The sequence below is a fragment of the Ligilactobacillus agilis genome, from assembly GCF_025311475.1.
In the GTDB taxonomy this organism is placed as follows: Bacteria; Bacillota; Bacilli; order Lactobacillales; family Lactobacillaceae; genus Ligilactobacillus; species Ligilactobacillus agilis.
On record NZ_CP104397.1, the window covers coordinates 1,271,154 to 1,386,496 of the forward strand.

Here is a 115,343-nt window from a genome sequence, read left to right on the forward strand (position 1 = left end):
CTTTTTTAAATTTTTCAGTATCAGCTAGTTCATACCTCATCTTAATAGTAACAACCGTTTGCTTATTATTACTGTTCGTTTCATTAATGTCACCAACAACTAAAATTTTTTCTAAATTAGAAATTATATCTTCATTTTCGTCTACACCAATTTCTAAGATAAATTCTAAGTATGGATATTTCTCTACGTTATCTGTATTACTTTCATTTTGGGACTTAAAAACATTGTCATCATACCAACGTTTTAAGTACTTTAAATTAAAATCATTATAACTAAAGATGTTTCTACTACCACTTTTACACTTTTGAATAGTTGCTAATAAATTAATAATGGTACTCTTTCCAGAATTATTTCCCCCAATTATTAGCGTGGAACTCTTAGAAATATACTCCGCAACTTCCTTAGAATTATCAGTATTATCCGAATTCCAACTATCGTGTGCAAATTCTATCTTCTCTTTTTTTTCAAATTTTCTATAATGTTCTAACTGAATGCTTTTTAAAAACATACGTCACCATCTCCATTTATATAAATATGACTCTACATATAACTAATCGGCTATTTATATATTAAAATAAAGACGGATATAAATACTTATTTAAGTGCAATGGACCATGCTTCCACTTATATCTGCAACTTGAAAGAAAAGAACCTAAAAAGTTACTTTTTTCTTAATATAATCAGGATATCACTATACTAGATTAATTTTTTCACTCATTTTGAAAATGAAAAATGATAGTTTGTTGTAGATTACTGTTAAATTTCTCAACAAGTTGTTTTATTAGGATTGTCGCTTCACTTTCTGTAAGCTGATTTAGCAGTTTTCTTACCAAGCTAACAGATTATAAGTCATCATCACAATAACTAAATAACCACAAAAACTATCATAATTTTAAACTTTAGTCTATATTAAAAAGTAAATGTGTAGAAACTTGTACTTATCATAGTCGTAAACGCGAGCTAGTAACACACTTTTTTGAATAAGAACGGGCCAAAATGGCAGACAAACTTTTGCCAATTAATGCAACTGTTATTCAAAAAATTCTACCTGGCGAATGATTTTTTCTTTACCCATTTGCTTGAGAAATATTACTCGTTATTTTCTTGAGAATAATTTATACTGAACATAGTGTACAGACTCCTTTATTTCTGCACTTAAATTATAATGCGAGTATCCTTGTATTTTTCTAGTTTTAGTAAAAAAGCACAAGTTTCAGTTACTATACTAAAATATAAATTTTCAAATGATTAAATGATATACTATAGTATATTGAATACGATGAATTAGCTTATGGATAAACAACTAATTATATATTCATGAATTAAATCAGTATAATCATATCTAATGGTGATAGTAAACAATTATTAGCAGTAACTATCCTATTCAATGCAATGAACTATGCACTCAAAAGTATGGTATAGTTATTGAAAGAATAGATAATTATGCTAAGAATTAGTAGACATTTTTAATTATAATTGGAAGGAAGATTGCTATGTTAGCACAACGCACAACGCACAACGCACAACGCACAACGCACAACGCACAACGCACAACGCACAACGCACAACGCACAACGCACAACGCACAACGCACAACGCACAACGCACAACGCACGTTGATTATGTAAATAGCCAACGCTTATTTGTCAAGGTTTTTTTGCATAGTTCACCATCTTTTTTAGATAGTGGACTATTTTTTGTGTCAACACGAAAGGTGGTGGCATAAATGGATATTTATACCGATTATGAAGTTTCAGAAACAAATACTGAAAATCTTTTTAGAGAGTTTTATGGTCCTACAACTTTCATAGAAAAATCTGCCATCCCCGATAAGTATAAATTCAAATCTAAAAAAGGTACACAAAACAAAGGCTATCCTGACTTTTTTTGGGACAGTCCTGATTTTTCTATTATCGTCGAAGCTAAAGCATTAAAACACTCTCTCGCAGAAAAACAAGTAAAATCATATATGTTAAATAATTCTATTAACAAAAACATAATAGGAATTGCAATATCAGGACAAGAATTAAGTCAAGTAAAATTAACATATTTTTATACTACTCCAGACAAAAAAGAAATACAAAAGTTTCACGTAACAGATAAATTTGTTTCAATAGAAAATCTAAAAAAAATACTAAATAAGCATCTACAAGGAGAAAATATTTCAGATGATAAATTATTAAAAATTTTAAAAAATATAAACGAACACTTTAATCAGAGTAATGTTAAAGACACCCAAAGGAGCTTACTTTTTTCAGGTATGTTAATAGCATTAACTAATGCTAATTTTCGTTCAATTTATAAGTCCATTGATAAGCCTAGTGAAGAGGAGATTGCAAAAACAGAGCAAGCAATTCCAGAATCAATATGTATGAGTGAAGCTCTTTTAAATGCAATCAACATCCAATTAAAGAATAGAGTTAATAATTTATCAAAAAAATACAGTTGGATAGACCAATTTTCTTTTATTAGAAACGTTGAATTTAATTTGGATGAATACAAGAATCTTTTAGATGATATATACAAAAATATTTACCTTCCATTCCAAAATGAAGAAAAGCAAGATCTTTTAGGAAGAGCATACAAAGTATTTCTGTCTAGATCAGGAAAAATTGAAAATAAAAATATAATTTTGACGCCCGACCACATCAAAAGTTTAATGGTAAAATTGGCTAGATTAACTTTGGATGACGTGGTTTTAGATACTTGTACTGGAACTGGTGGTTTCCTCATGGAAGCCATGGAAAAACTAAATAATTTAGCGAAAGATGATGAACTTAAATTAGAAGAAATTAGAAACCATAGATTAATTGGCTTTGAAATCGACCCAACTCTCTTTGCATTATCATGTTCAAATATGTTTTTACACGGTGATGGGCGCTCTAATGTATTATATCGCGATAGTCTTTTAGAAAAAAATACTAAACAAAAATTTGTTAATCAAAAAGATGAAGTTTTATATAAATATATTAAGAAACAAAAACCAACAAAATGTATAATTAATCCGCCTTATGAAAATAATAATTCTATTAAATTTGCTCAACAGGCCATAGATTACTTAGAAACCAATGGAAAATTGATTATTATTATGCCTAGTCCAACTTTAACTAAAAATCAAGAAACTGGCTTAACAGAAAAATTATTAAAAAATGCGCGATTGGATTATGTTATTAAAATGCCACTTCAGCTCTTCTCTGAACAAGGTAGGACTGTTAATACATCTATTTTTGGATTTACAAAAACACCTCACGAGGAAGATGATGAAGTATTATTTTATAATCTCAAGGAAGATGGATTAGTATCAATACAGCACAAGGGTCGCATTGACAAGTATAATAAATGGAATGATTATGAAAATAATGTTCTTTCGGCAATAAAAAACTCTAAAGAAATACAAGGTGTAAGCAAGAAAAAGTTAATCTTTAAGAATGGAAAATTAAATTGTGCCGGCTTTGATAAAAGTGAGAATGGACACAACATGTTAAAGATTAAAGAACTCTTCAACCTAACTAAAGGAACTCTTGCTTCTAGTAAAGCTAATCCAGACGGAAAGTACAATTTTATAACAGCCGCAAGTGAATGGAAAAAAAGTGATTATTATGATCAAAAGGGTCCAGCACTGGTTTATGCTACTAGTGCAAGTGGTTCGTTAGGAAAGAGTCAATATGTAGATGGAAAATTTGTAGCAAGTAATTTATGTTACGTAATGAAGCCTAACGAAGATTATAAAATTAATTTGAAATTCTACAATTGGTATTTTTCTGCAATAAGAGAGCAAATTGTTTCTGATTTAGCTGATGGGACTTCGAAACTGACTATCTCTGAAAAATCATTAAGTGAATATTATATAGAATACTTTGATATTGAAGTTCAGAATAATTTTGTAAATGAATATGTTTCAAAATATGATAAATTAAAAAATGACTTGTTAGAAGCAGAAGAAGCTGTGTCTTCTAAAATTAATGAAATGATATAAAAAATACCTAAAACTGAAAAAATTCGAATTTTATACTTGTACTATAGTAATGATATGTTGTAAGCACACTCCATAATGAGATGTATGTAAATACTCCTCTAAGATCCTCCTAGAGGCTGGGGAAAAACTAACGATTTCTAGCTTCAAAATAATCCGACTCCAAATTTTGAGATTATCCAAAATTTGGAGTCGGATTTTTCTAATTGTTAAGACCTAATTTGATCACCATTTTGCCCAATTTTTCTAAACTCATGGTTATTAAGAGTAAACCAATATCATTTTCGACGGACTTTTATCCTCTAAGATGCATTCGGCGCACACCAAAATCCCTCTTCATGTGATCGAAAACAGGTTCTACGTCGTACTTACGTCGCCGGTAGATTGCCTGTCATTCTTCAACAGAAAGCTTTTATCTTTTCCTTTAAACTAGCATGATATTTTCGGACAGACTTCTTCCAAGTAAAAGAGTATTTATTGGCATCATCTTCAATTTTAGTTTCGTCAATAAAGACCGCATCATCGTTTATTAATTTGTGATCCTTTAGCGCAAGTGAAAAATAATAAAAGCTTTCTTAATCAAATTGCTTGCATGTTGACTTTTACGGAAGTTATTAATGGTATGGTAGCTATATTTATGATCTTGAGCTAACCAACGCATAGGTAAATTTTCTTCCAGCATTGTTTCAATCTTGCGACCAGAGTAAGTTTGGCGAGCATAAGCAAATAACAAGATTTTAAGCATGATTGCCGGATGAGACGCGGGCCAACCAGTTGTCGCAGTATTTTCTTCTAATAATTCTTCTTGAGGAATAGAATCTACAAAGATATTAATTAAACGAGTAATATGATTTTGAGGGACTGTAAAGTCATAATTTAGTATAAATTATGTTTGACCTATGTTATAATTTTGATACATGGAAATCACCTTTTATGTGTTTTAGTGGTTTATTACATCATATCAGGAATGATTTCCTGTGTACATAAAAAGCCTGTGATTGAATTTTTTGGATTCAATCACAGGCTTTTCTTTTGAGGCTGGAGTTTTTTCCCAGCCTCCACTAGAACTCAATTATTCTTAAAAGGTTTAGGTTTAAGATAATTGACTAAGTTTATATATTCCATTTTCTGATTCATAGAAAATTTATTAAAATCTATTTTAAGAATTCTAGGTAGTAAATCGATACAAAAAACATGAATACTATTTATTCGCTGTTTAAGAATATTTTGATTAAATTTGATATCTGTTTTAATAATTTCCTCTAAGTAAATAGCAGTACTTGAATGTTTATTTTTAAAATGTACTATATCTGATTCAGTTTTGAAAATATTATTAATTTGATTTAGGTATTCTTTGTCACGGTTTGCAAGTTCTTTATATCTAATAGACTTTTGTATACCATTTTCCCATAAAAAACGATAATGTATTTTTAATAAATTTTTTTGAGAGATATCTTTTTCGCAAAATTCAGAATAGACTAAATCTAATAATTTTTCAGATAATTGTCGTATACATATAGAGACAAAAAGATCATTATTAGTAGGAATAGCCAATAATAAATCTAAGAGAATTGTTAGTATCATTTTACTAATTTGTTCTAAATGTTTATTATCTGAAACATCATAGTCTGTATATATTTCAAACAAATTAATTAACTGAAATAAGTGTAGCAAAAATATTCTATTATCCTTATCATTAAGAAAAGAATTAGAATCAGAGTAAGGATAATATTTTTTACAAAACAATCTATATTCATTAATTTCATCTATATAATTCATTGATATCTACCAAATATTTTAAGTAATTCATCAACTGAATTTTTATGGCTTTTTTTCTTTTTTTCAGTTGTTGGTGCTTTTTTAGAAACATTGTTGTATTTGAAATCTACTAATTCTTGAGCGGCTGATATTAAAATATCAATTGACTTATCTTCTGACTTTTGAATGATTCTAATAAATCGAGCAATAATTAATGATCGGCTTTTGTATACATAGTCACCAAATTCTAATGGTTTTCTTTGTTTTGAAAATTCAGGTTGAGATTGTAATTTATTAAAAATAGGTACAAGAAAATTTTTAATATCTACATTAAATTTAAATAACTCTTTAGATAATAAAATAGTTGTATACAAAGCATATAGTAATGAAATAGATTCATTTTTTGAATTTTTCAATGATAATTTCTTTAATATTTTTTTTAGTATTTCAATATCATTCATTTTTCTCATCCTCCATGTGTTGTATGCGGCTCAACAACTCATTAGTAAGATCATTTAAATTAGGTTTGGATATTTTTTCAGCTCGACCATCAGTAATGAAGTATGCCATATTGTTTTGTAAACTAGAATTATATAAAAAACGATTTTTAAATACCTCGATATTATTATCCTTTAAAACACTACTAGATGCAATATCTTCAATTAAATTTTCTATACCTTTCCTATCATTTTCTTTAACCCCTGATAAAATAATTCCCAAATTACGAAGAGATCTGTCTCTAAAATATACCTCATTTTCATTCTTTATTTGCTTAATAACTTCTTCTAGCATGTTAACTCCTAATATTGAATAAGCTTCAGGTCGTACAGGAATTATATAGTAATCGCTAGGCTTTAATGCTGAAATTGTGTATGAAGAGTATGTAGGTGGACAGTCAATTAAAATATAGTCAAATTTATTTTTTAAGTTATTCTTATATATAAAATTATAAAGTCCATTTTCTAATTGGCCACCATTTAAATTTCTATTAGTAAAGTCCAAACCGAATTCACCAGGTATTATGCTTAGGTTAGTATTAGGAATATCAACTATAGCTTTAGTATAATCAGATGTTGGATTTTGATTAGAAATATTGCCATTTAAAATATTTTGTATAGAAGCTTTTGTAACTTTAATATTTCTATAACTATCAATTTCTTCAGATTTTTCCATTGAATGGGCAATACTCTCACTAGGAGCAAAACCAAATTTACGAAAAATAGATTGTGTTAAATTAATTTGAGGATCTACATCAACTAATAAAACTTTCAAATTTTTTACAGTAGCAAGATGATAGCCTATTTCTTTAGTGAGTGTTGTTTTACCCACGCCACCTTTCATGTTAATAAAACTAATAACTTTTCCTTCATCAGACATTATAATCATCTCCAAAAATATTTTATTTTAATATCAAATTAAATATGAATTTTTCTAAAATTGTACTAGAAAATATATTAATTATTATTTAAATTTATCTTTTTTATTAATTTCGCCTACTGCAACTCCAAAACATAAAATTATGTAAAAAGTGAAAGTAACGTCTCATAAAAAGGACCTCCTTAAAATATCTTTAAGATTAGCTTTTAGCGACTTCAAATCATTGGTCAAACATTAACCAGTATAATATCTTTTATAGCCTCATCTAAATATTTTGGAATACAATAGAAATTTATGAAGCTGTAGCCATTAACATCTTCCTTTTCAGTTTCCTTACAATAAAAAGGCGTTAGAAGCTTAACTACCGTTAAATTAGCTTGGTATTCAATGCCAGATTTATTTTTAAAAGACGTGTCGTAGAAACATACATCAGTTTCATCATCACGTAAAATATACGCTATTTCATGAGCTAATTGGAATGTGCATTCAAACTTATTATGCTAGTTAGGATTCATAATGATACACCCATTTTCGAAAGAAGCAGAGTTTGGAGTATATTGGAGATAAATTTTCTAAACAAACTACTCTAATATTCTCTTTATTGCAGATATTATATAAGTAATCTTTAATATTGCTTTATCATAAAACCTCCTCTATTTAATATCCTATTTTCTCTCATAATACGACGTATAAGTTCCAAATCTTCTTTTGGAATACGTCTACCTTCGTATGTAAAAATAACGTCATCATCATCAATGTCAACTGTTTTAGTATCATCCCTTTTATCAGGGCGTCCGAGTAAGTAGTCGATGGTTACATTGAAGTAGTTTGCAATTCTATTCATCACTTTTAAACTAGGTTTACGTTTGCCAGTTTCATACATTCCTAATGTGCTTGTTGCAATATCTAAAACTTTAGCTAGTTGAAATTGAGACATACTAGCTTGTTTACGTAATTCTGAAATTCTATATCCAATATTATTATCCATTGTAACAAGTCCTTTCTTTCGAGTTTTACTATATATGATAATTATATCACTGATAGTGAAAAATAAATCACCAAAGTATTCTATACATGTAAGTTTGATTAGTAAGCACTCCATAACAGGACGTCACCGACAAAAAAAGACCGGAAAATCACAAGCAATATGTGAATTTAAGCTCTATACTTTTTAGAGAACAGATTTTACGTTTTTTCCTGAGTGTTACAAATCGTCTATGTATATTCACTAAGTAGCTACCCTAGGTTAATTATGGATATCCTTCGTTACTGTAGAAATTAATAACCATCACAAATAATAGAGTCAATCAAGTTAAAAATATTTTCTTGTGGACTTCTTAATTAAAGATCAAAGAATTCTAAATCTGAAAATATTTGTTCAATCGATTGATTTTCTGTCCAAAGCTTAGTCAGTATAATATCATCACTATTCGGTCTGCTAATCTCTTCTTTCTCTACTTTTACAAATACTGGAACTTGCATTGCATTTCCGGTAACAATAGCTTCTCCTTGACCAAGACTTGGTATTATTTGATAAGAATTTCTATCAAGTGTTGGCATCGTATTTTCTAACATTTTCAAATCTTTCTCATTCACAAGACGGTGAATAAGATAATTATGCAATTGCGACATAATAGTCGGTGAAATATCGGCTGGGCGTTGGCTTGATAAGGTTAAGTAGAAACCAAATTTACGTCCTTCCTTAATAATTTCTTCAAATACTGATAAGCGGTAATCTTGCCAATCATCACCATTATTGCGGTATTCAGCATTCAAGATATTGTGCGCTTCGTCTATAATTAGATGCTTAGTTTGATTTACATCATTTCCTACGACAGCAAATTTTTGTTCATCATAAATCATTTTAGAAAGAAGCATTGGCATTAATCTGGTGATTTCTTGATTGGCATACACCAATGAAATAACATTCATAGGCTTAAAGCAATCATTCAAATCGTTTTTTATTTCTACAACCTTTTCTAAACTTTCAAAAGCTGACTTAATACGATGAAATAGCGGATTAATGTATTCGATTTTGGTTGACTGCCACGTTGAAACATAAACCCTTTGAAACTCTAAGAAATACGATAGTTTACTAATTGGGGAAGCATTTTTGTAGCAGTTGCTTAGTGTACTTCTTAATTCAGCTAAGTGTAATAACCTCTCACCATCATTGGTAATTTGACCATCTTTAAGAATCATAGTTTCTCCGTCAGGAGCTTTAATTTCTAAATTACCATACTTATTCTTAACAAAATTTTCTTTCAAACTTTTTAGTATCTCATCTCCAATTCCAACAACCTTAGCTGCTTTAATCCAATTCTCCAGTGCATCCCCACTAACACTCTTTAAGCCCTTTATGATGGATTTTAGTAACCCTAACTCCATCTCGGCAAACTTCTCTTCTTTATCAATAATTTTTTCCTTATTAAAAATATTCAAAGCGTTACGCAAGAAAGGCACCTGGGTTGCAGGTCTAGCATCAAATAAGATTGCTAAAATATCCGGATCAAATAAATAGGATTTTTTGATAGGCATTTTTTGTCCTGCTTCAGCTGAACGAGTATTAATTTCAAAAATTCGTTTGTCACTTTCGCCAAGCTCAAAAGTGTTAGCTCCTGTATATTCTCCATTAAAATCAATCACAAAGAACTGAGACCGATTCAAAACCGCACTTCTATATTGACTTCTAAACAATTCCAAATATACCTTGTGCAACGTGTTCGATTTCCCGCTACCAGTGTTACCAAAAATGCCAATATGTGATGCAAAGAATTTGTTGATAGGAATATTTATCGGCTGCCTCTCAAGAAGTGATTTACCAATATAGATCGAGTCTTCTCCCGGTTCTAATCCGAAAATTAAATCCAGTTCTTCTTTAGTAGTCAATGTAACCTCATTACCTACCATCGGCACATATTGACTCGTAACCTGAAATTTGTTTCCTTCGATAACACCTTTAGTTTTAAGGCTAATTACGCGATTTATCGAATCCTTGTGAAAACGATTATCAAACTCTACACTACGTACTGTATTTTGTTGATCAATTACTTTTTCACTTGAAACTGTAGCAATTATTTTCACATCATTTTGGTTAATTGTTAAAAAGGCGCCAATCTTTGGCCCATTCAAGACATCCCCATACCAAAGTAGTTGAGAGTCATTTGACATGGAATACATCCCCACTGTTGAGACACTACCATCAACCCCAACAATTACGCCTAACTTCTTACTTGGACTTATCATCTTTTAAATCCCCCTCAGAAGCTCCATTAATTATATTGGTTAAATTTGCTAATTCAAAGCTCAACCATTTATTTTCCTTACCATTTGTGTTAAATGTCAGATAAGAGTCGGCGAAATCGTTTGGTGTATATATTCTCAAATTTTTAGGAACTCTATTAATATCAAACCCCAAATTAGAAAGATACTTTTTTCTATCCTTGTCTGAATATCCAAATACAATAACCAATAGTTCCGGATTTTTCAAAGCACGCTTCACCATTTTACCAATATGCTTGTCTTGGAAAGAAAAACCAATAGTAACTAACACCGACTGTGGTTTATCAAGTTCAAGTTGAAAAACTCGAAGCATCTCATAATAATGATTATCAAGATACGTGTCTTTTTCCTCGCCCCCAGTTGGCCTTACTATCTTAGGACGTTCTGCAACCTTATTTTCAATAATGATAGCACCATCCTTCTCGGTCCAATTCATAGACCCATGCGGTTTTATTAATGAGATTGACGGAATTTCACTAATATAATTGTCATTCAACCCTTTATATGAAACTACTCGGTTATAATTAGAGCTCTCAAGTATACGCTTAAAATAGCCATTCGCCCCATCATTAAAGACAAACCGATTAGTACCAATCAACTTATCGACGGCTTTTTCAATATACAGATCATAATTGGTGGTAAACAAATTTACCGACTTCGGAGTCTGCCTTGAATTGGATAAATTGATAACATCAATTACTGATTTTAAAAATCGAACATAATCATTAAGATTTTCTTGAATATCTCTCTCACATGAAAATTCATACTCATCGGATAAAATTTTTTCGCTAACAGCTTTAACTTTGGCCTCTAATTGGTCATTATCTTCAAAATCACTCATTAACCCAATCGATTTAGCTGAAGCCCCTGAACCAATTAAAAAGTTTAGCTGCTTCGTTATCATAAGCTTTCTGAGTTCTTTAACTAATAATTCATCATCTATATCTTCTTTTGGCACATCAGTCATCTTCTTTCACAAGTTTTACCATTACATTTAGACTTAATATCTAGAAATAGCTTCAAATTGTCTTTTATCATTACAGTACCAGTCTATACATCATATATATCGGCTATTCCCATAATCTTTTAATCCCCTTTGCGTAAATCAGTATTAACGCCACACTATAACGAAATTTCTACTTTATCATTTTTTCTCAGTAACCCATTTGACTAATTTACGTACTTGAAGTAAACCTACATTATATACCAAAATATAATTTGCCAATTCAGACAAAGTAATTGGTTTACCTATATTTGTAACGTTAAGGGATACCACTTCCCCCTTCTTGTTTTCCCCCAGTCTCTTAGCGATTCTATATTCTCTCTGATACTGATACACTTGAGATTTCAAGAAATACGGAGATATTCCTACTAGTTCCCAGTACTCCTTAACATCGGTAGTATCATAATACCTTACTGAACCACATTCTACTTCAATGTCTTCTAACCGACTCATAAGTTTGTTTTTATCGAATAATATAATTCTACATTTATTCCCTGTAAATTCTTCTTTTCCCCTGAGGAGTCTAGCTATATCATCAATCACAGCTTGACGTAATTTAAAAAACGTTCGCCCATCTTGTTGGCCACACTCTTCAAAATCATCTGAGCTCAACCCAATGAAACTACATACTCCCGTATTATTATCCTCCTTCATTCTTATTTCCTGTGTCATCTTACCCTTCGGTGATTTCATCATCGGTATCGATAACTCCATATGTGGTTCCTTGATTTCAAGCCGAATATTACCAACATTAATTTCGTTCTTTAACTTACCCTCATTCGCATCTCCTATGATTTTGTCACCTTGTTGATTTTCTGCGCTTTTATATAAATCTAACGAACCAAAAAATATATTACCTGAAAGCGTACTCTGCAAATACTTTTCTTCCACTACTTTAAGTAAAATTGGTAACTCTTTAGATTTATCCATTAACTGTTCCTCCTTGTAAAATCAAAACATCCACAACACAATAACTAGTAATAATCTACTAAAAATACAAACTAACACATACGTTTTCTCCGATAATCCACTTTTATTATCACTTTATACAGCGCTTACTCCTCTTAAAATGGACAGCCACATCTTTAAATTTCTCGTACTTCAAAATATCACCTTCAATAAATATTACTAACTTTTACAGCTTCCTCCTATTCATTGCTCAATCGGCCACCACCAACATAACATTACTCTATCTAAAATTCAACAGTTTTATAAAAAAATGATATACTACCTTTAAAATAACATTTGCAATACGCATGTCATTTTAACATACATATAACTTTAATAAATATAAAAGCAGAAGTAACCACTTGATAGAGAGACATAATCAACAAAAAAAGATCGTAAATTCACAATCAAAATGTGAATTACGATCTTTAGTCTACTTAAAAAAATCAACTACTTGCCAGTGCTTACTCTAAATTCCAAATCCACTCCAACTTTTTAGCTTCTAGTGATGAATCACCTCCAAAGTCAGTAACACTATCACCAATAGCCATTAAAATCTAAGAACCATCCCTAACGTGTTTACATTCCTCTTAAGTTAAATAGAATCACTGTCCTCCCAAAACCTTGCAACATTAACTAGGTTTCGCACACATTCTGTCAATCACCCAACTTCACTTTCAATCATATATTACTTGTTCCCTAAATTCTTTCAAGTCCCTTAATTTCAACCTTTTTATTATCTGTTGATACTAATGCTACTTTTACCCTACCTTCGGTTGACAAATATGAGTACTTATTAATCGTTATTTAAATATTTCTTAGCATCTTTAAAGAAGCTAACCACTACCAATAGTACTATAATACTGATTGGAAAAGCGAAAATAATCGCCACCGATTGCAAACTATAGATTGATTGTTTCATAAAAATTAATGCTAAAGGTAAAATAATAAATGTGATTGCCCAAAATGCCCTTATTCTTTTATCCGGCAATTGTCCTTCACTAAGTTCTTTATACGAATAAAAAGATACTACCATGGTTATTGATTCAAAAACAGTAGCATACATTCCCATCATAGTTAGAATTAGCAATATTAAAACAATATTATGAACCGGTAAAGTATTGAGAACTTTAATAGCAATCTCAATGTAAGAATTTCCTTTACTTATAAGTTGTTCAACCGCTAATCCATCTAATAAGTATTTTCCTAAACCATAATTACTCAAAACAATAAAGGCTAGCGCTGTTCCCGATAGTCCCCAAGAATATGCACCTAAAATCATATTCTTAATGGTTCTACCTTTACTGATAGTCGCTATAAAAAATGGAGTTGCTGTACACCAGACTAACCAATATGCCCAATAATAAATGGTCCAGTTCTCAACAAAATGACTAGTTTTCAAAGAGTCTGTCCACATTGCCATCCCAATAAAATTTTGGATTAGGTTTCCAATTGCTTCTATTCCATTATTTAAAATAAATAGTTCCTTGCCACCACATAAAAAGACAAACCCTAATAATAATAAAAATAAAACCACACAATATGAAGCCAACCTTGAAATAGCATCCATCCCTAGCAACACATTTACAGTATAAATTGTAGCAATTATCAAAAGAATAATTACTGCTAAAAAAGAACTGTCATGAAATCTAAATACCTTACTTAATGCGGCTGAAAGAAGTGGCATTGATACTGAAAAGGTGGTTGCAGTACCCGCAATAAGTGCAAAAATTGCAATTAAATTAATTATCTTACCCAATACACCGTCAACTTGGTCACCGAACAAAGGTCTAACTGCTTCAGAAAATTTTTGCTTATCTTTCTTACGCACATGAATCATAAAAGCAAATGCAACTGCTAGAATAATGTAGAAACTCCATGCAATTGGACCCCAATGAAATAGTGAATACGTTAAAGTCCATAATCCAACTCCACCAACTTTTTCCTGGATAAACTGCTCCCTAGCATACATTGTCCATTCCGTTAAAGCATAAAAAATAATATCTGCTGACATTGTTGATGTAAAGATCATCATTCCCCATTTTACATTACCGTAAATAGGTGCTTGCTTATTTCCTAAAACTATGTGGCCGTACTTTGAAAAGGCAACGACTAAAGTTGTTGTAAACATGCTGATTCCAAGCAAAATATAAAACCATCCAAACTTGTTGCCTAACTCACTACGAATTACATGTAAAACTTGTGTTGATTTTTGAGGATAAAGTAAAAATACTATTACAAGCAGTGCAATACTAATAAGCGGCAAAAGCGTTTGTAGCCAATCTATCTGCTTAACTAATTTATTTTTCATCCCCAATTACCTCTTGGTAGCTTGAATCAATTTGAACAAGCTCGGTTAGACTATCCACTTCTTCGATATCAGTTGCTGATATTTTATACCCTTTTAATTTATACTTTTCAAAGTAGTAAAACATTGGAATATCATCCCAATATACATCCCTTGTATTTTTTTTATCAAATTCATTTTGAATCTGCTTTTTTAAGCTTATAGCATCGTCTTTTGTCCACCGTGAAATTGAATACAATCTCCAACCATCTTTGCCACCATTACGATTGCAAGATGTAATTACATCATGACTATCAAGTTGAAGTACCCATTCATCAGTTTCTTCATTAACCTTAGAACAACTATACCCTGAGTAATCAAATTCCGCTTTCAAAATTTGACTATTTTTAATGATTTGATCTCCATCTAAAATTATCGTAGCATCATCTAAAACATTACTTGCTACATATAGTGAAGAAATATTATTAGCTGTATCGTAGTATGGATTAGTAATTAATTTTAGTTGCGAGTACTTTTCTTCTAAGTATTTAAATTGTTCTTCTAAGTACCCCACAACTACATAAATTTCAGTTATTCCATTTTCATGTAGTCCTTCAATAACTGTTTCAATCATTCTCTTGCCATTAACTTTAATTAAAGGTTTGGGAGTTTTAAACGTCAGAGGTTGCATTCTACTTCCAAAACCAGCTGCCATTATAATTGCCTTTTTTACTTTATTCATTTTCTTTACCTTCCAATATTTCATAAACTAGCTTACTGTATTCTTTTGCATAACGATATTGCTTCAATGAATACTCACCAAAATCCACACCTAAAGAGTTCTTGTATTCACACCAATTACTCCACAATAAGCCACAAATTGCCATATATGCGTAAATTTTGGTACGTATCTCAAAATCACACTGGTTTTGATAATAGATATCAATTAAATTATCTGTTTGCTTACGATTATACATCGCATAAATTGCAAACATCGCAATATCAACATCTGGATCTTGCATAGCAGCGTATTCCCAATCAATCAGCATAACATTACCAACTTTATCTATCAAAAAGTTATCAGGATTGGCATCAATGTGACATAAAATATAATCCTTAGTAAGTGTGTCAATGTAGTCTTTTAATCCTAACACTCTTTCTTTCACAAAATCATAGTCACGGTAATTCGAATTCGCGCCCCGCAATTTTTCATAAAATTCTATTTGCTTATACAGATTAAATTCAAAATCTGCTTTTAATTTCAGGCTGTGGAATTTACGCAATGTCTCCATACACTTTTCTAAGTCACTATTATCATCGATATTACAGTTACGCGCACCAGCAACAAATTCTGTTAACTTATAACCATTATCTGGATTAATATATAAGACATTCTCTGTAATCTTTTCTTTACCTAACAACTCATAAATTTTTGCTTCCTTTTGACGGTCAATTAATTCATTAGAACCCTCACCAGGAATTCGCATAATATACTTTTTACCTTCACAACTAAACAAGAACGACCTGTTGGTCATCCCCTTTTTTAAAACTGTGATGTCCTTAATACCATTGTTATCCACATTCAAAATCTCACTAAGTAACGAAATCGTGTCATTGTTTAGTTGATTTGAATTGCTATCTAGATTACGCAATTCTTCATATGTATTAATTTCATATACTTTATCTGCTGACATAATATTTGCTAACACTTGATAAGTACCATTGTGATTAAGAATAGTTTCCCAATACTCTTTATCATGTTCACTAGATTCTACAAAGCCCTGTAATTTATTGGTGTAATACTTACCATCTGTTTTTGACACGTAAGCAATCCCTATCATCTTATTGCCAATTTCTGCCGTTCTAATTGTCTTTAAGTCGAAATTTCGACTTACCTTAACGTCGCTATTCTTAGTAAGTTGATTGGTTACCATATACCATGAAGATACTTCTTCTTTCTTAAATGGATTTTCTTTAGCGTAAATATCGCAAGGAACAATATATGTTTTTTCTAGTGATTGTTGCTGACAAGCTAAGTTTAAGGAATACAAATTTTTTCTATCTGAGTAGTGCCGATTAACAATCAATTCAACATCAAAATCATCAATCAAATATTCATATTGCTCCTTCATAAATCCGACCACTACTTTGATATCATGTACCCCAACCATATGTAACTGTTTAATTAGACGTTCAATTAACGGTTGCCCTTTCACCTCTAATAACCCCTTTGGATATTCGGTGTTAATGGGCACCATTCTCATGCCATATCCAGCTGCTAAAATAATTGCACGTTTAGGCTTCTCAAACATACTATCTTCTATAATATTTAGTTCCTCATCCAGTATTTTACTAGCAACTAACTTCTTTACAGTATTATTTACACTTCCTAAAGATAAACCTACATCCTCAGCAATTTTTCTCTGAGTAACTTTACTATCATTATTTTTTAGGTATCTAAGAATCGCCGTTTCTTTCCTGTTCATTTTCGATCACCTTCTTTGTTTATGAACAAAAATATAGCATGAATATATCTACTTGTCAAATGCGCAGATATATTCATGCCATTATTTATAAATTTTATTTCTCTCCAATTTCTGCCATAAATTCATGTAAGGCATCTTGCCACATTGGAAATTCAAAGCCGGTTTCCTTAGCTAAGTGCATTACTGAATAGTGTGGTCTGAATGCCGCTGTGGGATACTCATCAGATGAAACTGGTAAAACTTCCACGTCTTTATCCTTAAGAATTTCCTTTGCAAATTCATACCAAGAACAAGTACCATCATTTGAACAGTGGTAAGTCCCATAGGCAATCTTATTATCAACTAGGTAAGTGATAAATTCTGCTAAGGTCTTAGTCCAAGTTGGGCGTCCTACTTGGTCTGAAACCACAGTCAACTTGTCATGAGTCTTAGCTAAGTTAAGCATAGTGTAGACAAAATTGTGCCCATACTTACCGTATACCCAAGCGGTCCGCACAATGTAGTACTTTTGGCAGTACTTCTTCACCGCTTGTTCACCTAAGAGCTTAGTCCGCCCGTATTCGTTACGTGGCCCTGTTGGATCATCTGGCATGTATTCACCTTCTGTCCGACTACCGTCAAAGACATAATCAGTGCTGATGTACACTAGGAGTGCATCATATTTAGCACAAGCCTTGGCAACAATTTCCGTTCCCGTAGCGTTAACAGCTTCGTTAACAGCCTTGCCTTCGCCTTCAGCTTTATCCACGGCAGTATAAGCTGCACAGTGGTAAACCACTTCCGGCTTGTTTTCTGCAAAATAAGCTTCCACACTAGCTTCGTCAGTAATATCTAACTTTTCAACGTCAGCTGCTTCATAATCTGTGATGCCGTGCTGATTTAATAAGTGTTGCATTTCTTGGCCTAATTGACCGTTACCACCTGTAATTAAAATTTTCATTGCTCGTTACTTCCTTTCACTTCGCTAAAGTAAAACCCCAAGGCCAAACCTTGGGGTCGCATATTATTGCCCGTTCTTAGCGTACTTTGCTTCAACCGCAGCTTTCTGAGCTTCCCACCAGTCACGATGATTAGTGTACCAATCAATCGTTGCCTTAAGGCCTTCCTTGAAATCAGTGTATTGTGGTTGCCAACCTAATTCATTGCGTAACTTACTTGCATCAATCGCATAACGTAAGTCATGGCCGGGCCGATCCTTTACTTGGTCGTAAGCATCAGCTGGTTGACCCATTAATTCAAGGATTAGTTCGAGTACTTCCTTATTATTCTTTTCACCGTCAGCCCCGATTAGGTATGTTTCACCAAGCTTACCTTCGGTCAAAATCTTCCAGACTGCGCTTGAATGATCGTTGGTGTGAATCCAGTCCCGGACATTCTTACCAGTTCCGTAAAGCTTAGGACGAATTCCACTCAAGATGTTGGTTACTTGGCGTGGAATGAATTTTTCAATGTGTTGGTAAGGACCGTAGTTGTTGGAGCAGTTTGAGATAGTTGCTTTCAAACCAAAAGACCGGACCCAAGCCCGCACTAGTAAGTCTGAGCTAGCCTTAGATGATGAGTAAGGGCTACTTGGTTTGTAAGGTGTTTCGGGGGTGAACTTTTCGCCTGGGCCTTCACCGTGACCAGGTAAGTCTTCTCTCAATGGTAAGTCCCCATAAACTTCATCCGTTGACACATGATGGAAACGAACCCCGTACTTAGTACATGCTGAAATTAAGACAGAGGTCCCGACAATGTTCGTTTGAATAAATGGTTCAGGATTTTGTAATGAGTTATCATTGTGACTTTCAGCGGCATAGTGGACCACTGCGTCTGCCTTTTGAACTAGCTTATCAACTAATTCCTTGTCACAAATATCTCCTACCACTAGCTCTACCCGGTCTGCTGGTAACCCAGCTAAGTTTTCCTTATTTCCGGCGTAGGTTAGCTTATCTAAAACCGTAACGTGAACTTCGGGGTGGTTATTAACTACATAGTGCACGAAGTTAGACCCGATAAAGCCGGCCCCACCAGTTACAATAATATTCTTAAACATCTTAGTTCCTCCTAGATTTCACCGTAAACAAATGGATTATCTTTTTCAAATTCTGTCAAAGTAGGTTGCTTAGCATCCTTTTCGGAAGTAATCGCCTTATCCAAGTCGATTGGCCAGTCAATGTTTAATTCGGGCGTCTTAAAGGAAATCCCACCATCGGCTGCTGCATCATAGTAGTTATCACACTTGTACAAGAAGTTAACATTATCAGTTAAGGTTACAAACCCGTGTGCAAAACCCTTTGGAACCAATAATTGTCGGTGGTTACTTTCTGAGAGAATATAACCTTCCCATTGCTTGTAAGTAGGAGAACCCTTACGTAAGTCAACAATTACATCTAACACTGCCCCAGTTACAACCCGAATTAACTTCGTTTGGGCTGCCTTTCCCCGTTGGAAGTGTAGTCCGCGTAAAACCCCTGCTTGAGTTGAAAGTGAGTGGTTATCTTGAATGAAGTCAAAATCAATCCCAGCTTCCTTAAAATCTCGGTCAGAGTAGCTTTCAGTAAAGAAGCCCCGGTGATCGCCAAACACAGCTGGGGTGATTAACTTAACATCTTGTAACTTGGTTTCCTTTACAACTAATTTACCCATTATTCTTACTTCCTTTACTTTTTATATACTTTATAGTTATGGTGACCAACTCTTTCCTTTTTAGGGGGTAACTTCATATAGTCGCCATATTCATATCTAAGAAGTGCGTCATATTCTTTAGGTATCCTAAACTTATACTTATCAAAGTTTACAAGAATTGTTTCTTCAAACCATTTTCTAGGAAATATATCTTTTTCTCCCCATGATAACCAAACTACACATCCTACATAATTACTTTCATCGTATTCTTTAATTCCCGCTAATTTAGCTAATTTTCTTTGAAATACTTCTTTCCCTCGTAATTTTGCATACAAATATACTGGGTATTTTAAAATTTTTCTTACATTAGAGGTAGTTGTTTCTATCGCAAATCTTCTTCTTGTAGCTTGATAACATAACGATGATAACCTATCACCCTTTAGACCAAATTTTAACGCTTCTTTTTTGGAATTTCCTAGGCCATCATAAGGATATACATCAATAAATACTCCCATTCCATAAGGATCCTCGTTATCCACATCAATTACATATCTATTATCGCTAATACGTGTAATCATATATGGATAATCAGCACATTCATCAGGATTAAATACTTGAAGGTGGGGATACACAGCAATATTTTCCTTTAAATATTGTAATAATTTTTCATAATCTGGTCGTGGCATCATGATATCAATATCATCATCCCAGGGAATATAGCCTTGATGTCTTACAGCACCTATAAGTGTTCCATAAATTAAAGCATACCTTAAATTTTTTTCTTCACATATCAAAGAAATAGTATTTAGTATCTCTAGTGATATTTTTTGTGTCTCTTCTATACTAACTTCATTCATGTATCTCATCCTTTTTACTTAAAAATCTTATTTTTCACAAAGGAAATAATAATTTTCATACCTCTGCTTTTTCTATAAAAAAATAACGACATTCCAACAGATAATATAAAAACTATAATAAACTCAATTCCAAAAATTATAAAATTATTGGGATTAATTATATTATCGATTATTAAGGAAAAAAATGTAATTAAAGAAACAATAATAAAATTAACACTTAATTTCATATAATATCTATTTGCTTCTCTATTAAAATATTCTTTAAACAAAATCTTAGGTTCAATCCATATATATGTGGTAATTCTTGAAAATGATGATGCAAAAAGAATACCTGCAACCCCTAAAAAACCTCCTAAAACTACGGATAATATTATATTTTCAATAGCACAAATCACCATAATCCATTTAGTTTTCCTATATAATCCCGTTGCTTCGCGATATGACCACAATGGCTGTATAACACACGATAAGTAAGTATTTAATCCTATCGCAATTACTGTCCAAATATCAAATATATACTCGAATTGCTAGTTCGTAATAATTAACAAAAATGGCCTAACAGAGTTAGACTCAAAGTGACATTAAAAAAAGGAGTCCTAACCATGTTAAGCCAATCTCAGTTTAGTCCTAATTGTATTGATTTTCAAGCCCGTTTTTATCATCAACGTGCTCAATTTAAAATACTAATTAATCGGTTCGTCCCTCATTGTTTCATCGATCGTCGTAATGCTAGTAACACTAAGCTCGCTGATGAAGATTTATTAGCTCTAATGTGTCTTAAAGCTTATTATCAACTTACAACGTGGATGGCTCTCTATCGTCTGGTTAAGAATATCTTACCTGGATTAACAATGATTGAGTATTCTCGCTTCACCCGACGCATTAAACAGATGGGACCTGTATTACAGGTTATTCGTCAAGGATTATTATCCTGGACAAATCCGGGATCAGTCGCAATCATTGACAGTTATCCTCTACCGTTATGCCAATACGTTCGCAACCTTCATGCTAGTGTGTTCGCTGGTTATGCTAATCTGGGCTACAACGCTACGAAGAAACAACATTTTTACGGTTTTAAGGTCCATATGGTCGCAACACCAGGTGGATTAATCCCCAATTATGTTGTAACACCCGCTTCGGTGTCTGACGTCAAGATAGCTTTGACTGTAACCCAAGATTGTCCTTGTCCAAATATTTTGGCTGATGTTGGTTATATAAGCAAGGATTTGCGTACTGCCTTTGCACAAAGAGGTTATACCTTTTGGACACCATATCGATCAAATATGAAGGGAGCTAAGGAACACAATAATCCAGTTTTAAAACGGACCAGACGACTAATTGAGACGACATTTTCAAAGCTTACTGCAGCAGGAAGTGAGCATACTTGTACTCGAAGTTTAGCCGGATTGCGAGCTCAAATTGAATCTATTATCATGGCCCATAATCTGAGAATTTTAGGCAATGGCAATGTTACAAACTAGCAATTCACGTAGTTATCAAAACAAAAATATCGACTCCCACCTGGCCCAATGGTTTATAAAATTGATAACTTATAACATCTACTAAGCTAGCTCCTTTCATATTCCAAGGCTCTTCTCCAGAATAGTGGTTCATAACTATAAAAAGCATAGAAATAATTCGCAATAACTCCAACGAGGAATTTCTACCTATCCTTTTGTTCATCAGACACTCTCCTTAAAATAATTTCAAATAATGATCTACTTCTGTTTTAATTTACTTAAAAATATTAAAGCCACTTGATTTTTAGTTACTAGTAATATAAGTCCATAAACTATAACTGAACAAATTACAGAAACAACTAATCTAACAAACATCTGCTGAAAAATAGAATACGAAAGTGCGCAGACTACTACGATTCCCCCACATCCTAATAATACAGTTATTATATTTTTCCAAGTTTCTTTATCTTTGAAAACAAATCCTGTTATATCTCTACTAAAGTAGAAATTCATAAACATCATTGTAAACTCAGCTAAAACAGTGGTTAAAGCAGCACCCCTCTCAGCAATGATTGGAATTAAGATAAAATTAAGTCCAATATTAAGTAAGGCGCTAGTTGTTGAGGAAATCAATGTCTTTTTTTCTCTCTTTGCAGGTATCAATGCACATTGATCAAAAATTGTGCTCATTGCACTCCCCAGCATGGCAAAACAAGTAATCTTTAGAGCATAAGTGGCACGCACATACTTTTCACCTGCCAGGATAAGAATAACATCCTGGCTAACCATAAATAGCCCAATAATCCCAGGCAAGACTACAAATAATATTGTATTAATAACTTGCTTCAATAACTGATTATACTCATCGATTCTTCCTTGCCCCATAAGCATAGCTAAACGTGGAATCGTAACAGCCGTTAATGCGGTTAAAAGTGTACCTACAATCCCATATATCTTAGTAGCAGTACTATAAATACCTACAATATATTCATTCTGAAGAAAACCCAGCATCGTAACATCAGAACTTAGATATATTTGTATAGCAACCCGCGATCCAAAAATAACCAATATCGGAATCAGATAATCGTTCCAACGAAAATGAAAATCTAATCTAATATCACAATACTTTCTAGCATGAAGAAAATTTAAAACATATGAACCAGTTGAGGCGATAACCGTAATTACAACATAATTCAAATAATCATTGGGATGACGAACAAATATGAAAAGCAAAATCACTGAAATAATCTTAAAAACTAAATTTCTAATAGTAATATATCCATACTCTTCAAAAATTGTATATACCCAATCGGTTCCTAACGTCGTAAAAAAAATCTGAACACTGAAAATCAATATAGCTACTATATCGTCATGTAAATTAGGGATTAAGAATATTACTAAAAATAAGCATAAGTAAGAGAGTACTGTCGAAGCCATATTAATAGTAAAGACTCTACTTGCAAATTTACTAATAGCTTTTCTATCGTTGCGTAGCCTTGCTCCCTCACGTACCGCATAATTACTAATACCTAATCCAGCTAACAAAATGAAATAACTTACAATAGAATTCGCAAAATTATATTTTCCAACTCCACCAACCGATAACGTTCGTGAAACATACGGAAAAGTAATTAATGGAAATATTAAATTTAAAAGACTTTGTAAACTGTTCAACAACGCATTTAATCCAAGCGATTTATCTTTTTTCATTTCTTATCATACATACCTTTTCTTCATAATTTAGTACTATCTTAATATGCTTTTCACAATTATATATCCTCCTAAATTTTATCAATATCACTTTGTCTAATATATTAAATTTTCACTATACCTTCTGAAATTCATTATAATCAGTACCACCTATATTAAAATACTTACACTTGATTTCAACCAACCCCATCTTAATTTATCAAAAAATTTCTACAACTCATTCAAGTACTGCTTTAAATTAAAATTTTGCTTAGAATAAATCATATCAGTTAGCACAACTTTATTTTTTATATAGGGTTCATTTAAATAGATAACTTTAGTTCCATATTGAGATTTAATAGTTTTATCTCCAGTATAAAAAATTTTATGCTTGTATGACAATTTATCAAATAAATCAAAATACTCTTTCTTAAATTCATTCTGATCATTAAATTTGACAACCATATTTTCTTTATTAATGCGTTTAACCCTCCTATTCCATTTGTCTTTTGCTTCTTCAAACGTATCATAATGTAAAAAAATTATATATATATCACTTAGTTTAGCAATTACTAAATCGTCGAGTTCTTTATTTAAACTATTCTTATATACATCTTTTTGCTGAAAAAATTCATTTCTAAATGGTGTATCTGACCACTTTACTTGAATTAGTTCATTTTTCAAATATTCATCTAAATTTTTTAAAAATTTAATATAATCATAGGACATAAAATATAGTCCGATTGTGGGCGTATTATATCTGAGAGCATACAAGTCATATATACCTCCCCCCCAACAATTATTACTGATAATAGTAAAATTTTTATTATGTAATCCTATTCTCTTAAAAAAAGCTGGGATTCTTTTTAATTTTCTTTTTAAACTTGCTTTTTTCATCTATCTTAACTCCAAACATGATGCCATCATTCCAACTGACTTTTTCATAGAAAATACTTCTTCATATAATTTTCTACCATTTTTCTTAATAGCTACTAACTCATTTTCGCTACAATTCATTATTTTAATGATTTTAGAACATAATTCATTGATATCATCAACAATATATTTATAACCATTAATACCATCTACTATATACTCATATTGCCCACACCCTGAAGAAACTAAGCATATGCATTTCATCATCAAAGCTTCAGTAACAACCACTGGCAAAGGATCGTCCTTAGAACAACAAATTAACAAGTCTATCTTCGTATACTCTTCTATAAGTTTCTTGTGGGACAAACCAGATATAAATTCTACTTGTTTAAATTCACTAGCCTCTTTCATTAAGGAATCTCTATATTGATTATCCCAAGTTCCTGATATCATTCTAATTCTCAATTTATCAGTAATTTCTTTAGGAAGATTTTTTAACATTTCAATTATCTGTTTTTGATTTTTCCGTTCTGTAAGCATACCTACAATATCAATAGTAAATATTTTATTTTTTAAATGCTTTGTATAACTTTCCTTATATTCATCATTTAATCCATAGTGTATAATGTCTATCTTTCTATCCGGATAGTAGTCTTGTAAAATTTTTTTACTATTTTCACTAACACTTACTAATCTAACATTATCTCTTAAATAATCAAATTTTTTGGGTGGATAGTCTTTTAAAAATTGTCCTTCATGTATCCACCAAACTATGGGACAAGAAAATCTATCTTGAGCAACATCAATAATATTTGCACATACACTCGTATTTACCAATATAGCTTTAATTTCTATCCCTGATTCATAAAATTTATTTATATATTTTTTGTATAAATATTGATATACGTATGCATTATTTCCAATATTTTTGGATTCATTCACCAATGGGCCACCGTTCTTAAAAAACATAAATACATTATACTCACTCATATTTATATTTTTTAAAAGGTTATTTAAAACAACTGATGCGCCACCATTTGTAGATCCGTCATGACCGAAAATCAATATATTTTTTTTGTTATTAGCTATAACATACTTAAATTTTAAATTAAAAGAAATATAATCAATGACGGATACGATTGTCCAATAAACCTTGTAATATAAACTCTTTAACATTGTAATTCTTCCTCGTTACTTATTATATTTCATTTTTTCTGCAAACTTAAAATTAATTAAATAAAAATCAAGAACATACAACAAATATACATAAAATCCTGGTGTAGACGTTACTGAAGCAGTAACAACATACGCTAAATTTATCCAAAAAATAGTTCCCTGTTTATACTTATACGGCAAATAAATCAGCATATAATAAAACCATATGATATCAGCAAAAATCCCAATAAGTCCATATGTTACCAGGTTTGACATCCATATACTCTCCATTCCTAGTAAATTATTAGTCAATGTTGCATACATGGAATTTATACTTACAAAATAAAATTTATTACCTAATCCTAACAAAGGCGATTGTTCAATTAACATCCAGGCACTTCTAAACTGCATACTTCTCTGTTCTATAGAACTTCCACCTACTTCAGAAGAAATATTAGAATTAAATAATGAATTAAATACTTGCATCTTAGAGCCTAAGAAACCATATATAATTAAACAAATTAGTAAAATTGTAGCTAATACCCTATATGTTTTTACTTTTTTTAAATCTACAGCAGCAAATATACCAATAAATAAAAATATAAGTGGACTCCTCATTTTAGTAAGAAAAATACATATCGTACTTAGTATAGCTGTCAAATATGATAACTTTTCCAAAGGTAATTTTCTTATATTTAATTTTAACTTAAGTATCAATACAACTATCACATATAATCCCCATATAATCCCTGCTCCTATCGGATGCAAAAAAATGGAATTTACTCTATACCCTCTTGATAAAAGATTAGCATCGGTGTTGTAGACACTAAATACACTATCTACACCTTGAATAGAATTAACTGTTGCCTGAAATATATTACTATGAGTTTCATATTCAATAAGGCCATATAAACATGAAATAAAAATGATAACAGTCATTATTTTGAATAAACGTTCAAAATCCTTTTTATCCTGTAATACATTCCAAATTAAATATGCTAAAAGTAAGTAATCATTAATATTTAGAATATATCTGGAAAATTCAGAACCTATACCAGCTATTGAAAATGTAGCAGATAATAGCCAAGAAATTCCTAAAATCCAAAAAGGTAATTTATATGGAAAACCTATCCTATTATAATACCTTCTTTTTCCAATAAGAAAGTATAATAAAATATACCAGGATTCCATTAGAGTAGATAAAGCAACTTCCAATCCCCCAATATTTATTGTTCCTGACACATTTTGAAGACTAATAAAATTATATGCCAAGAAAATTATAAAACTATTCTTGTAGTTAAATAAACTATATATACATAATATAAAATCAACTAAAAATGTTATGACTAATAGCACATTCATGCCTTATCCTTTCTTAAAAAGATATTTTTTGATTCTTCTCTTCCAAACAAACTGCTGTTTTCTTAAATTTAATTTTATTTGTTCAATTGTTGAAAATTTATTATATTCATCGATATTAAAAGAGCTTATACTCTTTTCTACATCCAGAGTACCATTATTAGTCAAATAAAAGTTATCACTTTTATTGTTAATAGTATAATTTCGCTTTTGAAAATGAAAATACAAAAACTCACTTTTTATAAGTCTATCACCTTTTAATGCCTCCCTATATAAATGTCCATTTTCTATATAGAAACACTCATGCTTAAAATCAAAATCATTTGTTAATATTTCAGAAGGTACATACGATGTTACCCTAGTCAAATGATATTTCCAAGGATTCACATCAAAGAACTCCCATCCTTTATATGTACTAATTCTATCATAATCGAATTTTTTCTGAATACCTAAAAGCTCATCGAATATATAATTAATTGACGATGAAAACACCTTTTTATAATCGATCCCGTAATTACTCATAAATTCTTCATTTATCCAAGTAACATTACGGTATAAGCAAAAATGCCCATGTTGATATATTTTATCATACTTACTCAGCAGTTCTTCTGTTAAAAAAATTGATGTCTTTCCAAAAACTAAATCTATATCGCTATATCCCCAAAAAGTATATTCGGTTAAATATTCTTGAAAAATATAGCCATATGCTGGCCTAAAGTCACAAAGCTTATATGGCTTTTCCAATGATATCTTAAAAGGAAACTTCTCCTGAATTTTATTTCTAAGCGCATCAAAGGACATTCTTAAAATTTTTAAATTTTTCAACTCATACTTCACTGTAGCATCTGTTATCATTAAAACATCAATATTATCATTATTTCTAAGTGACTCAAAAAATAAATCCGCATACTTTGGTAACTTTCCAAAATATGGAATTATCAAACAAATTTTATTTTTCAAAACAATTTCACCGCTTCTTTTCCTTGAGTTTTATAACTATGTCACCTATAAATTGCCTTCTTCTTCTATAAATATTTTGATAGAAAAGAAAAATTTTTAGTATAGATAATACACTACCTGTTTCAAAAAAATTTTTTCTTAAATTATTACCCTTTTTTTCGTGAATTATTATCTTTTTCTTTAAATCATTATCAACAATATCCTCGCTAGTATCTAGTCTATCCAACATAGAATTAATTATTCTATTTTCAATCTCAAATCCTTGAATAGTTTTTTTTAAATTTCTTTTCCTTCTTGATTCATTATTCCCGTGTATTCTGTGCAAAATAGTACTAGATGTTAACAATGCAAAACTATTATCCAATGTTGCCATTTTCCATAAAAAATCATCATGTGCCCAATCGTCTGTATAAAATTTTACTACTGAATCAAAATATTTTTTCCTGACTGCCATAGTGCATCCAGAACACTGTATTAGATAATTCCTTACATTAGTTAATATAATTCTATCAAATTCTTGGCTAGGGACAAGAAGACTATTTTCATTTATTTTTTTTTTATCTCCATCCCATATAATCTCCTTACTTGCAACAACATTGATGTTACTATTATTAGCAAATATCTTTTTATAAATATCTATTTTATTCCTATACCATATATCATCTTGATCACTAAAAAAAACTAGTTTACCTTTAGCAATTTTTGCACCATAAATAAAATTATATTTCCAACCCTTATTTGATTTATTCTGTATGAGTCTAGTTTTATCTTCAAAATTATATTTTTTTATATATTCTTTAATAATCTCTACAGTTTTATCCCTTGAAGCATCATCAATAATTATTAACTCATCTATTTTTTGACAAAGTATAGATTCTAGTTGTTCTTTTAAATATCTCTCCCCATTATATGTTGACATAACTACTGTCACTTCTTGACTATTCAAAAAAAACACCTCCACTTTTTTGAATTATTTTTTTATAATTAGTATTATCTTTTTCAATACTATCTGGTGTGAATTTGTATGTTAGCTTATGAAATGGACTTTGCTCAATGATAGCCTCCCATGTTTTCAAATCAAATCTATCAAATAACCTCAATAAGAGTTCATGCGGCGTGGCATTGTCTCTAGGTATGATTTTTTTATGTTCTTCTGGATAGAAATCTAATACAATTGACATAAAATCATGTAATAGGAAATAATCAATCATACTATTATTTTCTTTCCAATACTCATAGCATAAATATTTTGTTGCTTCTATTACCTTATTATGTGCTTTAGCATTCATGTACCAACTAGATAAGTATGTTGCATTTCCATCCAAACCTGGTTTTAGTGTTTGAAAAAAAAACAAATCTGAATTAAAAAAATATTTAGGTATATCCTCTTCCTTTGATGTACATAAGACAGTAGCATCAATCCAAGTACCACCATATTGGGAAAGTAATTCTAACCTAAGTAAATCTGTCATGTGTGTATATGTAATTGTTCCCTTATTAATTTTATCTTGAATAAAATCCGGAAATACTACATACTTATGAATATTATCTTTAGTGAGTAATACAATTTCTTTAGAAGTTAGATTCTTGTGTAATTGCTTATAGCAAATCTTAACAATTTCAGGAGCATTATCGAGGCCTTGAATCCAACAAAACCACACTTTATTAGAGACACTATTTTTTATCGATGTTTCAAAAGTTCTATCAAAATCTTCAAGTGACCGTCTGTACTTTTTTTCTAATTTTTGCTTAATTTTAAGGGTAACAGATAAACGTAAAATTTCTAATGCAGTTCGACTTTTCCCTAAGAGTAGAAATTCATACATTGCAGTACCCAATACACCTCCATGAAAAAATTGTTTTATTAGACTAAAACCGCCTTGTTTTCTAAATAATTCTAATAAATTCAATATCCTATCCCCTTTGATAAAATTAAATATAGTATTCATAACATAATATAAAAACAAAATCCATCAATAATAGGACAAAATGTTGATTTCAAAAAACGAAACCAACATTCAAACTCAATTATGTATAGTATATATTTTTTAAATATATCTTTTTTCTTAACTCAATCATAAGAAAAGATAACAACTACAATAATTGCTCATCATTCTCACTTAAGATTAAAAACTTCTTCATACCTATCTGCAATAAATTGCCAACTATAGGCATCTTTAATCCGTTGTTTTGCTTTTTTACCTAACTCTTCAATCTCAGCTTGGCCCATATTATCAGCTTCATTGATTAACTTAGCCAAATCACCATCTTCTTTAGACCAGTATAAAGCTGCTTCTTGCCCAACTTCCTTATTAAAGCCGACATCTAGCAGTAAATTCAACTTAGTACTACCTAATGCTTCTAACAATGATGGGTTAGTTCCACCAACTGAATGGCCATGGAAATAGCCGTAAGAGTTCTCGCGAATCTTCTTCAACAATTCTGAATTGTAGACAGTCCCTACAAATTTGATTCGCTTATCGTTCTTAAAGCCTAACTTTTGATCAAGCTCATTTAAGAAGACATCATCTTGCGTTGTGATGATAGCAAAATCTTTTTTACTATCAGACTTCATAAATTCCCGAATCATCGTTTCAAAGTTATTTTCAGGGACGAATCTACCTACTACTAAGTAATATTCAAATGGCTTCAATTGCTTATCAGTTAACCACTTGACAAAAGTCTCGTCATTATCAGCCAACTTAGAAGGATAGATATCCGAACCATAAGCAATGTAGGTTGTAGCAGGTTGATACTTAGCGTATTCATCTTGAATGTACTTTTCAATGTTAATTGAATCGCACACTAATAAATCAGCTCGCTTAACCATACCAGCTTCGGAGGTCTTCCAGTACCACCGAACAGGCTTAGACCACTTAGCCCGCTTCCATTCGTGACCATCAGGATTAACAAACACCTTGCCACCCATTTTATGAACTTGCCGTACGTACTTGCCCATAAATGGACCAATTCGACAAGCTAAGATATAGATGATTGGATTTTTGATATTTTCTTGTTGGCATTGCCGAATGCATTCTTTAAAGGCAGCTAAATCATAGTAAATAGCTTGAGCCGAGCCAAGTTGTTCTGGTACCTCAACCTTAAAACAATCAGCGTTATAGTATGTAAAGTGTTTATCGTCAACGGTGATTGCTCCTGGTAATTTCTTTTCGTCCATGTAGCCCTTACCATTAGCTTTACATGCGATATGGTACTTAATGTTGCTATTATTTTGATGGTATTCAACCAACTTTTGTAGAAAAGTTTCGTACCCACCATAATTACCTATTCCCTTAGCACCAATAATATAAACGTGTTGAACTCCCATCAGTTCTTAAATTCCTCTCTAAAATATTACCTATTCTTCGTCTGCTAGTCGTAATAAATATTGTCCGTAGTCATTTTTCTTTAATGGTTGCGCTAATTCTACTAACTTCTCCTTGCTAATCCAACCCATCCGATAAGCAATTTCTTCCAGGCAAGCTACCTTTAAGTTTTGCCGCTTTTGAATGGTTGCAATGAAGCTGGCTGCTTCTAACATGGAATCGTGTGTGCCGGTATCAAGCCAAGCGTAGCCCCGACCCATTAACTTAACGTCTAACTTGCCACGTCGTAAGTATTCCTTGTTAACGTCCGTGATTTCTAATTCACCGCGAGGAGATGGCTTTAGATTAGCTGCAATGTCAACTACATCGTTATCATAGAAGTACAAGCCTGTTACCGCGTAGTTACTCTTAGGTTGAGCTGGTTTTTCTTCGATTGATAAAGCATGCATTTCTTCGTCAAACTCAACCACCCCGAACCGTTCTGGGTCATTAACGTGGTAACCGAAAACAGTTGCCCCGTTTTCTTTTTGAGCAGCATCTTGAAGTTGCTTAGCTAAGCCACTGCCATAGTAGATATTATCACCTAGAATTAGACACACCGAGTCACTCCCGATGAATTCTTTACCGAGAATAAAGGCTTCAGCTAAGCCGTTAGGTTGTTCTTGCACCTTGTAGGACAGATTAATTCCTAAATCAGAACCATCACCTAGTAACTGTTCAAACAAGGGTGTATATTCTGGCGTAGAAATCACCAGGATATCACGAATACCCGCTAACATTAAGGTTGATAGTGGGTAATAAATCATCGGCTTATCATAAACTGGAATTAATTGCTTGGAAATTCCCTTTGTAATAGGGTAGAGGCGGGTACCAGAACCCCCAGCTAAAATAATCCCTTTCATATGTAGACACTCCTCCTTAATATGCCCCGTTTGGCACGAATAAAATCTTAACCGTCATCAAGATAATCTTTAAATCGAACCAAACGCTGGCGTTTTGAATATATTCAAGGTCGAGCTTGACCATGCCGGCGAAGCCGACGTTGTTGCGCTCGGTGGCTTGCCACAGGCCGGTGCAACCGGGAGTGACGTAGAGCCGTTGCTTGTCGTAGTCGGTGTACTCGGCGACTTCACGGGGAAGTGGTGGCCGTGGACCTACCAGGCTCATGTCACCTAGTAAGACGTTGATGAGCTGTGGTAGTTCGTCCAGGCTGTACTTGCGCAAGAACTTGCCGACCCGGCTGATGCGTGGGTCGTCTTTCATCTTGAACATAGGACCATCGACTTGGTTTTTTTCCATTAGCTTTTCGAGCAAGTCTTCGGCATCGACTCGCATCGAGCGAAACTTATAAATCTTAAAGAGTTTGCCGTGGCGGCCAACCCGTGTTTGGCTAAAGAAGACGGGACCGCCATCATCGAGCTTGATGAGGAGTGCAATCATTAAAAAGATAATGGATAAAGGAATTAGAGCTAGTAAACTAGCACAAAAATCAAAGATCCGCTTTAAGGTTCGGTAAACGTAGCGTTGATCAATTTTAGTAGTATCTAAGGTAATTTGTTTTGTTTCCATCTTTTTAACACCCCCTAGTATTTTATTAATAACGTAAGTATTACGTATGTTATTCTTTGTACCTAAACTTTTCTACTTTTCTCACTTAAAAGAAAAAGAACCGTTTCTTCTTTTCGACCTTGGAGAAATCCTTGGCGATGACGCGTTGACCGTTTAAGAGTCGTTCGGCGTTAGTCTCAAAGCTTTGGGCCTTGTCTTGACTAAACTCTTTAGCTAACTTGTCGAAGGCTTCGCTTAAAACAAAGCCCCGGCCCTTTAAGGCGTGGGCATCTGAAGCCAAAATTTGGACCAGATTATGCTCCACTAGCTGCTTGGATATTTCTTCAACGTGACTGCCAAAGCCACCTAGGTAACTAGTTGAAGTTAGCTGAGCCAAAGCCCCTGCTTCGATGAACTCATAAAGTAACCCTAAGTGTTCTTGGATAACCTTGTTACGCTCTGGGTGCACAATTACCGACGTGGTGCCCTTCTTTTTAAGGTTGAAGATTAACTGCTTGGTGTAGCGAGGCACGTCGTTATGTGGCAACTCTAGCAGCATATAGCGCTTATCAGCATCGATTCCTAACAGATCATCGTAATGGTCGAGCAAATCGCCGTTGATGTGAACTTCTTGGCCTGGGAAGACTTTTAACTTGATGCCTTCCTGGTCTAGTTTAGCCTGAAAGTCGCTGGCGAGTCGTTCAACATCGCGCGCATGGTTAACGTAATCATTATCAAGGTGATGGGGGGTCGCCAGGATGTGGGTGACCCCATCCAACACCGCTTGGCGTGCCAAGTGCAAGGAAGTCTCGAGGTCCCTAGAGCCATCATCGATTCCTGGCAGGATATGGCAGTGTAAATCAACTAAGGTTTCCATTTAAACTCACTTCTTTTTCTTGGAATCTTTTGAATAACCGTAGTAGCCATAATAGCCACTACCCTTAACTTCAACGTCATTTAAGACGGTTCCGATAATGTGGCCCCCAACTTGTTTAATTAAGCGAACAGCTTCTTTAACGGCGTTTTTTTCAGTCTTGTTAGCCCGCACGACTAAGATAGTTCCGTCAACGTTGGTAGAAACAATTTGAGCATCGGTAACGGATAAAACAGGTGGTGCATCGAAGATAACTAAGTCTAGTTGTTCAGACAACTTCTTGATTAACTCGGCCATCCGCTTAGATCCAATCAATTCTGACGGGTTAGGTGGAATCGGACCACTTGGCATTACATACAAGTTCTTAACCGAAGTCTTGTAGATAATACTGTTGATATCAAAATTACGTTCTGATAGGTAATTAGACAACCCCTGCGGGTTATCAATCCCAAAGGTTGCGTTGATGGTTGGCCGGCGGAGGTCACTATCAACTAGTAAGGTATGTAAGCCTTGCTTAGCAAAAGCGGTTGCGATGTTGGCAGACACAGTTGATTTACCTTCTGACATGTTAGATGAAGTAACCATCAAGGTTTTGTAGTCCTTATCAACGTTAGAGAACTTAATGTTTGTTCTGATTGTGTTAAATTGTTCAGTGTCGACAGATGTTGGGTCTGTGACCGTAATCATCTTAACCCCGGTTTCCATCGTGTTTGCATCTTGATTTTTATCTTTTCGAAATAACCCCATAATATCCTCCTACTAGACCCGCTTAGTTCGGGTAGCTTCTCGGTTTTCATTTAAGACTTCGACGGCCGCAAAAGCATCATCGTCTTCAATATGAAAGACTGTTCCTAAGCTAGTTAAGCCGACTTCATCGGTTAGGAAGTCCATATCTTTAACAGTCTTATCCGTTAGCTCACGCACAATGGCGATTGCAATCCCAATTAAAGCTCCTAAAACAATCCCGACTAACGCTCCCAAGGTCTTCTTAGGAAAAACTGGGGTAGCGTTAGGTTTAGCAGTTGAAACAATTGTAACGTTATCAATCTTCATCATTTTTACAATTTTTTCTTTAAAGGTCTTAGCAACCGTATTAGCGATATCAGCCGCTGTATAAGCATCTTTATCTGTTACTGTCACGCTAATAATTTTTGAGTTAGTTTCATTTGAAACAGATACACTCTTTTGAAGGTCACCTAATGATCCCTTGTAGTTATCCCGTGCCCGCACTTCTTTCAAAACTGGACTTAAGATTACGGAGCGCTTCAAAATATCTTCATAAGTTGTTACCGCCCCTAAGTCGGCTTGTTGTGCTGCATACTGAGTTTGAACGTTGTCATTTTTTTGGTTGACTAAGATATCAGTGGTCGCACTATACTTTGGTTCGATAAAGATGAACAAAACAACTAATGAGATGATTAACCCGACTACTGCCCAAGCAATAATACTGAATAAATTTTTCTTTAAGGTGAGTAGAAGCCTCCCTAGATCAATAACTGTTTCTTCATTTTCTTTTACCATGGTTCTCTCCTAAATATGTATTTCTTACTGAACACAAAAGTTGCTAACAACAACTCTTGTCTATGTAAGATAAAATTAACCTAGCAGAAATTAATTATACCACCTTTTGCCCCGTAAACCTAGATAGGCGGAAACAATTTCACGCATTTGTCCCTAGCTTAATGCGTTTCCCCAAGCTTATTGCAAAAATTGTTGTTAGCTACTTATTATTTCACAATTAGAATAGCATGGTTTTTTTGTTAATGACAATAACCAAACAAGCATAAAAAACACTTGCATATACATATTTACTTTATCAATAAGAATCTTAATATCAACCATTAAAAAAGCCATATAACTCAAAAAACATAATTTTTTATTATAATAGATCTGGACAGATTTTTTGCTTGTTATTAGTGATTAATTACTATTTTACAACTAGTTAGCGCACTTAGTGTCTACCCTAAATAAAAAGTTCACCTAAATTCCACTGAAGTGTGAAATTCTAAGTGAACTTTCCTTAACTTAATATGGTTAATGATCCTTTATTCTTCCATGAAATTAGTCCGATATTGGTGTCAGCAGCTATTCGTTGTGATGACTCGCTAACCGTATCTCCATCATAAATAATGTAATAATTAACCAGGTTCGCAGCCAACTCCGAGCTATTTTTAATATCATTAAACTTAAAGGCCGCCTCCATCATAAAAAAGTGTCACGCCAAAGCGCAACACTTACTTTCTATTCAGTTACTTCGCAGGCTAGCATGTCCTCGAAAGTTTCGCGCCGCACGACCAACTTGGAGTGACCGTCTTCGCAAAAGACCACTGCGGGCCGCGGATTGCGGTTATAGTTGGAGGCCATGGTGTAACCATATGCCCCTGTGGCAGGCATGGCCAAGATGTCGCCTGGCTTAGTGTTAGGTAAAGGACAATCCCGCACTAAGACATCCCCGGATTCGCAGTACTTGCCGACCACCGTGACGATCTGTTCATTAATCGCGTGGGGCTTTTCTGCGAGGAAGGCTTCATACTTAGCTTGGTAAAGGGCCGGCCGGATGTTATCGCCCATCCCCCCGTCGACAGCTAAGAAGTGGCAAACCCCGTCCACGTCTTTGCGTGAACCGACCGTGTACAAGGTGGTGGCCGCTTCACCCGCTAGGGCCCGGCCTGGTTCAATCCAGATGGCCGGCAGCTTCAATCCGTGTGCTGCCACTCGCTCCTTGACCGCGGCGATAATGTCTTTAGCAAAGTCTTCGGTGGCAATCATTTGGTCGTCTTTGGTGTAACGAATCCCGAAGCCCCCACCAAGGTTTAAGACCTGGGCTTCAAAGCCTAATTCGTCTCGCCACTCTTTGAGTAAGTCGACCATCTTTTGGGCCGCCATCACAAAGCCCCGCGCTTGGAAGATTTGGGAACCAATATGGCAGTGAATTCCCTCCACGTTCATGCGAGGGTTTTTAATGAGGTTGGCTAAGGCTTCCTTGGCTTGGCCAGACTGAACGTCAAAGCCAAACTTCGAATTGGACTGGCCGGTAGAGATGTACTTGTGCGTTTCCGCCTCAATTCCGGGGGTGACCCGCAAGACAACGTTGGCCGTCGTATGCTTTCTTCTTAGAAGCTTGTCTAAGAACTTGATTTCTTGGAAGTTATCGATCACGATGCAACCAATCTGGCTGTCTACAGCCATCTCTAGTTCTGCGGGTAACTTATTGTTCCCGTGAAACTCAATATCTGCCGGGGGCATGCCTCCCTTTAACGCTGCGTATAATTCTCCCCCCGAGACCACATCACAGCCTAAGCCGGCATCTGCGACTAGCTGATACATTGCTAAAGCCGAAAAAGCTTTACTAGCGTAGGAAATCTTATAATCAACTCCCGCTTCAATAAAAGCCTTCTTAAAGTCAGCAATCTGTTGCTTAATTTTACTTACATCATAAGCAATGACTGGCGTCCCGTATTTTTCCGCCAGTTTCAAAGCATCCACCCCGCCAATCGTTAAGTGTCCTGCTTGATTTACTTCTAGTGCTTCTGTCAACTGCTAAACCCCTCTTCTACCTTTAATTTTTTGCTTAAAAAAGGGCTGGAACAAGCCCAGCCCCATCCAATTATTGTTCGTCGCTCTTTAAAGTTCCGCCCACTGCGTAACGGTTCTTTTGCATTTCACTTAAAACAACGTGGACATGTTCAGCTGGTGCGCCGGTGTTTTCAACCACCGCTTTAGTAACATCTGCCACCAAGTTTTTAAGTTGTTCTTGGCTCCGACCTTCGATTAATTCGATATGAACTAATGGCATACAATTACTTCCCTTCGTTTATGTATAAGTCTATTAAAACAAAAAATAAATTAAAAGGCAATTAAAATAATAAACTTTTCCTAAAGCTTAGCTTTAAGCACTAAGACTAATTTCGCTAAGTTCAGGCCTAACTATGGTAAAATTAAGAGGACCTTTTTATTAGGAGGAATTTTTAATGACAGTTACAAAACAATCACTCTCGGCTTGTACCAGCATCTTAGTCGGGAAAAAGGCCAGCCTAGACGGCTCGGTTTATATTGGGAGAAACGAGGACGCCAAAAGTGCCTGGCCAAAGCACATGTGTGTCCACCCCCGCCAAGAATTTACCAGCGAGCAAGTTTTCACCTCAAAGGATAACGGCTTTAGCATGCCCCTACCTAAGGTAGCTTACAAGTACACGGCCACCCCGGAATGGACCGACGAGTTTGGTTTATTTGAAGAAGACGGTATTAACGAATTCGGGGTGGCGATGAGTGCCACCGAAAGTGCCTACGCCAACAGCGAGGTCTTAAGTTGTGACCCGCTCGTGGCTAACGGGATCGGCGAAGAGGCAATGGTGACCGTCGTCTTGCCATACATCAAGACCGCCCGCGAAGGGGTCTTACGCCTGGGCCAAATCGTCAGTGACTATGGGGCTAGTGAAGCCAACGGCATCTTATTTGCCGACGACCAAGAAGCCTGGTATTTAGAAATCGGATCAGGTCATCACTGGGTGGCCCAACGGATTCCAGATGATGCCTACGCGGTCGTAGCTAACCAACTGGCCATTGAAGAAATTGACTTTGCTGATACCAAGAATTTCTTAACCTCAGCCGGAATTCAAGCCTTTGTAGAAGCTAACCAGCTTAATCCCAGCCTGGACGGGACCTTTAACTTCAGAAAGATCTTTGGGACCCAAACTCTCTCAGATCAAATCTACTCCACGCCCCGGGTTTGGTATGGACAAAAGTACTTGACCCCTTCGGTTGAACAAGACCCTATGAGCCTAGAGTTGCCCTTTATCAGAAAACCCGACCGCAAGTTAGGTTTAGATGACCTGAGCTACGTTTTAGGCTCCCACTACCAAAACACCCCTTACGATCCGCTAAACTCTAAGGACCCGCTCTTAAAAAAGAAGTTTCGGCCGATTAGCTTAGCTAAGACTCAAGAGTCCCACATCTTACAGCTAAGAAGCGACCTCAGCCAAGACATTAAGGGGATTCACTGGTTAGCCTTAGGGGTCACTGCGCAAAGCGTCTTTGTACCTTTCTTTACTGGGGCTAACGACGTCCACCCTGCTTACAAGGTGGGCAAAGCGACTTACGAACCAGACTCCGCTTACTGGATCTATAAGCAGGCCGGCATCCTAGTGGACGCCCACTACCAAGCCTTCGCTAAAGAACTAAGCGACCTACAAACGGAACTTATGGTTAGCTTCAAGACAGCCGTCCGCAAGGTTGTAGCTGCTGTTAAGGCTGGCGAGTTTGACGGGGACCTGGCAGACTTTTTAACGACCGAATCAATCAAGCTCCAAGACCTGGGTCTAAAGAAATACCAGGCCCTAAGTGCCAGCTTAATTACCCAGGCTACCGACATGTCACCGTTAAACTTTAAGACTGACGCTAACTTATAGGGGGCTGACCATGGAACTTTTAACTGTTAATCAGCAACTGACTCTTAAAAGCCAGCAGGTTAGCTTAACCTTAGACCCTAAGAGTGTCTGTGCCGGGCCGATTTTAATCAGCCACCTCTATGATGAGCTTTTTGACTTGCTAGCAGCACTTGGAAACCAAACCGTCTACTTACACTTGGACTTACTTTTGTATTTGCAAAAGTATTACCGCTTTAAGGGCTGGCGTTTACCGGACTTAAACTTTGTCGCCCTCCCGTTAGGCTATCCGTTCCAGCTAGCGGACCTGACGATTGAAGCCTTCAATAACGACGATAATGCCTTTGGCCCCCTGGTTTGCATCATCAGTGACGGCCAAAGTAAGCTCGGCTACGCGCCCAAGTTTGTCCCCCATGGTCAACATAAAAAGCGAATCAAGCTTTGGAAGAAGGCCTTTAGCCAGGCAGACCTCGATTACTTTTGCCTAAGCCAAGACTTAGTTGCTGCCACTAACGACTTTCGAGCTCTAACTGAAGTCGGCCGGCAAAAGAGTCTCACTAAGTACTTACAGCACCTAGAGGCCGACCAAAGTGGGCAGATTTTACTGTCCTACGAAAAACCAGAGCGCATCTTGACCATGCAAAAGACGGCCTTAGCAGCCGGCTTTAATTTAAAGTTAGCTCCTGCCAGCCAAGCCTTTTTACAGGCTCTCTTTCCCTTTGAAGAGCCCGTTTCACAAACTGAGGCAACAAGGGACCTCGTCGTCGTTTCAACCCCAAGCGCAACTACCTTTGACGCGCGGGCTAGCCTGGCAATCCAGCCGGTAATGGCCCCCAAGGAAGCCAAGGAATTCCTAAACGTCATCAAAGCTAAGGAAGTCATTTACCTCTAAAACAAAAGCCCACCCTGAGAGTCAACGCTACTCAGGGTGGGCTTTTTAATTTGACTTATTTCTTGTTGTAATCTTCGTCGGTCTTTAAGACGGCCATAAAGGCATCTTGGGGAACGTCAACCGTCCCGACGGCCTTCATCCGCTTCTTCCCCCGTTTTTGCTTGTCTAGCAACTTAGCCCGCCGGTCAGGGTCCCCGGTATGGATTCGGGCGGTAACATCCTTACGGTAAGCCTTGATGTTAGTCCGGGCAATGATTTTCGCCCCGATGGCGGCTTGAATTGGAATTTCAAAGTTTTGCCGCGGAATAACTTCTTTTAGACGAGCCACAATCACCCGGGCCCGTTCTTGGGCAAAGTCCTTATGGGCAATGAAGCTCAAGGCGTCGACCTTGTTACCATTTAACAAGATATCGATCTTCACCAAGCTACTTGGGCGGTCGTCTTCAATCTCGTAATCAAGTGAAGCGTAACCCTTGGTGCTTGACTTAAGCTTATCAAAGAAATCAAAGATGATTTCTGAAAGCGGGATGTCGTAAATAACATTAACCCGGTAATCGTCGAGATATTCCATCGTCACAAAGGTCCCCCGCTTGCGTTGACACAATTCCATAACCGGCCCAACGTAATCGTTTGGCACCATAATCGTTGCCTTAACGTAAGGTTCCTTAATCTCCTTGATGCTAGATGCTTCCGGCATTTCAGACGGGTTAGACACGCTCTTCAAGCTCCCATCCGTTTGGATAACCTGGTAGGTAACCGATGGGGCCGTGGTGATTAAGTCCATGTTAAACTCGCGTTCAAGTCGTTCTTGGACCACGTCCATGTGTAACATTCCCAAGAATCCACACCGGAAACCAAAGCCTAAGGCCTGGGAGGTTTCTGGTTCAAATTCAAGGGCGGCATCGTTTAGCTGCAGCTTTTCTAAGGCTTCACGTAAGTCGTTATACTTGGCGTTATCAGTTGGATAAAGCCCCGAATAAACCATCGGGTGCATTTCCCGGTAACCAGCCAAAGGCTTAGCGGTTGGGTTAGTCGCGCTAGTGACCGTATCCCCCACCCGGGTGTCTTGGATATCCTTAATCGAGGCGGTTAGGTACCCAACGTCCCCAGCCATCAAGTAATCGCGCCGGAGGGGCTTTGGTGAGTTAACCCCAACCTCAACTACTTCATACTCTGCGCCCGAGTTCATTAACCGAATCTTGTCACCAGGTTTGACGGTGCCTTCAACCACCCGGATACTCAAGACTACCCCACGGTAGTCATCGTAAACCGAATCAAAGATTAAGGCCTTCAGTGGTGCCTGTAAATCTCCGGCTGGAGCGGGGATATCATGTACGATTTTTTCAAGCATCTCTTCAATCCCAATTCCGGCCTTAGCAGAAGCTAGGACCGCTTCGGACGCATCCAAACCAATCATGTCTTCAATTTCTTGACGGACAACTTCCGGTTGGGCCGAAGGGAGGTCAATTTTATTGATAACCGGCACAATCTCTAAGTCATCATCGATTGCTAAGTAAACGTTAGCTAGCGTCTGCGCTTCTACCCCCTGAGCCGCATCAACTACTAACACCGCCCCTTCACAAGCAGCTAGTGAGCGGGAGACTTCGTAAGAAAAATCGACGTGTCCGGGGGTATCGATTAAGTGGAAGATATAAGTTTCCCCATCCTTAGCATGGTAGTGTAGCTCCACCGCGTTAAGCTTGATGGTAATCCCCCGTTCCCTTTCCAGGTCCATTGAATCCAATAACTGGTCTTGCATTTCCCGCTTGGAAACAGTATCGGTCATTTCCAAAATGCGGTCAGCTAGGGTTGACTTCCCATGGTCAATGTGAGCCACAATCGAAAAATTACGAATATGTTTTTGACGTTCTTTCATTTGTTCAAAGTCCATGTAGTTCATTCAGCCTACTTTCTAAATATACTCTTAATTTCCATTATAAGTTAGATAAGCTAGGAGGGTCAATTTTTATCCTTAAAAAAAGCGGCGCTATTCAAATTCTAGACCATCATTTTTCAAAGGATTTAAAAAACTAGGTGCAAACTCATTCGTACCCGCGTTTGATGGCAACCTGATTATAAACCCCAAGCACGTAAATATAAATAAGCTCTAGCTAAAGCGCTTAGCCTTATCTAGAGCTCATTCATTTAATTAGAGGGGTGGAGGTAATGTTTAATTAGGCTGTGGCCATGGCTTGATTATAGGCTTGGCTAGCCTCTTGTTGATTTAGATTAAAATTTTGAATCAAAAAATCAATGATTTGTTCCTTAGTAAAGTTAAGTTTGACTAAACCCTTGATAGTTTCCATGCGCTCTTCAGCACGCCCTTCCTCACGTCCTTCCTTGCGGGCATAAGCACTTTGGCGGGCAGCATATTCTTCGATTGTCATGTAATTTTCCCCCTTCTTGACGTCATTTTTAACTTCCCTAACAGCTCGATCTAAAGCTGCACTAAATTTACCGGTGACAGTTCCGTCATTAAAGTAGGTCAGCATCTCTTGGTTAAGCGCGGCCTGCTTACTGGCATCACCTTTCAAATTTACTATAACATTGGTTTCACCGTTGTCAATTAAAATCTCCGGGTACCCTACTAGTTGAGGAATTAGTTGATAGTGAACTCGATTTAAGTTGTAAACATCATGGTCACATAAGAACAAGACGACGGTTTGGCGGCGCTCGCTAAATGATTGGCCGGCATACAGGGCTTGTTTTTCCAGGTTACCTTGATAGATGGCCATCCGCTTTTCAATATCATGGTGATTTTGGTTCTGCATCTCTAAATCATAGATAGTCCCGTGCTCATCTTCAGCGTAAACATCGAAACGAGGACCGTGATAGACGGCGTTTTTCTTTTTGTCGGCTTCACGCTTGACGGTAATTAAGGTGCCTGACTTTAAAATTTGGCAACCACATTTTTAGCAGTTGTTCTAACAGTTCCGGGTGGTCATTGAAGACCCAGCTAAAGACGAGGTGGTCTTTAATAGTTGCTTGTTGCCATTTTAAGGCAATTTCTTTTCGTAGATTCAAAAGCGCTCGCTCCTTTATTGAGTAAATTTTTACCCCTCTACTTTATAGATACGCAAACAGGTAGCGAATTAATTCTTTAAAAGTTTAAATTTAATCAAATCCTAATAAACAGCACAAAAAAAGCGGGTTAGCCACTTACGGCCAACCCGCTAACTTAATTAGCGTTTCTTACGTTGTTTTTTGCGCCACTTTTCAAAGAAGCTGTCGTCACCAGCAGGATCTTCACCGGAAACATCGGCAAAGGCCTTTAGGGCTTCCTTTTGCGCCTTGGTCAAGTTCTTAGGGGTAACAATTGTGACCGTTACCTTTTGGTCACCGTTACCGTTGCCACGCAAGCGCGGTGCCCCTTTTTCGCGAAGACGGAAGGTCGTCCCGGTTTGGGTACCGGCAGGAATCTTCATTTCAACGTCCCCGTGAACAGTTGGGACCTTGACGCTATCACCCAGGGCAGCTTGCACAAAGCTGATTGGTAAGGTGTAGTAAATTTCGGCCCCGTCCCGTTCAAACTTATCACTTGGACTAACGTGGAAGACGATGAACAAGTCCCCGTAAGGGCCACCGTTAGACCCAGCTTCACCTTGGCCTTGTAAGCGCATTTGGTTGCCATCTTCAACCCCGGCTGGGATGGTAACTTGAACTTCATGCTTTTCACGAACATGGCCACTACCGTAGCAAGTAGTACATTTTTCCTTAATTTCCTTACCAGTTCCATGGCAGACGTCACATTCTTGTTGTGTCATCATCCGGCCAAGTGGGGTTTGCCGTTGAACTTGAATAAAGCCACGGCCACCACACTTATGACAAGTTACTGGGGAAGTGCCTGCCTTCGCCCCGGAACCATGACAGGTCTTACACAAGGCTTCCCGACTATACTCAATGTTAGTCTTCTTACCAAAGATTGCCTCTTCAAAGGTTAAATTCATTTCGTATTGTAAATCGCGCCCCTGTCTTGGTGCCGTCCGACTTCGGCTTTGGCCACCACCGCCAAAGAAAGAAGAAAAGATATCTTCGAAGCCGCCGCCACCAAAGTCAAAGCCACCGTTACCAAAGCCAGAGAAGCCGCCACCACCAAAGCCTTGTTGGTTGCCAGCAAAGCCGTATTGGTCATATTGGGCCTTCTTTTGAGGGTCACTTAGGGTTTCGTAAGCTTCGTTAATTTCTTTAAACTTAGCTTCCGCACCCGGTTCCTTGTTTAAATCGGGGTGATATTTTTTGGATAATTTCCGGTATGCGCGTTTAATTTCGTCTGCGGATGCATCCTTGGACACACCTAGGACTTCATATGGATCTCTTTGTTCAGCCATTATTTCCCTCCAAGAAATTTCTTCCCACCTAGATTACCATATCTCCTGGGAAGAAAAAAGTTTTTTCCTTAAAAAAAGGACCGGCCCAACCCTAAGGGGCTAGCACCAGTCCTTATTTACCAAGCAATTACTTGTCTTCAGGATCTACTTCTTTGAAGTCACCATCAACGGTATTATCGTCTGCCTTAGCACTACCGTCTGCTTGGCCATCTGCGCCAGCGGCTTGGCTAGCTGCTTGAGCTTGTTGGTATAATTTAACTGAGACATCTTGGATAATCTTAGTTAATTCATCCTTCTTAGCCTTCATATCTTCTAAGTCGTTAGCTTCTTGGGCCTTCTTTAATGCTTCCTTAGCATCCTTAACTTGCTTAATTTCATCGTCTGAAACCTTGCCATCAAGTTCCTTTAAGGTCTTGTCAGTTTGGAAGATTAATTGGTCAACTTCGTTACGTAAGTCAACTTCTTCCTTACGCTTCTTATCTGCTTCTTCGTTTTCCTTAGCTTCCTTAACCATCCGGTCGATTTCTTCGTCAGATAAACCAGATGAACTCTTGATGGTAATCTTTTGTTCCTTGTTAGTTCCTAAGTCCTTAGCAGAAACGTTAACAATCCCGTTCTTATCAATATCGAATTTAACTTCGATTTGAGGAACCCCACGTGGAGCAGCAGGAATATCCGTTAATTGGAAGCGACCTAAAGTCTTGTTGTCAGCTGCCATTGGGCGTTCACCTTGTAAAACGTGAATGTCCACGGCTGGTTGGTTATCAGCAGCAGTTGAGAAGACTTGGGACTTAGATGTTGGAATTGTAGTGTTGCGGTCAATCAACTTAGTGAAGACCCCACCCATTGTTTCAATCCCAAGTGATAATGGGGTAACATCAAGTAAGACCACATCTTTAACATCCCCAGTGATAACCCCACCTTGGATAGCAGCCCCTAAGGCTACGGCTTCATCAGGGTTAACTGATTGGTTTGGCTTGTGACCAGTTTCGGCTTCAACAGCTTCTTGCACAGCTGGAATCCGTGTAGAACCACCAACTAAGATTACTTCGTCGATGTCGGCGTTAGTCAAACCGGCATCCTTCAAGGCGTTGCGAACAGGAATCTTAGTTCTTTCAACCAATTCTTCTGTTAATTGGTTGAATTGAGCCCGAGTTAAGGTTGTTTCCAAGTGAAGTGGGCCGTTAGCACCGGCTGTGATAAATGGTAAGGAAATTTGAGCTTGGCTAGCTGAAGAAAGGTCCTTCTTAGCCTTTTCTGCTGCATCCTTCAAGCGTTGCATTGCCATCTTGTCGCTTGATAAGTCAATTCCGTTTTCTGACTTGAAGTTAGCTACTAACCAGTCGATGATGGCGTTATCGAAGTCATCCCCACCAAGGTGAGTATCACCATTAGTTGAAAGTACTTCGAAGACCCCGTCACCTAATTCAAGGATGGACACATCAAAAGTCCCACCACCAAGGTCAAAGACCAAGATCTTTTCATCTTTGTCAGTCTTATCCAAACCGTAAGCTAAAGCGGCAGCAGTTGGTTCGTTAACAATCCGTTCAACTGTTAAACCGGCAATCTTACCAGCATCCTTAGTAGCTTGACGTTGGGAGTCGTTGAAGTAAGCAGGAACAGTGATAACTGCTTGGGTTACTTCTTCACCTAAGTAACTTTCTGCGTAATCTTTGATGTATTGCAAAATCATCGCAGAAATTTCTTGAGGAGTGTAAAACTTGCCGTTAACGTCAACCTTGTATCCAGCTTCACCCATGTGACGTTTGATGGATGAGATTGTATCTGGGTTAGTGATTGCTTGACGCTTAGCAACTTCCCCAACTTGAGTTTCCCCATTCTTGAAGGACACAACGGATGGAGTTGTCCGGTTACCTTCTGGGTTTGTAATAATTTTTGCTTCTTTACCTTCAAGGACAGCCACAGCTGAGTTAGTTGTCCCTAAGTCAATACCAATAATTTTAGCCATTATTTATTCAACCTCTTTATTATAAAATTTATTGAGCTACAACCACCATTGCTGGCCGCAATACCCGGTCTTTTAGCATATAGCCTTCTTGAAAGACTTGAACAACCGTTTCAGGTGTTTGTCCTTCTTCGACCGGAACCGTTTGAACAGCTTGGTGTAAGGTTGGGTCGAAAGGTTTACCCAAAGCTTCAATCTTAGTGACCTCGTTTTCCTTCAAGGCCGCTTCGATATTTTGGGCAACCATCTCGACACCTTTCTTCAATTGCTTAGACGCTTCATCGTCAACTTCAATTTCTAAGGCCCGACTTAAGTTATCCATGGCCGGCAAGATTGCGGTCGCCATACTTTGACCGGCGTATTTCAACAGACTCGCCTGCTCTTTTTTGAAGCGGTTCGTCATGTTAGCCATCTCTGCTTGGGAGCGGAGGTACTTATCTTCCATTTCATCAAGCTTAGCTTGCAAGTCTTTAATCTTAGCTTCAGCCTTTGCTACTGAATCTTCCTTAGCTTCTGCTTGGGTTGGCTTTTCAGTAGCTTCTGTCGCTTCTGCTTGCTTAGCTTCTTCAGTTTGCTTAAGTTCTTCATTTTTTTCAGCCACTTGAACACCCCTTTTCTCTAATTAAAATTATCAAAATTTTGGTAATAATCAATCAACCTGGCGGTTAACTCTTTTCTAAATGCCCCAAGTAGGCCAATCATCTTGGCATACGGCATGTTAGTTGGCCCCAAAATGGCAATCAATCCTTGCCCGTTGTGGCCATCGTCATAAGTTGCTGAGACTAAGCTATAATCTAACAGTAACTTATTAGTTAACTCATCGCCAAATCTAACTGAAATGCCCTTGTCATTATCAACCAAGTCACTAATGTTAGGAACCTGGTTAACTAATGAATACAGTGACTTTAACTGCTCAACGTTATTATCGTGAGCAAAATTCAAAAGATTCATGCGACCGGAGACATAGACTTGTTCTTTGACAGCCTTGTCTAAGACGTTGCCAAAAACATCTAAAAAGCCAGCAGGTTGCTGGAGGTAACGGGTCAGTAGCGGCAAGGTGGCATGAAGCTTGGCAATCACTTGATTCAAAGGTAGACCTACTACTTGGTCATTAATCAAGCGCATCACTGCTTCAAGCTCGTCTCCACTAATTTCTGGTGGAATGTTAAAAATTTGACTTTCAACCGTCCCGTCACTGGCAACTAAAATTACCATTACCTGTTGGTGACCAATCGGTACCATCCGAAACCCTTCCAACCTTAAATCAGTGCTATCCGGCTTTAACATAATCGCCGTATAGCTAGTCAAGTCAGACAGAATTTTGGCGGAAGTTGCGACAATTTCATCAACCTTCAAAAACTCATTTCCAAAGGAATTGCGGATACTTTTAAGTGACTGCTTGTCTAGCTTAGCTGGCTTAACAATATTGTCAACGTAATAGCGGTATCCCTTTAGAGATGGGACCCGGCCAGAACTTGAGTGCTCCTTGGTGATATAACCTTGGTGTTCTAACACGGCCATCTCATTACGAATCGTTGCCGAACTCACATGAATAGGTAATTGTTCTTGCAATGCCTTCGAGCCAATTGGCTGTCCAATCTCAGTGTAATCTCGGATAATCGCTTCTAAAATCAAAAGCTGTCTGTCCGTTAACACCACAATCACCTCTGTTTCTCTCTTAGCACTCGCAACATTTAAGTGCTAAGAACAATTATTAATATACACGACTTTATTTGTTAGGTCAAGGATTTTTACCACTTTTTTAGCACTTTCGTCTTTAAAGTGCTAAAAAAATTTTTGGCGCGGTAATTTTTCCATGTTAAGATAGGAATAAGTAAAAAAAGATAGGAAGATTTTATGGCAATTACAGTTTATATGGTCCGTCACGGCCAAACTATGTTAAATCGTTATAACCGCCTACAAGGTTGGTGCGACTCTCCCCTAACCGAAAAGGGAATTGAAGACGCACGGCTAGCGGGACGCCACCTGGCTGACATTAAGTTCGATGCTGCTTACCACACTAACACCATGCGGACTATTAGGACGAGTGGCTTTATTCTTAAGGCTAACCACCACACCCCTAACTTAAAGGCGGCCCCCTTAACCTACTTTAAGGAGCAAGGGTTTGGTTACTTTGAAGCCGCTGATGCTAGCCAAGTTTGGCTAATCGCTGGTGCTAACCACGGAACCAGGACCTACAATGATATTTTACGGGACTATTCTTTTGCGCAAACCCGGGATTTCTTACACCAAGCCGATCCTTTCGGTGACGCCGAATCAGACGCGGCCTACTGGCAACGGCTTAACGCTGGGATTGATTACCTCAGACAAAACCACACTGACGGCCAAAAACTACTTTTGGTCAGCCACAGCCTAACTACCCGGAGTTTAGTTGACCACTTTGCCCCCGAACTGGGTGCCTATAACCTCGGCCCTAAAAACGGCGCAGTCACTAAGCTTGAAATCACCGCCACTGACGTCAAGGTTAGTTACTACAACCACTACCTTGACGGAGAAGAATACTAAAAACAACCGGCCTTTAGTTAATCCTAAAGACCGGTTGTTTTCTTACTTTGGCTGATGCTTATCTACATAGGTTTGCAAGTTGCGGTCAGCTTTAATAAGCCCGTACCAAAAGACCCCCATTAAAACGAGGTAACAACCCGTTCCAAGTAAACCCACTAAGGTGAACTTACCGTCAACAACTGCCCAATATAACAGCCCCATCACCACTAAGTTGCCTAACAACCTCAGCTTATTAGGCTTTTTAGCAGGTGGGTTATACTTACTAGTGGGCTTAACATTTAATAAGCCCGCGTCGCCTGCCTTAAGCTGAATCCCTGTTTGGAAAACGATGCAGTTCAGTAAGACTAAGATGAGGTATCCTCCCCAAGCGACCTGTGGCCAAATTACTAAACAAGGTATAGTCAGTCCGGTAATCACTAAGTTACCCAGCTCAGTTTTAACACTGGCTTTTACCATGAGGTCCGTGAGATAGTTAGCCTCAAACTCATCTAACCGGCTGGGTAGCCCAAACATCTTCTTGGCAGTCTTGTTCCTAAAGGTCCTTGTAAACTGCCAAGCTGGTCGGCCCGCTTGCAAGCGCCGGTAGCGCCAGGACACCACTGACCTCAAAGCTAGAATCAATCCCAAGTTGATGCCGACTGCAGCTAGACTTAATCCAGCTAGCCAGTTAGGCTTCAGTCCCGCTAGCGCCATTGTTCCTAACAATAAGAGGGGTAACAGTTGAAGATAGCATAGGTAGCTATCGGTAATGTAGTTTTTAACCTCCGCCTCAAAAAATTCATCCAAGGGTGGCTTAATTCCATAAGACTTAAAAATTGTTAGCATCATCTTTCCCCACCTTCCAAAATAAGGTATTTAAATCCGTCTCAAGTGCCTCTGCCAACCGAATACATAAATCCAAACTAGGATTATAGCGTCCATTTTCTATCATACTTAAAGTTTGGCGGGCGATGCCGACCTGGTAAGCCAGGCTTGCTTGCGAATAGCCCCGCTTTAGCCGGTAGTCCTTAACCCTACTGTTCATAGTTCCTCACTTCGATGTCAATTATATTTTACATACTTAGTTTACCGTAAACTCATATTTATGTCAACTATATGTGACAAGGTTGTTGTTTATATTCCCCTTAGCATAACTCTATATTATGATTTACATAAAATTTTCTTTATAAAAAATAAAAATTGCCTACCCTAAGCCCCAAGCTTGGCGATTGTTGCGCACAACCTATTTTCCCGATGATTGCAAAGGGTTTCAAAGCGTGCTAAGTTAAAGTTGCAAATACTATGCTGAGATTGGAATATGAAGGTGAGAGTATGCAAACATTAGCTATGGCTAAACATGCAGGTAAATTTATTATTACCAAGATTCAAGGCGAAAAGGCCCTCAGTCGGCGCTTGAGCGAAATCGGAATGACCCGGGGCAAAATTATTACCGTCCTTAGTGGTAATCAAGCTGACAGTGGCTTGGTGATTATTTTTCAAGGGCAAAAACTAGCACTTAATGCCTCCATGGCTGCCTGTATCTACGTCGCTTCAGTTAGCGACCCAGCCCAGGCAACCTTGACTTCTTTGGCCAAGGTTAAACTTCATACTCCCTGCCTCGTAGCCAAAATCACCGGGGACAAGGCCGTCAGACAGCGGTTGATGGATATGGGCCTAACTAGAAATACCCTGGTTACCATTGACAAGGTAGCCCCACTAGGCGATCCACTCGAATTAAACCTACGGGGCTATAAACTTAGCATCAGAAACTTTGAGGCCCAATCAATCCTAGTCCAAGAGGTGGATATCTCATGACGACCATTGCATTAGCGGGTAACCCCAATTGTGGTAAGACCACCCTTTTTAACCACCTAACCGGTTCAAGCCAATACGTGGGGAATTGGCCCGGGGTTACCGTCGAAAAAAAAGAGGGGGTCTTAAAAAAGGAACCAGACATTATGTTAGTTGATTTGCCAGGAATTTATTCCCTGTCACCTTATACCTTAGAGGAAGTCGTAGCCCGTAAGTACCTACTTGACCAACGCCCCGATAAGGTAATCGATATCGTCGATAGCACTAACATTGAACGCAACCTTTACTTGAGCCTGCAACTCCTAGAAACTGGTCTACCAACTATTATTTGCCTAAATATGTTGGACTTACTGACTAAGAGTGGCAAAAAAATCAACCTCCAAAAGTTGTCCTACTTACTGCAGGTCCCGGTCGTAGCCATCAGCGCCCTTAAAAAAGATCACCTGCCCGACCTCCTCAAGGAGATTAAGGCCACACCTAAGGCATACAGTTACCCACGCTACGATGAACGGCTCGAATCCGCTTTAAGCATGATTGAGGACTTGCTTACAGACGAGCTAGCGGCTAACGAACGACGTTTTTACGCCATCAAACTCTTTGAACAAGACGAAGTCATCCAGACCCAGCTAGCCTTAAGTCAAGCTAAGCAAGCAGAACTGGCCCAAATTATCGCTACCGCTGAAAAACTATTTGCTGAACCTAGTGATAGCATCATGGTCAACGCCCGCTACGACTTGATTGCCAAGATTGTCTCGATGTGCGTTATTAATCCGGACGACCTCAAGTTAAGCCTCAGCGATAAGATTGACCTTGTTGTTACCAACCGCTTTTTAGCCCTCCCCATCTTTGCTTTAGTTATGTGGGCCGTCTACTACCTCTCCATCCAAACGGTGGGCACAATTGGTTCCGACTGGATTAACGACCAACTCTTCGGTAACTACCTGCCGCACTTGGCAGCTAGCCTCATGACTGCTTTGCACGTGGCCCCCTTCATGAAGAGTTTAGTTTTAGACGGGATTATCGCCGGGGTTGGTTCCGTCTTAGGCTTTGTGCCCCAAATCATGATGCTCTTCTTTTGCTTAGGCCTACTGGAAGACTGTGGCTACATGGCCCGGATTGCCTTTGTAATGGACCGGATTTTCCGGCGTTTCAACCTTTCGGGGAAGTCCTTTATTCCCATGCTAATTTCAACCGGTTGTGGGGTGCCGGGGATCATGGCTACCCGGACCATCGAAGCCGAAGCGGACCGGAAAATGACTATTATGCTCACCACCTTCATGCCCTGTTCGGCCAAACTAACCGTCATCGCTTTGATTGCAGGGACCTTTTTCACCGGCCAATCCTGGGTAGCTCCTTCGGCTTACTTCTTAGGCATGTTAGCCGTTGTTTGTTCGGGGATTTTCTTAAAGAAAACCAAGCTGTTTGCCGGCGACCCCGCTCCCTTCATCATGGAATTACCAGCTTACCACTTGCCCCTGCTAAGAAACACCCTGCGCTACGTTTATAGCCGCAGCGTGGCCTTCGTCCATAAGGCTGGGACCTTAATTTTTATATCCTGCGTGGTAATCTGGTTTTTGTCATCCTTTAACTGGAAGCTGCAACTAGTTACCAACCAAGAAGACAGCCTCTTGCACTACCTGGGCTTAGCATTGGCACCATTCTTTGCCCCACTAGGCTTTGGGGACTGGCGGGCCAGCGTGGCTGTCATTGCTGGCCTAGTTGCTAAGGAGAACTGTATTGACACCTTAAGAATCGCCTTTGGTTCGGCCACTAACCAAGCTTTTACTAAGGACTTATTAGCTAGTTACAGCTCCCTAGCTGCCTATTGCTTTTTAGCCTTCAACCTGCTGTGTGCCCCTTGCTTTGCCGCCATTGGGACCATGTACAAGGAATTTGGCGACGTTAAGTGGACCTTGCGGGCGATTGGCTATCAGACCGGCTTTGCCTACCTAGTAGCGCTTTTGATTAACCAATGGGGCCTTGTCGCTAGTGGTCATTACAGCTGGTTTAACTTGCTGCTAGCTAGCCTTGCAACGGGGCTAGCCATTTGGGCACTAGTTTTTAAAAAAGGCGACTTAAAAAATCAGCACGAACTATCACAGGGAGGGATTTAAATGTTAGCAACCATTATCCTAGCCATTCTCATCTTTGGCTACACCGGCTACGTCATCTATAAGCGCTTTATCAAAAAGGGGGCCTCTTCTTGCCAGGACTGCCAAGAAGTTGGTTGTCCCCTAGTTGATCCCGCTAAGCTTAAGCGTAACCTCAAATAATTACTAATTTGGACTAGCCAAGGGGTTAGTCCATTTTTTAGATCTCAAAAGTGTATCAATACAATTTCCAGCAAATTTTCCTTTCTGTCTTGATTACAAAACGATTAGAGTTATAATCTATTTTAAATAAGAATTGATTGGAAGTGTTTTTTATGCAAAATGACTCTTTACACAAATTAACTCTCGCCGCCCTTTTTAGTGCACTCGACTACATCTTAGCCCTCTTTCAATTTCGGATTCCTTCCCCGGTCGGTCACCCCTTCGTCGACCTCGGCTTTAACTTCGTTGCCTTAGGGGTACTCTTTTTAGGCTACAAGTATGGCCTTCTTAGTGGGGCTGTCGGCTTATTAGTCTTTGACCTTTTGAACGGTTACGCTAACCACGCCTATTTAACCGTGATGGAGGTCAGCTTGCTAACGACTGGGACCTACCTTGCTTGGATTCTCTTGAAAAAAACGTCAGCTTACCAGCAATCATTACCTTAGGGGTAGTTAGTGGTTTATTGAAGATGGGGACCGGTTATTTACGCTACCTAATCGAGGCCCTCGTAGATGCGGGCTTACCCCTACCTAAGGCGGCAGTTACTGCCCTAGCAGCCTTTCCGGCCGATTTTGCTACCGGGGTATCCATGTTTATTGTCATCCCCCTCTTCTTTTTAGCCCTAAATAAGGTCAGCCACCAGTTACACTGGAACTGGTACCAACAATACCAATAGTTTACTTAACAAGGCCACTAGTTAGCCTTATAATTAGGGTAGAACAAATCCTAAGGGGGCTTTTTTATGTACGAATCTAAAACGGTCTTAGAAGAGGAATTTACTAGCTTAGCGGACTTATCTGCTTTCTTAGATAAAGAAGAAGTAGCCCGCACGGATGTCATTAACATTCAAAAGTTAAGAGCGAGCTACTTGCTCATTTATTGGGGCTAGCTAGTAATAACCGCCGTTACCTAAAAGTGGTAGCGGCGGTTATTTTTAGCCAAAATTAGCTTGACAGAAGCAACTGAATTTTTTAAGCTAATTTATAATTTTTAATTCAAGGAAGTGAACGTATGGATGCCAACCTCGATCGGAAAACGGCCCTAAAAGACGTCTTGCCAACTGCCTTTGGCTACGTGGGAATCGGCCTTGCCTTTGGAATTGTCGGTAAAGCTAGCGGTCTGTCCGTCCTTGAACTCGGGTTAATGTCTCTCATCGCTTATGGCGGGTCCGCCCAGTTCATCATGGTCAGCATGATGCTGGCTCATAGTCCGATCCTCTCCATTGTTTTAGCGGCCTTTTTAGTCAACGCCCGCATGATTTTGATGAGTTTTACCACCGCCCCTTACTTTAAAGCAGACAGCCTCTTAAAAAATATTTTAGTCGGTTCCCTGTTGACCGACGAAAGCTTTGCCCTAGCGATGAACAAGCTAAATGTTACTAAGGGGCAGCTTAGTTTTGCCTGGTTTGATACGGTTAATTGGTTTGCTTATTTTACCTGGTTTTTTGCCACAATTGCCGGGGCCTTGCTGGGTAATTTTATCACGAACCCCGCAAAACTCGGGGTTGATTTCGCCCTGGTAGCGATGTTTATCGGCCTGTTATACCTGCAACTCATTTCTGATAAGAGCTTGGCCTTTAACCTCCAGCTAAGCGTGATTGTGTTAACCTTGGGCTTGGTCTTTGTCGGAATGATTTTTATTCCAACTAAATTTTTAGTGCTAGTAGTCACTTTGATTACGTGCCTGTTAGGGATGGTGATTAAACATGTCTACTTCTAGCTACGTTTTACTAACCATCTTGTTAGCCGGTTTTTGCATGTGGTTAGCTAAAGTCTTGCCATTTTTACTGCTAAAAAAGTTCACCTTACCTAAGTGTGCCTTAGAGTACCTAAGCTTTGTTCCGCTTACTATCATGTCGGCCTTATGGTTTAGTCAACTATTTGAACAACATTTAGGCCACCTACCTAGCCTTAACTGGGAAAACTTACTAGCCTCACTCCCAACCTTACTAGCCGCTATTTTTTCAAAGGACTTATTAGTGACCGTAATTGTCGGCATTATTAGCCTGGCCTGCTTACGCTTTGGCTTTTTCTAAGACTAGCATTAAAATAAATTAAATTTAATTATAAAAAAGACTTGCCAAATGAAAAAAGTTAGGCTAAAATAATGTCAACGTTAAACGAGAACATAAATTAAAGACCAGAAAAAAGCCCAGTAGCTGAAGTTATTTGTCCAGTGAGTCGTTAGTAGTGAGAAAACGATCAACCCTAGCTTCAGTGAATAACCCTTTTTTAGTCGCTGACCGAACGGTTGCTAGTAGGCTCAGACGTGACCACAACGTTACCTGTGGCTGAGTGTGATTGCACTTGGAAATTAAAGAGGTCTAAGCCTTAGGCGCTTAGACAACTTGGGTGGTACCGCGGAAAGAAGCCTTTCGTCCCTTGTGATTAGGGGATGAAAGGCTTTTTATTTTCTCCTCAAATCTAAAAGTAAAGGATGAAAATTATGTGTGGATTTGTTGCTGTTGATAAATTAGACTACGATGTTAAAGAGTTCGAAGATATTTTGCAAACTGACTGTCACCGGGGCCCGGATATGACTTGGGTTAGTGATTTTGGGACGACTAAATTTGGTTTCAACCGCCTATCAATCATGGACTTAAGCGCCGACGGGATGCAACCTTTCAAGGCACTTGATTGCATGCTCGTATGTAACGGGGAAATTTACAACTACCAAGAGTTAGAAAAGCTCACCCCTGATTTTACTTACCAATCTACTAGCGACTGCGAGGTCTTAATCCCACTTTACCGCAAGTATGGCTTAGACGTCATGTGCAAACTGCTCGACGCTGAATTCGCCCTCGTTTTACATGACCAAGTTAGCGGAAAGGTCTTGGCTGCTAGGGACCCCATCGGAATTCGCCCTATGTTTTATGGTTACGTTAAGGGCAGTGGTGAAATTGCCTTTGCTTCCACAGCTAAGAGTTTGGTTAAGTTCTGTGATCAAGTAATGCCTTTCCCACCAGGCCACTACTACGACGGGCATAAGTTTGTTTGCTACCATGATGCTTCCTTTAGTCCTAAGATAATCAGCCCTAGCCTAGACGAAGCTACCAAGGAAATCCATGACCGCCTAGTAGCCGGGGTTAAGAAGCGCCTCCACGCCGACGCTCCCGTTGGTTACCTTCTTTCCGGGGGATTGGACTCCTCACTAGTCTGCTCCATTGCCACTAAACTGTTACCGGATAAAAAGTTGCCAACCTTTGCGATTGGAATGGACCGCAACCCTATCGACTTGAAGTACGCTCGAGAAGTGGCTGACTACTTAGGAACAGACCACACCGAATTTATCATGACAAGAGAAGACGTCTTAGGTGCCTTGCGGGAAGTGATTTATGCCCTGGAAACTTGGGACATCACCACTATTCGGGCCTCAATTGGGATGTACTTACTTTGCAAGAAGATTCATGAAACAACCGACTTAAAGGTCCTCTTAACCGGCGAATGTTCCGATGAGCTATTTGGCTACAAGTACACTGACTATGCCCCTAGTCCAGCCGAATTCCAGGCTGAATCCCAAAAGCGGATTAAGGAACTTTACATGTATGACGTGTTACGGGCCGACCGTTGCATCTCCTCTAACTCACTCGAAGGCCGGGTACCATTTGCTGACTTAGACTTCGTCAACTACGTAATGTCACTCGACCCACAAATGAAGATGAACATCTACGGTAAGGGTAAGTACCTTCTCCGCAAAGCCTTTGCTGACCAAGACTACTTGCCAGATGATATCTTAATGAGAGAAAAGGCCGCCTTTTCTGACGCCGTTGGTCACTCATTAGTTGATGACTTAAAAGAATACGCCGAAGAAAAATACAGCGACCAAGACCTAAAGGACGCTCAAGTAAAATACGATTACCACGCACCATTCACCAAGGAATCACTCCTTTATCGTGACATCTTTGAAGAATTCTTCCCTGGACAAGCCCAATGGATTAAGGATTACTGGATGCCTAACAAGACTTGGGAAGCACTTAAAGACGTCGATGATCCAAGTGCCCGCGTGCTTAAAAACTACGGTGACAGCGGTAAATAATTGCTAAAAATTTTAAGGGTCCCTAAGAAACCACTTAGCGTTTCTTAGGGACCCTTTATTTTTAGTAGGTATTTATTAATAGTACTAGAAAGTGTGGGGTGTATATGTTCAAAGATCAACGTAAATAATCGGCGGCAGAATTTTGCCCATAAAAAAAACAAGACGTAGATTTTCAGCCACATCTTGTTTTTTTATTTAAAAATATTTTTTACTTAAGCCGGCCGTTAGTTTTTGCACCTTAACCAAACTGCCCCTAATCGCGTAGCGGTCGACCCCTTGGTCATCGCAGGTTATCAAGGTAATTAATTTTTGGTTGGCAACGTCATCAATCCACTCGACGGCATACTTGGAGATAATCTGTTTATCAGTTATCTTGTAGGTGTACAACTTCTTGCCATCGGTTAAATAGATTCTTTCACCCGGCTTAGACCTTACAATCGGCGAGAATAATAGTTTAGGGTCGTTCATATGGTGCCCTGCTAGCGCATAGTTGCCTTGACCCATTTGTTGATCCGGCTTCATTGTCCCAGCTCCCCGGTAGAGACTCGCATCGGAGATACCATAATAAATTGGCAACTTTAAAGCCACCGCGGGGATGGCAATCTTGCCAATCATCCCTTGACTCTTATTGAGGGTATTTTTTAAGGTTTTTGCCGAGTCAATCGACTTCACCTGCTTAAAATCAAAGCTGGTTTCCTTAGTTTTCTTGGGCTTAGTAATCTTAGCCTTTAACTCCGTCTGAGTCGCATGGTTAATCATTAGGTTTTGGATGGGCCGATTAAAGATTAAGACCAAACCCACAACTAACAAACAAATCCCTAAAATTAGGGAGGCTTTTTGACGCCATTTCATAATAATCCCCCCAAAGTCTATTCAACAAATTCGAAGGTGAAATCGCCAATCCGAACAAGGTCGCCATTCTTAGCGCCCCGTTCCCGCAAGGCATCGTCGACACCCATTCCCCGTAATTGACGGGCAAAGCGCATCATACTTTCATCATGTTCTAAGTTAGTCATCTTAAAGAGTTTTTCTAGCTTAGCCCCACCGAGAATCCAAGTTGCGTCGGCATCACGGCTAATTGTAAATGGTGCCTCTGCCTCATCAGCCTCAAACTTATAGTAACCGGCCTGCTTGAGTTCTTTTTCGGCCACCGTTTCAAACTTAGGTGTTTGTGCCAATAAGTCAGCTGTTCTTAGCATTAACGCCTCAAGGCCTTGGTGAGTTAAAGAAGAAATCTCCATTACTTCCGGTTGCTTAGCTAGGGTGTGGTCGTTAGCTAGTTGTTCTTTAAATCTAACCAAGTTTTCACTAGCATCCGGCATGTCCATCTTACTTGCCACCACAATCTGAGGCCGCTCTAAGATACTTGGGTCGTAAGATTTCAACTCAGCGTTAATCTTGAGGTAATCTTCATAAGGGTCACGCCCTTCCATCCCCGACATATCAACTAAGTGCAAGATGACCCGCGTCCGTTCAACGTGTCTTAAAAATTGGATTCCTAGCCCAACTCCGGCCGAAGCCCCTTCAATTAAGCCGGGTAAGTCGGCCATAACAAAGTCACGGCTATCATCTAACCTAACCATCCCTAAGTTAGGAACCAAGGTGGTAAAGTGATACTCAGCAATCTTAGGCTTAGCACTGGTTACCACCGACAAGAGGGTCGATTTTCCTACGGATGGGAAGCCGACCAACCCTACGTCAGCTAAAACCTTTAATTCTAGCTTCAAATTCCGTTCGATTCCTGGTTCTCCATTTTCGGCAATTTCTGGGGCAGGATTCTTAGCGCTGGCAAAGTGGATGTTCCCGCGACCACCACGGCCCCCCTTTGCTACTACCAGTTCTTGACCGGCTTCAACTAAGTCGCCTAAAATTTCCCCAGTATCCGCGTCGCTAACTGTGGTTCCTTCGGGCACGGCAATATAGGTATCCTCTGCCCCCCGGCCGTACATGCCTTTAATCATGCCGTTTTGGCCAGACTTAGCCTTAAAAATCCGGTGATACCTGAAATCCATCAAGGTTCTAAGCCCTTGATCAACTTTTAGGATGACACTACCACCCTTACCACCGTCACCACCGGCTGGGCCCCCGTTAGGAACATATTTTTCGCGCCGGAAGGCAACCATGCCGTCGCCACCTTTACCGGCTTTAACTTTAATTTTAACTTGATCTACAAACATTTACTTTTCCTTTCTTACCGTAATTTGCTTACCGCCTTTAAATATAACATTTTGCCTACCTAAGGTCAAAGTTAGTCCTAATCTTGCCCCTTAAGGGAAAGTTTGATTGTTTGTGCTACCGTAGCTGAAATCCCCAGTGCGGTTAACTCTTCTAGCGGCGCGTCCGCAATTTTCTTTAACGAACTATACTTTCTTAATAACTTAATTCTCGTCTTAGGGCCTACCCCCGCAATCCGTTCTAGGCGCGAGGCCAGTGAGTTTTTCGACCGAACTTGGCGGTGGAAACTAATCGCAAAGCGGTGGACCTCATCTTGGATTCGTTGCAGGAGGTAGAAGCCTTCACTCTTGGGGTCTAAGCCAATTTTTTGATAGGTCATCGTCATTAAGTCCGCCGTCTTGTGCTTGTCATTTTTAACCATCCCGGCAACAGGAATTGCCAGGCCCAGTTGATTTTGTAAGACGTCTTGGGCCGCCTCAATTTGAATCTCAGCCCCATCCATTAAGATTAAATCAGGCAACGGTTGCTTTTCCTTTAGGAGCCGGCTATAGCGACGGAAGATCACTTCCCTGGTACTAGCCGCTTCGTCGGCGTGACTAACCGTTTTCAGCTTATACTTCCGGTAGTCATTTTTAGATGGCCGGCCGTCAATAAAACAGACCATAGCCGAAACAATGTCGGTTCCCTGAATATGTGAGTGGTCAAAGGCCTCAATCTTATGCCCCTTAGGCAGACCGAGTGCACTTGTAATTTGGTCCATCGCCCCGGTGGTTTTACGTTCATCTAACTCTAGGAGCCGGAACTTTTCTTCTAGGACTAGGCGGGCGTTTTTTTCAGCCAACTCTAATAATTCCCGTTTAGCCCCCCGCTTAGGCGTCCTGATTGGGACCTGCAAAATTTCTCTTAAAACGTCTTTATCTAGGTCGCTTGCAACTAAGATTTCCTTAGGTAGGAGGCGATTTTTTTGATTGTAAAATTGCAAGATAAAGGAGGCCATCTCCGCTTGGGGGGTATCAATACATGGGAACAAGCGCTTTTCTCGCTTCATCAAGCGCGCCTGGCGGATAGAAAAGACCTGAATTGACAGCCAGCCCCGGTCCATGTAATAGGCAAATAGATCCCGGGGGGTATTGTCGTTTGAAATAATCTTTTGCTTTTCAACCGTAACCTCGATATAGTGGATCTGATCTCTTAGTTCAGCCGCCCGTTCAAATTCAAGGTTAGTGGCTGCCTGCTCCATTTTCTTAGTTAAGTCCCGCTTGATACCCAAAACGTTTCCATTTAAAAAGGACTTAATCTTTTTAATCTGCGCCTGATACTCACTGGCCGGCACTTCTTTAAAACAAGCACCTAAACACTGACCCATATGGTAGTAAAGGCAGGGCCGCTTTTGATAGCCATTGCAGCGCCTTAGCGGGTAGACCTTTTGCAAGAGTTGCATTGTTTCGGTGGCCGCATAAACGTTAGGATAAGGACCAAAGTAATAGGCCCCATCTTTTTTAACCTGACTAACAATCTTTAGCTGGGGATCTTTTTCGTTAGTAATCTTAATGTAAGGATAACCCGTCCCCTGTTTTAACTTGATATTGTAGTAGGGTTTATGCTTTTGAATTAGCGTTATTTCCAACAAGAAAGCCTCTTTGTCAGTCGAGGTCACAATCGTTTCAAAATCGCGAATCTCTGAGACCAAGCGTGCCGTCTTACCTTCATGCGAACTCTTGAAGTAAGAACGGACCCGATTTTTAAGATTCTTGGCTTTACCAACGTAAATAATCCGACTATTTAAGTCCTTCATAAGGTAACAACCTGGCAAATCCGGTAATAATTTTAACTTATTTTCGATGTGTTGTGTCGCCACAGCTCATCCTTCCTTTACTTAAAAGTTACTTACAATTATTATAGCATAGCCCTTTCAATCCCTATGGTTATTTAGCTCAAAAAAAGAGGTGCCAGCCCTAACAGCTAGCACCTCTAATTAGTAAGGCGTTTTGATTAACCCTTAACTTGTGACATAACTTCTTCTACGAAGTTGTCTTCTTTCTTTTCGATACCTTCACCAACTTCGTAACGTACGAATGACTTAACCTTGCCACCCTTAGAAGCTACGAATTTAGCAACAGTTTGGTCTGGATCCTTAACGAATTCTTGGTCGTCCAAGGCGATTTCAGCTAAGAACTTGTTTAAGCGACCTTCAACCATCTTTTCGATAATCTTTTCTGGCTTACCTTCGTTCTTAGCTTCTTCAGTAAGCACTTCACGTTCGTGAGCCAATTCTTCGGCAGGAACTTGGTCACGGTTAACGTACTTAGGATTGATAGCTGCTACGTGCATTGCAACGTCCTTAGCAGTTGCTTCATCAGCGCCTTCAACTACAACTAAAGAAGCAATCTTACCACCCATGTGTAAGTATGCACCAAAGTTTTCGTTGTCAGCCTTTTCTACTAATTCAAAGCGACGTAAAGTAATCTTTTCACCGATAACTTGAGTTGCTTCGATGATTTCATCGTTAACAGTCCCTTTGTCTGTGCTAATCTTCAAAGCAGCTTCTACGTCAGCTGGCTTGTTTTCTGCTACCAATGTAGCTAAACGCTTAACTAATGCCTTGAATTGGTCGTTTTGTGCCACGAAGTCAGTTTCAGCGTTAACTTCAACGATTGCAGCTACGTTGCCCTTAACTTCAACGTCAGCTAAACCTTCGGCGGCAATCCGGTCGCTCTTCTTAGCAGCCTTAGCCATCCCTTTTTCACGTAAGAAGTCGATTGCTTTTTCCATGTCGCCTTCAGTAGCAACTAAAGCCTTCTTAGCGTCCATCATACCAACGCCAGTTTTGTCACGTAATTCTTTTACTTGAGCAGCAGTAATCTTTGCCATAACCCAAATAGCCTCCCTTTGGAATGTATTTATTTAAAAAAGGCTGTCGTACGACCAAGGCTCAAATGCCCAACTCCTGCGACAGCCTAAGTTTATAAACTATTCAGCATCTTTGCTATCGTTGTTACCTTCAACGGCTTCTACGATATCTTCGATTGATTCAACCTTTTCGTCTGCACTATCAGCAAATGTTTCTTCGTTAACAGGTGCTTCATCTTCACCTTGGTTACCTTCGATAACAGCATCTGCCATCTTAGCAGTAATCAAACGAACGGCACGGATAGCATCGTCGTTAGATGGAATCTTAACGTCGATTTCATCTGGGTCAGCGTTTGTATCGACCATAGCAACGATAGGAATGTTCAACTTTTGAGCTTCCTTAACAGCAATCCGTTCCTTACGTGGGTCCACGATGAATAATACATCTGGAATCCGTGGCATGTCTTCGATACCACCAAGGAATTTTTCAAGCCGGTCACGTTGCTTCATTAATAAAGCAACTTCCTTCTTAGGAAGACGGTCAAATGTGCCATCTTCTTGCATTGCCTTGATTTCCTTTAAGCGCTTAATCCGCTTTTGGATTGTGTTCCAGTTAGTTAAAGTACCACCTAACCAACGGTGGTTAACGTAGTATTGACCTGCACGCTTTGCTTCTTCAGCAATTGCGTCTTGAGCTTGCTTCTTTGTACCAACGAATAAAACAACGCCATCATCAGCAGCTGCATTCTTAACAAAGTCGTAAGCATCGTCAATCAACTTCACAGTCTTTTGTAAGTCGATAATGTAGATACCGTTACGTTCTGTGAAGATGTACTTCTTCATCTTAGGGTTCCAACGACGTGTTTGGTGACCAAAGTGGACACCAGCTTCAAGTAATTGTTTCATGGTAATAACTGCCATTACAATTTACCTCCAAAATAGTTTTATTTTCCTCCCCCATGTTCAACGAGCAAAAGACTTAGTAACCTAAGCACCCCTTTGGTCATCGCATGAGGTGTGAATTGGTACCGGTTAAGGCACCTGTAACATAATACACTAAAGTTTTAAAAAATGCAAATTTTTTTTAAGCATTCACGACAGTCGAAGCTTGACCTGTTTCTAAGACAGACTTAGCACTATCTAAGGCGATTTCAACCATGTTTCGAACCGCTGTTTCTGTGTAAAAGGCGATATGGGGAGTAACCAAGGCATTGTCTAGGCTGATTAATTCCTTGAAGGTTTCATCAGTTAAAGCTTGGTTACGCAAATCATGGTTAAAGATTGGGGTTTCCGCTTCGTAAGTATCTAAAGCCGCCCCGGCTACCTTGCCTGATTTTAAGGCTGCAATTAAGGCTTTCGTATCAATCAAGCTTCCCCGAGCAGTGTTTACCAAGTAAACTCCGTCTTTCATTTGGGCCAACGCTTCTTGACCAATAATGTGCTTATCTTGGTCAGTAGCTGGCATGTGCAAACTAATTGCATCCGCCTTAGCAAATAGTTCTTCTAAACTGTCAACGTACAAGCCTGCCGCCTCTAATTCAGGGTTGTGGTAAGGGTCAAAGGCAACTACCTTAGCCCCGAAACCTTGCACGATTTGGATGAAGGCCCGGCCAATCCGGCCAGTTCCTACTACCCCAACTGTCATAGACCGTAATTCTTTACTGATGTATGGGGCCCAACGATAATCTTGTTCGGCAAACTTACGCCGGTAAGTTCTAGTTTGTCGTAACATTTGCATTAATTGGGTAACAGCAAATTCAGCAATTGCGTTAGGTGAGTAAGCTGGCACGTTAGTAACAGTTACTCCTTTTTGGCTTGCAGCTGCTAAGTCGATGTTATCAACACCCACGTTACGGATGGAAAGATCCTTTACCCCATATTCTTGCATCTTGGCAAATAAGCCCAAAGGGTAAGTCCCCGTTTGTAAGCCAATCACAGCATCATAGCCCTTGATTGTATCTAGGTTATCTTCACTGATTTCTTCTGAGTGTAAATCAACCTTGACATTATTTACTTGGGCCCACTTTTCAAAGTAAGGTCTCTCGTCATCACGTACACTGAATGCGATAAAATTCATTATTAAAATCCTCCAAACTTACAATTTATCATTGTTATTATACGGTGTGTTGGAAATTAAATTAAATCTTCTTCAACATTTTTAGTTTAGCACGCTTTTTATAACTAAGTCTATTTTAAGCGCTTTTTTAATTAAATATTTAAAGTATCTTAGGTGAAGTCCTTAAGCCCATGTGCCTTAAGGTAGGCCTCTTTTTGGCGGCGACTTTGGTGTTTAAAGGCGTACTCTGCTTGCAAGGCCGCCCTTTTGGTTTCAAATTCTTCGTAGTGAATTAACTTAACAGGCAGATGACTTTTCGTGTACTTGGCTCCCTTGCCTTGCTGGTGCTTCTTGAGTCGTGCCCAAACGTCGGTCGTAAAGCCGCCATAAAAACTCTTATCTCCACATAAAAGCACGTAAAAATAATACCTACCCTTTTCCATACAAAATCTCCTTAATGAGTGGTTGGTAGTTTCCCTCTTGATCATAGACTGTTAGGGGTTCACAAAAACGTAACCCCCCGTCTTTTCCGTCCTTAATAGCCTCAATCAAAACCATATTGGCCTCTCGTCCGGCTTTAGGGTAGACAAATTGGACTCGCTTAGGCGCTAACCGCTCGGCCCTTAAAACATCCATTATCTCTAAAAACCGGTCAGGCCGGTGAACTAGGTAAAAGCGGCCACCCATCTTTAACAAACCACTAGTCATAGCCACCACCTCTTTTAAAGTCGTCGTAATCTCATGGCGGGCTAACATTAAGTGTTGGTTGGGATTTTTCTTACTGGTCGGTAAGTCGGCAAAGTAAGGTGGATTACAAGTAACTGTATCCACACTATCTTTAGCCAGGTAGTCGTTTGTTTGCTTTAAATCAATATTATAAACAGTCACCTGATCATCCAAGTGATTTAGCTTGACGCTTCTTTGGGCCATATCCGCTAGCCGAGGCTGGATTTCAACCAGGTTAATCTGGGCCTTGGTCTTTGCGGTCAAAAATAACCCCACCGCCCCATTACCGGCACAGAGGTCTACAATCCTACCATTAGCTTTCGTATAGGGCTTAGTAAAGTGGGCTAGTAAAACCGCATCTAGTGAAAAAGAAAACACCTCCGGGCTTTGAATAATCTTAATATCATTTGCATATAATTCGTCTACACGTTCATTTGCTTGCACTAAATTCTTATCCATTTTTTACCTCTACTTGCAACTTAGCATAAAATTTTGCATACTATAACAGTACCAAACCTCAAGAAAGGAGTGAAGTTTTTGTTTTATTCATTTATTCGGGCGCTTGTCCGCGTCATTGTCTTCATAATCAATGGCAATACCCACTATCTCAATAAAGATAAGCTACCCAAGGGTAACTATATCCTGGTCGGTCCCCACCGGACTTGGTATGACCCCATTTTCTTTGCACTTGCAGCCGCCCCTAAGAAGTTTTCGTTCATGGCTAAGGAGGAGCTTTTTAGCAACCCCTTCTTGCGTTATATTCTAGTGCACGCCAATGCTTTTCCAGTTAACCGGGCCAATCCTGGTCCCTCGGTCATCAAAACCCCGGTAAAGTGGCTACGCAAGCGGGATCTCTCTTTAATCATGTTTCCCTCTGGAACAAGGCACTCCCAAGAGCTCAAGGGCGGAGCGGTCTTGATTGCTAAGATGGCTGGCGTCCCTATTGTACCGGCTGTCTACCAGGGACCACTTACTTTCAAGGGGCTCTTAGCTCGCAAGAAAGTTACCATTGCCTTTGGTGACCCAATTACTATCGAGCGAAAACAAAAGCTAACTGATGAATACCAAGAACAGGTTATCGCCCAGATGAACCAAGCCTTTAACAACTTGGACCAGGCAATCAATCCTGATTTTGTCTACATCGATCAAACAACTAAAAAGAACTAATTTTAACTCCAGGTATAAACTTATACTTGGAGTTTTTGTATAAGAAAAAGGCTAGTCAAGGTTTAAATGTCTAACCTTAACCTAGCCCTTAACAAGCAAATTCTTATTTTTTTCCGTAATTTGACTTCATTGCAGTCATCATTTGATGCAATTTCTTTTCAGATGGTTTTTGACCCATTTGTAGCATCATTGATTTAATCATTTGTTCGTTAATTGGTGGATTCTTCTTTAGGTAATCTTCCATGTATTTGCGGGCAGCAAAAAATCCTGCCACAAACCCACCAACTAAAGCGATAATCACAATCAAGACCCATACGCCAGTTGACATAAGCTTCGCCCCTTTCTTAGTCTCAATATTCAGTTTACACAATTCCTAAAAAAAAATAAAGACTTCCCATTAAATTATCTTTAATCGTCTCGTAAACCTTTTTTCCGTTGGATTTCTTTGACCTTTTCAGGGGTGACTTCCTTGCCATCCTTGTCATAAACTTGCAGCATTTCAATGTGGCTCCGGAAATTTTCCCGAAACATTGCTAGGTAAGTTTCACGTAAACTTTGTTGTTCTATCTTTTCGTCTTCACTTAAACCCGTTGTCTTCTTTTTCTTAGCTAAAAAGTTAATTCGGTCGATTAACTCTTGGGGAATCCCCTTATTTTCCATAATCTATTTCACCTCTCAAAAGACTCATTACTAAAAATAATAACTGATAGTAATTTAAAAAACAAGCCATTTCAACGAACGCTCGTTTGAAAGTCCTGTTAAGCTATGTTATAATATAGGCAATAATAAATAATCGAGGTGATTATCGTGTCAAGAATTTCAGAAAAACGCCAACGGGCAATCTTACAATATATTTATGAGTTCATTAACGAAAAAGCGTACCCTCCAACTGTTCGTGAAATTTGCAAAGCGGTTGAACTGTCCTCAACCTCTACCGTTCACGGTTACTTGGATACTTTGACTAAAAATGGCTATATCGCCCGCGACTTAACTAAACCACGGGCAATGGAAATCACCCCTAGCGGGTTAGAATTTCTCGGAATTTCCCCGCATGAAGGCTTTATTCCCATGGTGGGAACAGTTACGGCCGGTTCACCTATCCTAGCTGAACAAGAAACGTCTGACTACTTCCCATTGCCACCTTCATTCGAAACTTCTGCGGACTTATTTATGCTAACCATTCGGGGCGAAAGTATGATTAACGCCGGAATTTTAAATGGCGACCAAGTTATTGTGCGTCAACAAGCTAGCGCAGATAACGGAGATATTGTCATTGCAATGACTGAAGAAAATGAAGCGACTTGCAAACGATTCTTCAAAGAAGACGGTCACTTCCGGCTTCAACCCGAAAATGACACCATGGCTCCAATTATTTTAGATAATGTTACGATTTTAGGAAAAGTAGTTGGCCTTTACCGTAACTTCATTTAACTACCTAAAAAGCATCCTAACTGCAAACTCTTGCAGTTAGGATGCTTTTTTAGTGCGCTTGCTGATCTTGCTTAATTTTAGTGGCAAGTGCCAGCAACTCCTGGGCATGTTCCAATGTCAACGGGGTAATTTCAGAACCGGACAGCATCCGTGCTAATTCTGTTACCCTTTGCTGTGGTTCAAGCATAGTTAATTGGGTTTCGGTCCGCCCCCCCTTAATGTGCTTCGCAATAAAATAGTGATGATCTGAAATAGCCGCTACCTGTGGAAGGTGACTGATGCAAAGCACCTGCGAATTTCGGGCAATTTGGCTGATTTTTTCGGCGATGGCCTGGGCTACCCGGCCACTAACCCCGGTATCAACTTCGTCAAAGATAATCGAGGTTACCCCTTGCTTTTGAGCGAAAATCGTCTTCAAAGCCAACATAATCCGGGACAACTCCCCACCGGAAGCAATTTTAGCTAACGGTCCCATTGCTTCACCAAGGTTGGTTTGAATATAAAATTCCACCCGCTCTGCCCCATTTTCGGTTAGTTCATCCACGGGGAAAAACTTCACCTTAAAAACGGCCTTATCCATATAAAGGGCGCTTAGTTGCTGCTTAACCGCACCTTCTAGGACCTGAGCACTTTGCTTGCGCTTTGCACTCAGCTTTTGGGCTAAGGAAAGTGCCGCCTGGTAGGCAGCTTCAACCGCAGCCTCTTGCTTAGAAGCATCTATTTCCGTTGCCTGCATCTCGCTTAACTCAGCCCTGATTTTTTCATAATAGTCTAAAATCTGCGCTACCGAATCCCCGTACTTGCGCTTTAGCTGGTGAATAAGTTCCAACCGTTGTTCAATTTGATTGAGGCGGTCTTCGTCCCACTCCATTTGATCGAGCTGATTAGAAATATCCCGACTAACATCTTGCAAACTATAAAATGCGTCGGCCACTTTTTCAGAAATTTGTTCTAATTCTGGGCTTAGGTTGGCTATCTTATCAAGTTCTGACATGGCGTTACCTAAATTACCAACCACATCCAGGTTTTCGCCCGTTAATATCTGATAGCCGGTTTCTAAAGCAGTATTAATCGTTTGAAAATTATCTAACTTATTCTTTTCCTCTAACAACTGCTCCTCTTCGTTAGCCTGCAAAGCGGCCGCTTCGATTTCTTGCACCTGAAATTCAAGCATATCTAACCTTTGTGCCCAAGCTTTTTCGTCCGCTTCCCGTTTAGCTAGGGCAGCCTTTAGTTGACGGTAGTCTTGGTATTTAGCCAGGTAATCCTTATGCAAGGCTTGCAGCTTAGAATCGAATTCATCTAGCAATTTAATGTGGGTTTCGGGGTGCATCAATTCTTGATGCTCATTTTGACCATGAATATCAATTAAAGTTTCTCCGACCCGTCTTAAGGAACTCAAATTAACCAGGTGACCATTAATCCGACAGGTGTTGCGCCCACTTTGATAAAGGTCCCGTTCCAAAATTAAAACTTCATCCGGCTCAATTCCTAGTTCAGCTAAAATTTTAAAGGTCTTCGCATCTTTAGGTAAGACAAACTGCCCTTGAATCATGGCCTTATTGGCACCTAAGCGCACAAACTCGACCGACGCTCTCCCACCAGCTAACAAGCCTAAAGCATCGATGATAATCGACTTACCAGCCCCTGTTTCCCCGGTTAGGACCGTCATTTGGGGCCGAAAGTCAATATCCAGTTTATCAATAATGGCAAAATCTCTAATCGTTAATTCCTGTAACATGTAATCATCCTTCTACTTTTAATTACCCTTCTTAGCTAAATCCAAGATAATTTCATGCATTTCTTCGGCCGCTTTTGCGGAGTAAGCAAAAATCATTACCGTATTATCATCGCCCATCGTCGCAAACACCTGCTCATATTTCATTTGTTCAATCAAACTAGCTAGGATGGGCCCATTTCCTGGCAAGACCTTAATCAAACACAAGTCGCGGTGACAATTTGAAAAGACGTAGGTATCACTGATTAACTTGGCCAACTTCTTCTTGGTATTCATCTTCTTTTCTGTAGGCACACTATAGACGTATTCACCATTAAGGGTTGGTAACTTGATTAACTGCATATCCTTGACATCGCGTGAAATCGTCGCCTGAGTCACCCAAACGCCCTGCTGCTCAAGTAGCTTTACCAAATCCTCCTGGCGATAAACATTATTATCCTGCAAAATCTGCCTAATCAATTTTTGGCGTTCCTGTTTTCTCATAAATTCCATCCCCCCTCATTATCGACTAGCCAATCACTAGTGCTTATCTTTTAAGGTTTGGTGTGCCTGCTTAACCACCTTATCCGGTGTTTCGGTTAGTAAGATTTGCCCTGGCTTTTCACTTTTAACCAGGTGAATTAAAAATTCAATATTTCCTTGTCCCCCAGTAATTGGTGAAAAGTCTAACCCCACCACATCATAGCATTCGCTAACTGCTAGGCGAATAATATCTTCAATTACTTCAAGGTGCACCCGTTCGTCGCGGACGATACCATGCTTACCTACTTTTTCCTTGCCAGCCTCAAATTGGGGCTTAATTAGGGCGATTACATCGCCGCCGGTTTTCAAAATCGTATGTAAGTTAGGTAAAATCAAGTGCAAAGAGATAAAGGAAACGTCAATGGTTGCAAAATCGGGCTGGCCACTAGTGAAATCGGCCAGCTGTGAGTAACGGAAGTTAGTGTTTTCCATTACTACGACCCGCTCATCTTGGCGTAACTTCCATGCAAGTTGGTTAGTCCCTACATCCAAGGCATAGGATAACCGTGCTCCCTTTTGAAGGGCCACGTCGGTAAACCCCCCCGTGGACGAACCGATATCTAAAACCGTCTTATTTCTAATGGGAGCTTTAAAAACCTTTAAAGCCTTCTCTAACTTTAAGCCCCCCCGACTAACATAAGGCATCTTGGTTCCTTTAAAGTGGAGCTTAGTTTCAACATCAATTTTCATGCCGGGCTTATCTAGGCGCTCCTCATTTTCACCCAAAATCTCACCAGCCATCACAGCTCGTTTGGCTTGCTCGCGCGTGGCGAATAACCCTTGCTGCACTAATAATACGTCTACTCTTTCTTTTTTCATTACTAATCCTTTACTTTGAAATATTCTAATAGTTCTGCCAACAAGCTAACATCATACCCCGCTTCTTTTAGGGGAACTAAGGCCTGGTTAGCAGCTGCTATCGTCTGGGCTAACTTGGTGTAAGCACCGTCCAAACCCAAAATCCCAGGGTAGGTATTCTTATGCTCCGCTTGGTCCTTATTAACCGCCTTGCCCAGCTGTTCTTCGGTACTAACCCGGTCTAAAATATCATCATAAATTTGAAAGGCCAAGCCAAAATTACGCCCATAGTTCTCTAGTGCCATTTGGATTGGCTGCTTAGCTTGGCAAATTACGCTCCCGGCCTGACAAGCATATACTAGCAAGGCGCCCGTTTTACCAGCGTGTACCTGCTCTAGTTCAGCTAAACTAAGAGCGGTTTTTTCCCCCTCAATGTCACCAACCTGACCATTAACCATTCCTTGGGGCCCAGCCGCGTAAGCCAGGTAATTTAATAGCTGAACTACTGTTTCTGCTGGTAATTTTACTTGACCCAACAGCTCAAAAGCCGTAGTTAGTAATCCATCCCCGGCTAAAACAGCTAACGCTTGCCCAAAAACCTTATGGTTAGTTGGTTTGCCCCGCCGTAAGTCATCATTATCCATTTCTGGTAGGTCATCATGAATCAGTGAGTAGGTATGAATTAACTCCAAACTAGCTGCTACCTGCAAGCTAGCTTGATTAAGCTGCCCATTTAAAGTCTTGATTACAGCTAAAATCAATAAGGGCCTAATTCGCTTACCACCCGCGTTTACTGAATACATCATCGCTTCTTTTAAGCGGGGGTAAGCGGCTAGCCTACTTAGGTAGTCCTGCAAACACGCCTCTACTTTAGGTAAATAGTAGGCGGCAAACTCATTCCAACTTTCCTTACTCATCCGAATCCCTCTCAAAGTTAACCTCTTCACCTTCGTCATTAATTACTTTAGTCAAGGTTTGTTCCGCCTTGGTCAAACTTGCTTCTAACGTCTTACTGAGCTTCATTCCCTCTTTAAACTGTTCCAAAGCGTCCTCTAAGGGAACGTTGCCCTGTTCCAACTGGTTAACAATTTGATCTAAGCGCGCTAAATTTTCTTCAAAAGTTGCTTGTTTTTCTGTCATTATTTTTCACCCTTTGTTACTGATAATATTTTAGCCGTAGCCTCACCATCAACCAAATGGAGAGTTACTTGATCATTTACGTGGAGGTCCTTACTTTGTTTAATCACCTGATCAGCGACTGTTACGTAACTAAAACCACGCCCCATGACCTTTAACGGGCTTAACATCTCTAAGGATTGGATACTCCTTAGCAAGTGCGTCTCATAGTCATGTAAATAGTGGGTCACCGCTTGAATTAGGCGCTCTTTTTGCCTTGCCAACGCTTGCTTTTCTAAAGCTAGGCGTTGCGCGGGCGTTTGTTGCAACAGCCTCTGGGTTAGATTAGCTGTTAGCTGCTTGTTTTGTTGAATTATTACAGCTAAGGCTTGAGTTTGTCTACTTTCTAACAAGTCTAACTTTTGTGCGTAGTTTTCATATAAACGCTGAGGTTGTTTAAAGATATAAGAATTCATCAACTTAGCAAGTTCCTGTTGGCGATAACGGATTAACTGACTAAAAGCCTGGGTTAGGCGGTTAGCTTGGGTTTTTAGTTTTACTAACTCCTCTTGTAAAACCGGAGTGGCTAATTCAGCCGCAGCCGTTGGGGTGGCCGCCCGTTGATCTGCAACTAAATCCGCAATGGTCGTATCGGTTTCATGCCCGACAGAAGAAATAACGGGAATTTGGCTGGCAACAATTGCGCGCGCAACCTTTTCCTCGTTAAACGGCCATAGGTCTTCAATCGAACCGCCACCCCGGCCGATAATAATCGTATCAAAATCGCCCCGGGCGTTGACTTCCTTTAAGCGGCCAATTAAGGAGTCAGCCGCGGCATCCCCTTGCACTACCGCTGGAAATAAAACTAGCTGGACTAAGGGATAGCGCCGCCTAGTGGTCGTAATAATATCCTTAATAACGGCTCCAGATTCAGAGGTAATGACTGCTATCTGCCTAGGAAACTTCACTAGCGGACGCTTTGGCCTTGAAAAGAGCCCCTCTGCAGCTAACTTAGCCTTTAACTGTTCGTAAGCCTGGTACAAGGCTCCAATTCCATCCGGCTGCATCTCATCGATAATAATTTGATAATTACCATTGGCCTCGTAAAGGTCAACCCTGCCTGTTACTAAGACCTTCATCCCGTTTTCCGGCTGAAATTTCAGCCGGTTGAAGCTGTACTCAAACATCACGACGTCAATTTTAGCCCCGTCGTCTTTGAGACTAAAGTACTGGTGACGAGGCCGCTTGCGAAAGTTAGAAATTTCTCCTGTTAAGTAAACCTTTTGCAAGTAAGGGTCACGCGTAAACTTAGCGTGGAGGTACTTGGTTAATGCACTAACCGTTAAATATTGGGAACTAGTAACCATCCTGTCCACTCTTTTCTGCAAATTCTACCGTCTGTTTCATGAGCATGGCAATTGTCATCGGACCAACCCCGCCAGGAACAGGGGTTAGATAGCTAGCTACGCCTTCAACTGTTTGGCGTTGCACATCGCCAACCAAATGACCGTCGGCTAAACGGTTAACCCCCACATCAATCACAACTGCCCCGGGCTTAATATCTGCGCCGGTTATCATCTCCGGCCTACCTGTAGCTACCACTAAGATGTCCGCTCGCTTCGTCACCGCGCGTAAGTCCTTCGTTTTACTATGAGCTACGGTTACAGTTGCATCAGCATTAAGCATCAATGCTACCATCGGCCGACCAACAATGTTACTTCTTCCGACAATAACCACTTCCTTACCGGCTGGTGAAATCCCATAAGCAGCTAGTAATTCCATGATACCCCTTGGCGTACATGGTAGCGAGTGAGGCATATTCATAAACAAGTGGCCCATATTAACCGGGTGGAACCCATCTACATCCTTACTTGGAAGAATTGCGTGGGTAACCTTGGCCTCATCAATATGTGCTGGAAGTGGAAGTTGTACTAAAATTCCATGAATATTAGGGTCCTCATTGTACTCATAAATCAAATCTAGCAAATCGGCTTCACTAACTGTTGCTGGTAAGAGATTATCAACCGTTTTAATTCCGATTTTTTCTGCAGCCCGGCGCTTATTTCTGACGTAAACCTGACTGGCAGGATCTTCTCCAACTAAAATAACCGCCAAACGCGGTACGATTTGCTTACTTGTCCAAAGTTCTTCTACCCTTTGTTTTAATTCAGCTTTAACTTCTTGTGCAAGTTTTTTGCCATCCATTATAACAGTCATTAAAAAACCTCACTTTAAACAAAATATTTAATCCTATTTTAGCATATTTAACCTAGCTCTGTCGGTGATAAACGACCGTTAAATAAAAAAGAGCACGACTGATTAGTCATGCTCCCATTATCATTATTTAAGCAAGTTTGACAAGACCCCGTTGATAAACCGGCGAGACTTATCATCACTAAACTCTTTTGCTAGTTGTAAAGCTTCATTTAACGCCACTTTAGCGGGAACAGCTTCTACAAATAGCATTTCGTAAGTCGCCAAGCGTAAAATCAATAAGTCAGTCTTATTCAACCGAGCTATCGACCACTTAGCATTCAAGTATTTTTCGATTTCAGCATCAAGTTGTGCTTGGTTAGTAATAACCCCTTCAACTAATTCGTACAGGTAAGGGGGCACGACTACTTCATCTGCTGAAGTTAATTGTGCCACTAATTCATCACAGACAGCTCGAATATCAGCTTCGGGATTACTGCTTAAAGCAAACAGAGCTTGAAAAGCTAAAACCCGCACTTCATGTCTATTAATAGTCACTATTTCTTCTCTCCGTCTTCTTCGCCAAACAAATTATTCGGATCAACAGTTGGTTCTTGCTTCTCAGGAACGACCCCTTGGATGTGGACATCAACTTGAGTTAGTTCTAAACCAGTCATAAACAAGACCTGTTGCCTTACTTTTTCTTGAATTGCTAAAGCTACTTTAGGTACAGACACCCCATAGTTTAAGAAAGCATAAACGTCTACCTTTAATTCACCGTTAGTTTGGTCTAATTTAACACCCTTACCACGGCTTTGACGACCAAATAATTCAGAAAAACTATTGGCAAGCGAACCTCGCATTGAATAAACGCCTTCCACCTTATTAGCGGCAATCCCAATAATCACTTCAATAACTTCTGGGGCAATCCGCACTTCGCCTAAACTAGGTTCGTTACTTGCCAAGACAATTTTATTATCTTCAGCCAAAACAAAAACCTCCCTTGCAAATAGCTAACTAGGCACGTGAAATATAAGTACCATCAGCGGTATTAATTGTTAAAATATCTCCTTCGTTAACGAAGAATGGCACTTGAACAACTAAACCAGTTTCCATTGTTGCTGGCTTGGAACCACCTGAAGAAGTATCGCCCCGAATACCAGGTTCTGTTTCCTTAACTTCAAGGTCAACTGTGTTAGGTAATTCAACCCCTAAAGTTTCGGAACCAAACATAATGATGCTTACCACCATGTTTTCTTTCAAGTACTTCAATTCGTCTTGAATCCGTGCACCTGGTAATTCAAGTTGTTCATATGTTTCTGTATCCATGAAGACATAGTTGTCGCCATCGGCATAAAGATATTGCATCTTCTTGCGGTCGATTTGTGCTTGTTCAACTTTTTCACCTGCACGGAAAGTCTTTTCTTGAACCCCACCGTTACGCAAGTTCTTCAACTTAGAACGTACAAAGGCACTCCCCTTACCAGGCTTAACATGTTGGAATTCAACCACACGCCATAATTCACCATCAACTTGGATGGTCAAACCATTTTTGAAATCATTAACTGAAATCATAAGATCCTCCTCATTTTTATCCGTTCTTAACTAAGACAGATTCTTCCATACACTCCATAATAGCAAGAACTAACCCCTAATTGCAAGCCATTTTATAGCTCTTGGTAGTTTCTCCCAAAGTTTGTTAGGATTTCATACCCGGCTTCTGTAACCAAGATATCATCCTCAATCCTAACTCCCCCTATATTTGGTAAGTAAATCCCTGGCTCAATGGTAATTACTTGCCCCGCCTGTAATACATCATCATAACGCGCACCAACATTAGGTAATTCATGGATGCTAAGTCCAATTCCATGACCCATCCCGTGGTTGAAAAACTCCCCGTAGCCAGCCTGTGAAATAAAATCCCGGCCAATCCGATCCAACTCTTTACCACTGACTCCTGCCTTAATGGCTTGAATTGTTAGGGCCCGGGCCTCATCAACTACCTGGTAGATTGTTCGTACTTCTGCCGGTTGGCTACCATAAGCAAAGGTCCTAGTGACATCGGAAGTGTAGCCGTTTAGGTAGTAACCGTAATCCAACGTAATTAGGTCACCTTTTTTTACTAACTTATCGCTAGCAGTTCCGTGGGGCCAAGCCGTACGGAGCCCACTTGCCACAATTGTTTCAAAGGACTTATCACTAGCCCCATTACTCTTCATAAAGTAATCTAGCTCTGTTGCTAGCTGGCGTTCCGTCCATTGAGTACTTTGCTGAAATTTAGTTAGCAAGTAGTCATAGCTTTGACCCGCCAGTTTACAAGCAGCCTTAATCTTTACGATTTCGTCTCTATCCTTAACTGAGCGAATCTTTTCTAACAGGTTAGGCAAGGCCACTAAATCGCTAGTTAAGTTTTCATCCAGGTAGTCGTATTGCCAGTAGGGTAGCTGCGCTTCGAACCCTAGGGCCACTAATTTTTCTTTTGCTACCAATTCACATGCTGCCTGTAAATAATTACGTGTAATCACGTGTTGCCAAGTTTCTGCCTGCTTTTTTAACTGTAGTTCAAACCGAGCATCCGTAATCACATACTTATTTTGTTCGGTAATTAGTAAGAGGCCATCATCGCCCGTGAAGCCACTAAAATAAAAAATATTTGCAGGTTCCGTCACCAAAAAACAGTCGACACTAGCCCGTGCCATTTCTAAGCGTAATTTTTCAACTCTGTCTTTCATCTTTACCACCTCATTTTAAATTATAACATTTTTCTTTTTTTAGACTTGCATTAATTTTAACTGTGTGTATAATTTAATTAAAATTAAATAACGGTTATAAAACGTAGAAAAAGACCAGTAACTTTATTATAGATAACTTACAGAGAGTCCCGGTTGCTGCAAGGGGATAGTTATTGATAAAGCGAATATCACTTTGAGTTCCGCGGTGAAATCAGTAGCTAGCGGTGGGAACAAGCCCATTACAGCTTGGTGTAGTTAAAACACAGCTACATTCCGAGGTTGTTAGTGCGAACTAACAGCGAATAAAAGGTGGTAACACGTCTAGACGTCCTTTAGCTTATTAGCTAAGGGCTTTTTTTATAGCCAAAATTCAAGAAAGAGGTTGATTTTTATGAAGTTTACAGTTGTTGGTGCAGGTGCAATGGGATTACGTTACGGGGTCTTATTACAAGAAGCAGGAAATGAAGTAGAATTTGTCGATGCCTGGGAGCCCCACGTTAATAAAATGAAAGAAAATGGGGGCGTCTATGTTACCCGCGATCGCCAAAATCGCCACTTAGTCCCTGTTAAGGTTTATACCCCCGAAGAATATACTAATACTGACGCCGATGTTTTAATTTTCTTTTTGAAGCAAATGCAACTGGCTGATATGCTCGAAAGGTGCAAGCACTTCTTCACTCCTGACCAATACGTACTTACCGGTATGAACGGCATGGGCCACGTTGAAAAACTGTTGAACTACTTTGACGGTAGCAAGTTAATTGCTGGGACCGCCCTCATTGCCACTATCCTCAAAGCCCCTGGCGAAGTCGACTTTGTCGGCAAAGTTGGCGCAGGCTCAATGAACCTAGCCAATTACACGGAAGAACCAGACGAAATGACCCATAAAGTCGTAGCCGAATTAGCCAAAGCCAATATTAATCCAACCTTGACTACTAATTTCCAGGGAACCCTCATGGCTAAAGTGGTTTTCAATTCCGTGGTTAATACCTTATGTACCCTCTTTGAAATCACTATGGGTGAATACGCCGCCTTTGAAAAAGCAGACGAACTATCATTAGCGTTGATTAACGAAGCCTATGATGTTTGCGAACGTGCGGGCGTTAAAATGTTAAACAGCCGTCAAGAAGAACTAGACACCGTTAACTACGTAAGTAAGGTAGCTAACCCGCTTCACTATCCTTCCATGTATCAAGATATGAGTAAAAATCGTCCGACCGAAGTTGACTACATCAACGGCTACCTAGTCGACTTAGGGCGTAAGTACAACTACGAAGCACATACCCACGCCTTCTTAACCAACCTCGTGCACCTAGCGGAACATACCCGCCAACAACGCCAAAACTAGGCATAACCTACAAATAAACTTCCTTTAGAGTAGGTCCTAAAACACCTTACTCTAAAGGAAGTTTTTGTTTACTAAGAAAAATGTCCCTAACATGTCCCCATTTTGATAAACCATAAAAAATAGTCCTTTGAAAACCTTGTTCAACCAAGGTCTTCAAAGGACTACCAATTTAATTATTCAGCAACAGGGTAAACTGAAACTTGTTTCTTGTCGCGGCCTTTACGTTCGAATTTAACGACACCATCAACTTTAGCAAATAAAGTGTTGTCGCCACCCATACCAACGTTAACCCCTGGGTAAATACGAGTACCACGTTGACGGTAAAGGATTGAACCACCTGTAACAGTTTGACCGTCAGCACGCTTTGCGCCTAAACGCTTTGAACGTGAGTCACGACCGTTAGCTGTGGAACCGCCCCCCTTTTTGTGGGCGAAGTATTGTAGGTTCAATAACATATCAGTGCACCTCCCGGAAACTAATCTAAACTAATATATTTCTGATATTCTGCTTGCTTGACTAAATCGCTGATCCCAAGCTCTAATGCAGCTAATAAAATTTGAACACCCGGTTTGTCAAGATCTTTCGTTCCAACCTCTAAGCGTAAAAAACCACCTTCAGTCGAATCCTCTACCACCAGGGGTTTAATCTTAACAAGTTGCTCCAAACTATTAACCGTATTAATCGCCAAAACGGAAACAGCCGCACACACAATGTCAAAGCCAGAGTCGGCATAACCGGCATGCCCGTACATTTCGAAGGCAGTGATTAAATCACCCTTCTTAGTAAACTTTGCATGTATCATGTAATCTCTTCTTTAAATTAAGCGTTGATTGCATCGATAACAACCTTAGTGTAAGGTTGACGGTGACCCTTCTTTGTGTGTGAGTGCTTCTTAGGCTTGTACTTGAAAGTAACAACTTTCTTAGCACGGCCTTGCTTTTCAACAGTACCTGTAACAGTAGCACCTTCAACTAATGGTGTACCAATAACAGTCTTTTCACCACCAACGAAAACTACTTGATCAAAAGTAACTGTTTCACCTGCATTAGCAGCCAACTTTTCAACGTAGATAGCTTGACCAGCTTCTACCTTAAGTTGCTTACCACCTGTCTTAATAATTGCGTACATTAATGTGCACCTCCTTGTTTATACTTAGACTCGCCGTAATGTAGTGATTTGCCTTAGCAAATGCTTAGAAAACTTAAAACGAGCGGTTGCAGCTGTGACATGCACAAATACAACATTGATAGCTTATCAAATATTTATCTAAACGTCAAGCAGTTTTGTGATTTAAAACTGATTTTTTTCACGCTGCTTTTTCAATTTAAAAACCAATCTTAAAAACTTGTTTTTAAGATAAAAATATTCTAAGATATTCATTAATAAGGTAGGAGACTGCCAACTTTTTATTACAGAAATGAGGAACTGTAGATGAATGAAAAGTTAAGAGTCGGCGTTTTAGGCGCCACTGGAATGGTTGGCCAACGCTTTGTGGCCATGCTTGAAAATCACCCCTGGTTTGAGGTAACTACTTTAGCTGCTAGCCCTCGTAGTGCGGGTAAGACTTATGCCCAAGCTGTTGACGGCCGCTGGAAAATGGAAACCCCTATTCCTGAAGCCATTAAGGACTTAAAAATCTTAGATGTCAGCGAAGTTGAAAAAGTCGCTGCTCAAGTTGACTTCGTCTTTTCCGCTGTCAGCATGTCAAAAGATGAAATCAAAGCCATCGAAGAAGCCTATGCTAAAACAGAAACACCTGTAGTTTCTAATAATAGTGCCCACCGTTGGACACCAGATGTGCCAATGGTCGTACCAGAAATCAATCCTGAGCACTTTAAGGTCATCGACTACCAACGCAAACGGTTGGGAACCAAGCGGGGCTTCATTGCGGTTAAACCTAACTGCTCTATTCAAAGCTATGCCCCTGCCCTTTCTGCCTGGTTAAAATTCGAACCTTACGAAGTGATTGCTTCTACTTACCAAGCAATTTCAGGTGCCGGTAAAAACTTTGATGATTGGCCAGAAATGAAGGGCAACATCATTCCATTTATTTCCGGTGAAGAAGAAAAATCAGAAAAGGAACCACTAAAGATTTGGGGTCAACTGGATGAAGCTAAGGGAGAAATCGTCCCCGCTACTAGTCCCGTAATTACAAGCCAATGTATTCGGGTCCCAATCCTTTATGGACACACTGCTACGGTTTTTGTTAAGTTTAAACAAAATCCTACTAAAGAAGAACTAGTGGCTGCCCTTGAATCCTACCAAGGTTTACCACAAAGCCTAAACCTCCCAAGTGCCCCTAAGCAATTCATCCAATACCTTTCTGAAGATGACCGTCCTCAAGTCGCTAAGGACGTCAACTTCGAAAATGGGATGGGTATTTCCATTGGACGCTTGCGTAAGGACTCTGTTTACGACTGGAAGTTCGTCGGACTTTCACACAACACTGCCCGTGGTGCTGCTGGTGGTGGTGTCTTGAGCGCAGAACTACTAACCGCCCAAGGTTACATTACTAAAAAATAACTATTACTAAAAGACGGACTAACTTGCTTGCTAAAAAATCAAGTTAGTCCGTCTTTTTATTTTGGGCAGCTAAAAAATAAAGAGGCAAGCCAAGCTTACCTCTCTACTCTGTATGCAATTTAATGAATCGGGAGAGATTCGAACTCTCGACCGTCCGCTTAGAAGGCGGATGCTCTATCCAGCTGAGCTACCGATCCATTACTCAACAACAATATTTATTGTATTGTATTTATTTTGGCATGTCAATTATTTTTTCAAAAAAGTTAGCCCCAAACAAAAAGATGCCTTGATAAGGCACCCTTTCAGTTTGTTATTTCTAAGCTTGTAAATATTGCGCTTCAATTTCGCCAGCTGTAAAACCTAAATCAACTAAGCCAAATTTCAAGAAAATATGCCAAGCGTGCACAAAGGCAGCTTGATTATTTTCAAAGTAACTTTTATTTAATTGTTGCTCTAAAATTAAATAAACGGTATTTAGTGATTGGCTCGCCCACTTTTGCTCAATTTGCGCAAGTAGCTCATCATCAACTAGCATCTTATAAGTCCACTTACGTTCGTTTGCAATCTGCAAAAAGGCTTGTAAGGCATTACAATAGGCTTGTAAAGCAGCTTGATTAGCTTGTATGCTCCCCATTAATTGGCCCAAATAGTAAATGACCAAGACATATTGTCCCGCCAGCTGTTCCTTTTCACTAAAAGTCTTACTTGGAACCAATGGCCGTAGGGGATAGTTACGCGCAAAGGTTAACATTTTCGTGATATCCATGATTACCCCTTAAAATAACGGTTATCCGTCCTAATTTCGATTGTGTCTAGATTTTCCAAGTACCAATCTTTTAAGAATTCATACTTAAATAATAAATCTAACCACGATAAGCAGTTAGCTTGATCTTGAACCTGCATTACCCAAGTATTTTCACTGTGGGCAAATAAGCTTAACCGGATGGTTGGTCCTAAGTCCAGGATGGCTTCCCCATCAATCCCCGTGGTCAACATATACCCGGCTTGCGAGGCCTTAATGAATAAACGGTCTAGAGCTTGTTGTGGTAGCTTAGAGCTAGTTAAAGGATAGAGCGCTTGGTTAGCAGCATCGAGGTAGCTAAAATCTACTTCGTAGCCGTAGTCTTCTTTGAAACACTTACCAACTGCAATTAATAAGTTAGCTAAGTTCTTGATTGCCTTAAACTGGTAACGTTTGCCGTAGTTAACAACCAGCAAGTTCGTCAGTGCCTGTGAGTTAAAGCTCAACAAGTGGCGCTTAAAGTTAATGTAAAATAGGCGCTGCTCCGTTTCCTTTTCGTAATAGTAAGCCCCAGCTGGGTCAGTTTCACTAGTTGCAAATAAAAAGTAACCAGCCTGACTGATTCCTTCAAAACTGTGGTGCAATTCTTTTTTACGCTCACTCGATTCTAAAATCATTGTGTTTGCTTGGTGTAATTGTAGTAGGCGTTGAAGAAAAATTAAATAAAAGTCAGACTTACTATATTGCTGTGGATAGACCAGGTAAGCACTGTCTAATTGATAAGTGCTTAAAGCCAAAGCTGCTTCAAGCAACTCGTCAGTATCCTTGGTCTCACTTAGGACATCCAAGATTTCCGTAAACCTTATTCCGGCGGCTAAGTTAGCTTTTAATTGCTGATTATATTCAATTAACCGTCCCTTAGCCGTGAGTGAGGCAGCATGCCCCTTAGTCTCATGGTGGCCATCGGGATAAAATACAGTTGTTTCATTCTTAGTTTCAGTCATCTGCTCTCACCCCCTTAGTAGCAATTAAATCGGCAATATAATCGCGGTATAAGGATGCCACCTTATCTTCAAACATTTCGAAGCTGCCAAACTTAGCAACAATACTTTGTTTTTCGTAACCGATTAAGGTGTCCTCTTTAGACAAGGCTAGCACCTTTTCTTCGTTTTCCCGAATCTGTTTATAAGCACGATTGGCTTTTTCGTCTAACTCTGCTAACTCAGTCAGTTCTTCAACTAGCCTTTGTTTAGCTTCTTTTTGCTCTGCTGCCTTCCAAAAACCTGACCGCTCCTGGTTAGTCCTTTTCATCTCTTCACGCAGCTCTTCCTTTTTAGCATCACGTTTATCCTGGTCATCAATTAAGGCCTGCAGGCGGTCGCTTTCCTCTGAAATCTGCTTAATCTTATCACTATTGAGCCGCTTATTTTCAGCTTCTAAAGCAAAGGCCCGGGCTAACTTACCATATTCACCTTCATCAAAGATAAACTTCACGTTTAAGACGTCCAGTTTGCCAAAGACCCGTCTTCCCCACCAATTACCAAAGTAAATTTGAAATTTCCCTACGGCAGTTTCTTCAAAGTAAAAGAACGGGTAGATTTCTCGTAGGTAAGCAATTAATTTATGACTTAAGAAATCGCTGATTTCAGGATGAACGTCATAGATTAATTGTTCATTTTCATCCCCACCGACATGGCGGGCCCTGGTAATCTCCTTGGCGTAGCGACCACCATCAATTAACTGATAGACCAGTCGATCATCTTTGTTAGCAATTGCTTCTTCCAAGGTTTGTAAATACTTAATCTTGTTAGCAAGTGCGCCAGCCAACGTAGCTTGAGTCTGCTTGGGGTCAGATAAACTAAATTGATTTGTATTCGCCATCCGTATCTCCTCTTATTCTTTAAGAATTATTTCTAAATTCCCATAAATTTCTTCCTTATAATTCATATTACAAACAAAACTAACATTTCGCAATCTTTGACCACTAAATTTTTAAATTTAATTTCTAAAATACTTACTAATTTATGTTAGTAACTTTGTCCTATCAAAAAATCCCCCTTAACTTTTTCAGTCAAAGGAGAAATTCAACATTATTTGGCTAAGTATTGGCGTTGGTTAGCTTTGATGCCAGTTAAAACGTAGGCTGAAGCATCATTTTGCCAATCAAAATCAATGTCAGCTGCTAAGGTTAGGCCAGCCTTATAGAGCTGTTCGTATTCGGCAACACTAACCTTAGTTCTAGCTTTCAAAGCGGCAGCATGTCCGCATAACATCCGTTCAAAACCTGGTTGCAAGATGCCACTATAAAATTCACCTTCGGCCCCTGAGCCATAGCTAAACAACCCTAACCGCTGGCCTGCCCGTAAGCTGTCACTATTTTCTAGTAGTGACAGTAAACTTAAGTATAGCGAGCCGGTATAGAGGTTGCCCACCTGGCGGTTGTAGCTGCGGGCTGCTTCAAATTCATGACTCAAGTGGGTAGCAATCTGATCATCTGCTCCTTCAATCGCTAAGCGCAAGGCCTTCAAGCCCATCTTGGTATAAGGTAAATGGAATAAGAGGGCAGCAAAATCCTGTAACTGTAAGCCGGTCTTTGATTGGTAAGCGGAAAAAACTTCTTGGAAAAAGTCCAAATAAACATTAGAAGAATATTTACCATCTACTAAAGCTTCCATATGCCCTAAGGGTCTCCAGAAATCCATAATGTCTTTAGTTAAGTAGCTAGCATCCTCTTCTAATGCCAAAATCCTAGGGTTAGCAGTCACTAACAGTGCAACTGCCCCGCCCCCTTGGGTTGGCTCACCAGGCGTATTTAACCCATAGCGGGCAATGTCTGCCCCAATAACTAGTACCTTGCTTTGCGGATTTAGTGCAATGTGTCCCTTGGCAAGTTGGAGGCCGGCCGTGGCCCCATAACAAGCTTGTTTTAATTCAATTGCCCGAATATTGGCCTTTAAACCTAGTAATTCGCTGAGATAAGCAGCTGCAGACTTAGAATTATCTACCCCAGATTCGGTTGCAAACAAGACTAGTTCTACCTGGTCTTTGTCGTCGGCCGTTAAGATTTTACTAGCAGCACTAGCAGCCAGGGTAACCACGTCTTGACTAGGCGGAATTACTGCCATTTTACTTTGACCAATTCCGATTAAATATTTATTGGGATCAACATTTCGTGCCTCTGCCAATTCTGTCATATCAACATACAAATTAGAAGTGGCAAAGCCAATCTTATCAATTCCGATTTTCATTTATTTGTCCTGCTTTCTATAAAGAATAATCTTTTTCTATTATGCCACATTTCACTTAGCATGTGTTAGTATAAAGGTAAACAAGCATACGGGAGGGATTGCTATGCAAGCTGCAAAGTTAACTGTCTTTGGCATCGTACAAGGTGTCGGTTTTCGCTATATGACCAAGCAGGTGGCTGACGAACTAGGCGTAGTCGGTTTTGTCAAAAATCGAGTTGATGGCTCTGTTTACATCGAAGCCCAAGCAGAACCGCTAACCCTATATAAATTCATCAGCCAGATTAAAGCTGGTCCCAGTCCGGCCGGACACGTTGACCACGTTTCGGTCACCGAAATGAAACCTAAGGACTATCAAGATTTTCGGGTCGAATTTTATTAAAAATTCCCTTTTCTCAGCCTACCGCGATTGCAAAAAAAACAAGCTTACAGTATAGTTAAAGACGGTAGTCTATTTTGAAAGGGAATGAACAATGAAAAGAAAAAAATATTTAACATTAGGCTCACTATTCGTCATGGTCAGCCTATTTCTAAGTGGCTGTGTCCAACGAACAGCTAGTGGTAAACCATACGGTTTCGTGTATGAAAAGTTAGCTGTCCCAACACAACATATTATGGATGCCCTCTCTAACTGGCTAGGGGGGAGCGGTAATAGCTACGGTTGGGCTATTATCTTAATCACCTTTATTGTCCGCTTAGTTTTGATGCCGGTTATGCTCAGTCAGTTAAAAAAGAGCACGATTCAACAAGAAAAACTCGGCTCAATTAGACCTCAATTAAATGATATCCAAAAGCGTCAAAAGGAAGCCAAAACCCCTGAAGAGCGTGCCCAAATTAGTCAAGAAATGATGGCCTTATACAAAGAAAACAACATTTCGATGACGGGCGGAATTGGTTGCTTACCATTGCTTATCCAAATGCCAATCTTTGCCGCCCTCTATGCCGCTATCCAGTATTCCGAATTACTATCTAAGTCGACCTTTTACGGAATTAACTTGGGGCAACGAAGTTTTACCTTTGTGATTTTGACTTTCTTAATCTACGCACTCCAAGGCTGGTTGTCACTTCAAGGCGTTTCCGAAGAACAAAAGAAGCAAATGTCTTCTATGATGATTGTCAGCCCCGTAATGTTGGCCTTTATGACTTACATTTCTCCAGCCGGTTTAGGACTTTACTTCTTTGTTGGGGGGATTTTCGCATGTATCCAAACTCTGTTAATTAACATCATGCGTCCGCGCATTCGGGCTAACATTGAAGCAGAACTTAAAGCCAAACCTGCTAAAACGGTGATTGCTAAAGAAAGCCAACCAACTGTCGTTAAGCAACCAGCTAAGGCTAGTGCTCCTAAAACCCATAATCGAAAGCGCAATGCCGGTAAGCAAAGACATAAGCATAAGTAAAAAGTAGCACTAAAAAAATCCGACTCCCAAATGGGAATCGGATTTTTTTAAGCTTTATTTTCAGTTTCTTTAGGTTCTGTAACCAAAGGTAACGTTATTCTAAAAACAGACCCCTGGTTAACAACACTTTCAACAGCTAATTTACCATGATAACCTTCAATTAGTCTGCGAGCAATCGCTAAGCCTAAGCCATTACCACCCTTGTCACGACTACGTGCTTTATCAACCCGGTAGAAGCGGTCAAATATCTTAGCTAGGTTTTCTTCAGAAATACCTTCACCAAAATCTTGAACTACTATTTGAACGTGGCGTTGGTCTTTCGCCATCGTCATATGAACTTCCTTGCGTTCCCGTGAATACTTAACCGCATTATCCATCAAAATAATTAGAACTTGTTCTAAGTGATTCCGATAAATCTTGGTAATGGTTGGTTTTTTCAAGTCATTATCAAGTACAAAAGTAAATTCGGGATGTATCATTTGAAAGTTATTAAAGACCTGCAAACCGACCTCACGTGCATCTGTCTCCTCTTGGGCAAACTGAACTTCCACTTGTTCGGCCCGCGACAAATCTAACATCTCTTGAACCAAACTCTTCATGCGGGTAATTTCTTGTAAGGAAGCGGCAATCGATTCACTTAAAATCTCAGGGTCGTCTTTTCCCCAGCGATTCAACAGGTCTAAATGGCCTTGAATGATGGCCACAGGAGTCCGCAACTCATGGGAGACGTCCTCAACAAATTGCTGCTGCTGTTCGATGTAGCGTTGCATCCGATCTAACATATCGTTAAATAGTAAACTCAGCTCAGATAATTCATCGTGTTGGTTTAAGACCGGTACCCGTACATTGGCCAAGGCGTCCCCTTCTTCGTCGTCATTAATCTTACCGATTGTCTCATTTAGAAGATCAACCGGACGTAAGAGCCATGAAGATAAACCATAGGCTAACATCCCACTCGCCAATGCAGCGGTAAGTCCAAAGACAAGGAAGATTAACATTAACTTACGCTTGGTGTTATCATAGTCAATCAACCTATTGGTAACTTGAACATAACCAATCACTTGGTGGGTGGCTTTGGACTTGACCACTTGGCTAGTCACAAAAACACTAACCCCATCAATTTTAGTTAGATGATCGACATTAGAACCATCCTTATGAAACTTAACAGGCACCTTACGCGAGGCAAAAATTTCATCCCCTGACAGGTTATACACACTCAAACCAATATTTTTACGCGATAAAGTCACAAAGACCGAATCACTATACAATACTGATGGGCGCGCTGTTGATCTAACTTCTGCCAAAGCCGAACTTAAATCAGTCCTAACTTTATCTGCCGTAAGTTCATTATCGTTGACAGCCAGCTTATTAATAGCAGTCGATAATGCTTCACTAGCATACTGCTGTTCTTGTCGCAATAACAAGCTGGAAAAACTTTGATAAAGTAGCACCGAAAAGACCAAGAAAATCAATAACACTCCTAGCCCTGTCGCCACCGACCATTTTAACTTCAGGGAAAAAAAGTGCTTATCCTCGCGGGGAGTTTTTCTTACTTCCATCTTAGGAACGCATTACATATCCTGTTCCACGCACAGTTTGGATGTAGCTATCTTCACCTGGTCGATCAATTTTGTTGCGTAGATAACGGATATATACATCTACCACATTTGTTTCAATTTGAGTCTCGTAGCCCCAAACCTTCTTAAGTAAAACGTCACGTGCCAAGACCACGTTAACATTTTCCATCAAAGCTAATAATAACTCGTATTCACGCTTAGTTAATTCGATGATTTCATCGCCACGACGAACCACACGGTTTTCTTTTTCAATCGTTAAGTCACGGTAAGTAACGGTAGTTTGCTTAGAAGCATTTTGTTCGCTTTCTAAATCTACCCGCCGTAATACCGCGCGTAAACGAGCCAATAATTCTTCGATTGCAAATGGCTTAACAATATAATCGTCTGCACCATGATCCAAGCCAGAAACCCGGTCAATAACGGAGTCACGCGCAGTCATCATAATAATTGGGGTGTTTTTTACTTGGCGGACACGGCGGCAGACTTCTAACCCGTTTAATTCTGGCAACATTAAGTCTAGCAAAATTGCATCCCAATCTTTTTCTAACGCTACCTCTAAGCCTTCACGCCCATTTTTGCATGCAAATGTGTCGTAGCCTTCGTGTTGTAATTCTAATTCGACAAAACGAGCAAGGTTTTTTTCATCTTCGATAATCAAAATTTTACTCATTAATTGTTTTCCTCCTAATTTTAATTAACTTTTTGTTTGGATTATTACTTTTCTTTAACCTACATTTGCAATTTTACCATTTTATTGCCGGTTTTCCTATATATAATTCTCATTAGTAGGATAAATTCATTAAAAAATCCCAATTAAAGCAAAAAGAGCCAGCCCTAACAACTAGCTCTTCTTGTTTAAACATCAATTTTTATTCTTCGTGATACCATTCGTAGTGGAAGCTACCTTCACGGTCAGTCCGTTCATAAGTATGAGCACCAAAGTAATCACGTTGAGCTTGGATAATATTAGCAGGTAAGACTGCAGAACGATATTGATCGTAGTAAGTAATTGCAGCTGTAAAACCAGGGCAAGCAACGCCGGCTTTAATTGCTAAGGCAGCCACATCTCTAACGGCATCTTGGTACTTAGCGGTAATATCCTTGAAGTAGTCATCTAACATCAAGTTCTTCAAATCCTCATTACGTTCAAAGGCATCCGTAATCTTTTGAAGGAATTGGGCCCGAATAATGCAGCCTTCACGCCAAATCATTGCCAATTGGCCAAACTTCAAATCCCAATCATAGTGTTCTGAAGCCAAGCGTAATTGTTCAAACCCTTGTGCATATGACATAATCTTGCTAAAGTACAATGCCTTGCGGATTTTTTCAATGTAAGCTTGCTTATCTAATTCACCGATTGTAGCTTTAGGTGCTGGTAAAACTTCACTAGCAGCTACCCGTTCGTCCTTAAAGGTAGAAATATAGCGGGCATATACTGATTCAGTAATTAAGGATTGTGGTACCCCTAATTCCAATGCACTTTGGGAACTCCACTTACCAGTCCCCTTATTACCAGCCCGGTCCAAAATCATGTCAACGATTGGCTTATCACTACCTAAGTCATCCTTACGAGTAAGGATGTCAGCGGTGATATCGATTAAGTAACTGTTTAACTCTGAAGACCGCCAGTCTTCGAAAATCTTGGCAATTTCTTCATTAGACAAGCCCAATACGTTGCGTAACAAGTTATATGATTCCGCGATTAATTCCATATCACCGTATTCAATCCCGTTATGAACCATCTTAACATAGTGCCCTGCACCATTAGGCCCAATGTAAGTTACACATGGCTTACCGTCTTCAGCCTTAGCAGCAATTTGTTCTAAAATTGGAGCGACAAGGTCGTATGCTTCCTTTTGACCACCTGGCATCAATGATGGTCCTTCTAAGGCGCCCTTTTCACCACCAGAAACACCCATACCGATGAAGTTAATATCAGAATTGTCTAATTCTTGGTTACGGCGAATGGTATCTTCAAAGAAGGTATTACCACCATCAATTAAAACGTCACCCTTTTCAAGGTAAGGCATTAATTGCTTGATAGTCGCGTCAGTTGCTTTACCAGCCTTAACCATCATAATAATTCGTCTTGGCTTTTCTAGTGATTTAACAAAGTCTTCGATTGTATAACTTGGTACCAAGTTCTTGTCTGGGTGATCAGCTACAACCTTTTCTGTCTTTGAACCAGTCCGGTTATAAACAGCCACTGTGTAGCCCCGGCTTTCAATATTTAAAGCCAAATTCTTCCCCATAACAGCCATTCCGATGACACCAATTTGTGGTTTATCCATTTTGAAACCTCCCGCATAATTACTACATTTACTTAGCTAATCATACCAAAAAAAGAATTGAAATTAAAGTAACAAGTTTTAAATAATCCGTATTCTTCATTAAAAAAACTTGTGTTTACTTATAACTAGCCAACCTTTTTCTTAACCACCTTGGGTTTACGCGTCCCATCAACCGTTGCCTTCGTGATGATGACTTCCTCAATATCTTCCCGGCTTGGAATATCAAACATGATGTCCCGCATGGTATTTTCAATAATCGAACGTAACCCCCGGGCCCCCGTATTTCTTTCGATTGCTAAGCGCGCAACTTCCTTCAAAGCAGGAGCTTCAAATTTAAGTTTCACACCGTCAAGCTCTACTAGCTTAGTGTATTGCTTAACTAATGCATTCTTTGGTTCAGTCAAGATTCGTACTAAATCATCTTCGGTCAATTTTTCTAAGGCGGTTAAGATTGGCAACCGGCCAATAAATTCAGGAATCAACCCAAATTTTAATAAGTCTTCGGGGATAATTTGTTGCATTACACTCTTTGATTCATCGAATTGTTGCTTAGAATCTGTGCCAAACCCAATGGTCTTTTCACCCAAACGATTCTTCACCATCGTTTCGATGCCATCAAACGCTCCCCCAACAATAAAGAGGATATTGGTCGTATCAATCTGAATGAATTCTTGTTGTGGATGCTTTCTGCCACCTTGTGGTGGTACGTTAGCGATTGTTCCTTCAAGAATCTTAAGCAAGGCCTGTTGAACTCCTTCACCCGAAACATCCCGCGTAATCGAGACATTTTCGCTCTTCTTGGCAATCTTATCGATTTCATCAATATAGATAATTCCGCGTTCTGCACGTTCAACATCATAATCCGCATTTTGCAATAACTTCAAGAGAATATTTTCAACGTCTTCCCCTACGTAACCTGCTTCGGTCAAGGTAGTTGCATCAGCAATGGCAAAGGGAACGTTTAAAATCTTAGCTAGACTTTGGGCAAGGAATGTTTTCCCTGAACCAGTCGGACCAACCAAACAGATATTAGACTTCTGTAGTTCAGTTTCGTCGGCTTCGATATTAGAGTTAATCCGCTTGTAATGATTATATACTGCCACAGCTAAGGTCCGCTTAGCTTCTTCTTGCCCAATCACATACTGATTCAAAATATCAACAATTTCCTTAGGAGTTGGTACTTCCGTTAACTCTTCTTGAACTTGAGCCTTTGATTCACTTTCAATGATTGATTGTGCAAGTTCAACACACTCATTACAAATATAAACCCCTGGTCCTGAAATCATGCTGTTTACTTGTGTTTCTGATTTACCACAAAAAGAACAAGTTACGGGGCCATTATTATCTGTATTTTCGTACATTTCTTTACCACCCTATATTTCTTTCAAATACTAATTAAATCCATTCTAACAGACATTTTCAAGAAAGGCTAATGCTTAGCTTATTTTCACTAAAAAACGCCCAGGTATAATGGAATTTCACCACACCCAGGCGTTTATTATACTAACCTTTACTAATAAATGCTACTAATTAGTCGTTAGCTTCTTCTTTTGGTTCAAGAGTTTGCTTAGCAGAATCAGCAATCAATTCTACTGCTTTACGAACAGAAATGTCGTGGTCAAGCATGTCGTCTGATAAAGCAGAGCGAACTGCCTTTTCATCCATATTGTATTGCGCTGCTAAATTCTTAATTTCGTTGTTGATTTCTTCTTCAGAAGCCTTCAAACCTTCTGCAGCAACAACTGCTTCTAAAACAAGGTTAGTCTTAACGCGTTCTTCAGCACCATCTTCAAATTGCTTGCGTAAGTCTTCTTCCTTAGTCCCAGTTAATTGGTAGTACATTTCTGGGCTAATACCTTGTTGTTGCATCCCACTTAAGTATTGATCTAATTGACGTTGAACATCGTCTTCAATCATAGCGGCAGGAATTTCACCGATAGTTGCATTCTTAACTGCAGCAGCAATTGCTTCTTCTTGAACTTGGTTCTTAGCAAATTCTGCCTTGTTCTTAGCTAATTCTTCCTTAATCTTAGCCTTCAATTCAACTAAAGTTTCAACTTCTTCATCAACGTCCTTAGCAAATTCATCATCTAAGGCTGGTAATTCCTTAGTCTTAACTTCGTGAATTGTAGTAGTGAAGACAGCATCCTTACCTTGTAAGTCTTCTGCTTGGTAGTCTTCTGGGAAAGTAACTTTAACTTCCACAGTTTCACCAGCTTTGTGACCAACTAATTGATCTTCAAAGCCTGGGATAAATGTGTTTGAACCTAATTCTAATGAATGGTTTTGTGCTGAACCACCATCGAAGGCTTCACCATCAACTTTACCTTCAAAGTCGATAACCACTGTATCACCATTTTCAGCTGGTGCATCTTCCTTCAAAACTAATTCAGCTTGTTGTTGTTGACGACGCTTTAATTCTGCGTCTACATCTTCATCAGTAACTTCAGTGTTTTGCTTAGTTACTTCAAGATCCTTGTATTGGCCTAATTCAACTTCTGGTTGAACAGTAACCTTAGCTGTTAAAACCCAAGCTGATTCCTTTTCCATTGATTCAACATCAATTTCAGGTTGAGCCACTGGCTTGATGTCTGTTTCCTTTATAGCAGCTTCATAAGCGGCTGGTAAAACAGCGTTTAAAGCATCTTGGTATAAAGCTTCTTCACCATACATCTTGTTAAAGATTTGACGAGGAACCTTTCCCTTCCGGAAACCAGGTACGTTTAATGATTTCTTGACACGGTTAAAAGCGATGTCTAAACCTTCTTTAACTTGTTCAGGCGCAATTTCAAAAGTAAGTTTACCTTCGTTAGTGCCTTCTTGTTTTTCCCATTTTGCAGACATTATTTTCCCTCCGAGCAAATATTTTCTACAATTATTAATTGCATACTAATTAAGTTTACCCTAGAAAACCTTATTTGTAAATGTTTTGCACCCATTTTAAGCAAATAAAAAACTCGGAACATAAATTCCGAGTTTCTTATAAAACATTACGTTAGTATTAGTCGTCGATTTCTGAAACGACACCGGCACCAACAGTACGGCCACCTTCACGAACAGTGAACTTAAGACCTTTTTCGATGGCAACTGGAGCAATCAATTCAACAGTAAATGTAACGTTGTCCCCAGGCATAACCATTTCCACACCTTCAGGTAATTCGATAACACCTGTAACGTCAGTTGTGTGGAAGTAGAATTGTGGACGGTAGTTTGAGAAGAATGGAGTGTGACGTCCACCTTCTTCTTTAGTTAAGACATAAACTTCACCCTTGAACTTCTTGTGAGTTTGGATTGAGCCTGGCTTAGCTAAAACTTGACCACGTTCAACTTGTGTACGGTCAACACCACGAAGTAAAGCACCGATGTTATCGCCGGCTTCACCTTCGTCAAGTGTCTTACGGAACATTTCAACACCAGTAACAGTTGTCTTAACAACATCGTCTTTCAAACCAACGATTTCAACTTCGTCACCAACTTTAACTGTACCACGGTCGATACGACCAGAAGCAACAGTACCACGACCTGTGATAGTGAAGACATCTTCAACAGGCATCAAGAATGGCTTGTCAGTTGGACGTTCTGGAGTTGGGATGTATTCGTCAACAACGTTCATTAATTCTTCGATTTGCTTTTCAGCTTCTGGATCGCCTTCAAGAGCCTTCAATGCAGAACCACGGATAACAGGAATGTCATCACCAGGGAAGTCGTATTCTGATAATAAGTCACGAACTTCCATTTCAACTAAGTCTAACAATTCTTCATCGTCAACTAAGTCGCACTTGTTCAAGAATACAACGATGTATTCAACACCAACTTGGCGAGCTAACAAGATGTGTTCACGAGTTTGTGGCATAGGACCATCAGTAGCAGCAACAACTAAGATAGCACCATCCATTTGAGCAGCACCAGTGATCATGTTCTTAACGTAGTCAGCGTGTCCTGGAGCGTCAATGTGAGCGTAGTGACGAGTTTCTGTTTCGTATTCAACGTGGGCAGTGTTGATAGTGATACCACGTTCACGTTCTTCTGGAGCAGCATCGATAGAAGCGTAGTCAGAAGCTTCTGCCAATCCTTTTTCAGCTAAAACCTTTGTGATAGCTGCTGTTAAAGTAGTTTTACCGTGGTCAACGTGGCCGATTGTACCAATGTTAACGTGGGGTTTTGTTCTTTCGTAATGTTCTTTTGCCATTTAAAACGAACCTCCTGATATTTTGCAAGAAATACCTTCAATATCAAAATTGACGATAATCCTTTAATTTTTATTATACTACTTTCCTAAGAGAAAACCAAGCCTTTCTTAGCTAGCTTAGCTCGTTAAGAAAGAATTCCTTGAACTATTATATAGAGGCTAATTAACTTTGTAAATACTTAAATGAAAAATTTGTTGAAAAAAATTACTGCCAGGCTTTTTCCCAAGTGGCTAAACTTTTCTCGACCTTTTTTCTTAGTATCATTACTTGGTTTTCAAGCGTAGCCTTACTATTTTCGTCCACTAACAGATAATACCATTGTTGGTAGTCTCCTAGCAAGTTTTTAGCCTTGGTAAAGTCAGGATATAGCAGCATTAATACTAATTTAAATTCCGCCTGCTGCCAAAGCGCATCTAACTTACCTTCATTGACTTTTTTTGTAAACAACTGCTCTTGTGCTTGAACCACGGGGTCATCTTCAAATGCTACTAACTGACTTGGAACTAATTCTAGTTCCTCTTCAAAGAAGGTTCTAATTTTAACCGGCTTGGAGTAAGCTAGTTTTTGTAAATCACTCAAGGCCGTATTTCTAATTAGAGGGTGCACATCTTGGTCGACTAAAATCGGAATCACCCCTTGTAGCCAGACCTCCTTGGCTAAACTATAGGCATCTTGATATATTCTTCTTTGTTGCTTTAACTCAAAGGCCCCTAGGTGACTAAAACTTTTACTTAACTGAGTATCTTCTCCAGTTTCAAGGAGCGTTTTTACCACTAGCGTTTGTTCAGCCTCATTAAGGTAGGGGCTTATTTGGCTAACTAGCTGCCATAACTTAATATTTTGCCCGGCCTTGACCCCGACTTGGAGGTACTGTTTAAACCACTCATTTCTAGCTAAATAATCGTTTAAATAATCACTTGCTAATTGATAGGCCGCGCTGTAATCGGCGGTAGCCACTAAGGTTTGAAATAACATATAATTGGTCCGCAAGGTTTGCTTTTGCAAATATAGCTTACTCAAAATTTGTTTGGCCTTAAGGTAATTCTTCTTTTCATAACAGGTTTGCGCCTGTTCAAATTCACTAATACTAATCGCACTCACCCCTTTGACAATAAAGCTGCGATAAAAACGAAGGTACCTTACCCGCTTTTACCACAGCTTTGCAGTTAATTAATTCTTACTTTTCTTATTCTTAGCTTTTTTATGACCGTGATATTGGTTAATTTCCATAATTACCGGCAAAATCACAGGGTGCCGCTTGGTTTGCTCATATAAGAAGTGATTTAATTGTTCCCGCACATCTTGCTTTAAATGACTCCAATCAAACTCCTTATTATCTAAATTACTTTGCACAACCTTGGTCACAATTTCAGCACTTTCTGCCATTAAGTCGCGGCTAGTCTTAACGTAAACAAAGCCGCGTGAGGTAATTTTAGGACTGTCGACAATCTTTTTCTTGCGCCGGTCAATCGTTACTACCGCAATAAAAATACCATCTTCTGATAAAATCTTGCGATCACGTAAGACAATATTACCGATATCCCCTACACCTAAACCATCAATCATGGTATTACCGGCCTCGACAGAGCCAACTACTAGCATCTTGCCATTACTATACTCAGCAACGTCACCCTTAGCTAGGATGAAGATGTTTTCAGCAGCCATCCCCAGTTCTCTTGCCCATTGCGCGTTAGCTGCTAGCAAGCGGTACTCACCTTGGACTGGGATAAGATATTGTGGGTGCAATAAGTTTAACAACAGTTGCAAATCATTTCGGCTTGCGTGACCAGAGGAGTTAAATTCATCAGAAATTGCCTTGACGTCCCCGCCAGCCCGGTAAATCATATCCCGGGTCTTAGCCACCATTGTTTCTACTGCGTGAGAAGGAGTAGTGGTGATAAACACCAAGTCACCTTCATGGATGTTGATATGGCGATGCCGGCCTAAAGCCATTTTTTGCAATGATTTTAACGGTTCACCAGAACGCCCCGTTTCTAAGATAACCACTTGTTCATCAGGTAATTTCTTAATTTCGTCTAGACTAACTAAAATGTCATCGGTCGGTAAGGTTAACTTGCCCCGTTTCATAGCAGTTCTAACCACTTTTTCAACGTCATGTCCTGTTAAAGCGACCTTGCGTTCATTAGCTGCAGCCGCGTCAAAAATTTGTTGCACCCGCAAAATGTTAGATGCTACACAGGCCACAATAATTCTGCCCCGCCGGTATTCAAAGGTTTCACTGATGAAATCATAGATTTCGTGTTCATTAACGATTTCCTTAGGATTTTCAGCGTTGGCAGAATCACTTAAGAGGGCTAATACCCCTTCTTGTCCTAGCGAAGCCAGTCGACCTAAATCCGTTTGATAACCCCGCGTTGCGGTCTGATCAAACTTAAAGTCACCAGTATAAACGATATTTCCCTCAGTCGTTTTGAGGACAATCCCCAATGATTCAGGGATTGAGTGCGTCGTTTTGAAAAAGGATACCGTTGCACTGGTAAAATCAATCTCTGTTTCCGCATTAATAATGTGGAAATCTTTAAACTTACGTGCTTGTTCTTCGTTTTCGCAGGCAATCTTAGCCAATGCGATTGTCAACTCGGAACCAAATACAGGCACATTAAATTCAGACACAAAATATGGTAAAGCACCGATTGCATCAGCATGTCCGTGGGTTAAAAAGACCCCCACAATCTTATTAGCATTTTCACGCAGATAGGTAAAATCTGGAATCACAATGTCAATCCCTAATAATTCATTTTCGGGATATTTTAACCCGCAATCCAAGATAAAAATACTATCAGCTACCTCGACAGCGTACATGTTTTTAGCATTTTCACGTACCCCGCCTAAAGGGATTATCTTTATATTCGCCATCATAACCCTCCTTTTAGAGTTCTAATTTTGCTAACACTTCTTTTGTTTCAACGTCATTCAAAGCTAGTAATGGTAAGCGTGTCGCTCCCACCTCAATGCCAAGATGATTTAGCGCAGCCTTGACAGGGGTTGGTGATGGATAAGAGAAAAGAGTTTCCATCTTAGGTGTTAAAGCCCTCATCAAACTAGCTGCTTCCGCTAAATTACCCTTAGCTAGAGCTTGATACATTGCTTGCATTTCTAAGCCATAAATGTGGCTCGCCACAGAAATAATTCCCTGAGCCCCTACTGCTTTAGCAGCCAACGCATCAGCATCTTCTCCTGAGTAAACTAAAAAATCAGCCGGAGTTTGTTCTACTAACTTAGCTAACCCCACATTGCCCGTGCAATCCTTAATTCCAATGATATTAGGATGCTGTGCCAATTTGGCTACGGTAGCAACTTCCATTGTCACTCCAGTCCTGCCAGGAATATTGTAGATAAAAATTGGTAAATCACTCGCGTCAGCCACGGCTTCAAAGTGGGCAATCATCCCCTTTTGGTTGGGCTTATTATAGTAAGGAACTACCACTAAGGCTGCATCTACACCCTCAATAGCAGCTACTTCCTTGGTAAAGGCGATTGTCTGCTTAGTATTATTGGAACCAGTGCCAACCATCAATGGTACCCGGCCAGCAATAATTTTAGCCGCCGCTTTGATTAAGGCTAGCTTTTCATCATGTTCTAGGGTTGGGCCTTCACCCGTCGTCCCATTTACTAATAACCCTTCAGTACCTGTAGCCAATAAATGATTAATTAATTTCTCCAATCTTGTTAAACTAAGTTCACCCTTTTCATCAAAGGGAGTAACCATTGCGGTTAAAATTTCTGTATTGTCAAACTTCATCTCGTTACCTTCCTTAGCTTTACTTGCTATTTTCTCAAATCGTCAGTAATGACGTGCTTGTGAGAAAGTCGCTTATTCGTATATCACTGAAGATTAATTATACCATACTCTTAACTAATAAGCGATTTTCTCAATTAAAAAGGCAGCAAAGTCATTAGACCCTGCTGCCTTAAAAATTTTATTAACGACGTAAACCTAAGCTCTTGATTAATTCACGGTAACGTTGTACGTCAGTCTTACGTAAGTATGCTAATAAGTTACGACGGTGACCAATCTTCTTCATCAAACCACGTTGTGAAGCGAAGTCCTTCTTGTGTTGACGAATGTGTTCGTTTAACTTGTTGATGTCAGCTGTTAATAAAGCAATTTGTACTTCTGCTGAACCTGTGTCACCTTCGTGACGAGCATACTTTGCCATGATTTCACTTTTTGTCATAATTTTATCCACCTTTCAAAATGTTGCCCCAAACCGAGTAAGTCGTCGGTGTCGTCGCCAAACTAAGTTAGGGGTCTAGTACTTTTTTACCGTACCTAATAATTTTACTAGATTAGTAATTAAATTACAAGCTTTAAATTAACAATCTGATGTCAAGGAAATTTTCTTGACACTTATCGTATTTTTTTATTGCATTGTTTTCATGCCTCTTGTATAATGATTACTGTTGAAAATTTATATGATACCGTTTCGGAATCATTTACCGGAGGTGAAATTGATGCCAATTATTAAATCCGCTATCGAACGTGTAAGAACAAACGAAAAAGCTAACGCAAAAAACTCAGCACAATTAAGTCAAATGCGTACTGCTATCAAGAAATTCGAAAAAGCTAAGACTGCTGGTGCAGAAAACACGGAAGAATTATACCGTGCTGCTGTTTCTGCAGTTGACAAGGCCTTATCAAAGGGTCTTATCAAGGCTAACAAGGCTGCTCGTGACAAGTCACGTATGGCTGCTCGCTTAGCTAAGTAAGAAAGCATAAAAAAGCTAGGAACGAATGTTCCTAGCTTTTTTATTTTACATATTCCAACATAAACAGTTGAAACAATAGCTCCGCTTCCTGTTGGGTTGATTTAAGTTTCTTTTCCACTGCAACTAACCCTAAATAGGCGCTGGCCAAATCTTTTAGGGCAAACCGATACTGCCTAATGTTTCTTAAGGCAATCTTTACCCGGTATGGGTGCGCCTTTAATACTTGCGCGATGTTTCCTTGTGCGTAACCTTTGGCAGCGAGGACTTGAATTTGGATCAACAACCTAAATTGCCCTAGCAAAATCGCATTTAACTTTAACGGCTCTTCTTTTTGCTCTAGCAAGTCATGGTATAAACCTAAGGCTGCCTGAACTTTTTTAGCTAGCACTAAATCAACTAGTTTAAAAACATTTTGTTCTAGTGACCGAGTTACCATCCGCTCAACTTGAGCTACCGTAATTTCTCTTGTTTCCATTGCTAACAAGGTCAACTTGGGTAATTCAGCCATTATCCGGGTCAAATTAGCATCCGTACGCACAAGTAATTCTTCAAGTGCCTCAGCAGTAATTGTATATCCCTTTGCTTGTAATTCTTCTTTTAACCTTTGACGAATTTCGCCCTCGCTTGCAGGCGCTGCATCAACTAGTACCGCGGCCTTTTTTAATTTCTTCGTAACCTTTTTCCGTTCGTCTAACTTAACATAAGGGGCTAAAAATACTAAGACAGTAGTTGGCTCCGGATTATCTAAATAGTTCATTAGCCCATCTATATCATGCTCTACCTTACTTTTTTTACTCTCAGCCGTCAAAAATAAAGGGCGCTTAACAAAAACCAACCTCTTATCACCAAAAAATGGAATCTCTAAAGCGTCGTTCAAAGCTTCAACTAAGGGCGTCGTCTCCATATCGTAGGCCCCCACGTTAAACTCCCGCTCTTCTTTAGGAACTAATTTTAAAAAAGCTTCTTTGGCTTGGTTAATGCTATATTCCTCGGCACCTAAAACTAGGTAAACCGGCGCACACTCACCTTGAGCTAGCTTTTTTTCCAATTCACTTACTTTCATCAAAATATCAACTTTCTTTTAATTTAAAATCTAATCCAAAAAGCTACTAGTACCTGTCTGCTGGGCAAAATCGACTAACTTGGTTCCGAAAAAATCGGTCTCTATCTTTATCATCCCCCGCTGAGCTGTCAAACGATAGGAAATGTTAGCCGCAGCCAAAGTAGCAAGCGTCTCTGGGTGGGGGTGACCATAACGATTGTGTCTGCCCGCAGAAATAATCACTAACTGCGGCTTAATTTTGCCTATGAACCTAGGATCAGATGAAGTTTTGCTACCATGGTGGCCCACCTTCAAGACCGTTGCAGTTAAATTAGGGTACTTTGCTAGCAACACTAACTCATTAGCACGATCTAGATCTCCCATAAACAAGTAACTAGTCCGTTTTAAATTGTACCATAAAACCAGCGAACATTCATTGGTTCCCTTTCCTTCCGTAAATGGGTGTAACAGTTTAACTTGCCTTAAGGTGGCGGAATTACCAACCGTTACCGGCCAAATCTTAGTTTGACCTAACCTTGCTTGCCGCACCCGCCCTTGAAACGAAGGTAACTTCTCCATCCCGGCCGGGATAAAAATCTGCTTAATTGTTATTACTTGACTTAGGCTCGGAAAATTACCCACGTGATCACTATCTTGGTGAGTCAAAACCAGCTGATCAATCCGCCCGACCCCTTTACTCAATAAGTAATTAGCAATCACGGTCTGCCCCGCCGTCTTACTTTGCCGGACTTGCCATTTTTCCTTGGTAAATGCCACCTTACCACCTGTATCAATTAACGTCACCGTCCGGTTAAATTTATCTCTAATCAAGGTCGCGTCTCCTTGACCTACATCGAAATAAACAACTTCACTTGTAAGTGGCAAGTGAATCATCATAAAGGTTAACCCATAGGTCAGCAATAAACAGATAACTAACCTTTTCTTTGGTTTAACCAATAGCAATAACGTTAACCCTAGCCAAAAACAAACTATAATTAACGGCGGTTTTCCAAAAACGACTTCCATTGGCAGCCGTTTTAACAAGGCAAAACCCAGGCTACAAGCAGTTAAAACTTGGTTGCACAGCGGCCTTAACCAATGACACATAGTTCCCAAAACTACGCTTGGTAAAATCAACCATTCAAAAATGGGGATTATTAAAATAGTCAGCGCCATCGTCAGTAAATTCCACTTGTATGTTTGCCATAAGATTAAGGGTAAACTAAGTAGATTTAAATAAACACCTAACTTAATATCACTAAGCTTAGGGGCAATTAAAATCATCAAGGTTAATAAGTAACTTAACTGGGCACCTAAACTAAAGACGACTGCAGGATTAACTAGTAAATTGACGAGCACAACTAGTGACCATGAATTCAACGAATTCCAAGGCCGAACCCCTAACAATTTCATTAAGTTGGCTATAAAAACCATCCCACTTGCTCTTAATAGGCTTAACGATGCTCCTCCCAGGAGGGCATAGATTGGAATGATACATAAAGTCAGTAAATTAGTAGCTTCTTGACTTAGTTTTACTAACCTACAAATTCGCTTAATAACTAACAGTAGATAAAAAACATGCATGCCCGATAGACAAAATAGGTATAAGAGCCCTAAATTACGAATTTGGTCCAAGGTATCAGCGAAGACTTGGGGTTGATAACCTATTAATAAGACCGCGGCGTAATTTCCCAACGGCTGTGGTAAGCGGGCAAAATAAAGCATCAACCTCCTGCGCACCTCATGAAGTTGCCCCACTAAGCCTGGTTTTTTCTCAGGCTGCGGACTAGCTGCTTGAATATAAATCGAATTGGCAATCTTCTTTGTTTCACAAAAACGACGGTAATCAAATTCGTTTTCGTTCGTAGGAACATTAATTCCGTTAATTTTACCAGTAAAGTCAACTTGCAAGTTTGCCTGATTTTCAAGCCACCATTGCTGCTGATCTTGATTCTTTAATTGGTAAAAGGCTTGGACCTTTTGTTTTATCTGCGGACAGTAGGCTTCCAACGTTACTAGATTGCCATTGACCTTAGTTTGATCAGCATACACCTGCAGTTGGCCCGTTATGGGTGTCTGCTTTGGATAAATTTTACTTTGAAAACTTCTTTGAAAGTTAATGACACTTAGTGAAAAACACAGCGTAAATACTAGGTTACCTATTAGAATTCGTGGTTGCTTCAAGCAAACCATTCTAACCAGTAGTAATAACCAAATACTAAGACCAAGCCAAGTGAAATTAAGCCATAAAAAACTGAGTGAAATCGCACTTAGTGCCGCTAAAAATAAACTAAGTTCTAGCAGAAGGATACCTAGTCATCTAAGGAAATCTTTAATTGACTAGCGGCGACCATGTGCAAGTATTCCTTATCAATTTTAACTTGAGAAACAGCCACATTTTTTAATTTTAACAATCTAACAGCATAATCATCATTGTGATAATTGCGCAGGTAATATATCTTTTTAATCCCTGCTTGTAATAGCATCTTTGTGCACTGTAAACATGGAAAATCCGTTACGTATACTTCGGCATCAGCGGTCGCTACCCCAAATTTAGCACACTGTAACACGGCGTTCATTTCAGCATGAATCGTCCGCAAACAGTGACCGTCAACGATATAGCAACCTGCATCTAAACAATGATCATCCCCCGAAACAGAGCCATTGTAACCACCGGCTATTATCCGCTTATCCCGTACTAAAATAGCCCCTACGGCCAACCGATTGCAAGTACTCCGTAAGGATAGCAATACTGCTTGCAACATAAAGTATTGGTCCCAAGGGATTCTTTTTTCAGTCATTAGATTCACCTCACTAAATTCTTAATTCATAGTATAACATTCACACCGTTAGTCGACTAGAGATGGAAGCAAAGGTTTTGTCTCCAATCCCCGAAACATTTTTGAGGTCATCAATGCTGTTAAACTTTCCATGTTCTTGTCTGTAAGCAATTATTTGCTCCGCTTTTTTATCACCTATTCCGGTTAATTCCATTAGCTGTTCTTTTGTAGCTGTATTCAAATTAATCTTACTTGCATCAGTTTCTCCTTGGCCTTCAGTTCCAGCAACTTCGCTAGTAGCCTCCGTCTCTGCCGAGGCTGCTTGGTTTTTAATTAAAATTGGACTGTTTATCTCCGGAGTCTCTCCTTGTTGAGGAATGTAGACAATCATCTGATCTACTAGCTGACTCGCCAAGTTCACCTGTTTTAAGTCAGCATCAGCAGTTAACCCCCCCGCTTTGGCTAAGACATAATTAACCCTAACGTTTGCCGGAACCTGGTAAACCCCCGGCTTTTTTACCGCCCCCTTTACATCAACGTATATTCTTGTAGCAGTTTTATTTTGGTTAAATTGACTAACGGTTGCGCTTAGTTGACTACTAACTCCACTTGAACTAGTTACTGCCATCAAGCTATCCTCACTTGGCTTAGTAACCCTATTCCAAGCAAAATACCCCCCTCCAAGTAAAAGGACTATTCCTAGCAAACATAGCTTGAACTTATTTTCTTCCCAAAATTCCATTAGCTCCGTTAACATCTTTTTTCCTCCCTTCATATTTAAGATACGCAAAAAAGACGCGATTTGTTTTTTTTAATCAAAAAAAGCTGCAATAAATTTTTTCAAATTTATCACAGCTCGTCAGATTAATTTTCTTCTAAATAAGTTACTGCCTCTGAAAAACTCGCTACCGGTACGATTTTCATTTTAGTTTTAATTTGCTTGGCCGTTTTTTTAGCCAGTTGATAGTTACTAATAGCCCCCGGCTCTGATTGAGCAGGCACAAAGAAAATATCAGCCTTAGCCTTGGCGCTAGCGATAACTTTTTTATCAACCCCACCAATGGGACCGACCTTACCATCCGCACTAATCGTTCCCGTGCCCGCAACGTTACGCCCCCTTAGTAGCTGCTTAGCAGTCAACTGATTATAGAGTTCCAGGCTAAACATCAACCCGGCGGATGGTCCGCCAATATCGTCTACATTAGTCTTGAAACTTACTGGCGTTTGAATCCGGCTTTTATCTGCTAAACTGATACCTAAGCCCGTTTTATTACTTCCAGCCAATTTAACAATTCTACCCCAACTTACTTTTGGCGTCTGATTACGTAAATAAGAAACTTGCACCCGACTGCCGTACTTCAGTCCTTGGACCGCCTTTACAAATTCCCCGCTTGACTGGTAAGTCTTACCGTTAATTGCAGTAATCACATCCCCAACTTGTAATTTACCTTTAAAAGTGGAGTTTTTTAGAAGCGACATTACATAAATGCCTTGATACTTACGTTTAACTTGATAGTGGGCTGCTTTTAAGGCCACATACTCTGCTTCGTTAAGCGCATCTTGCATATAGTAGGCTTGAATTTTATTATAGTCACTATTATTATTTTCGCCGGTAATTTCCTTAGCCGGAATTCGGCTAGCAAACCGGTTAGTATAAGACCAAAGGTAAGTAGCTGGACTTGCCCTGTATAAGGAAACATAAACTAGGCGCAATTCACCCGTCTTCTTTTTAGGACTAGGTCTTGTTACCGTAAGGTAGTCGCTAACAGGAACTGCCTTCCCAGGAAGCTCAATGTAATAAGGGAGAGGCAAAAACAATACTAGTAATAACCCCACTAAAAGTAGGATTAGATACCTTACTTTTTTAGTCAAAAGCTTAGTCATCACTTTCCATCTTCTTTTTTAACGCTAGTCCCACTTCAGCCGGAACAAACTTGGCTAAGTCCCCGTGAAATCTTGCTACTTCTTTAATTAAACTTGAAGACAAGAGGGTGTATTCTGGTCGTGCAAACAACAGAATCGTTTCCAAATCGGGGGCTAGCTGTTTGTTCATTGCGGCAATTCCTTGTTCGTATTCAAAATCTTGTACATTCCTAACTCCGCGCACAATCGCCTTGGCCCCTAGTTTACGCGCCACATTAACCGTTAAGTCCGAAGGGATTGCAACCGCCGAAACGTTTGGTAAATCCTTAATGGCACTATTTACTAAGGTCATTTTTTCTTGGGGACTAAATAAGGGTTGCTTGGCCGTATTCGTCGCAATTGCCACGATTACCTCTTCAAACAAGCCACTAGCACGCTTAATTAAATCAAGGTGGCCATTAGTTAAGGGGTCAAAACTTCCCGGAAAAACTGCTTTCATTAGATTTCCCCCTGATAAACATAAAAAGTTAGCTCCGTAATCCCATAATCGACTTGCTTGTAGCAACTAAATCCCGCTAAACTCGTCGGTAAGTGTGCATTTTGGTCGGTTTCACAAACAATTAAAGCATTAGGGGCTAGTAACTCTAATTGAACTAGCTCTGCTATCATCTTTAGAATTTCTTGTTGTTTATAAGGTGGATCTAAAAAGACGTAATTAAACTGTTCTTTCTTCTGCGCTAATTGGTAAATTACCTTCTTAGCATCCCCTTTAATAACGGTAAATGCGGCTTCATTTTTAGTAACCGCAATATTTTCCTTAATCGTTTTAATCGCCTGGTATTGTCTATCAATTAAAACAGCTTGGTCAACACCGCGAGAAACGGCCTCAATACTTAAGCCACCGCTACCAGCAAAGAGGTCAAGCGCCCTCCCGCCATCAAAGTAAGGACCGATAATATTAAACATTGACTCCTTAATCTTATCCGTTGTTGGTCGGGTTTTCATACCAGGAACAGCTTTCAGACGCCGCCCCCCAAATTCACCTGCAATAATTCTCATCTTAATCTCACTCTTTATCTCTAAATTTTTCTTGATCTTCTTCGGTTAATTTAAATTTCCCCAACGAGTTATCAAAATTAGTTGGGAGCTCAGGCCGCTTAGATACTAGCACTTCCTTGACATACCTAAGTTGCTTAAGCTTAGCCACCGTTTCTTCAACTTGACTACGGTCTAAGTAAAGTAAGACGTACTTCATTTTGCGAGAAACGTATTGAATACTACCATACTTTCTTAACTGCTTACTTTGCTTTAAATGATATAAATAAACAAAGACTCCCTGTCGTTTTCTTACCTCAAACGCCACTTTAGCCAGCTACCTTTCTTCCTAAATTATCTTAGTTAGCTTTAAGCCAACCATTACCTGCGCAAAGATTACGCTCGAACTTTCTTGTTAATTATAACAAAAAAAGCATTGAGCTAGCTAGCAAATAACTAGTTCAATACTTTTTAGCCACGGTCATTTTCTATTTTGATTTAACCGGGGTTAGTTCTAGCAATAAGTCTTGGCTCTCTAAGACATCGCCATCCTTGACATAGATATGGGTTACCTTTCCGTCAAACGGCGCCTTAATAGTTGTTTCCATCTTCATTGCTTCAGTAACTACTAATGGCGTGCCCTTCTTAACAACCTGACCTTTTTCAACTAACATTTCCAAAACAGATCCACTTAAAGTTGCCCCAACGTGGTTTGGATTGGTTGGTTCTGCCTTAGGAATACTCTTAACCTTAGCTTCCTTACTCTTATCGTGAATCATGATTTGAATTGTTTGACCATTCAACGAGTAGAAGATACTCCGGTTACCGGCATCATCAGCGGTTGAAACAGAATCAAGTCGAACGATGATGGAACGTCCAGGAGCAAAGTCAATGTGAACCGTTTCTCCAGGACGCATCCCTTGGTAGAAGGTCGTCGTATCTAAGGCATACATAGAACCAAAGTGTTCAACGTTGGCTTCATACCCCAAGAAGACTTCTGGATATAAAATGTAAGACAAGACTTCTTCTGGCGTAGGGTCATGCTTAATCTTCTCTGCTAATTCACTCTTTACGCGGTCAAAGTCAACTGGGGCTGCTAAGCTCCCTGGACGAACCGTAATTGGTTTGCGGTCTTTAAGCACTAATTTTTGAAGCTTTTCAGGGAAACCACCAACCGGTTGCCCAATGTCACCGGCAAAGAAGTCAACTACAGACTCTGGGAAGTCTAGGGTTTTACCTAACTTGAAGATATTTTCTGAGTTCAAGTTATTTTGAATCATAAAGATTGCAAAATCACCCACGACTTTAGAACTAGGTGTCACCTTGATAATGTCACCTAAAAGTTCATTAACTTCACGGTAAGTCTTCTTGACTAATTCAAAGTCCTCAATACCCAATGCCTTAGCTTGTTGTTGTAAGTTGGAGTATTGGCCCCCAGGCATTTCTGTTTGATAGATGTCCGTTTGTGGGGAAGTCGTCCCATTCATAAAGTCTTGGTAGAATGGCTTAATCCCACCCCAGTAACGGTTTACCTTTTCAACGTTAGTCATATTCATGTCTGGTTGGCGCTTATTGCCTTCGAGGGCATAGTAGAAACTAGACATACTTGGTTGACTAGTCGTTCCTGACAGCGAACTAGCAGCCACATCGACTACGTCCACTCCTGCACGGGTTGCTTCTACTAAAGTTGCCACCCCGTTACCAGTCGTATCATGCGTATGCAAATGAATTGGTACATCTAAATCAGCTTTCAAGGCACTTACCAGTTCATAAGCGGCTTTTGGCTTCAGCAGCCCAGCCATATCCTTAATACCGATGATTTGTGACCCGGCTCCCACTAAATCATGAGCTAAGGAGCGGTAGTAATCTAAGCTATACTTACGTTCAGCTGGATTTAAAATGTCACCAGTGTAGCACATTGTTCCTTCGGCAATTTTACCAGCATCGCGAACAAACTCGATTGGCTTTTCCATCTGCACAACCCAGTTCAAGCTATCGAAGACCCTAAAGACATCTACCCCATTTTGGGCAGAGCGACTAATAAATTCCTTCAACACATTATCTGGATAATTCTTATAACCAACTGCATTTGAACCACGAAGTAACATCTGCAAGAGCGTATGTGGCATCTGCTTTCTCATGATTTTTAAACGTTCCCATGGATCTTCGTTTAAGAAGCGGTAAGCCACATCAAAGGTTGCCCCACCCCAAACTTCAGCGGAGAACACATTTGGGAAGGCCTTTTCGTAGTTTTCAATTACAGGCAACATATCTTTAGTCCGCATCCGGGTAGCAAATAAACTTTGGTGAGCATCACGCATCGTTGTATCCGTAATTAAAACCTTTTCTTGTTGCTTGACCCAATTCATAGCTGCTTCAACCCCGTTACGGTCAAAGACTGACTTGGCATTTTCCTTAGCTGGTGTTTCTTCAAAGTCGGTTTCCAGCTTAATATCAGGAACAAAGACTTTCTTATGGTGAGTTGTCCCTGGGAAACCATTAACCGTTACATCAGAAATATACTTCAATAAGTGGTTAGTGGTGCTTGGCTTTCTTTCAAAGTGGAACAATTCAGGAGTATGGTCAACAAAGGTTGTGTGGGCTTGCCCTTTTTGGAAAGTGGGGTGGTTTAAGACTTTTTGCATGAACTCAATGTTAGTCTTAACTCCCCGAATTTGGAATTCAGTTAAAACCCGGTCCATCTTGGCAACTGCTTCTGGGAAATTCCGAGCTTGAACACAAGCTTTTACCAACAAGGAGTCAAAGTATGGAGTGATGACCGCCCCTGTGTAGGCATTACCACCATCCAACCGTACCCCAAAACCACCTGGTGACCGATAAGTTTCAATCTTACCAGTATCAGGCATGAAATTATTCTCAGGGTCTTCGGTTGTAATCCGACATTGGATTGCGACCCCACGATAAGACATATCCTCTTGTTTTGGTAAGTGTAAATCTTTAAACAAGTCCTTGCCATCCGCAATCTGAATTTGCGCTTGGACAATATCAATTTCCGTAATCATTTCGGTAGTTGTGTGTTCAACTTGGATACGGGGGTTAACTTCGATGAAATAAAAATCATCGTCCGTCACTAAGAATTCAACCGTCCCTGCGTTTTGATAGTTAACGCTCTTAGCTAGGCGAACCGCTGCCTGGCAAATCTCTTGCCGGCGTTTTTCGGATAGGGAAATACTTGGCGCAAATTCAATCACCTTTTGATTCCGTCTTTGCACTGAGCAATCACGTTCGAATAGGTGCAAAACATTACCATGTTTATCTCCTAAGATTTGAACTTCAATATGCTTAGGATTCAATAGGTACTTTTCGACATATAGTTCATCGTCACCAAATGACTGCATTGCTTCACTTCTAGCACGGTTATATGCTTCTTCTAACTCTTCGTCGTCGCGGACAATCCGCATCCCGCGACCACCACCACCTAGGGCAGCTTTAACCATAATTGGGTAACCATACTTGTTAGCAAATTCCCTAACCTCAACAATCGACTTAACCGGCGCATTGCTTCCTGGAATTGTCTTTAAGCCCGCTTTATGAGCCACTTCCTTAGCCTCAATTTTATCCCCAAAAATGGCTAATTGGCGTACTGATGGCCCGATAAATGTTATCCCGGCAGCAGCACATTTTTCTGCAAACTCTTCATTTTCAGACAAGAAACCATAGCCCGGATGAATGGCATCTGCGCCCGTCATCTTGGCTACCCTAATAATATCATCCATATCCAAATATGCTTCAATTGGCTTTTTACCTTGACCAATCAAGTATGCTTCATCAGCCTTAAAGCGATGAATTCCATACTCATCTTCCTTAGCATAAACAGCTACGGTCTTTAAATTCAATTCATGACAAGCCCGGATAATTCTAACAGCAATTTCGCCACGGTTAGCGACTAAGATTTTTTTCATTATTTAACACCACTTTCCGTCAAACCACTTAGCACACAACTACTTTCGTTTACCCCTTTTTGGCTTTAATAAGGGGTCAAACTCCATATTTCTCCTTTGACTAACTGAAATATTCACCACCATTCCTAATGCAACTGACAATACTAGCATTGAAGAACCACCATAAGAAACAAAGGGTAAGGTTACCCCTGTAATCGGTAGCAAACCACATACAGCCCCGACATTTAGGGAAGTTTCGACAAACATAAAGGTTCCAATCCCATAACAAAAAAGCGAGTTATAGGTGTTAGTTGAACGAATCCCGACTAAAAATATCCTCAGTGTAAGCCATAATAAGAGGCCCAATACAACCAAGACTCCGATAAAACCTAACTCTTCAGCAATTATCGATAAAATAAAGTCGGTATACGGTTCAGGGAGGTAACCCCGTTTTTGAATACTATTTCCCAAACCACGTCCAAGCAAGCCCCCATTACTTAAAGCGTAATAAGAATTGACGAGCTGTTTCCCACTAGAAGTTGCCACCTTAAAAGGATCAAAGTAGGCAATAAAGCGTTGGTAAACATAATCAAGGCCAAAAATCTTAAACGGGTTCCACCATTTTAATGAATTAATTATTCCATAAAAAAGTACTAATCCGCCAAAAAAAGCTGCTAATTTTTGGAACAATGACCAGTCATTAGCCGCTAAAATTATTACTAAGATAATCGCACCGTTGATTACTAAACTACCTAAATCGGGAGTAGCAAAAATCAATCCGAAAAAAGGTAAGATTCCAAGTGTCAATAACCCGTATGAACTGCTAGGAATCTGTATGCCTCTAAGTTTTCTTTGCTCTATCTTTGCAAAATAACGTGCTAACCAAATTGCCATAAGTAATTTACAGACCTCAGCTGGTTGAATACTAAACAAGCCGAGATTAATCCAACCTTTAGCCCCATTAATAGCCTTATTAAAAGCCACAGCCACCACTAGCCCTAAGAACACTATCACATAAAAAGCAGCAATATTAATCTTTCTTACCCATATGCGTTGGTTCATGTGGCTAGCCACAAAGAAGAAAATCAACCCAATAAATAAAAAAATAATTTGTCTGACCAAATAATAATTACTTTTGAGGCCACTGTAGGCCTGGTTGATAGAACTCGCCGAGTAAACCATAATGATTCCAATAATGCTTAAGACTATGTAAGGAATAAATAAATATAAATCAAAGTATTTCAGTTTATTTTTTAAATTATTCATACTAACTATTACTAACCGGCTAATCCAAAAAATTAACCGAATAATTCCTCCCTCCATTAGCAAAATTATACCATAAAGACGAAGAGTACCGTTGTGCTAGTAGAAACTAATTTAAAAATAATTATCCTTATGTTCCTATTATAATTTGCTATGAGAGCAACTTGCAAGCGAATTACCGCGGAAAAAGAAAAAGATATGCCTAGTAGTCAATATAACCATCTAAGCATATCTTTTCTTAATTATTATTTAGTTGCCTTCTTAGCTGCCTTAGCCGCTTTTTCACGGGCATTTGTTTCCAAAATACGTTTCCGTAAGCGAATTGATTCTGGAGTGATTTCCAACAATTCATCTTCATTCAAGAATTCAAGTGATTCTTCCAAAGTCAAGTGAGTTGGTTTCTTGATAGTTGCAGTTTGGTCCTTGTTAGAAGAACGAACGTTAGTCATGTTCTTACCCTTGGTAATGTTAACGGAGATATCACGTTCACGTGAAGATTGACCAACAATCATCCCTTCATAAACTTCCATCCCTGGGTCAACAAAGATAGTTCCACGGCCTTCAACCCCCATGATAGCGTAAGTTGTAGCCTTACCTTGGTTAATAGAAACTAACGCACCATTTCTTCTACCTGGTTCCCAGTTTCTGATTACTGGCTTATATTCGGCAAAGGTATGGTTCAAAATCCCATAACCACGGGTCATTGATAGGAATTGTGAATCATAACCGATTAATCCCCGCGTTGGTGTTGAGAAAGTCAAGCGAGTTTGGCCGTTATTACCTGTTTCCATGTTCAACATTTCACCTTTACGTTGAGCCATTGAATCGATTACAGAACCAGAGTATTCATCAGGTGTATCAATAATAACACTTTCAAATGGTTCACATAAGGTTCCATCAATCTCACGATAGATAACCTTAGGACGTGATACGGCCAATTCAAAACCTTCACGACGCAATGTTTCAATTAAGATTGACAAGTGTAATTCCCCACGGCCTGAAACAATCCATGCATCCGGAGAATCAGTATCTTCAACCCGTAAAGAAACATCTGTGTGTAATTGCACCTTCAAGCGGTCTTCTAATTTCCGCGCAGTAACGTGGTCACCTTCGCGGCCGACAAATGGGGAATCATTAGTCATGAAAGTCATTTGCAAGGTTGGTGCATCAATCCGTAAAACTGGTAAAGCTTCTGGATGATCGACTGGGCAGACTGTTTCACCAACAAAGATATCGTCCATCCCTGAAACAGCGATTAAGTCCCCAGCCTTGGCTTCTTGAATTTCTAAGCGCTTCAAGCCAAAGAACCCGAACAACTTAGTAACCCGGAAGTTTTGTTGGCTACCGTCCAACTTCATAACCGTAACTTGGTCACCGACTTTAATCTTACCGCGGAAAACACGACCAATCCCAACCCGACCAACGAATTCGTTATAGTCTAACATTGCCACTTGGAATTGAAGTGGTTCGTCTGAGTTGTCTACTGGGGCTGGAATAGTATCTAAAATGGTGTTGAAAATTGGGTCCATTGTGTGTTCTTGCTTAGCAGGATCGGAATCAAACGAGGAAGTCCCATTCATAGCTGAAGCGTAAACAACAGGGAATTCTAATTGTTCTTCGTCCGCACCTAATTCGATAAATAAGTCTAAGACTTCATCCACAACTTCTTCTGGGCGAGCGCCAGGACGGTCAACCTTGTTGATAATAACGATTGGTGTTAAGTGTTGATCCAAGGCTTTCTTTAACACAAACCGGGTTTGAGGCATTGTCCCTTCAAAAGCATCAACAATCAACAACACCCCGTCAACCATTTTCATGATTCGTTCAACTTCACCACCGAAGTCAGCGTGTCCTGGGGTATCTAAAATGTTAATTTGCTTATCTTTGTATCTAACAGCGGTATTCTTAGAAAGAATTGTGATTCCACGTTCCTTTTCAATATCGTTTGAATCTAAGGCACGGTCACCAATTTCAGTATGTTCATCTAATGTATCCGATTGCTTGAGCAATTCGTTAACCAAAGTTGTTTTCCCGTGGTCAACGTGAGCAATAATAGCAACGTTACGAATATCATCACGTGTTTTCAATGTTTTTTTCTTCCCTTCAAAATCGATCTGCTACAAACACAGGCACGCACTTTCATTTTTCAAAAGTTATGAAAATCAAAAAATTATTTTCAATAGTTAGGATAAAAATAGCTGGAAATCTAATACTTCCAACTAACCATTACCTACCGATTGACAAGCTCAATTATCTCAGTATGTGCTGACTTTGTAGCTACTAATACAACACTAGATGATACCACATCTACTTTCTCATCGTCAATCGTTTTCACAGATAATCCTAAAGTTTCTCCTAAAATCTTGCCGGGCAAAAAATCCCAAGGCCGGAGGTAGGATAGATATGCACAGTGCTTACCTAAGATAAGGTTAATAAACTCGATGCCTGCACTACCCACCATCCGACAACCTGAGCTTGCCTTAATCACTTCCACAACGTTGCGGTAATTAGCCAGCACCATGGGACAACTGATAGCTACTAAGCCATCTTTTAAGGCATGTTGTTTAGGCGCAGGTAACTGATTTTGATTGCAATAGACCGCTCCCAGTGCTGGTCCTCCCCACACCAGTCGATCTTTCATAACATCGTAAATGTATGCCATATATGGTTTACCCTGCTTATAAATTGCAATCATGCTGGCAAAATTTTCCTTTTCCTTAACAAAATTCATGGTTCCATCAATTGGATCAATCACCCAAAATAAGCCATCAAAACTTAGCAACCCTTCTTCTTTGCAAGATTCTTCCCCTAAAATCCTAGAGTGCTTAAACTTTTGCTTAATCTGGCTAATATAAAATTGTTCGACTTGCTTATCTAAATTGGTCACCAAGTCATTAGGGCCGGACTTAGTACTTACCTGCAAATCTGAATCCATCTTTGTCAAAATTAATTCGCGTGCCTGCTTGAGCCAACTTTTTACCTCGTTATCAATTGCTTGCCACGACACATAGATTCCTTCTTTCTCAATTAATTTTCACCATTTTCTTTGTACCCTGCTTAGCGGCTTGAATGGTTCGGTAAATACTATAACCACTCGCCGCTTCAAATTGCTTATCGATTTGTTTTTGCACCATCTTGGCTGGCACAATTTTTAAATAATCTTGGTATGTTTTAAGGAGCTTTGCTCGCTCGACTCCGACTGTATTTGCCTGTTCAATTTGCAAATAAAACTCACTAACCTTAATAATTTCGGTCGTTGTCCACTCCGCTAATAATGGATACTCAACGTTATTTCTCATTGCTGTCAATCCCCATGCTTAATTTTTACCTAAATTATACCATATCCACTAAAGCGGTGATTATCAAGCTAGATTTAACCTATTCTCGATAAAATATGCTATGATTATCTTGAAACTATTATTGGAGGTTGATTTACTTTGATTACCATGGATGATATTATCCGTGAAGGTAATCCCACTTTACGAGCACGGGCTCAAAAGGTTACCTTCCCTTTAACAGCTGAAATTAAAACTTTGGCTCAGGAAATGATGGAATTCTTGGAAAATAGTCAAAATCCTGAACTGGCGGAAAAATATAAATTACGGGCTGGAGTCGGCTTAGCTGCTCCCCAGGTTGATAAATCCCTGCGGATGACCGCCGTCCTAGTTCCGGGCGAAGAAGGCCAACCGGCTATCTTCAAACACGTGTTAATAAACCCTACCATCCTAAGTGAATCCGTTCAGATGATTGCTTTGAGTGAAGGAGAAGGCTGTCTTTCCGTTGATCGGGAAGTCCCTGGTTACGTTCCAAGACATGACAAGATTAAACTGCGTTGGTATGACTTAGACGGGCAAGAACATATTGAACGTTTGAAGGATTATCCGGCAATTGTCGTTCAACACGAAATTGATCACCTTAACGGAATCTTATTTTATGACCATATTAATAAGGATAATCCGTTTGCAACTACCGACGACATGCTTTTATTAGAGTAACCATATTAAATTAATAGGCTAGTGCTTAGTAATTTGCTTACTACGGCACTAGCCTATTTTATTGCTCTACTTTGTTAATATCATGCACGTATTGAGCGGTAGCCTTGTTTGCAATGTTAGCCACATCGATATGCAGGCTTTGGCGTTCATCCACCCAAAAATCAGTCACCATTAGTGGGGGATAACCGGGCAAGCCTTGGAGTTTTTGCGCAGAACAAACAGTCTGTAAATCTTTTACAAATTGGCGTCTAGTTATACTTAAATCACCATCATTGGTTTGCACAACCAATTCATAACTAAAAACCAATACTCCCTGCCCCCAGATATCAGAAAGAACGGTTGAACTAACCTCTTGGTCTTCGGCAATAAGTCCTTCCTTTATCAAGACTAACCTAATAATCTTGTCGGTTTGTTCTTGACTTAATGTTTCCACTAACTTAAACGCGCGCTTTCGTTTCCAAAGTTGCCTAGCTTTCAAAAAGATAGCTATAACAAGCAAACAAAATATTATTAGGATTATCTTACCCATCTTCTAGCTTTCACGTCCTTTACCTAGTTATCTTCATTATATGCTATTTACTTTGGCTACGAAATAGTTACTTTTAGTAGTTTGTAAAATTAACTCCCTATACTTAAAAGTTAATCTATGCTAAAATATATGTAATTATTGTGTAAGCAATCTTTGTTCGGAAAATTTATTTTTACTGGGAATTTCCCTTAATCTATTAGAAATATGAAGGAGAATTATTAATGATTTTTAAAGTATATTACCAACCATCAAAAAAGGTTAACCCAAGACGAGAAAATACTGAGGTCTTATACCTAGACACTGACAGTGAAGTTAATGCTCGCT

Annotated in this window: 115 protein-coding genes, 1 tRNA gene, 1 pseudogene and 3 other annotated features (2 of these 120 cut by a window edge); of the genes and pseudogenes, 23 read left to right on the forward strand and 94 right to left on the reverse strand. The window is 39.4% G+C overall.

Annotated features, from left to right (window positions below; genetic code table 11):
- Positions 1-508: the start of an AAA family ATPase gene (locus N4597_RS06325; protein ID WP_260902951.1), read on the reverse strand. 1,787 nt of this gene lie to the left of the window's left edge; only the first 508 of its 2,295 coding nucleotides appear in the window; its start codon is at positions 506-508; its stop codon lies beyond the left edge, outside the window.
- 1,218 nt (positions 509-1,726) lie between these two features.
- On the opposite strand from N4597_RS06325, the gene N4597_RS06330 reads away from it, so the two are divergent.
- Positions 1,727-3,976, forward strand: a complete 2,250-nt coding sequence (locus N4597_RS06330; RefSeq protein WP_260902953.1) for an N-6 DNA methylase — start codon at positions 1,727-1,729, stop codon at positions 3,974-3,976.
- Positions 3,977-4,395: 419 nt separating this feature from the next.
- On the opposite strand, the pseudogene N4597_RS06335 reads toward N4597_RS06330, so the two are convergent.
- From N4597_RS06335 to N4597_RS06410, 16 genes and pseudogenes are all read right to left on the reverse strand, one after another.
- A pseudogene (locus N4597_RS06335) lies at positions 4,396-4,856 on the reverse strand (transposase); the annotation flags it as partial.
- 185 nt (positions 4,857-5,041) lie between these two features.
- Positions 5,042-5,752, reverse strand: coding sequence for a hypothetical protein (locus N4597_RS06340; RefSeq protein WP_260902954.1), 711 nt, complete (start codon positions 5,750-5,752; stop codon positions 5,042-5,044).
- Positions 5,749-6,192, reverse strand: a complete 444-nt coding sequence (locus N4597_RS06345; RefSeq protein ID WP_260902955.1) for a hypothetical protein — start codon at positions 6,190-6,192, stop codon at positions 5,749-5,751. Before N4597_RS06345 ends, N4597_RS06340 begins: the two co-directional genes overlap by 4 nt.
- The gene (locus N4597_RS06350; RefSeq protein WP_260902956.1) at positions 6,185-7,108 is read right to left on the reverse strand and encodes a ParA family protein; all 924 of its coding nucleotides are present in this window, start codon (positions 7,106-7,108) and stop codon (positions 6,185-6,187) included. The genes N4597_RS06345 and N4597_RS06350 overlap by 8 nt, the downstream gene beginning before the upstream one ends.
- A gap of 625 nt (positions 7,109-7,733) precedes the next feature.
- Positions 7,734-8,096: a helix-turn-helix domain-containing protein gene (locus N4597_RS06355; RefSeq protein WP_260902957.1), complete on the reverse strand. Its 363-nt coding sequence runs from the start codon at positions 8,094-8,096 to the stop codon at positions 7,734-7,736.
- 353 nt (positions 8,097-8,449) lie between these two features.
- Entirely contained in the window at positions 8,450-10,354 is a 1,905-nt protein-coding gene (locus N4597_RS06360) for an ATP-binding protein (RefSeq protein ID WP_260902958.1), read from the reverse strand.
- On the reverse strand, positions 10,338-11,294 hold the full coding sequence (locus N4597_RS06365) for an SIR2 family protein (protein WP_260905241.1): 957 nt from the start codon (positions 11,292-11,294) through the stop codon (positions 10,338-10,340). Before N4597_RS06365 ends, N4597_RS06360 begins: the two co-directional genes overlap by 17 nt.
- A 240-nt stretch (positions 11,295-11,534) precedes the next feature.
- The gene (locus tag N4597_RS06370) at positions 11,535-12,323 is read right to left on the reverse strand and encodes a hypothetical protein (RefSeq protein WP_260902959.1); all 789 of its coding nucleotides are present in this window, start codon (positions 12,321-12,323) and stop codon (positions 11,535-11,537) included.
- An 814-nt stretch (positions 12,324-13,137) separates the two neighbouring features.
- A complete protein-coding gene (locus tag N4597_RS06375; protein ID WP_260902961.1) occupies positions 13,138-14,652 on the reverse strand; it encodes a BCCT family transporter in 1,515 nt (504 codons plus the stop codon).
- Entirely contained in the window at positions 14,642-15,370 is a 729-nt protein-coding gene (locus N4597_RS06380; RefSeq protein WP_260902964.1) for a sugar phosphate nucleotidyltransferase, read from the reverse strand. The genes N4597_RS06375 and N4597_RS06380 overlap by 11 nt, the downstream gene beginning before the upstream one ends.
- The gene (locus tag N4597_RS06385) at positions 15,363-17,114 is read right to left on the reverse strand and encodes a phosphotransferase (RefSeq protein ID WP_260902966.1); all 1,752 of its coding nucleotides are present in this window, start codon (positions 17,112-17,114) and stop codon (positions 15,363-15,365) included. The genes N4597_RS06380 and N4597_RS06385 overlap by 8 nt, the downstream gene beginning before the upstream one ends.
- Before the next feature lie 94 nt (positions 17,115-17,208).
- A complete protein-coding gene (rfbD, locus tag N4597_RS06390; protein ID WP_167588837.1) occupies positions 17,209-18,054 on the reverse strand; it encodes a dTDP-4-dehydrorhamnose reductase in 846 nt (281 codons plus the stop codon).
- 63 nt (positions 18,055-18,117) lie between these two features.
- On the reverse strand, positions 18,118-19,149 hold the full coding sequence (rfbB, locus tag N4597_RS06395; protein WP_089144636.1) for a dTDP-glucose 4,6-dehydratase: 1,032 nt from the start codon (positions 19,147-19,149) through the stop codon (positions 18,118-18,120).
- Between the two features lie 11 nt (positions 19,150-19,160).
- Entirely contained in the window at positions 19,161-19,742 is a 582-nt protein-coding gene (gene rfbC / locus N4597_RS06400) for a dTDP-4-dehydrorhamnose 3,5-epimerase (protein WP_260902968.1), read from the reverse strand.
- A gap of 14 nt (positions 19,743-19,756) precedes the next feature.
- A complete protein-coding gene (locus N4597_RS06405) occupies positions 19,757-20,578 on the reverse strand; it encodes a LicD family protein (protein ID WP_260902969.1) in 822 nt (273 codons plus the stop codon).
- A gap of 14 nt (positions 20,579-20,592) precedes the next feature.
- On the reverse strand, positions 20,593-20,976 hold the full coding sequence (locus N4597_RS06410; RefSeq protein WP_260902971.1) for a hypothetical protein: 384 nt from the start codon (positions 20,974-20,976) through the stop codon (positions 20,593-20,595).
- Between the two features lie 204 nt (positions 20,977-21,180).
- Between N4597_RS06410 and N4597_RS06415 the strand changes: the two genes are divergently transcribed.
- On the forward strand, positions 21,181-22,059 hold the full coding sequence (locus tag N4597_RS06415) for an IS982 family transposase (RefSeq protein WP_260902972.1): 879 nt from the start codon (positions 21,181-21,183) through the stop codon (positions 22,057-22,059).
- Positions 22,060-22,296: 237 nt separating this feature from the next.
- Here the strand turns inward: N4597_RS06415 and N4597_RS06420 are convergent, their stop codons facing one another.
- From N4597_RS06420 to N4597_RS06490, 15 genes are all read right to left on the reverse strand, one after another.
- On the reverse strand, positions 22,297-23,748 hold the full coding sequence (locus N4597_RS06420; protein WP_260902974.1) for a flippase: 1,452 nt from the start codon (positions 23,746-23,748) through the stop codon (positions 22,297-22,299).
- Between the two features lie 210 nt (positions 23,749-23,958).
- On the reverse strand, positions 23,959-24,624 hold the full coding sequence (locus tag N4597_RS06425) for a DUF1919 domain-containing protein (RefSeq protein WP_260902976.1): 666 nt from the start codon (positions 24,622-24,624) through the stop codon (positions 23,959-23,961).
- Complete coding sequence (locus N4597_RS06430; RefSeq protein ID WP_260902978.1) at positions 24,625-25,779, reverse strand: glycosyltransferase family 4 protein; 1,155 nt, start codon at positions 25,777-25,779, stop codon at positions 24,625-24,627.
- A 15-nt stretch (positions 25,780-25,794) separates the two neighbouring features.
- Positions 25,795-27,120, reverse strand: a complete 1,326-nt coding sequence (locus tag N4597_RS06435; RefSeq protein ID WP_260902979.1) for an O-antigen ligase family protein — start codon at positions 27,118-27,120, stop codon at positions 25,795-25,797.
- A 3-nt stretch (positions 27,121-27,123) separates the two neighbouring features.
- Positions 27,124-28,077 (reverse strand): DUF6625 family protein, encoded by a 954-nt coding sequence (locus N4597_RS06440; protein WP_260902980.1) that lies wholly within the window; start codon positions 28,075-28,077, stop codon positions 27,124-27,126.
- 7 nt (positions 28,078-28,084) lie between these two features.
- Complete coding sequence (locus N4597_RS06445) at positions 28,085-29,023, reverse strand: glycosyltransferase (RefSeq protein ID WP_260902981.1); 939 nt, start codon at positions 29,021-29,023, stop codon at positions 28,085-28,087.
- Positions 29,016-29,987 (reverse strand): capsular polysaccharide synthesis protein, encoded by a 972-nt coding sequence (locus tag N4597_RS06450; RefSeq protein ID WP_260902982.1) that lies wholly within the window; start codon positions 29,985-29,987, stop codon positions 29,016-29,018. The genes N4597_RS06445 and N4597_RS06450 overlap by 8 nt, the downstream gene beginning before the upstream one ends.
- Before the next feature lie 206 nt (positions 29,988-30,193).
- Positions 30,194-31,405: a beta 1-4 rhamnosyltransferase Cps2T gene (gene cps2T, locus N4597_RS06455; RefSeq protein WP_260902983.1), complete on the reverse strand. Its 1,212-nt coding sequence runs from the start codon at positions 31,403-31,405 to the stop codon at positions 30,194-30,196.
- A gap of 30 nt (positions 31,406-31,435) precedes the next feature.
- Entirely contained in the window at positions 31,436-32,305 is an 870-nt protein-coding gene (gene rfbA / locus N4597_RS06460) for a glucose-1-phosphate thymidylyltransferase RfbA (RefSeq protein ID WP_260902984.1), read from the reverse strand.
- A 16-nt stretch (positions 32,306-32,321) separates the two neighbouring features.
- Positions 32,322-32,972 carry a sugar transferase gene (locus N4597_RS06465; protein ID WP_260902985.1) on the reverse strand — a complete coding sequence of 217 codons (651 nt, stop codon included), beginning with the start codon at positions 32,970-32,972 and terminating at the stop codon, positions 32,322-32,324.
- 85 nt (positions 32,973-33,057) lie between these two features.
- Entirely contained in the window at positions 33,058-33,828 is a 771-nt protein-coding gene (locus tag N4597_RS06470) for a tyrosine-protein phosphatase (protein ID WP_260902987.1), read from the reverse strand.
- 6 nt (positions 33,829-33,834) lie between these two features.
- Complete coding sequence (locus N4597_RS06475; protein WP_167588618.1) at positions 33,835-34,572, reverse strand: CpsD/CapB family tyrosine-protein kinase; 738 nt, start codon at positions 34,570-34,572, stop codon at positions 33,835-33,837.
- Between the two features lie 12 nt (positions 34,573-34,584).
- Positions 34,585-35,346: a YveK family protein gene (locus N4597_RS06480; protein WP_094129759.1), complete on the reverse strand. Its 762-nt coding sequence runs from the start codon at positions 35,344-35,346 to the stop codon at positions 34,585-34,587.
- 720 nt (positions 35,347-36,066) lie between these two features.
- The gene (lysA, locus tag N4597_RS06485; protein WP_260902990.1) at positions 36,067-37,362 is read right to left on the reverse strand and encodes a diaminopimelate decarboxylase; all 1,296 of its coding nucleotides are present in this window, start codon (positions 37,360-37,362) and stop codon (positions 36,067-36,069) included.
- Between the two features lie 70 nt (positions 37,363-37,432).
- A complete protein-coding gene (locus N4597_RS06490) occupies positions 37,433-37,621 on the reverse strand; it encodes a 2-hydroxymuconate tautomerase (protein WP_260902992.1) in 189 nt (62 codons plus the stop codon).
- Between the two features lie 175 nt (positions 37,622-37,796).
- Here N4597_RS06490 and N4597_RS06495 point away from each other — a divergent pair, with 175 nt between their 5' ends.
- Both N4597_RS06495 and N4597_RS06500 read left to right on the forward strand, forming a co-directional pair.
- Positions 37,797-39,233 carry a C69 family dipeptidase gene (locus tag N4597_RS06495; RefSeq protein ID WP_260902994.1) on the forward strand — a complete coding sequence of 479 codons (1,437 nt, stop codon included), beginning with the start codon at positions 37,797-37,799 and terminating at the stop codon, positions 39,231-39,233.
- Positions 39,234-39,243: 10 nt separating this feature from the next.
- Entirely contained in the window at positions 39,244-40,101 is an 858-nt protein-coding gene (locus tag N4597_RS06500) for a hypothetical protein (RefSeq protein WP_260902995.1), read from the forward strand.
- A gap of 55 nt (positions 40,102-40,156) precedes the next feature.
- On the opposite strand, the gene lepA is transcribed toward N4597_RS06500, so the two are convergent.
- The 7 genes from lepA to hrcA all read right to left on the reverse strand — a co-directional run bounded on the left by lepA (position 40,157) and on the right by hrcA (position 48,051).
- Positions 40,157-41,992, reverse strand: a complete 1,836-nt coding sequence (gene lepA, locus N4597_RS06505) for a translation elongation factor 4 (protein WP_050612561.1) — start codon at positions 41,990-41,992, stop codon at positions 40,157-40,159.
- Between the two features lie 283 nt (positions 41,993-42,275).
- Positions 42,276-42,998 carry a PD-(D/E)XK nuclease family transposase gene (locus N4597_RS06510; RefSeq protein ID WP_172585766.1) on the reverse strand — a complete coding sequence of 241 codons (723 nt, stop codon included), beginning with the start codon at positions 42,996-42,998 and terminating at the stop codon, positions 42,276-42,278.
- Complete coding sequence (locus N4597_RS06515; RefSeq protein ID WP_156313907.1) at positions 42,961-43,125, reverse strand: hypothetical protein; 165 nt, start codon at positions 43,123-43,125, stop codon at positions 42,961-42,963. The genes N4597_RS06510 and N4597_RS06515 overlap by 38 nt, the downstream gene beginning before the upstream one ends.
- A 158-nt stretch (positions 43,126-43,283) precedes the next feature.
- Complete coding sequence (gene dnaJ / locus N4597_RS06520; RefSeq protein WP_260902996.1) at positions 43,284-44,429, reverse strand: molecular chaperone DnaJ; 1,146 nt, start codon at positions 44,427-44,429, stop codon at positions 43,284-43,286.
- Positions 44,430-44,556: 127 nt separating this feature from the next.
- A complete protein-coding gene (dnaK, locus tag N4597_RS06525; protein WP_202021980.1) occupies positions 44,557-46,398 on the reverse strand; it encodes a molecular chaperone DnaK in 1,842 nt (613 codons plus the stop codon).
- Positions 46,399-46,426: 28 nt separating this feature from the next.
- On the reverse strand, positions 46,427-46,996 hold the full coding sequence (gene grpE / locus N4597_RS06530; RefSeq protein ID WP_202021979.1) for a nucleotide exchange factor GrpE: 570 nt from the start codon (positions 46,994-46,996) through the stop codon (positions 46,427-46,429).
- A gap of 17 nt (positions 46,997-47,013) precedes the next feature.
- Positions 47,014-48,051: a heat-inducible transcriptional repressor HrcA gene (hrcA, locus tag N4597_RS06535; protein WP_202021978.1), complete on the reverse strand. Its 1,038-nt coding sequence runs from the start codon at positions 48,049-48,051 to the stop codon at positions 47,014-47,016.
- Between the two features lie 201 nt (positions 48,052-48,252).
- Between hrcA and N4597_RS06540 the strand changes: the two genes are divergently transcribed.
- Entirely contained in the window at positions 48,253-48,921 is a 669-nt protein-coding gene (locus N4597_RS06540; protein WP_089143762.1) for a histidine phosphatase family protein, read from the forward strand.
- A 42-nt stretch (positions 48,922-48,963) separates the two neighbouring features.
- Here N4597_RS06540 and N4597_RS06545 read toward each other — a convergent pair whose 3' ends face one another.
- Both N4597_RS06545 and N4597_RS06550 read right to left on the reverse strand, forming a co-directional pair.
- Positions 48,964-49,749: a hypothetical protein gene (locus tag N4597_RS06545; protein WP_202021977.1), complete on the reverse strand. Its 786-nt coding sequence runs from the start codon at positions 49,747-49,749 to the stop codon at positions 48,964-48,966.
- Positions 49,730-49,945 carry a helix-turn-helix transcriptional regulator gene (locus N4597_RS06550; protein ID WP_056976887.1) on the reverse strand — a complete coding sequence of 72 codons (216 nt, stop codon included), beginning with the start codon at positions 49,943-49,945 and terminating at the stop codon, positions 49,730-49,732. The genes N4597_RS06545 and N4597_RS06550 overlap by 20 nt, the downstream gene beginning before the upstream one ends.
- A gap of 287 nt (positions 49,946-50,232) precedes the next feature.
- On the opposite strand from N4597_RS06550, the gene N4597_RS06555 reads away from it, so the two are divergent.
- From N4597_RS06555 to asnB, 9 genes are all read left to right on the forward strand, one after another.
- Positions 50,233-50,715 (forward strand): FeoA family protein, encoded by a 483-nt coding sequence (locus tag N4597_RS06555; RefSeq protein WP_167588610.1) that lies wholly within the window; start codon positions 50,233-50,235, stop codon positions 50,713-50,715.
- A complete protein-coding gene (gene feoB / locus N4597_RS06560) occupies positions 50,712-52,826 on the forward strand; it encodes a ferrous iron transport protein B (protein ID WP_260903003.1) in 2,115 nt (704 codons plus the stop codon). The genes N4597_RS06555 and feoB overlap by 4 nt, the downstream gene beginning before the upstream one ends.
- On the forward strand, positions 52,827-52,985 hold the full coding sequence (locus N4597_RS06565) for a FeoB-associated Cys-rich membrane protein (RefSeq protein ID WP_082174247.1): 159 nt from the start codon (positions 52,827-52,829) through the stop codon (positions 52,983-52,985).
- A 152-nt stretch (positions 52,986-53,137) separates the two neighbouring features.
- Complete coding sequence (locus N4597_RS06570; protein WP_260903006.1) at positions 53,138-53,470, forward strand: ECF transporter S component; 333 nt, start codon at positions 53,138-53,140, stop codon at positions 53,468-53,470.
- A complete protein-coding gene (locus N4597_RS06575; RefSeq protein WP_260903008.1) occupies positions 53,422-53,700 on the forward strand; it encodes a hypothetical protein in 279 nt (92 codons plus the stop codon). The genes N4597_RS06570 and N4597_RS06575 overlap by 49 nt, the downstream gene beginning before the upstream one ends.
- A 66-nt stretch (positions 53,701-53,766) precedes the next feature.
- Positions 53,767-53,913, forward strand: a complete 147-nt coding sequence (locus N4597_RS06580) for a hypothetical protein (RefSeq protein ID WP_192944509.1) — start codon at positions 53,767-53,769, stop codon at positions 53,911-53,913.
- A 122-nt stretch (positions 53,914-54,035) separates the two neighbouring features.
- Positions 54,036-54,743, forward strand: coding sequence for an AzlC family ABC transporter permease (locus N4597_RS06585; protein WP_204783944.1), 708 nt, complete (start codon positions 54,036-54,038; stop codon positions 54,741-54,743).
- Positions 54,730-55,059, forward strand: coding sequence for an AzlD domain-containing protein (locus N4597_RS06590; protein ID WP_192944510.1), 330 nt, complete (start codon positions 54,730-54,732; stop codon positions 55,057-55,059). Before N4597_RS06585 ends, N4597_RS06590 begins: the two co-directional genes overlap by 14 nt.
- Positions 55,060-55,156: 97 nt before the next feature.
- Positions 55,157-55,409 (forward strand) — a binding site (T-box leader).
- Between the two features lie 60 nt (positions 55,410-55,469).
- The gene (gene asnB / locus N4597_RS06595) at positions 55,470-57,059 is read left to right on the forward strand and encodes an asparagine synthase B (protein WP_167589490.1); all 1,590 of its coding nucleotides are present in this window, start codon (positions 55,470-55,472) and stop codon (positions 57,057-57,059) included.
- 195 nt (positions 57,060-57,254) lie between these two features.
- Here asnB and N4597_RS06600 read toward each other — a convergent pair whose 3' ends face one another.
- From N4597_RS06600 to N4597_RS06635, 8 genes are all read right to left on the reverse strand, one after another.
- Positions 57,255-57,911: a class A sortase gene (locus tag N4597_RS06600; RefSeq protein WP_260903018.1), complete on the reverse strand. Its 657-nt coding sequence runs from the start codon at positions 57,909-57,911 to the stop codon at positions 57,255-57,257.
- Positions 57,912-57,928: 17 nt separating this feature from the next.
- Positions 57,929-59,236 (reverse strand): GTPase ObgE, encoded by a 1,308-nt coding sequence (gene obgE / locus N4597_RS06605; RefSeq protein ID WP_260903019.1) that lies wholly within the window; start codon positions 59,234-59,236, stop codon positions 57,929-57,931.
- Positions 59,237-59,313: 77 nt separating this feature from the next.
- Positions 59,314-61,092, reverse strand: coding sequence for an excinuclease ABC subunit UvrC (gene uvrC / locus N4597_RS06610; RefSeq protein ID WP_089144332.1), 1,779 nt, complete (start codon positions 61,090-61,092; stop codon positions 59,314-59,316).
- Between the two features lie 134 nt (positions 61,093-61,226).
- Entirely contained in the window at positions 61,227-62,105 is an 879-nt protein-coding gene (tsf, locus tag N4597_RS06615) for a translation elongation factor Ts (protein WP_050612418.1), read from the reverse strand.
- Positions 62,106-62,204: 99 nt separating this feature from the next.
- Positions 62,205-63,005, reverse strand: coding sequence for a 30S ribosomal protein S2 (gene rpsB, locus N4597_RS06620; RefSeq protein WP_050612419.1), 801 nt, complete (start codon positions 63,003-63,005; stop codon positions 62,205-62,207).
- A 163-nt stretch (positions 63,006-63,168) separates the two neighbouring features.
- Positions 63,169-64,161 (reverse strand): D-2-hydroxyacid dehydrogenase, encoded by a 993-nt coding sequence (locus tag N4597_RS06625; RefSeq protein ID WP_260903023.1) that lies wholly within the window; start codon positions 64,159-64,161, stop codon positions 63,169-63,171.
- Positions 64,162-64,310: 149 nt separating this feature from the next.
- Positions 64,311-64,583, reverse strand: coding sequence for a GIY-YIG nuclease family protein (locus N4597_RS06630; protein ID WP_050612421.1), 273 nt, complete (start codon positions 64,581-64,583; stop codon positions 64,311-64,313).
- Positions 64,570-65,325 (reverse strand): tRNA1(Val) (adenine(37)-N6)-methyltransferase, encoded by a 756-nt coding sequence (locus tag N4597_RS06635; protein ID WP_202021973.1) that lies wholly within the window; start codon positions 65,323-65,325, stop codon positions 64,570-64,572. The genes N4597_RS06630 and N4597_RS06635 overlap by 14 nt, the downstream gene beginning before the upstream one ends.
- 78 nt (positions 65,326-65,403) lie before the next feature.
- Here N4597_RS06635 and N4597_RS06640 point away from each other — a divergent pair, with 78 nt between their 5' ends.
- The gene (locus tag N4597_RS06640) at positions 65,404-66,033 is read left to right on the forward strand and encodes a lysophospholipid acyltransferase family protein (RefSeq protein ID WP_089144335.1); all 630 of its coding nucleotides are present in this window, start codon (positions 65,404-65,406) and stop codon (positions 66,031-66,033) included.
- 103 nt (positions 66,034-66,136) lie between these two features.
- On the opposite strand, the gene N4597_RS06645 is transcribed toward N4597_RS06640, so the two are convergent.
- Positions 66,137-66,361: a YneF family protein gene (locus N4597_RS06645; RefSeq protein ID WP_050612424.1), complete on the reverse strand. Its 225-nt coding sequence runs from the start codon at positions 66,359-66,361 to the stop codon at positions 66,137-66,139.
- 80 nt (positions 66,362-66,441) lie between these two features.
- On the reverse strand, positions 66,442-66,693 hold the full coding sequence (locus N4597_RS06650; protein ID WP_050612425.1) for a DUF896 domain-containing protein: 252 nt from the start codon (positions 66,691-66,693) through the stop codon (positions 66,442-66,444).
- A gap of 147 nt (positions 66,694-66,840) precedes the next feature.
- Between N4597_RS06650 and lexA the strand changes: the two genes are divergently transcribed.
- Entirely contained in the window at positions 66,841-67,464 is a 624-nt protein-coding gene (gene lexA, locus N4597_RS06655; protein ID WP_050612426.1) for a transcriptional repressor LexA, read from the forward strand.
- Between the two features lie 49 nt (positions 67,465-67,513).
- Here the strand turns inward: lexA and recN are convergent, their stop codons facing one another.
- The 11 genes from recN to N4597_RS06710 all read right to left on the reverse strand — a co-directional run bounded on the left by recN (position 67,514) and on the right by N4597_RS06710 (position 76,572).
- Positions 67,514-69,205: a DNA repair protein RecN gene (gene recN / locus N4597_RS06660; protein WP_260903026.1), complete on the reverse strand. Its 1,692-nt coding sequence runs from the start codon at positions 69,203-69,205 to the stop codon at positions 67,514-67,516.
- A gap of 18 nt (positions 69,206-69,223) precedes the next feature.
- On the reverse strand, positions 69,224-69,685 hold the full coding sequence (locus N4597_RS06665) for an arginine repressor (protein ID WP_056976873.1): 462 nt from the start codon (positions 69,683-69,685) through the stop codon (positions 69,224-69,226).
- Positions 69,686-69,721: 36 nt separating this feature from the next.
- Entirely contained in the window at positions 69,722-70,543 is an 822-nt protein-coding gene (locus tag N4597_RS06670) for a TlyA family RNA methyltransferase (protein ID WP_089144339.1), read from the reverse strand.
- Between the two features lie 2 nt (positions 70,544-70,545).
- Positions 70,546-71,439, reverse strand: a complete 894-nt coding sequence (locus N4597_RS06675; protein ID WP_192944516.1) for a polyprenyl synthetase family protein — start codon at positions 71,437-71,439, stop codon at positions 70,546-70,548.
- The gene (locus N4597_RS06680) at positions 71,432-71,662 is read right to left on the reverse strand and encodes an exodeoxyribonuclease VII small subunit (protein WP_056976870.1); all 231 of its coding nucleotides are present in this window, start codon (positions 71,660-71,662) and stop codon (positions 71,432-71,434) included. The genes N4597_RS06675 and N4597_RS06680 overlap by 8 nt, the downstream gene beginning before the upstream one ends.
- Entirely contained in the window at positions 71,662-73,005 is a 1,344-nt protein-coding gene (gene xseA, locus N4597_RS06685; protein ID WP_260903031.1) for an exodeoxyribonuclease VII large subunit, read from the reverse strand. Before xseA ends, N4597_RS06680 begins: the two co-directional genes overlap by 1 nt.
- The gene (gene folD, locus N4597_RS06690) at positions 72,995-73,855 is read right to left on the reverse strand and encodes a bifunctional methylenetetrahydrofolate dehydrogenase/methenyltetrahydrofolate cyclohydrolase FolD (protein WP_056976868.1); all 861 of its coding nucleotides are present in this window, start codon (positions 73,853-73,855) and stop codon (positions 72,995-72,997) included. Before folD ends, xseA begins: the two co-directional genes overlap by 11 nt.
- 123 nt (positions 73,856-73,978) lie before the next feature.
- Complete coding sequence (gene nusB / locus N4597_RS06695) at positions 73,979-74,389, reverse strand: transcription antitermination factor NusB (protein WP_050612434.1); 411 nt, start codon at positions 74,387-74,389, stop codon at positions 73,979-73,981.
- Positions 74,389-74,820: an Asp23/Gls24 family envelope stress response protein gene (locus tag N4597_RS06700; RefSeq protein ID WP_050612435.1), complete on the reverse strand. Its 432-nt coding sequence runs from the start codon at positions 74,818-74,820 to the stop codon at positions 74,389-74,391. The genes nusB and N4597_RS06700 overlap by 1 nt, the downstream gene beginning before the upstream one ends.
- A 28-nt stretch (positions 74,821-74,848) precedes the next feature.
- Entirely contained in the window at positions 74,849-75,406 is a 558-nt protein-coding gene (gene efp, locus N4597_RS06705) for an elongation factor P (RefSeq protein WP_050612436.1), read from the reverse strand.
- A gap of 92 nt (positions 75,407-75,498) precedes the next feature.
- Positions 75,499-76,572 (reverse strand): M24 family metallopeptidase, encoded by a 1,074-nt coding sequence (locus tag N4597_RS06710; RefSeq protein ID WP_260903035.1) that lies wholly within the window; start codon positions 76,570-76,572, stop codon positions 75,499-75,501.
- A gap of 86 nt (positions 76,573-76,658) precedes the next feature.
- Positions 76,659-76,899 (forward strand) — a binding site (T-box leader).
- A gap of 55 nt (positions 76,900-76,954) precedes the next feature.
- Between N4597_RS06710 and N4597_RS06715 the strand changes: the two genes are divergently transcribed.
- Complete coding sequence (locus N4597_RS06715) at positions 76,955-77,911, forward strand: ketopantoate reductase family protein (protein ID WP_089144343.1); 957 nt, start codon at positions 76,955-76,957, stop codon at positions 77,909-77,911.
- Between the two features lie 173 nt (positions 77,912-78,084).
- Here the strand turns inward: N4597_RS06715 and rpmA are convergent, their stop codons facing one another.
- From rpmA to rplU, 3 genes are read right to left on the reverse strand one after another with little or no spacing between them, the layout of a single operon-like run.
- Positions 78,085-78,366, reverse strand: coding sequence for a 50S ribosomal protein L27 (rpmA, locus tag N4597_RS06720; protein WP_050612439.1), 282 nt, complete (start codon positions 78,364-78,366; stop codon positions 78,085-78,087).
- Positions 78,367-78,386: 20 nt separating this feature from the next.
- Positions 78,387-78,713: a ribosomal-processing cysteine protease Prp gene (locus N4597_RS06725; RefSeq protein ID WP_172585733.1), complete on the reverse strand. Its 327-nt coding sequence runs from the start codon at positions 78,711-78,713 to the stop codon at positions 78,387-78,389.
- Between the two features lie 17 nt (positions 78,714-78,730).
- Positions 78,731-79,039: a 50S ribosomal protein L21 gene (rplU, locus tag N4597_RS06730; protein WP_050612441.1), complete on the reverse strand. Its 309-nt coding sequence runs from the start codon at positions 79,037-79,039 to the stop codon at positions 78,731-78,733.
- Between the two features lie 16 nt (positions 79,040-79,055).
- Positions 79,056-79,137, reverse strand: a sequence feature (ribosomal protein L21 leader region).
- A 205-nt stretch (positions 79,138-79,342) separates the two neighbouring features.
- On the opposite strand from rplU, the gene asd reads away from it, so the two are divergent.
- Entirely contained in the window at positions 79,343-80,434 is a 1,092-nt protein-coding gene (gene asd / locus N4597_RS06735; RefSeq protein ID WP_260903043.1) for an aspartate-semialdehyde dehydrogenase, read from the forward strand.
- Positions 80,435-80,557: 123 nt separating this feature from the next.
- Here asd and N4597_RS06740 read toward each other — a convergent pair.
- The 5 genes from N4597_RS06740 to N4597_RS06760 all read right to left on the reverse strand — a co-directional run bounded on the left by N4597_RS06740 (position 80,558) and on the right by N4597_RS06760 (position 84,424).
- Positions 80,558-80,631 (reverse strand) — tRNA-Arg (locus N4597_RS06740).
- Positions 80,632-80,750: 119 nt separating this feature from the next.
- A complete protein-coding gene (locus N4597_RS06745) occupies positions 80,751-81,200 on the reverse strand; it encodes a hypothetical protein (protein WP_089144345.1) in 450 nt (149 codons plus the stop codon).
- Positions 81,201-81,202: 2 nt separating this feature from the next.
- The gene (locus N4597_RS06750) at positions 81,203-82,180 is read right to left on the reverse strand and encodes a hypothetical protein (RefSeq protein WP_260903045.1); all 978 of its coding nucleotides are present in this window, start codon (positions 82,178-82,180) and stop codon (positions 81,203-81,205) included.
- The gene (locus N4597_RS06755; protein WP_260903047.1) at positions 82,173-83,057 is read right to left on the reverse strand and encodes an exonuclease SbcC; all 885 of its coding nucleotides are present in this window, start codon (positions 83,055-83,057) and stop codon (positions 82,173-82,175) included. Before N4597_RS06755 ends, N4597_RS06750 begins: the two co-directional genes overlap by 8 nt.
- Before the next feature lie 209 nt (positions 83,058-83,266).
- On the reverse strand, positions 83,267-84,424 hold the full coding sequence (locus N4597_RS06760; protein WP_056976521.1) for a hydroxymethylglutaryl-CoA synthase: 1,158 nt from the start codon (positions 84,422-84,424) through the stop codon (positions 83,267-83,269).
- A 103-nt stretch (positions 84,425-84,527) separates the two neighbouring features.
- On the opposite strand from N4597_RS06760, the gene N4597_RS06765 reads away from it, so the two are divergent.
- Together N4597_RS06765 and yidC are read left to right on the forward strand one after the other, a co-directional pair.
- A complete protein-coding gene (locus N4597_RS06765; RefSeq protein ID WP_050612447.1) occupies positions 84,528-84,803 on the forward strand; it encodes an acylphosphatase in 276 nt (91 codons plus the stop codon).
- A 91-nt stretch (positions 84,804-84,894) separates the two neighbouring features.
- A complete protein-coding gene (yidC, locus tag N4597_RS06770) occupies positions 84,895-85,821 on the forward strand; it encodes a membrane protein insertase YidC (protein ID WP_056976520.1) in 927 nt (308 codons plus the stop codon).
- Between the two features lie 47 nt (positions 85,822-85,868).
- Here yidC and N4597_RS06775 read toward each other — a convergent pair whose 3' ends face one another.
- From N4597_RS06775 to rpsO, 10 genes are all read right to left on the reverse strand, one after another.
- Complete coding sequence (locus N4597_RS06775; RefSeq protein WP_089144349.1) at positions 85,869-87,380, reverse strand: HAMP domain-containing sensor histidine kinase; 1,512 nt, start codon at positions 87,378-87,380, stop codon at positions 85,869-85,871.
- Position 87,381: 1 nt separating this feature from the next.
- Positions 87,382-88,068 carry a response regulator transcription factor gene (locus tag N4597_RS06780; RefSeq protein WP_050612450.1) on the reverse strand — a complete coding sequence of 229 codons (687 nt, stop codon included), beginning with the start codon at positions 88,066-88,068 and terminating at the stop codon, positions 87,382-87,384.
- 199 nt (positions 88,069-88,267) lie between these two features.
- A complete protein-coding gene (gndA, locus tag N4597_RS06785) occupies positions 88,268-89,689 on the reverse strand; it encodes an NADP-dependent phosphogluconate dehydrogenase (RefSeq protein ID WP_260903049.1) in 1,422 nt (473 codons plus the stop codon).
- Positions 89,690-89,814: 125 nt separating this feature from the next.
- A complete protein-coding gene (gene clpX / locus N4597_RS06790) occupies positions 89,815-91,050 on the reverse strand; it encodes an ATP-dependent Clp protease ATP-binding subunit ClpX (protein ID WP_050612452.1) in 1,236 nt (411 codons plus the stop codon).
- A 169-nt stretch (positions 91,051-91,219) separates the two neighbouring features.
- Positions 91,220-92,533: a trigger factor gene (gene tig / locus N4597_RS06795; protein ID WP_050612453.1), complete on the reverse strand. Its 1,314-nt coding sequence runs from the start codon at positions 92,531-92,533 to the stop codon at positions 91,220-91,222.
- 157 nt (positions 92,534-92,690) lie between these two features.
- The gene (tuf, locus tag N4597_RS06800; RefSeq protein WP_089144350.1) at positions 92,691-93,878 is read right to left on the reverse strand and encodes an elongation factor Tu; all 1,188 of its coding nucleotides are present in this window, start codon (positions 93,876-93,878) and stop codon (positions 92,691-92,693) included.
- Positions 93,879-94,083: 205 nt separating this feature from the next.
- Positions 94,084-94,980, reverse strand: a complete 897-nt coding sequence (locus tag N4597_RS06805; protein WP_260903053.1) for a hypothetical protein — start codon at positions 94,978-94,980, stop codon at positions 94,084-94,086.
- A gap of 69 nt (positions 94,981-95,049) precedes the next feature.
- Positions 95,050-96,756 (reverse strand): ribonuclease J, encoded by a 1,707-nt coding sequence (locus N4597_RS06810; RefSeq protein WP_050612456.1) that lies wholly within the window; start codon positions 96,754-96,756, stop codon positions 95,050-95,052.
- Positions 96,757-96,769: 13 nt separating this feature from the next.
- Positions 96,770-97,642 carry a 4-hydroxy-tetrahydrodipicolinate synthase gene (gene dapA / locus N4597_RS06815; RefSeq protein ID WP_056976515.1) on the reverse strand — a complete coding sequence of 291 codons (873 nt, stop codon included), beginning with the start codon at positions 97,640-97,642 and terminating at the stop codon, positions 96,770-96,772.
- 181 nt (positions 97,643-97,823) lie between these two features.
- Positions 97,824-98,078 carry a 30S ribosomal protein S15 gene (rpsO, locus tag N4597_RS06820; protein ID WP_050612458.1) on the reverse strand — a complete coding sequence of 85 codons (255 nt, stop codon included), beginning with the start codon at positions 98,076-98,078 and terminating at the stop codon, positions 97,824-97,826.
- Between the two features lie 277 nt (positions 98,079-98,355).
- Here rpsO and rpsT point away from each other — a divergent pair, with 277 nt between their 5' ends.
- Positions 98,356-98,610 carry a 30S ribosomal protein S20 gene (rpsT, locus tag N4597_RS06825; RefSeq protein WP_056976514.1) on the forward strand — a complete coding sequence of 85 codons (255 nt, stop codon included), beginning with the start codon at positions 98,356-98,358 and terminating at the stop codon, positions 98,608-98,610.
- Between the two features lie 40 nt (positions 98,611-98,650).
- On the opposite strand, the gene holA is transcribed toward rpsT, so the two are convergent.
- The 13 genes from holA to N4597_RS06890 form a co-directional block, all read right to left on the reverse strand.
- Entirely contained in the window at positions 98,651-99,673 is a 1,023-nt protein-coding gene (gene holA / locus N4597_RS06830; RefSeq protein WP_056976513.1) for a DNA polymerase III subunit delta, read from the reverse strand.
- 30 nt (positions 99,674-99,703) lie between these two features.
- Entirely contained in the window at positions 99,704-101,962 is a 2,259-nt protein-coding gene (locus N4597_RS06835) for a DNA internalization-related competence protein ComEC/Rec2 (RefSeq protein WP_313958056.1), read from the reverse strand.
- 2 nt (positions 101,963-101,964) lie between these two features.
- The gene (locus N4597_RS06840; RefSeq protein WP_050612462.1) at positions 101,965-102,453 is read right to left on the reverse strand and encodes a ComE operon protein 2; all 489 of its coding nucleotides are present in this window, start codon (positions 102,451-102,453) and stop codon (positions 101,965-101,967) included.
- A gap of 40 nt (positions 102,454-102,493) precedes the next feature.
- Positions 102,494-103,189 (reverse strand): helix-hairpin-helix domain-containing protein, encoded by a 696-nt coding sequence (locus N4597_RS06845; protein ID WP_260903064.1) that lies wholly within the window; start codon positions 103,187-103,189, stop codon positions 102,494-102,496.
- Between the two features lie 107 nt (positions 103,190-103,296).
- Positions 103,297-104,316, reverse strand: a complete 1,020-nt coding sequence (locus N4597_RS06850) for a SepM family pheromone-processing serine protease (protein WP_260905246.1) — start codon at positions 104,314-104,316, stop codon at positions 103,297-103,299.
- Positions 104,309-104,794, reverse strand: coding sequence for a pantetheine-phosphate adenylyltransferase (gene coaD / locus N4597_RS06855; RefSeq protein WP_089144545.1), 486 nt, complete (start codon positions 104,792-104,794; stop codon positions 104,309-104,311). The genes N4597_RS06850 and coaD overlap by 8 nt, the downstream gene beginning before the upstream one ends.
- The gene (gene rsmD, locus N4597_RS06860) at positions 104,794-105,354 is read right to left on the reverse strand and encodes a 16S rRNA (guanine(966)-N(2))-methyltransferase RsmD (protein WP_172579268.1); all 561 of its coding nucleotides are present in this window, start codon (positions 105,352-105,354) and stop codon (positions 104,794-104,796) included. The genes coaD and rsmD overlap by 1 nt, the downstream gene beginning before the upstream one ends.
- A gap of 7 nt (positions 105,355-105,361) precedes the next feature.
- Positions 105,362-105,658, reverse strand: coding sequence for a YlbG family protein (locus N4597_RS06865; RefSeq protein ID WP_050612467.1), 297 nt, complete (start codon positions 105,656-105,658; stop codon positions 105,362-105,364).
- A 160-nt stretch (positions 105,659-105,818) separates the two neighbouring features.
- Positions 105,819-109,253, reverse strand: coding sequence for a pyruvate carboxylase (locus N4597_RS06870; RefSeq protein ID WP_260903068.1), 3,435 nt, complete (start codon positions 109,251-109,253; stop codon positions 105,819-105,821).
- 39 nt (positions 109,254-109,292) lie between these two features.
- Positions 109,293-110,498 (reverse strand): FtsW/RodA/SpoVE family cell cycle protein, encoded by a 1,206-nt coding sequence (locus N4597_RS06875; RefSeq protein WP_202022146.1) that lies wholly within the window; start codon positions 110,496-110,498, stop codon positions 109,293-109,295.
- 242 nt (positions 110,499-110,740) lie between these two features.
- Positions 110,741-112,582 (reverse strand): translational GTPase TypA, encoded by a 1,842-nt coding sequence (gene typA / locus N4597_RS06880; protein WP_050612470.1) that lies wholly within the window; start codon positions 112,580-112,582, stop codon positions 110,741-110,743.
- A 143-nt stretch (positions 112,583-112,725) separates the two neighbouring features.
- Positions 112,726-113,502 carry an inositol monophosphatase family protein gene (locus N4597_RS06885; RefSeq protein WP_313958046.1) on the reverse strand — a complete coding sequence of 259 codons (777 nt, stop codon included), beginning with the start codon at positions 113,500-113,502 and terminating at the stop codon, positions 112,726-112,728.
- A gap of 16 nt (positions 113,503-113,518) precedes the next feature.
- Entirely contained in the window at positions 113,519-113,794 is a 276-nt protein-coding gene (locus N4597_RS06890) for a UPF0223 family protein (RefSeq protein WP_172578682.1), read from the reverse strand.
- 138 nt (positions 113,795-113,932) lie between these two features.
- Here N4597_RS06890 and def point away from each other — a divergent pair, with 138 nt between their 5' ends.
- Positions 113,933-114,490 (forward strand): peptide deformylase, encoded by a 558-nt coding sequence (def, locus tag N4597_RS06895; RefSeq protein ID WP_056976504.1) that lies wholly within the window; start codon positions 113,933-113,935, stop codon positions 114,488-114,490.
- A gap of 58 nt (positions 114,491-114,548) precedes the next feature.
- On the opposite strand, the gene N4597_RS06900 is transcribed toward def, so the two are convergent.
- On the reverse strand, positions 114,549-114,923 hold the full coding sequence (locus N4597_RS06900; RefSeq protein ID WP_192944577.1) for a hypothetical protein: 375 nt from the start codon (positions 114,921-114,923) through the stop codon (positions 114,549-114,551).
- A 317-nt stretch (positions 114,924-115,240) separates the two neighbouring features.
- On the opposite strand from N4597_RS06900, the gene N4597_RS06905 reads away from it, so the two are divergent.
- Positions 115,241-115,343 carry the 5' portion of a DNA-directed RNA polymerase subunit epsilon gene (locus tag N4597_RS06905; protein WP_056976502.1) on the forward strand. Its footprint extends 110 nt past the window's final position, so 103 of the gene's 213 nt are visible here — the first part of the coding sequence; it begins with the start codon at positions 115,241-115,243; its stop codon lies off the right edge, out of view.

Excerpts from the sequence above, each read along its gene's own strand:
- N4597_RS06385 (WP_260902966.1), bottom strand. The coding sequence starts at position 17,114 with ATGAACAGGAAAGAAACGGCGATTCTTAGATACCTAAAAAATAATGAT.
- N4597_RS06845 (WP_260903064.1), bottom strand. The coding sequence starts at position 103,189 with ATGTTAACGGAGCTAATGGAATTTTGGGAAGAAAATAAGTTCAAGCTA.
- N4597_RS06435 (WP_260902979.1), bottom strand. The coding sequence starts at position 27,120 with ATGAATGTGCTATTAGTCATAACATTTTTAGTTGATTTTATATTATGT.
- N4597_RS06420 (WP_260902974.1), bottom strand. The coding sequence starts at position 23,748 with ATGAAAAAAGATAAATCGCTTGGATTAAATGCGTTGTTGAACAGTTTA.
- N4597_RS06370 (WP_260902959.1), bottom strand. The coding sequence starts at position 12,323 with ATGGATAAATCTAAAGAGTTACCAATTTTACTTAAAGTAGTGGAAGAA.
- coaD (WP_089144545.1), bottom strand. The coding sequence starts at position 104,794 with ATGAAAGCAGTTTTTCCGGGAAGTTTTGACCCCTTAACTAATGGCCAC.
- N4597_RS06810 (WP_050612456.1), bottom strand. The coding sequence starts at position 96,756 with ATGGCGAATATAAAGATAATCCCTTTAGGCGGGGTACGTGAAAATGCT.
- N4597_RS06850 (WP_260905246.1), bottom strand. The coding sequence starts at position 104,316 with ATGACTAAGCTTTTGACTAAAAAAGTAAGGTATCTAATCCTACTTTTA.
- gndA (WP_260903049.1), bottom strand. The coding sequence starts at position 89,689 with ATGGATAAACCACAAATTGGTGTCATCGGAATGGCTGTTATGGGGAAG.
- N4597_RS06585 (WP_204783944.1), top strand. The coding sequence starts at position 54,036 with ATGGATGCCAACCTCGATCGGAAAACGGCCCTAAAAGACGTCTTGCCA.
- rpmA (WP_050612439.1), bottom strand. The coding sequence starts at position 78,366 with ATGTTATTGAACCTACAATACTTCGCCCACAAAAAGGGGGGCGGTTCC.
- asnB (WP_167589490.1), top strand. The coding sequence starts at position 55,470 with ATGTGTGGATTTGTTGCTGTTGATAAATTAGACTACGATGTTAAAGAG.
- N4597_RS06840 (WP_050612462.1), bottom strand. The coding sequence starts at position 102,453 with ATGACTGAAAAAAGAATCCCTTGGGACCAATACTTTATGTTGCAAGCA.
- N4597_RS06745 (WP_089144345.1), bottom strand. The coding sequence starts at position 81,200 with ATGGATATCACGAAAATGTTAACCTTTGCGCGTAACTATCCCCTACGG.
- N4597_RS06425 (WP_260902976.1), bottom strand. The coding sequence starts at position 24,624 with ATGAAAAAAGCAAGTTTAAAAAGAAAATTAAAAAGAATCCCAGCTTTT.
- N4597_RS06550 (WP_056976887.1), bottom strand. The coding sequence starts at position 49,945 with ATGAACAGTAGGGTTAAGGACTACCGGCTAAAGCGGGGCTATTCGCAA.
- lepA (WP_050612561.1), bottom strand. The coding sequence starts at position 41,992 with ATGGACTTTGAACAAATGAAAGAACGTCAAAAACATATTCGTAATTTT.
- N4597_RS06565 (WP_082174247.1), top strand. The coding sequence starts at position 52,827 with ATGTTAGCAACCATTATCCTAGCCATTCTCATCTTTGGCTACACCGGC.
- efp (WP_050612436.1), bottom strand. The coding sequence starts at position 75,406 with ATGATTTCAGTTAATGATTTCAAAAATGGTTTGACCATCCAAGTTGAT.
- N4597_RS06465 (WP_260902985.1), bottom strand. The coding sequence starts at position 32,972 with ATGGAAACAAAACAAATTACCTTAGATACTACTAAAATTGATCAACGC.
- tuf (WP_089144350.1), bottom strand. The coding sequence starts at position 93,878 with ATGGCAAAAGAACATTACGAAAGAACAAAACCCCACGTTAACATTGGT.
- N4597_RS06890 (WP_172578682.1), bottom strand. The coding sequence starts at position 113,794 with ATGAGAAATAACGTTGAGTATCCATTATTAGCGGAGTGGACAACGACC.
- N4597_RS06540 (WP_089143762.1), top strand. The coding sequence starts at position 48,253 with ATGGCAATTACAGTTTATATGGTCCGTCACGGCCAAACTATGTTAAAT.
- N4597_RS06415 (WP_260902972.1), top strand. The coding sequence starts at position 21,181 with ATGTTAAGCCAATCTCAGTTTAGTCCTAATTGTATTGATTTTCAAGCC.
- N4597_RS06870 (WP_260903068.1), bottom strand. The coding sequence starts at position 109,253 with ATGAAAAAAATCTTAGTCGCTAACCGTGGCGAAATTGCTGTTAGAATT.
- N4597_RS06380 (WP_260902964.1), bottom strand. The coding sequence starts at position 15,370 with ATGAATAAAGTAAAAAAGGCAATTATAATGGCAGCTGGTTTTGGAAGT.
- xseA (WP_260903031.1), bottom strand. The coding sequence starts at position 73,005 with ATGGTTACTAGTTCCCAATATTTAACGGTTAGTGCATTAACCAAGTAC.
- N4597_RS06360 (WP_260902958.1), bottom strand. The coding sequence starts at position 10,354 with ATGATAAGTCCAAGTAAGAAGTTAGGCGTAATTGTTGGGGTTGATGGT.
- yidC (WP_056976520.1), top strand. The coding sequence starts at position 84,895 with ATGAAAAGAAAAAAATATTTAACATTAGGCTCACTATTCGTCATGGTC.
- dapA (WP_056976515.1), bottom strand. The coding sequence starts at position 97,642 with ATGAAGTTTGACAATACAGAAATTTTAACCGCAATGGTTACTCCCTTT.
- N4597_RS06490 (WP_260902992.1), bottom strand. The coding sequence starts at position 37,621 with ATGCCATTAGTTCATATCGAATTAATCGAAGGTCGGAGCCAAGAACAA.
- N4597_RS06750 (WP_260903045.1), bottom strand. The coding sequence starts at position 82,180 with ATGACTGAAACTAAGAATGAAACAACTGTATTTTATCCCGATGGCCAC.
- holA (WP_056976513.1), bottom strand. The coding sequence starts at position 99,673 with ATGAAAGTAAGTGAATTGGAAAAAAAGCTAGCTCAAGGTGAGTGTGCG.
- obgE (WP_260903019.1), bottom strand. The coding sequence starts at position 59,236 with ATGTTTGTAGATCAAGTTAAAATTAAAGTTAAAGCCGGTAAAGGTGGC.
- N4597_RS06495 (WP_260902994.1), top strand. The coding sequence starts at position 37,797 with ATGACAGTTACAAAACAATCACTCTCGGCTTGTACCAGCATCTTAGTC.
- N4597_RS06345 (WP_260902955.1), bottom strand. The coding sequence starts at position 6,192 with ATGAATGATATTGAAATACTAAAAAAAATATTAAAGAAATTATCATTG.
- N4597_RS06430 (WP_260902978.1), bottom strand. The coding sequence starts at position 25,779 with ATGTTAAAGAGTTTATATTACAAGGTTTATTGGACAATCGTATCCGTC.
- N4597_RS06480 (WP_094129759.1), bottom strand. The coding sequence starts at position 35,346 with ATGGTAAAAGAAAATGAAGAAACAGTTATTGATCTAGGGAGGCTTCTA.
- dnaK (WP_202021980.1), bottom strand. The coding sequence starts at position 46,398 with ATGGCTAAAATTATTGGTATTGACTTAGGGACAACTAACTCAGCTGTG.
- tig (WP_050612453.1), bottom strand. The coding sequence starts at position 92,533 with ATGTCTGCAAAATGGGAAAAACAAGAAGGCACTAACGAAGGTAAACTT.
- N4597_RS06340 (WP_260902954.1), bottom strand. The coding sequence starts at position 5,752 with ATGAATTATATAGATGAAATTAATGAATATAGATTGTTTTGTAAAAAA.
- N4597_RS06675 (WP_192944516.1), bottom strand. The coding sequence starts at position 71,439 with ATGAGTAAGGAAAGTTGGAATGAGTTTGCCGCCTACTATTTACCTAAA.
- rfbA (WP_260902984.1), bottom strand. The coding sequence starts at position 32,305 with ATGAAAGGGATTATTTTAGCTGGGGGTTCTGGTACCCGCCTCTACCCT.
- N4597_RS06570 (WP_260903006.1), top strand. The coding sequence starts at position 53,138 with ATGCAAAATGACTCTTTACACAAATTAACTCTCGCCGCCCTTTTTAGT.
- N4597_RS06635 (WP_202021973.1), bottom strand. The coding sequence starts at position 65,325 with ATGGATAAGAATTTAGTGCAAGCAAATGAACGTGTAGACGAATTATAT.
- N4597_RS06475 (WP_167588618.1), bottom strand. The coding sequence starts at position 34,572 with ATGGGGTTATTTCGAAAAGATAAAAATCAAGATGCAAACACGATGGAA.
- rfbD (WP_167588837.1), bottom strand. The coding sequence starts at position 18,054 with ATGAAAATTTTAATTACAGGTGGTAACGGTCAATTAGGCCAAGAAATG.
- N4597_RS06500 (WP_260902995.1), top strand. The coding sequence starts at position 39,244 with ATGGAACTTTTAACTGTTAATCAGCAACTGACTCTTAAAAGCCAGCAG.
- tsf (WP_050612418.1), bottom strand. The coding sequence starts at position 62,105 with ATGGCAAAGATTACTGCTGCTCAAGTAAAAGAATTACGTGACAAAACT.
- rpsO (WP_050612458.1), bottom strand. The coding sequence starts at position 98,078 with ATGACAAAAAGTGAAATCATGGCAAAGTATGCTCGTCACGAAGGTGAC.
- dnaJ (WP_260902996.1), bottom strand. The coding sequence starts at position 44,429 with ATGGCTGAACAAAGAGATCCATATGAAGTCCTAGGTGTGTCCAAGGAT.
- N4597_RS06650 (WP_050612425.1), bottom strand. The coding sequence starts at position 66,693 with ATGGAAAATAAGGGGATTCCCCAAGAGTTAATCGACCGAATTAACTTT.
- N4597_RS06600 (WP_260903018.1), bottom strand. The coding sequence starts at position 57,911 with ATGAAATGGCGTCAAAAAGCCTCCCTAATTTTAGGGATTTGTTTGTTA.
- N4597_RS06355 (WP_260902957.1), bottom strand. The coding sequence starts at position 8,096 with ATGGATAATAATATTGGATATAGAATTTCAGAATTACGTAAACAAGCT.
- N4597_RS06875 (WP_202022146.1), bottom strand. The coding sequence starts at position 110,498 with ATGAATAATTTAAAAAATAAACTGAAATACTTTGATTTATATTTATTT.
- rfbC (WP_260902968.1), bottom strand. The coding sequence starts at position 19,742 with ATGGGTAAATTAGTTGTAAAGGAAACCAAGTTACAAGATGTTAAGTTA.
- N4597_RS06555 (WP_167588610.1), top strand. The coding sequence starts at position 50,233 with ATGCAAACATTAGCTATGGCTAAACATGCAGGTAAATTTATTATTACC.
- rplU (WP_050612441.1), bottom strand. The coding sequence starts at position 79,039 with ATGTACGCAATTATTAAGACAGGTGGTAAGCAACTTAAGGTAGAAGCT.
- feoB (WP_260903003.1), top strand. The coding sequence starts at position 50,712 with ATGACGACCATTGCATTAGCGGGTAACCCCAATTGTGGTAAGACCACC.
- N4597_RS06405 (WP_260902969.1), bottom strand. The coding sequence starts at position 20,578 with ATGAATGAAGTTAGTATAGAAGAGACACAAAAAATATCACTAGAGATA.
- N4597_RS06580 (WP_192944509.1), top strand. The coding sequence starts at position 53,767 with ATGTACGAATCTAAAACGGTCTTAGAAGAGGAATTTACTAGCTTAGCG.
- asd (WP_260903043.1), top strand. The coding sequence starts at position 79,343 with ATGAATGAAAAGTTAAGAGTCGGCGTTTTAGGCGCCACTGGAATGGTT.
- N4597_RS06590 (WP_192944510.1), top strand. The coding sequence starts at position 54,730 with ATGTCTACTTCTAGCTACGTTTTACTAACCATCTTGTTAGCCGGTTTT.
- clpX (WP_050612452.1), bottom strand. The coding sequence starts at position 91,050 with ATGTACGAAAATACAGATAATAATGGCCCCGTAACTTGTTCTTTTTGT.
- N4597_RS06350 (WP_260902956.1), bottom strand. The coding sequence starts at position 7,108 with ATGTCTGATGAAGGAAAAGTTATTAGTTTTATTAACATGAAAGGTGGC.
- N4597_RS06680 (WP_056976870.1), bottom strand. The coding sequence starts at position 71,662 with ATGACAGAAAAACAAGCAACTTTTGAAGAAAATTTAGCGCGCTTAGAT.
- folD (WP_056976868.1), bottom strand. The coding sequence starts at position 73,855 with ATGACTGTTATAATGGATGGCAAAAAACTTGCACAAGAAGTTAAAGCT.
- N4597_RS06765 (WP_050612447.1), top strand. The coding sequence starts at position 84,528 with ATGCAAGCTGCAAAGTTAACTGTCTTTGGCATCGTACAAGGTGTCGGT.
- cps2T (WP_260902983.1), bottom strand. The coding sequence starts at position 31,405 with ATGGGAGTTCAACACGTTTATATTATTGGTGCTAAGGGAATAGGTAAT.
- rpsB (WP_050612419.1), bottom strand. The coding sequence starts at position 63,005 with ATGGCAGTTATTACCATGAAACAATTACTTGAAGCTGGTGTCCACTTT.
- N4597_RS06645 (WP_050612424.1), bottom strand. The coding sequence starts at position 66,361 with ATGTCAACTGGCGTATGGGTCTTGATTGTGATTATCGCTTTAGTTGGT.
- N4597_RS06375 (WP_260902961.1), bottom strand. The coding sequence starts at position 14,652 with ATGAAAAATAAATTAGTTAAGCAGATAGATTGGCTACAAACGCTTTTG.
- rpsT (WP_056976514.1), top strand. The coding sequence starts at position 98,356 with ATGCCAATTATTAAATCCGCTATCGAACGTGTAAGAACAAACGAAAAA.
- N4597_RS06760 (WP_056976521.1), bottom strand. The coding sequence starts at position 84,424 with ATGAAAATCGGAATTGATAAGATTGGCTTTGCCACTTCTAATTTGTAT.
- N4597_RS06755 (WP_260903047.1), bottom strand. The coding sequence starts at position 83,057 with ATGGCGAATACAAATCAATTTAGTTTATCTGACCCCAAGCAGACTCAA.
- N4597_RS06775 (WP_089144349.1), bottom strand. The coding sequence starts at position 87,380 with ATGGAAGTAAGAAAAACTCCCCGCGAGGATAAGCACTTTTTTTCCCTG.
- N4597_RS06780 (WP_050612450.1), bottom strand. The coding sequence starts at position 88,068 with ATGAGTAAAATTTTGATTATCGAAGATGAAAAAAACCTTGCTCGTTTT.
- N4597_RS06365 (WP_260905241.1), bottom strand. The coding sequence starts at position 11,294 with ATGATAACGAAGCAGCTAAACTTTTTAATTGGTTCAGGGGCTTCAGCT.
- N4597_RS06625 (WP_260903023.1), bottom strand. The coding sequence starts at position 64,161 with ATGAATTTTATCGCATTCAGTGTACGTGATGACGAGAGACCTTACTTT.
- N4597_RS06630 (WP_050612421.1), bottom strand. The coding sequence starts at position 64,583 with ATGGAAAAGGGTAGGTATTATTTTTACGTGCTTTTATGTGGAGATAAG.
- N4597_RS06670 (WP_089144339.1), bottom strand. The coding sequence starts at position 70,543 with ATGAAAAAAGAAAGAGTAGACGTATTATTAGTGCAGCAAGGGTTATTC.
- rsmD (WP_172579268.1), bottom strand. The coding sequence starts at position 105,354 with ATGAGAATTATTGCAGGTGAATTTGGGGGGCGGCGTCTGAAAGCTGTT.
- N4597_RS06330 (WP_260902953.1), top strand. The coding sequence starts at position 1,727 with ATGGATATTTATACCGATTATGAAGTTTCAGAAACAAATACTGAAAAT.
- N4597_RS06715 (WP_089144343.1), top strand. The coding sequence starts at position 76,955 with ATGAAGTTTACAGTTGTTGGTGCAGGTGCAATGGGATTACGTTACGGG.
- N4597_RS06665 (WP_056976873.1), bottom strand. The coding sequence starts at position 69,685 with ATGAGAAAACAGGAACGCCAAAAATTGATTAGGCAGATTTTGCAGGAT.
- recN (WP_260903026.1), bottom strand. The coding sequence starts at position 69,205 with ATGTTACAGGAATTAACGATTAGAGATTTTGCCATTATTGATAAACTG.
- rfbB (WP_089144636.1), bottom strand. The coding sequence starts at position 19,149 with ATGTTTAAGAATATTATTGTAACTGGTGGGGCCGGCTTTATCGGGTCT.
- N4597_RS06410 (WP_260902971.1), bottom strand. The coding sequence starts at position 20,976 with ATGGTGATTTGTGCTATTGAAAATATAATATTATCCGTAGTTTTAGGA.
- N4597_RS06725 (WP_172585733.1), bottom strand. The coding sequence starts at position 78,713 with ATGATACATGCAAAGTTTACTAAGAAGGGTGATTTAATCACTGCCTTC.
- N4597_RS06545 (WP_202021977.1), bottom strand. The coding sequence starts at position 49,749 with ATGATGCTAACAATTTTTAAGTCTTATGGAATTAAGCCACCCTTGGAT.
- N4597_RS06470 (WP_260902987.1), bottom strand. The coding sequence starts at position 33,828 with ATGGAAACCTTAGTTGATTTACACTGCCATATCCTGCCAGGAATCGAT.